Source organism: Gallintestinimicrobium sp. (assembly GCF_046968865.1).
GTDB classification, from domain to species: domain Bacteria; phylum Bacillota; class Clostridia; order Lachnospirales; family Lachnospiraceae; genus Gallintestinimicrobium; species Gallintestinimicrobium propionicum.
The window spans coordinates 113,463-228,805 of sequence record NZ_JBKVPW010000001.1 but is presented as its reverse complement, the minus strand read 5'-3'; the positions used below and the strand labels follow the sequence as shown (position 1 = coordinate 228,805).

Below are 115,343 nucleotides of genomic sequence, written 5' to 3'. Positions count from 1 at the left end.
ATGAGCCTGATGTCACAGCCAATCAGGAACGCTTCCGTGCCCTGATGAAGGAGCAGAGTGATCTGACTCCGATCGTCGAGGCGTATCGGGAATATAAGAAGTGCAATCAGGATATCGAAGACAGCCTGATGATGCTGGACGAGGAAAATGATCCGGATATGCGCGAAATGTTAAAAGAGGAGTTAAACAGCGCAAAGACCCGCGTTTCGGAGCTGGAGGAGGAGCTGAAAATCCTGCTGCTTCCCAAGGACCCCAACGATGAGAAAAACGTTATCGTGGAAATCCGTGCGGGTGCGGGCGGCGACGAGGCGGCGCTGTTTGCAGCGGAAATTTATCGGATGTATGTACGCTATGCAGAGCGTCAGCGTTGGCGGGTGGAGACGATGGACGTGGAAGAAATCGGCATCGGCGGCATGAAATATGTCAGCTTCATGATTTCCGGTCAGGGTGCGTATTCGAGGCTCAAATACGAGAGCGGTGTGCATCGCGTGCAGCGTGTTCCGGAGACGGAGAGCGGCGGCAGAATCCACACCTCGACGATCACGGTTGCGATTATGCCGGAGGTAGAGGATTTCGACGTGCAGATCGATATGAACGACTGTAAATTTGATGTATTCCGTGCATCCGGAAACGGCGGTCAGTGCGTCAACACGACGGACTCTGCGGTACGTCTGACCCACATTCCGACCGGAATCGTGATTTCCTGCCAGGATGAAAAGAGCCAGCTGAAAAATAAAGACAAGGCGTTGAAGGTGCTGCGTGCAAAGCTGTATGATTTGGAACAGCAGAAGCGCCACGACGAGGAAGCTGAGCTGCGCCGCAGTCAGGTAGGAACCGGCGACCGTTCTGAGAAAATCCGTACCTACAACTTCCCTCAGGGACGTGTGACGGATCACAGAATCAAGCTGACACTGTACAAAATTGATGCGATCATGGACGGCGACATCCAGGAGCTGATCGATAACCTGACTGCAGCTGATCAGGCAGCAAAACTTGCAAAGATGAATCAGAACGTGATTGCCTGATCAGCATGCGATCCAGGCAGCAAAACTTGCAAAGATGAATCAAAATGCGATTGCCTGATCGGCAGGGTATTTAAATAGAGAATAAAAAAATCGCTCCTGCACCTCCGGACGATAAATTCCGGGTGCGGGAGCGGTTTTTTTATTCATGACAATAGAATGCTCGCAGAGCGTGCATTCTATTGTTTTATACAGTCTTAACAGTCTTTAACAGCTCGCGGATCTGTTCTACGGACAGCCATTCCGTATTATTGTCGGAGCTGTAGGAGAAGCCTTCGGCTACCTTGTGACCGCTCATGTCAGGCTGCTGCTTGTTGTTCCAAGTCATCTGGGGATATACGATGAAGTGCTTTTCGTATTCGTAGGTCGTAAAAGAATCCTCAGTTGTTACCATGATTTCATGCAGCTTTTCGCCGGGGCGGATACCGATTTCCTTGATTCCGCAGCCGGGAAGCATCGCTTCTGCGAGGTCGGTAATTTTAAAGGAAGGGATTTTGCTGATAAAGGTTTCGCCGCCTTTTGCTTCTTCGAGGGCTTTGATCACCAGTTGCACACCCTGCTCCAGGCTGATCCAGAAACGGGTCATGCGCAGGTCGGTGATCGGAAGCTCTGTCTGCCCGTCTGCGATGAGCTTGCGGAAAAACGGGATAATCGAACCGCGGCTTCCTGCAACGTTGCCGTAGCGAACGATCGAGAAGTTGATGTCCTTATTGCCGACATAGGCGTTTGCTGCGATAAACAGCTTGTCGCTGACGAGCTTTGTGCCGCCGTAAAGGTTGACCGGGTTTACCGCTTTGTCGGTGGAAAGCGCAACGACCTTTTTTACATTGGTGTCCAGGGCTGCCTCGATGATGTTCATCGCGCCGTGAATGTTGGTCTTGATCGCTTCGTTCGGGTTATATTCACAGGCGGGAACCTGCTTTAAGGCTGCTGCATGGATGACATAATCAACACCTTCAAATGCGCGGCGCAGACGCTCCTGATCTCTGACGTCGCCGATGAAGAAGCGAAGCTTGTCTGCATATTCCTTGAATTCATTTTCCATCATCCACTGTTTAAATTCGTCTCTGGAATAAATGATCACCTTTTTGGGGTTGGAGTGCTCCATGACATAACGGGTAAAGCATTTGCCGAAAGAGCCGGTACCACCTGTGATCAGAATTGTTTTACCATCTAATAACATATATACATTCCTCCGCTGAATTGGCAGGATAAGCCAATCATTCAATCCTTATTATCATAACATAAAGTGAGCGCAATTGCATCATCTTTTTTATTACAGCGTCTGCAAAAATCCCATGAATCGCGTCCTCGACGCTCTCCGCTGCTTCGCAGCTCATTGTTGCTCATAAAGTGAACCGTAACGTTATCATAGCCTTTTTAGAAAAGATATGCAACGCCAATTTCCAAACCGCCGGAAAGTATGGTATACTTGGTTGTAGTTCACTCGTGCTTTTCCAGGGGCAGATTTTGTGAATGACGCGTGTGAACCGTAACTATTTGAGAGCGAAGCCAACAATCCCAGTCTAACGATGAGAGGAAAAAACGATGTCTCTGCAGTTTATCACCGGTGCGTCCGGCTCCGGAAAAAGTACCTATATCGATCAGCAGATTATCGCCCGTTCCGAAAGAGAACCGGAGGGGCGTTTTTTTATCCTTGTGCCCGACCAGTTTACGATGCAGACACAGAAGGATCTGGTCAGTCTGCATGACCGGAAAGGGATTATGAATATCGACGTCCTGAGCTTCGGACGTCTGACGCACCGCATTTTTGAGGAAATGGGCGCAAATCGGCTTCCGATGCTGGACGATACGGGAAAAAGCCTGATTATCCGGCGTGTGGCGGCGGGACAGAGGATGGAGCTTCCGGTGTTGGGCGGCAGGCTTGGACAGACGGGATATATCCATGAGGTGAAGTCTGCGATTTCGGAGTTTATGCAGTACGGAATCGGTCTGCAGGAGCTGGATCAGCTGACAGAATTTTCAAAAAAACGAGGACAATTATACTATAAATTAAAAGATCTGCGGACAATTTACGAGGGCTTTCAGCAGTTCATCCGGGAAAAATATCTGACGACGGAGGAATCGCTGGAGGTGCTGGCGTCGTATGTGCCGCAGTCGAAGCTGTTGAAGGACAGCGTGATTGTATTCGACGGGTTTACGGGCTTTACGCCGGTACAGAACCGGGTCATCGCAGAGCTGATGAAGCAGGCAAAAGAAGTGATCGTCACAGTTACCCTCGGAAGTGGGGAAAATCCATGGGAGGAAATCCGGGAGCAGGAGCTTTTTTCCATGAGCAAAAAGACGATACAGACGCTTGCAAAGCTTGCACGGGATGTAGAAATTCCCATCGCGGACGTCGTTGAAATTGCACCGAAATGTTCGCCGCGATTTTCGGAAAAAGGAATGCTGCAGCATCTGGAAAAATACCTGTTCCGCTATCCGGTGTGCGTGTGGAAGCCTGCGCCTGCAGAAGTGAGCACGCAAAGCGCTTCGGCTGGAATGGCGGCGCAGGAATGTGCAGAGACTGGCGGGCAGGAACGGTCCGCGGCGCAGAGCGCTGCGATTGGCCTGCCGCGCGTGCAGCTTCGTCTTCTGGAAGCCTCCACACTGCGGGAGGAGGTGCGTCAGATCTGTATCGCAATCCGGCGGCTCGTGACGCAGCAGAATTACTGTTATCGGGATATCGCGGTCATCTGCGGGGATTACACCTCATATGCAAGCTGCATCGAGCAGGAGTTTGCGGCATTCGGCATTCCGGTCTATCTGGATCAGACACGGGGCGTCACCCTGAATCCGTTTATTGAGTATATAAAAAGCGCACTGCAGGTACGGGTAAAGAACTATAGCTATGAATCTGTTTTCCACTATCTGCGCAGTGGTCTGGCGGATTTCGCGCCGGAGGAAACGGATCGGCTGGAGGTTTATGTACGGGCGTTGGGTATCCGTGGACGGAAAAAATGGGAGACGCTGTTTGTGTATCCGACGGAAAATATGCTGGACGCAAAGGCTGAGCTGGCGCAGCTGAATGCGCTGCGGGAGCGGCTGGTTTTGGGGCTTGCGCCGTTGTATGGAAAATACAAAACGACGAAGGAGTACGCACAGGGGTTGTATGAGTTTATCGCGCAGAGTAAAATCCAGCAGAAGCTAAAAAGCTTCGAGCAGCGCTTTGCAGAGGCGGGCGATCCGGTGCGGGAGCGGGAGTATGCGCAGATTTACCGGCTGGTGATGGATTTGCTCGATCAGATCGTGAGTCTGGTCGGGGAAGAGGAGACGACGGCAGAGGAATTTGCAAAGCTTCTGGAAGCCGGATTTGAAGAGCTGCAGGTTGGCACGATTCCCCAGAATGTGGACCGCGTGGTGGCGGGGGATATGGAGCGGACGCGTTTAAAACAGGTGAAGGCGCTTTTTTTTGCAGGCGTAAATGACGGCAATATTCCGGGCAACGCGGGAAACGGAGGGATTATTTCCGACCTCGACCGGGAATTTTTAACCGGCTCCGGGCAGGAGCTTGCGCCGTCGCCGCGGCAGCAGATGTACATTCAGCGGTTTTATTTGTATTTGAATATGACAAAGCCATCCGAGCTTTTGGTGCTTTCCTGGGCGCGGATGAATCTGGAAGGAAGGGCGCTGCGAAAGAGCTTTCTGGTGGGGCAGGTGCAGCGGCTGTTTCCGACGATTCCGACAGAAAAGCCGGAGCTGGAGCCCATGCTTTTACAGGTGCAGTCTTTTTCGGATGGACGGGAATATCTTGCGAATGGACTTAGAAGCTATGCGGATGGGCTGTTGGATGAGGCAGCGGAGCGTGAGTTTCTGACGCTGTACCGGGTTTACCAGCGGCAGGATGTGTACCGGCTGTGGAGCGGACAGCTGACGGATACGGCATTTTTTTCCTATCAGGAGCCGTCCCTTGGAAAAGCGGTGGCAGCAGCGCTTTACGGGCAGACGATTTCCGGAAGTGTCAGCCGTCTGGAGCAGTTTGCAGCGTGCGCTTATGCCCATTTTCTGCGCTATGGCATGAAGTTAAAGGAGCAGGAAGAGTTCGCGTTTGAAGCGGTGGACATGGGAAATCTCTACCACGGCGTGCTGGAAATTTTTGCGGAAAAACTAAAGGAGATCGGCAAAAACTGGTTTGATTTTACTGAGGAAGAGGGCGAGCGGCTGGTGGACGAGGCGGTGGATGCGTATGCTGTGACGTATCATCACACGGTGCTGTTTGACAGCGCGAGAAACGCCTATATCGTGCAGCGGATCAAGCGGATTTTAAAACGGACGGTAAGCGCCATGCAGTATCAGCTCAAAAAAGGCAGCTTTGTGCCGGAGAAGTTCGAGGTTTCGTTTTCGGTGCTGGAGGAGTTGGATGCGGTCAATATCGCGCTTTCTGAGCAGGAAAAAATGCGGCTGCGCGGCAGGATCGACCGTGTGGATATGAAAGAAGACCGGGAGCATGTTTATGTCAAGGTCGTGGATTATAAGTCCGGCAGCAGGGAGTTTTCGCTGGCAGCGCTGTATTACGGGCTGCAGCTGCAGCTTGTTGTATACATGAATGCTGCGATGGAAATTGCCGGAAAAAAGCATCCGGAGAAGAAAATAGTCCCGGCGGCGATGCTGTATTACCGGGTGCAGGATCCGATGATTGAGATGCCGGAGGGCGAGCCTTCGGCGGAGGAGGTCAATGCGCAGGTGCTGCGCGCCCTGCGGACAACCGGCATTGTGAATGCCAGGGAGGACGTTGTCGAGGGGCTGGATCAGGGCTTTTTAGGGCGTTCGGATGTGGTGCCGCTGGAACGGAAAAAGGACGGCAGCTTTTCGGCGCGTTCGAGTGTTTTGGAAGAGACGGATTTTCAGGCGGTATCGGCATTTGTGGAGCAGAAAATCCGGCAGGCGGGACGACAGATTTTGGATGGAAAAATCGCATTGGACCCGTATGAGCAGGGCAACAGAAACGCCTGCGAATACTGCGCGTACCAGAAAGTGTGCGGATTTGACAAAAAGATCGACGGGTTTGTAATGCGCGAGCTGGAAAACCTGAAAGAAGACGAAGCGATGGAGCTTATCAGAAAGGAGGTCGCCGATGGGAATGAAGTTCACGGAGGATCAGCAGCGGGTCATTGATCTGAGAAACTGTAATATTTTGGTGTCGGCGGCGGCAGGCTCCGGCAAAACGGCGGTGCTGGTCGAGCGGATTGTAGAGCTGGTCTCCGGTTCAGGATGCGATTCGGCGCGGGCAGTGGATATTGACCGGTTACTGATCGTAACGTTTACGAATGCGGCGGCAGCACAGATGCGGGAGCGAATTACGAAGGCATTGTCCGACCGCGTAGAGGCAGAGCCGGACAACGAGCATATAAAAAAGCAGCTGATGCTGATCCACAATGCGAAGATCATGACCATCCACAGCTTTTGTTTATATCTGATCAAAAATCATTTCAACGATATCGGTCTCGACCCGGATTTTCGGACGGCGGACGAGGGCGAAATACGCCTGTTGAAGCAGGAGGTTTTGTCAGAGCTCCTGGAAGAGCAGTTTGCGCTGGGACGCCAGGAATTTACCGACTGCGTGGAATATTTTGCCTACGATGGTCGGGAAAAACGGCTGGAAGAGCTGATCGAACGGTTATATACCTTTTCAGGAAGCTATCCTTTTCCGGAGAAATGGCTGCGGCAGCACCGCATGGATTATCATATGGAGACGTTTGAGGAGCTTGTAAAAACAGAGTGGTTTGCAGGCATGATGCAGGAAATTTCAGCCCTGCTGCAGGAATGCAAAGAGCAGGAAAAAGCTGCGCTGAAGGTGTGCGAGGAGCCGGATGGGCCGTATTTTTACGCTGTAGCGCTGGAACAGGATCAGGAGCTGATCGCAGGGCTGGAACAGGAGCTGGCGAGCGTGGTGCAGACAGCATCAGAACCAGAGCAGTCTGTGGCATCTGCAGAAATGGACTCGTCCGTTGCGAAAGATGTTTTCGAAGCCCTTGCAGCGCGGGTGCAGGGCATTTCCTACGCCCGCATGGCAGCAAAAAAGGATGACAGCGTGTCGGCAGAAAAGCGGGAGCTGGTCAAGGCGATGCGGGAGCGTGTGAAAAGCCTTTTGGGGACGCTTTCCGAAAAATATTTCGCATCCGGTCCGAAGCAGTGGCTTGCAGAATGCAGACAGGCGGACGCAGCGCTGTGCGAGCTGGTGGATCTGGCGCTTTTGTTCGGAGAAAGACTGACGGAAAAAAAGCGGGAAAAGAACCTGCTGGACTTTGAGGACATGGAGCATCTGGCACTGCAGATTCTGTTAAAGGAAGAGGAAAACGGACAGATGGTGCCGTCGGATACGGCGCTGGAATACCGGGAACAGTTCGTAGAGATTCTGATCGACGAGTATCAGGACAGCAACCTCGTTCAGGAATTTCTCTTACAGAGCATTTCCGGCGAGGACGACGGGCGATTTAACCGGTTTATGGTAGGTGACGTCAAGCAGAGCATTTACAAATTCCGTCTTGCACGGCCGGAGTTGTTTTTAGAAAAATTTGCGACCTATCAAAAAGAAGACGGAAGCTGCGTCCGTGTGGACTTAAAGCAGAACTTTCGAAGCCGCCATGAGGTGACGGACTGCGTCAACGACCTGTTTTTACAGCTGATGCACCGAGAGCTTGGCGGAGTGGAATACGACGCGGATGCGGCGCTGTACCCGGCGGCGCAGTTCCCGGAGGCAGATGGCGAAGCAGCGGACGCGCGGGAGAAGGGCGCAGCGCTTAGCGGCGAAGAAAAGCAGGGCAGTGATGCACCGGAGGGGGCAGATTGCGAAGCCTCGACCGCCCGCTCCCCTTACGAGCCGGAGCTTTGCATTGCTGCAATATCCGGCGAAAAGGGCGAAGACCCGAAGGAGCTGGAAGCGAAAATGATCGCCGGAAAAATCCGCGAAATCGTTGGAAAGCTCCCGGTGCGGGACAGCGAAAGCGGACAGCTGCGCCCGGCGCGGTATCAGGATATCGTGATTTTACTGCGGACGACATCCGGCTGGGACGAGACGTTTAAAAAGATACTGGAAGAAAACGCCATTCCGGTCTTTGTGACGTCCAAGACGGGGTATTTTGCGGCAACGGAGGTGCAGACGGTTTTGAATTTCCTGCGTGTGCTGAACAATCCGCTGCAGGAAATCCCACTGTTCGGCGTACTCAAATCGGTGCTGTTTGGATTTGGCGATGCGCAGCTGGCAACGCTGCGCGCACTGGATGAGACGGGAAAACGCTGCCTATACGATTGCGTGAAGCTGGCGGCAGGAGAAGGAGAAAGTGTTGAAGGCAGCGTAGGATATGGCAGCGGAAGCAATGGTGCTGATGCCTCCCTTCGCGAAAAATGCTGCAGCTTTCTTTCCTTTTTAAACCGCTACCGCGAGTACGCGGTCTATCTGCCGATTCACAAGCTGATGGAGCAGTTTTTGGAGGAAACGGGCTATCTGTATACGGTCAGCGCGCTGCCGGGAGGTGTGCAGCGCAGAATCAACGTGGAAATGCTGCTGACGCGGGCAGAAAGCTTTGAAAAGACGAGTTATTCCGGTTTGTTTCATTTTATCCGGTACATGGAACAGCTGGAAAAATATGACATTGATTACGGCGAAACGGGCGCGTCGGACGAAAACGCGGATGTCGTGCGGATCATGAGCATTCACAAGAGCAAGGGGTTGGAATTTCCGGTATGCTTTGTGTCGGGGCTGTCGAAACGCTTTAACCGGCAGGACAGCGCGGCTCCGGTGCTGATGGATATGGATTTGGGACTGGCGATCGACTGGGTGGATCCGACAGCACGGATCCGACATACGACGCTGAAAAAAAATGTGCTGGCGCGCAAATTAAATGCCGACAGCATGGGAGAAGAACTGAGAGTTCTATATGTTGCGCTGACGCGTGCGGAGGAAAAGCTGATTCTGACCGGAACCTGTAAAGAAGACAAGCTGCCCCGGGAGGATGCTGCACAGGGTGCGTATGGCTATTCGGCGCTACGGCTGCAGGAAGCGTCTTCCTATTATGATCTGGTGCTTCCGGCATGGCAGTCCGTCGGACGTCGGCTTCAGATCTGTACGCAGGAAGAACTGCTGCAGGCAGAGCTTGTGCGTGCGTCCTTGGGATACAACAGCAGGCAGAAGCTTTTTGAGGAAGCCGGAAAAGAGCCGGAGGCGGCAGAGCTTGCGCTGTGCGAGCGCCTGCAGAAGCCCTATGCACATGAAAACCTGGCGGGACTTTTTGTCAAAACAACCGTTTCCGAACTGAAAAAAGAAGGCATGCAGGAGGAAGCTGCGGAAGGGCTTACGCTGTTCCCGGAGGAAGAGGTCGTGCCGTATCTGCCGCAGTTTGTCAGGGAACAGGAAGAAACCGTGAGCGGGACGACACGGGGAAGTGCGTACCACAGACTGCTGGAGATTTTCCCCTTTGAACGGCAGGAAACCTGGACGGCGGCGAAAATCCGTACGGTCATCGAAGAATGCAAAGCAGACCGAAGGCTGTCGGAGGAATATGCTGCTGCGATCAATGTATACAAGATCCGGGCATTTTTACAGACGCCTCTTGCAGCGCGCATGGCAAAGGCTGCCCGAAGCAACAGACTGCACCGGGAGCAGCCCTTTGTGCTGGGGCTTTCGGCAAACCGTTTAAATACAGACTTTCCGGAGGATGAAACCGTGCTGATCCAGGGAATTATCGATGTTTATCTGGAGGAAGAGGACGGCATCGTGCTGGCAGATTATAAGACCGATCTGGTAAAAGACCCGAAGGAGCTGATTTTGCGCTACCGGGTTCAGCTGGACTATTATGAGGAAGCACTTGTGCGGCTGACCGGAAAATGCGTGAAGGAAAAGCTGATCTATTCGTTCGGGCTGGAACAGGAGATTACACTGTAAGATGGAAGAATTTTATTATCAGAAAATGGACAGGCAGAAGCAGGCAGTGTATCACGGCATGCTGCAGGGCGTCCGGCAGCTGGCGGATCAGATTCAGCTGCCGCGTGTGGATGGAAAAGAGCTGTATGACATTTTTTTCCAGATGCGGCTGGATCACCCGGAAATATTCTGGGTGGTCGGGTTTTCATGGAAATATTACCCAGACTCCCCGAACCTGATTTTCGTGCCGGAATATCTGTTTGAAAAAGGAAAAATCAAAGAGCATCAGATAGCGCTGACATCGCGGGTGGAAAAGCTTGCACGGCAGGCGCAGGGACTTTCGGAGTGGGAAAAAGAAAAATATGTACACGATTTTATATGTGAAAATGTACGATATGACAAGTTAAAGAAGCCGTATTCTCATGAAATCATCGGACCGCTGGGGCAGGGCGTAGGCGTCTGCGAGGGAATTGCAAAGGCGGTCAAGGTGCTCTGCGACGCGCTCGGGCTATGGTGTATGATTGCGATTTGCGGCAACAATCCGGAAAAAGGCATCAAATACCGCCACACCTGGAATATCGTGCGCATTGGCGGGCAGTATTATCATCTGGATGCGACATTTGACAATAGTCTGACCAGAGGGGCGCGGGAGGATGCCGAGTGCCGTTACGATTATTTTAACCTCGACGATAAGGCGATGTTCCGCGACCATGAGCCGCTGATCGCGCCGGCGCCGGTGTGCACGGACAATGGACATTTTTATTATAAGGAAAAGAAGCTTTCCTTTACGAAAATGGAGGAGGTCAAAAAGCGCGCGCAGCAGGCGGTAAAAAAAGGAAAAGTCCTGACGTTTCACTGGCGCGGTTCGTATTTGACGAGGGACGTGCTGAGGGAAATCCTGAATGTGCTGGAAGACGCCGGAAAAGAGAAATCGAAACTGCCCCATATTTACGCGAATGCAGCGCAGGCGGTATTTCGGGTGTGGTATTCCGATATCGACACTCTTGCGTCGGAAATTGTACTGGAAGACGCAAACGAGGGAGAAAAGACAGAAAAGGGATTGAAAAATCCGGAGTGATTCGTTATAGTAAGAACGTGGTTTTCCACAAATAAATACTTATGAGGAGGATTTACTCATGGATAAGAAGTTTGGCATCAAGCATGTCGTAGCGATGGGTATCGGAACCGCACTGTTCGTTGTTTTAACCAACGTGCAGATCCCGGTTGGTTTCATCCCGAACACAGCTCTGCAGACCCGCGCAGCGGTACTTGCATTTTTCTCCGCTATTTTTGGTCCCGTTGTTGGCGGCGCCATCGGTCTGATCGGTCATGCACTGGGTGATGCAGTATTCTACGGAAGCGTATGGTGGAGCTGGGTATTCCCGGACGCTGTATTCGGCATCATCGTTGGCCTGTTTGCTGCGAAGTATAAAGTAAAAGAGGGCAGCTTCGGCGGCAAGGAAATCGGCCTGTTCAATATCGTACAGGTTGTTGCAAACGCACTGGCATGGATTCTGGTTGCTCCGGTTTTGGACATCGTAATTTATGCAGAGCCTGTAAATAAGGTATTCACACAGGGCGTAACCGCTTTTGTTGCAAATGTAATTATCATCGGCATTCTGGGAACTCTGCTGTTAGTTGCCTACTCCAAGGTCGGCGCAAAGTCCGGAAGCCTTTCCAAAGAGGACTGATACATGACTCCGATCATCGAGTTTAAAAACTATACTTTTAAATATCGATCACAGTCAGAGCCTACACTCCGGGACATTGACCTTAGGGTCAATGCCGGAGAGAAGGTTTTAATCGTGGGACCGTCCGGGTCGGGAAAATCGACTCTGGTGCACTGCATCAACGGGATGGTTCCTTTTTCATACCCTGGCGAAAGCAGCGGAACTTTGACTGTGGGCGGTAAAGATCCTGCGAAAACCGGTATTTTTGGAATGTCCAAAATCGTCGGTACGGTGCTGCAGGATACAGACGGCCAGTTTATCGGCCTGACGGTTGCAGAGGATGTTGCTTTTGCACTGGAAAACGACTGCGTAGAGCAGGAAGAAATGTTCCGCGCAGTAGACGAAGTGGCAGAGGTTGTGGATATCAAAGCCCTTCTCGGTAATGCACCGACGGAGCTTTCCGGCGGACAGAAGCAGAGAGTTTCCATGGCGGGCGTGCTGGTAGATGATGTGGATATCCTGCTGTTTGATGAGCCGCTGGCAAACCTTGACCCGGCGACCGGCAAGCGGGCTATCGACCTGATCGACCGGATCTGCCGGGAGCGCGACAAGACGGTTATCATTATCGAACACCGGTTAGAGGATGCCCTTTACCGGGATGTAGACAGAATTGTGGTGATCGGGGACGGAAGGGTTGTAGCGGATATGACGCCGGACGAGCTGCTTGCCTCCGATATTCTGATTCAGGAGGGCATCCGTGAGCCGCTGTATGTGACGGCGCTCAAACATGCGGGATGTCAGGTTGCGGCAAAGGATCATCCTCAACATATCGAGACGATGAATCTGGAGCCTTATCAGGAAAAGGTAAGGGACTGGTTCGAGAAGGTTTCCCTGCCGGAGATTCAAGGAGAGGAAAAGCCGGCCCTCGAAGTGTTGGATCTGGACTTTTCCTATATTACAGGCAAACCGATCCTGTCGGATATTCATTTCCGTATTAACAAAGGGGAAATGCTCGCAATTGTCGGCAAAAACGGCGCGGGAAAGAGTACGTTGTCAAATCTGATCTGCGGCTTTATCCATCCGGATCACGGTAAGATCCTGTTAAATGGCAGTGATATTGCGGATAAATCCATCAAGGAGCGTGGCGAGGCCATCGGGCTTGTCATGCAGAACCCGAATCAGATGATTTCCAAGCCGATGATTTTTGATGAAGTGGCGCTGGGACTACGGGTCCGTGGCGTGTCGGAGGAAGAGGTAAAGGAACGGGTTTACGATAAGTTAAAGATCTGCGGTCTGTATCCCTTCCGGAACTGGCCGGTTTCTGCTCTGAGCTTTGGTCAGAAAAAACGTGTGACCATCGCTTCGATCCTCGTCATGAATCCGGAGATCCTGATTCTGGATGAGCCGACGGCAGGACAGGATTACCGTCATTATACGGAAATTATGGAATTTTTAAAGCACTTAAATGAGACCCTTGGCATTACGATCATCATGATCACACATGATATGCATCTGATGCTGGAATATACCGACCGTGCGATCGTTATCGCGGACGGCGAGCTGATTGCGGACGACAAGCCGGCAAAGGTGCTGACGGATGAAGCGGTTGCAGACCGTGCTTATCTGAAAAAGACGTCGCTGTATGATCTGGCGGTGCGCTGCGGCATCGGGGATGCGTCCGGCTTTGCAGAGCGGTTTATTTATTATGAAAGGCAGGTGAGAGCGGATGGCGGGCAGAATTCTGACGTACAGTGAAAAAGATACCTGGATCCATCGGCTTTCCGGCGTTTCGAAAATGATCTTTTTCTTGCTCTGGTCGCTGACCGGTATGCTGACCTATGACACGAGAGTGCTGCTGGTCATGCTGGTCTGCAGTCTGGTGATCTTTAAGGTTTCCCATACGGAATGGAAACAGGTCGGGACGGTATTTCAGTTTATTTTGCTGTTTTTGTGTATTAACATGCTTGCGGTGTGGCTGTTTTCCCCGAATCAGGGAACTGTGATCTACGGCACAAAAACAGAGCTTTTACACCTGTTTGGCAATCATAATATCACAAAGGAACAGCTGTTTTACCAGTTTAATATTATGCTGAAGTATCTGACAGTAACGCCGGTGGTATTGATGTTTATCGTGACGACCAACCCGAGCGAGTTTGCGGCAAGCTTAAATCGCATGGGTGTCAGCTACAACGTGGGCTACGCCATTGCCATCGCGCTGCGTTACATCCCGGACGTACAGTCTGATTTTACCAAGATCAAGCATGCGCAGGAGGCGCGGGGCATCGAGATGAGCAGCAAGACATCCCTCTGGACGAGAATCAAGCGGATGAGCACGATTATTTTCCCGCTGCTGTTTTCCAGCATGGATCGTATCGATGTGGTCAGCAATGCCATGGAGCTTAGGGGCTTCGGTAAAAATAAAAAACGTACCTGGTACATGGGAAAGAAGCTGGTACGAAACGACTATCTGACGATTGGATTTGCGGTAGTATTTATGGCGGTCGCTCTGACCATTACGTTTGCAGACGGCAGCCGTTTCTGGAATCCATTCCAGTAAAAAAACGCGGGGCTGTGGGACACGGGTATCGCGTTTTTAGAAAAAATCCGGGGCGCGGGCAAATTGGATGCTGCGCTCCGGGAAAATGGAATCAGGGGATGCAGCGGATTTTTTCATCGGCTGCGGAAAGGGGAATGTATGATTTACACACTGGAAAATGACAGCCTGAAAGTTCAGGTAAACTCCCACGGCGGCGAGCTGTGGTCGATTCAGACAAAGGACGGGGCAGAATATCTCTGGCAGGGCGATGAGACTTACTGGAAAGACCGCGCATTGAATCTGTTTCCGTATATCGCACGTCTGACTGAGGGCAAATATATGCTGGATGGCAAGACCTACGAAATGCCGATCCACGGCTTTGTCAATTCTTCCGATCTGGAAGCGGAAGAGCATACGGCGCAGAGACTGGTGCTGAAGCTGACAGACAGCGAGAATACGAGAGAGATGTATCCATTTGCGTTTGTTTACTGGCTGACCTATGAGCTTGTCGGCAACAAATTAAATGTTACTTTTGCGGTAGAAAATAACGACAAAAAGGTGATGTATTTCGGCGTCGGCGGTCATCCGGGCTTTGCCGTTCCGCTGGAAAAAGGTCTTGCATTTGAGGATTACTGCTTACAGTTTGAAGCTCCCGGGAATCCGATACGCGTTGGCTTTTCTGAGGACTGCTTCGTAAATGGCGAGGACAGCGAGTTTATTTTATCTGACGGCGGTAAACTGCCCCTTGCACACAACCTGTTCGATCAGGATGCGATCGTGCTGACTGATATGGCGAAGGCAGTGACCCTGTGCAGTGAAAAAGGAACAAGAAGCGTGCGCGTATCCTATCCGCAGATGAATTTCCTGGGGATCTGGCATATGCCGTTTACCGATGCGCCCTATGTTTGCATCGAGCCCTGGTCTGCGCTTCCTTCCCGCAAGGGCAGGATCGAAGACCTTTCCGAGCAGCCCAACCTGGTTCATCTGCCTGCAGGCAAGCGGTATGAAAATACCTGGAGTATTGAGATTTTCTGAATTTTGCAGAACTGTGAAAAGGAATGTGCCTTGGCACATTCTTGCGCCGAGTGCGCATCCTCGCGGAGTGTTTCTTATCGCATGGAAACGAAGTTTTCCATACGATAAAAAAGAATCCGGCGTCAGACAGCGATAGGACTGTGCGCCGGATTCTTTTTTTATAAATCTGAAATGCTCGCAGAGCGTGCGTTTTATCTCTGTGTCGCCATGGTTTTTAACTGTCCCATGACCTTTTTGACCGGAGGCAGGTAGAGGATGATCAGCGTCAGCACCGCTTCCACGGACAGATAGATGCCGTTGTAAACCAGGGAATAGACCGGTGCGGACATGCCGTAGTCTGCAGCGTAAGCGCCGAAGAAGATCATACCGGATAAAAATGCGAAGAAATAACGACCGAGTACACCTGCGATATAGCCCTTCACCAGACCGTTTTTCGATTTGGAAAACAGGCCGGATAAGCCGAGCGCACCGAATGCGAAGATGTAATCAACGAGCATCTGCGGTATGCTGATGATATACGGATCGCTGACCAGCTGTAAAAAGCCGTAGGCGATGGCGGTCATCAGTCCGGCACGCAGACCGTACCAATAGCCGATCAGGACTAAGAACAGCATGGAAAATAAAGTGATGGAGCCGCCGAAGGGCAGATGGAACAGCTTGATTTCGGAAGTGACAAAGGCAGCAGCTATCGCCATTGCGGAAAATGCCAGCTGACGTGCGGAAAATTTAGGCTGCTTTACAGAATTGCCGATAAAGCAGGCCAGCAGCAAAAGCGCCAGCATGAGGACAACCAGTGCGGTATAACCGGCAGTGGTCAGCTGATAAGTCGTTCCCCATTCATCCGTGATGGGGATTGCAAAAAAATTGGACATAAAAAAACCTCCTTGTGTGCACAGGAGGGGACGAAAAACAGGACAGATAAAAATCTGTCACATGTGCCTCCCTACGCCGGTATTATCCGGTTCAGGTGATGAGGGTCAGAAATCCGGGCGGATATTCAGTCTCAGCAATCGCTCCCCTGGCAATGTTATAAAATTTTGGTTACAGTTCACAGCTTATGATAGTCAGGTTGAGGGAGCGTGTCAAGCCTTTTTCGAAGCTGCGGCAGTAAGGGGCAAGGGAACTGGGAATAAAATTAGGGCTTGTAACCGTTTCGGATTGGGAATATACTAATATACTGAATTGACAAAAAAGATAAAACGATAAAAGGACTGCGAATAAATTGAATAACGATAATTATAAAAAATGGTTCATTGGACTGGCAGGCGGCTTTGTAGTCATTGCAGGAGTGCTGACCAGTTCGTTTTATGTGTCTTATGAAAAGGTAAAAGGAGAACTGGCGCAGACCAGCGGCGAGCTGTTAAACGCACAGAGTCAGGTAGAGGATCTGACAAAGGAGCTGGAAGAAAGCAGCAATGCAGTGGAAGAAACGCGGGAAGGCTATGTGACCGTCATGCTGCAGGACGGCGAGAAAGAGGATTTGCCGGAAATTCCATTTTCTGTAGATCTGGAGGACTGGAACTATGTGCTGGTCAATGAAAAAAATCCGCTGCGGCAGGATTTTGAGGTAGATCTGGCCAAGACGGACAATGGGAAGTATGTGGACAGGCGGATTCAGAAAGCCCTTGAGATGATGCTGGCGGACGGCAAAAAGGAAGGGCTGCCCCTGATGGTTTGTTCCGCTTACCGCGATTATCAAAAGCAGGATCAGCTGATGGACAACTCCATCGCAAAATTCGTAAGGGGCGGCATGAGCTATAAGGACGCTTTTTTCAAGACGAAGGAAGAAATCGCCCTCACCGGTGCGAGCGAGCATCACACCGGTCTCGCCGTGGATATCGTAGGAAAAAATCATCAGGGCCTGGATAAATCGCAGGCTTCGACCAAAGAGGCGATCTGGTTAAACGAGCACGCTGCGGAGTATGGTTTTATTCTCCGTTTCCCGCAGGACAAGGTGGCGATCACCGGGATTTCCTATGAATCCTGGCATTTCCGCTACGTTGGGGAAGAGGCGGCGAAGTTTATGAAGGAAAATAACCTGTGCCTGGAAGAGTTTGTAGAGCTTGCAAAGGCACAGCAGGAGCAGGAAGCGTTAAAAGAAGCGGAGATGGAGTAGCGATACTACATCAGAAAGAGAGGAACTGCCATGGCAGACTGGGAAGCAAATGTACGCAGGGTTGTCCCCTACACACCGGGAGAGCAGCCCAAACGAACTGACATCATCAAGTTAAACACCAATGAATGCCCGTATCCGCCTGCACCGGGTGTGACAAAAGCACTGCAGGAGTTTGAAGCGGATAAGCTGCGGCTGTATCCCGATCCGGCGGCGCTTGAGCTGCGGGAAGCGATTGCAGCGGCGGTTTCTGTTTCGGAGCATCCGGTTGCGGCAGACCAGGTGTTTGTGGGCGTTGGCTCCGACGATGTGCTGGCGCTGGCATTTCTGACCTTTTTTAACAGCAAAAAACCGATTCTGTTCCCGGACATCACCTATTCCTTCTACGACGTCTGGGCGGATTTGTACGGCATTCCCTATCGGACGCCTGGGCTGGATGAAAGGTTCCGCCTGAAAAAAGAGGACTACCTGAACGAAAACGGCGGCATCATTTTCCCGAACCCCAACGCACCGACCGGTCTGATGGAGAATCTGGATACGATCGAGGAGATCGTGGCAAAAAATCCCGATTCCGTTGTGATTGTAGACGAGGCCTATGTGGATTTCGGGGGTGTGAGCGCCCTGCCTCTTGTGGATAAGTATGAAAATCTGCTCGTCGTGCAGACGTTTTCGAAATCGCGCGCTCTTGCGGGTATGAGAATCGGCTTTGCAATCGGCCAAAAGAAGCTGATTTCCTATTTAAATGATGTCAAATTTTCCTTCAACTCCTATACAATGAACCGCCTGACGATTGCCTGCGGAAAGGCATGCGTAGAGGATCGTGCGTATTTTCAGGAGATTACGGGGAAAATCGTGGCGACGCGGGAATGGACGAAGCAGAAGCTGACAGAGCTTGGCTTTACGTTCCCGGATTCGAAGGCGAACTTTATTTTTGCAACGCACAAAACCGTCCCGGCGCAGGAGTTATTCGAGAACCTGAAAACAGCCGGAATTTATGTGCGATATTTCAAAAAGCCCAGAATCGACAACTATCTGCGGATTACAGTCGGCACGCAGGCGGAGATGGAGCGGCTGGTCGAAGTGCTGGTAGAGCTGGTGAAATAGGGCGCGGCATGTTCGAAAACGCGCGGGCAGCAGCGGAAAATACGTTCGCATGCAGACACAGGAACGCACGCGGACAGATGCAGAAAAACGCCGCTGCGCGGCAGAAGGAGCGTGGATAACGAATGGAAATGTATGAGGATTTTGCGTTAGTTTATGATCGGTTCATGGATGAAACGCCCTATGAAGAATGGTGTCAGTTTGTAGTCGGACGCCTGAAACAGGATCAGATCACGGACGGAATCCTGCTGGATCTCGGCTGTGGCACGGGCTCCATGACGGAGCTTCTGGCAAAGCAGGGCTACGACATGATCGGTGTTGATCTGTCAGACAGCATGCTGGACATTGCAATGGAGAAGCGTGCGCAGTCCGGTCATAATATTTTGTATTTGCAGCAGGATATGCGGGAGTTTGAGCTTTACGGAACGGTCCGGGCGGTGATCTGTCTGTGCGACTCGTTAAATTATCTACTGGAAGAAAACGACTTACTGACAACTTTTAAACTGGTAAACAACTATCTTGACCCGAATGGGCTTTTTATCTTCGATTTTAATACGGTCTATAAATACGAAACAGTCATCGGTGACAGCACGATTGCGGAAAACCGGGAGGACTGCAGCTTTATCTGGGAAAATTATTATACGGCGGAGGATCAGATCAACGAATACGATCTGACGATTTTTGTGAAACAGCAAAAAGACCTGTTCCGCAAATTTACGGAGACCCATCTGCAGCGCGGCTATACGCTGGAAACGATGAAACGGCTCGTGGAACAGTCCGGGCTGATTTTTGTCGAGGCACTGGATGCAGACACGCATGGAAGCGTAACGGAGACGAGCGAGCGGATCTATGTGATCGCGCGCGAGCACGGGAAGAATCTGGGATAAGAAATGAAAATATTTGCGCAACGCAGAAAAGCTATGCGGTGAAAAGCGCAGCGTGGAAATGGCAGGGGCTTGCCGTAAAGTAAGCCCGAGGAATGGAGGAGCTATGGGAGATTATATGGTACGCGCGACGGCGGCGAATGCACAGGTGCGCGCGTTTGCAGTGACAACAAAGGAGCTTGTGGAGACAGCGAGACAGGCACATAACACCAGCCCGGTAGTAACGGCGGCGTTGGGACGTCTGCTGACAGCCGGCGTGATGATGGGCAGCATGTTAAAGGGCGACGACGATTTTTTAACCCTGCAGGTTCGCGGCGATGGTCCGGTTCGCGGTCTGACCGTGACGGCAAACGCCAAGGGCGAGGTCAAGGGCTATGCGACGGTGCCGGACGTCATCCTGCCTGCGAATGCGAAGGGCAAGCTCGACGTCGGAGGGGCGGTCGGCAGGGGAACGCTCTCTGTCATCCGTGACCTCGGCTTAAAGGAACCCTATGTGGGACAGACAGCCCTGGTGACCGGAGAGATCGGGGATGATCTGACCTCGTATTTTGCAACCTCCGAGCAGACGCCTTCTTCGGTGGGTCTGGGTGTTTTGATGGAAAAGACGAATACCGTGCGCTGTGCAGGCGGCTTTATCATTCAGCTGATGCCCTTTGCAGAGGAAGAGACGATTTCGAAGCTGGAGCATAACCTGTCGCTGATCAATTCTGTGACGGCACTGCTCGACCAGGGAATGACACCGGAGCAGCTGTTAGAGCGGGTGCTGAACGGCTTTGATGTGGAAATTACCGACCGGATGCCCTGCAGCTTTACCTGCAACTGCAGCAAGGAACGGGTGGAAAAAGCGCTGATTTCTATCGGCAAAAAAGAACTGCAGGAGATGATCGACGAGGACAAGCCGATCGAGGTAAACTGTCATTTCTGCGGCAAAACATATAAGTTTGACGTGGATGAGTTGAAAAAAATGGAGAAAAAATCCCGATGAAAGACGGTTTTTTAAAAGCTGCGGCGGCTGCGCCGAAAATCCGTGTTGCAGACCCTGCCTGGAACGCACTGGAAATCTGTAAGGCGCTGGACTCCTGTTATGCGCAGCGTGCAAAGCTGATCGTTTTGCCGGAGCTGTGTCTGACCGGATATACCTGTCAGGATCTGTTTTTGCAGGAACGCCTGCTGGAAGAAAGCCTGGAAGGGCTGCAGACGGTGCTGGAGCATACGAAAGGGCACGATGCGCTGACCTTTGTGGGGCTTCCCTTTGAAAAAGACGGAAAGCTTTACAATGTGGCAGCAGCAGTGCAGGACGGCAGGATCCTGGGGCTTGTCCCGAAGCAGAATATTCCAAACTATGGGGAATTTTATGAGGTGCGGCATTTTGCGGCAGGCAGCAGGAAAGTGTCCGAGGTGGATGTGCTGGGACAGACCGTACCCTTTGGCGGAAATCTGTTGTTTTCCTGCAGGAATCTGAAAGGGCTTGTCGTGGGCTGTGAGCTGTGCGAGGACGTCTGGGTGATGGACCCGCCCTCGACGGCGCTGGCAAAGGCGGGCGCGACGGTGATCGTCAACCTGTCCGCCTCCAACGAGACGGTCGGAAAGGACACCTACCGTAAGAGCCTGATTGCTGCCACGAGCGCGCGGCTTCTGTGTGGCTATGTCTACGCGAGCGCGGGGGATGGAGAATCTACCCAGGATCTCGTTTTTTCCGGGCATCATATGATTGCAGAGAACGGAAGCGTTCTGGCGGAGGCTGCACGCTTTGAAAACGAGACGATTTTTTCGGAGCTGGATATTCATAAAATCTGCCACGAGCGGCGCAGAATGAGCACATTTGTGCCCGAAAACACAGAAACCTGTGTACGGATTGGTTTTGCCTTGGAAAAAGAAGAAACAAAGCTGACGCGCACGTTTGCCCAGATGCCGTTTGTCCCGTCGGATGAAACCTTGAAAAAAGAGCGCTGTGAGCAGATTCTATCGATTCAGGCGCAGGGACTGAAAAAACGTTACGAGCATACGGGGGCGAAAACGGCGGTGATCGGCGTTTCCGGCGGTCTGGATTCGACCCTTGCACTTTTGGTGACGGCGCGGGCATTTGATTTGCTCGGGAAAGACAGAAACGATATTTTAGCGGTGACGATGCCGTGCTTTGGTACGACGAACCGCACCTATGAAAATGCCTGCAGGCTGGCGCAGACCCTTGGCGCGAAGTTAATCGAGGTGAACATCCGAGAGGCGGTGCAGGTGCATTTTCGGGATATCGGTCAGGATATGGACAAGCACGATGTAACCTATGAAAACGGGCAGGCGCGGGAACGCACTCAGGTATTGATGGATCTCGCCAACCAGAGCAACGGACTTGTCATCGGAACCGGGGATATGTCGGAGCTTGCACTGGGCTGGGCAACCTATAACGGCGATCATATGTCGATGTATGGCGTAAACGTCGGCGTGCCCAAGACGCTGGTGCGCCATCTGGTGGCATATTGTGCGAATACCTGCAGCGAAAGCGAAAAAGTGCTGCAGGAGGTGCTGCTGGATGTCCTCGACACGCCGGTAAGCCCCGAGCTTTTGCCGCCGGAGGACGGAAAGATCAGCCAGAAAACAGAGGATCTGGTCGGCCCCTACGAGCTCCATGATTTCTTTTTATATCAGCTGCTGCGCTGTGGCTTTGGCCCGGCGAAGATCTACCGGCTTGCCTGCAGGGCATTTGAAGGCATTTACAGCAAAGAAACGATCGGCAAGTGGCTAAAGACCTTTTGCCGCCGCTTCTTTGCACAGCAGTTTAAGCGTTCGTGCCTGCCGGACGGACCGAAAGTCGGAAGTGTCGCGGTATCGCCGAGGGGAGACCTTCGGATGCCTTCGGATGCGAGCCGCATGGCATGGCAGAAGGAACTGGATCAGCTGCCGGGATAAGCCTTCCTTTGCGAATGCGCTGGGCTGGTCAGGTTTGGGAATATGTCGCCTTTTGCAGCGCAGCGTCGATCGCCTGCAGCAGAAGCTGTGACGTGTAGCGGTTTTCGTCCGGGTAGGTGATGCCTTCGAGGGATTGTTTTTCACAGATCTGTTTCGCCAGTGTATCCATGCAGGGTTCGACCAGCGGATACATGGCTGTGACAGTCTGACTTAAATTGACGAGACGGATGGAAAGAATATCGGAGCTGTCCACGACGACCTCTACATCCGCGTGGTCGTTTCCGAGCTGAACCGTGGAGGTGTATTTTCCGGGCAGGTACAGGGAGGTTTCTGCGTCATAGTCCGGTTTTGGAACTGCCTTTTTGGGCAGAAAGGTCTGCAGCAGCAAAAAAAGCAGTCCAACGCCTAAAACAAGCAGGATTCCGGTATAGATCAGTTCTTTTAAATGAAGTACGATAATTTTTGTTTTGGAACGCATTGCGATACCCCCGGATACTTTGTTATTCCAGTGTACGCAGGGGTTTTACAGATTATGTCTGTATGGAGGATTTATGAAGATCAGATTTACAAAAATGCAGGGCTGTGGGAATGATTACGTTTATGTCAATGGATTTACGGAGCATATACCGCAGGAAAAGAAGCCGGAATTTGTCCGCTTTGCCAGCGACCGTCATTTCGGGGTCGGCGGCGATGGCGTTATTTTTATCAATCCTTCTGATGAAGCAGATTTTGAGATGGAGATGTATAACGCAGACGGCACAAGGGCGGAAATGTGCGGAAACGGCATCCGCTGCGTGGCAAAATATGCCCATGACAAAGGATTGACCGATCGGGCAAGGTTTTCCATTATCAGCGGCGGAAAAGTGAAATATATGGATTTGACGGTGGAAAACGGCGTGACAAAAGCAATCCGTGTGGATATGGGCGAGCCGATCCTGACGGCGGCAGAGGTTCCGGTTGTTTCTAAAAACCGACAGTCCGTCGATGAAGAGATCACTGTGGAGAATCAAACATACCGCATGACCTGCGTGTCTATGGGAAATCCCCATGCCGTTGTTTTCGTGGACAGCACGGCAGATTTGCCACTGGAGCAGATCGGACCGCATTTTGAGCATCACGAGAGATTTCCGAGACGCACCAATACTGAGTTTGTGGAAATCGTATCCCCGGAATATGTAAAAATGCGGGTCTGGGAGCGCGGAACCGGTGAAACCCTTGCCTGTGGAACAGGCTGCTGTGCGACGGCGGTTGCCTGCGTTTTAAACGGCAAAACGGGGCGGAAAGTGACCGTAGAGGTGCTGGGCGGTGCGTTGACGATCCAATGGGACGAAAAGACGAACCATATCTTTATGACAGGTCCGGCGGAGTTTGTCTTTGACGGAGAACTGGAATATGAGGTTTAACACGACAGATGATTCTGAAAAAGAAGATACCGAGAGATTTTTATAAGCTGTTCCGCACCCAGAACATGGAGTATTACATGCAGCTTCTGACCGCTTTGTACGAGGCGGATCAGGAAGCCTATGCCCTGACGCAGCTGACGGATTCGGAATGCAGGAGCATTCTGGCGGAAACGATCGCCAGGGTCAACCTGGTCTGGTGGGAGGATGAAACAGAAAAAACGGAGGACGAAGGCTTTCCCGGGCTTTCGCCCTCCGCTGTTTTGGACAGGTTTGTGAAGTGGGGCTGGCTTTCGAAGGATTTTGATGAAAAATTAAACTGCTATATCATTGGCTTTCCGGAGTACAGCAGGCTGTATGTGGAGCTGTTTGACCGTCTTGAAAAAGAGGACGACAGCATGGAGCGGGAAAATATTCTGTCTGTATACAGCGCCCTTTACACCTATGATTCGGATCCGGAAAAAAATAACAGCATTTTAAAAAGTGCCCTGCGCACATCCAAAAGCCTCGGACAGATGCTGTCCAATATGCAGGACAGCATGCGGCTGTGGTTCGATGAACTTTCCAAACGAAAGGACTTTATCGGAATTCAGGAGGTTCTGGTCAACGAGATCAACAATCGCGAGAGCGTAAAATATGCAATTTTAACAACGACAGACAGTTTTTACCGCTATAAGGAGGCGGTCAAGGAGCTGATTGCGAAGATCCTGGAGGAAAATGAAAACCGCCGCGAGGGGCTGACGGCGCAGAAGCGGATGCTTATGGCTGCACAGGGCAGCGACAGCAGCGCGCCCGAACCGTCAGAAAGCGCAGGAGGCAGCTATGCAGCGTCCATGCAGGCGAAAGCACTGGCCTCCGGCGCGTCTGCGCCCGCCCTTTTAAGGCTTGAGCGCGGCATTCAATTCTGCGAAGAGGCGGCGCAGCTGGTTCTTTTGGTGGAGCGCGAATTTGATTTAATCGAGAAAAAGTATAACCGCCTGATCGAATTGAAAACCGTCTTTGCGCGGCGGGCGCTGGCGAGAATCCACTACCTTTTGCAGGAGGGTGCAGGCGTAGAGGACAGCACACTGGAGCTGATCGGTCTGCTCAACCACGGCGACAAAAAAGAAGCGCTTTTGGAAGAGCTGCGGGACAGCATGTATGTGACGGCACCGTTTTCCATTGTCGGGGACGCGAGCCTTTACAACCGTCGGCCAAGGCTGGAAAATCAGTTCGTACCGCTGGCTCTGCAGGAGGAGGCGTCCTCGGAAATCGCAGATTTCGTCCCGAAGCCGCTCTATACCGGCAGACAGCTGGAGGAGTTCAGACGGCGGCATACGAAGAACGGAGTTTTTCAGGTTTTGGAGGATACGGTGCAGTCGGCAGAGGATCTGGAAAAGCTTTTGTTTATCTGGCAGGAGGCGACCCAGAGCAGACAGGAGGAAGACCGGATTTTGCTGCAGGAGGAAATCCATCAGAAGGACGGCTTTTCCTACACCGGTTTTAGTATAGACGAAACGGAGAATTGATACATGTTTTCATATCTGGAGGAACGCACCCCCGCCGAGGTGGAGGCGATTCGAAGAACCATACAGGAGCTGCTTCGTCAGACCTGTATTTTACAGGTAAAATACGATCCGGTGACGCTGACGGCCCGGGATAATGGGCGCTATCAGGTCTGTTTAAAGCACCGGGAATTTATTGCGGACTATCTTTCTGTGATGGGCTGTGAACTGGTGCACGACCCGCAGGATCATCTGTTCCGGATCACAGGCGACGGTGCAGCGATGGAAAAAATGAGCCTGACGACGACAAAGCTTTTGCTTTTGTTAAAGCTGATTTACCGGGATAAAATCATGGGCGAGGGACTGCATGCAACGGTGACGACCCTGGCGGAAATCCGGGAATATGGCAGAAATACCGGACTGCTTCCGGGAAAATTGAACGCACAGGACTGGCAGGCTGCGCTAAATCTGATGAAAACCCACCAGATGATCGAGCTGCCGGGGGCGATTTTGAACGTAGAGGATCAGACGCCGATCTATATTTACGGTACGGTGAATATTTTCTGCTCGTCCTTGGCAATCAACGAGCTGGTACAGCGTTATCGGGATGACGCAGAAGAAAAAACGACGGAAGGAGAAGAGGAACGTGAAACAGGCGAAGAAGATCTTTACCCGGATGTGTCTGAATAACTGGGGCGGAATCAACCATAAAATTCTGGAATTTCACGAATATGTGAACCTGTTTTCCGGCAAGAGCGGCTCGGGAAAATCCACAGTCATGGATGCGATCCAGGTGATTTTATACGGCAGCTTTTCTCCGAGTTTTTTAAATAAAGCGGCGGACGACGCCAAAAACAGACGAAGCGTGTTGAGCTATCTGCGCGGTGAACAAAAGGACGGCACGGCAAACCGCGAAGGACAGGATTTCTGCTCCCAGATCGTTCTGGAGCTGCAGGATACCGGGACAAAGCAGTATGTCTGCATGGGAATTGCTTTTGAAGTACGGAAAAACGATTCTGAAATACGAAAGTTCGTTTATTTCAGTCATCTCGGAAAAATGCCGGAGGGCGGGTATCTGACGGCAGAGGGCTATCCTTATTCGAACCAGGAGATCCGGGCGCTGACAGAGACGCGGATGAAGGAGACGGCAAAGGGCGGCAGGGCAGAGTTAAACCGCATTTATCCGTCCCGGGAGGCGTATATCAGCACGCTGTATGACCAGATCCTTGGCTACATTGACGGGAATCGTTTTATGACCATGGAAAAAAGTGCGATCGCGCTGAAAATGTCCAACGGGACGGGACAGTTTATCCGGGATTACATGTTCCCAAAAAGCGAGGGAGACACCATTGAAACGATCAGCGAACAGCTGGGCGCTTACCGGGACATCAAAGAAAAGATCGACGTGCTGGAAAACAAGATCGGAATGCTTAAAAAGGTGCGGGAAGCCGGACAAAAGCTGACGATGACGCGTGCGGATATCGTAAAGCAGCAGGCGGTGATCCGCTGTATCGACATTGAGGATTTGAAGAACCGGATCGATGCCCTTTTACAGGATCAGGATCGGACACAGGAGCGTTTGCGGGAGCTTCGGCAGCAGGAAGAAGAGCTGGAAGCCCTGTCTGCCCAGCTGGAAAACGAGCTGATCCTTGTCAGTGCGGACTTAAAGAGCAGCGACCTTGGCAGCCGTCAGGAGCGTCTGGAAGAGCTGGAAAAAAGAAGCCGGATGCTGGCGGATAACGCGGCACAGTGGCGCAAAATCCTGCAGGGACTGCGGCGATGGGAGAGCGACGAGATCGTTGCGGACTATATCAGCAACCGGCTGCTGAATTTGATTGGCGCATTTTGCACCGGACCGGTGACACAGGCGCAGTGTCTGGAGCTGCGCAGCCGTCTGGAAGAGGAACGCCAGAATATCGAGGAAGAGTACGAAACCTATCACGAGCAGGAGCGGCAGCTGTCCAAAGACCTGAAGGAAAAGCAAAAGCTTCTGGACGATATGAAAAACAACCGCAAATCCTATCCGGAGGTGCTGACAAAGGCCCGGGCTGCCCTGGAGCAGAAGCTTTCTGCACTGTATGGAAGAACAATCAAGGTGTGGATTTTTGCAGACCTGTTCGATGTTGAGGATGAGGAATGGAAAAATGCGGTAGAAGGACGTCTGGGACGTCTGAAGCTGAGCCTGATTACAGAGCCGAAGGTCGCGGCGGATGCAGCAAAAGCCTTCCGGGAGATGGGGCAGTTTGAGGAAATCGATCTGATTCATTCTGAGGCGGTCACAAAGAGCAATCCGAGGGCGGAGGAGGGTTCGTTATACGAGGCTGTGCGGGCGGTCGAGCCCTTTGCAGACAGCTGCTTAAAACGCTATCTGGGACGGATTATGAAATGCCGCACGGTGGAGGAGCTGCGAAGCGCCAAAGACGGTGTGACGCCGGATTGTTATTCCTACAGTAATTTTATTTTCCGGCATCTGAAAAAACGGGATTATACCGTCGGCGCGTGCATCGGAAGCAAGGTTTCCCGCGCACGGCAGCAGGACTATGAAGTAGATGCGCAGCGTCTGAAAAAAGAGCTGGAAGAAGCAAAGCGCATGGCGGACGGTCTGAAGGCGGTCCGGGAGATGGAGAGCCTGAAAGAAGAGCCGGCGTATCTGGAAAGCCTTTCTCGGGCAGCACAGGAGCTGGAAGCCGTGCTTTTGGAAACACAGGAGACGAAAGCAACCATCGAAAGTCTGCGGATGGGTGCATATAAGGAGCTGGAAGAAAAAGAAGCAGAGCTTCGCAAAAAACGCAGCGAGCTGAAAAAGAGAATGTCCGGTATGCAGAATGAAATTGCACAGCAGACCGGTAATCAGGAGCGCATCCGCACGGAGCTGCAGTCCAAAAACGCAGCATTAAAGGAGGCGTCTGTCGGTTATACACAGCAGCCGGAGATCACCGCAATGGTGCAGGAGGCGCTGTCCAAACGATCTTCCGGCGCGGTCAGGGCCCAGAAAAATGCGGAGATAGAAGTACTTTGTGAAAAGGAGCAGGAGCAGACAGAAGAGCTGTCCCGGGCAAGAAACGCCTATATCCTGCAGTATCCCTCCAGCGGATTTTCCGGCTCGGAGAAATCCAATGAGGGTTATGAGCAGCTGCTTTCCCAGTATGAGACAGATTTTGAGCCCCAGTATCGGACCGAGTTTGAAAAACAATGCGATTTCATTTACCGCAGCCTGCGGGAGAATGTGATCGCAACGATTCACGGCGACATTAAGGCGGCAAAGCGGCACGCTGCGGAGATCAACCGCCTGTTGAAAAAGACGAACTTCTCTGATAGTATTTACCAGATTAAAATCGAGCCTGCCTACAATGAAAACGGTCAGTTTTACGACATGCTCATGGCACCGGAGTTAGACAGCAAGAACCTGGACAATGACGGCTTCGAGGGGCAGCTGTCCCTTGGAGAGGACAGCTTTTATCAGAAATACGAAGCAAAGATCAGGCTGCTGACAGACAAGTTCATGCCGGTAAAGGACGACGATGAGCGGGTGCTGGAGCAGCACCGTCGGGAAATGGAGCAGTATGCGGATTACCGCAATTATCTGTCCTTTTCCATGTACGAGCAGGTTACGGATGCAGATGGAAACGTGATCCGTGAAAATTTCGTGGATGACATGGCAGGCCGCGATTCCGGCGGTGAGGGTCAGAATCCGAAATACGTCGCACTGCTTGCCGGTTTTGCGATGCTTTACATGCAGCAGACCAACCGCGACAGTCGAATTAAGCTGGTGCTTCTGGACGAGGCCTTTTCCAAAATGGATCAGGAGAGAAGCGCGGTCTGCTTAAAATATGCCCGGCAGATGGATCTTCAGCTGATTGTCTGCGTGCCTGACGAACGCTTACAGTCCCTGATCCGCAACGTGGACTGTGTGTATGGCTTCCGCCGCCACAAAAACCAGATCTCAATGATGCATATCGACAAGGGAAATTATCTGGAGCTGTTGGAAGGCGTAGAATAGAGTACAAGATTGCCCCGGGCAGCGGTGACACGATCGCCAGCCCGGGGCATTTTTTCCACGCAGCTGCAGACTGCGAGTTTCACTGTTTATTCTACCGCACTGAAGAAGATCCACGTTCCGGGAGCAACTTCATGTTTCTGCCCGGCAATTGTGATGACTGCATCAACCGGCGTTTCAATTTCGTATCTCCATTGATCGCCCTGCAGTTTCCAGTCGGAACGGATCAGACCATGGCGGGAGCGATAGGAGCAGGAAAGCCAGCCGAGGCGTTTGTCGGGAAGCGGAGAGACAGAAATCTTTTCATAGGCGGGATAGCCGTCAAGCGGACGGATTCCGGCGGCGTTTCCATATACCCAGTCAGCGACTGCGCCGTAAGCGTAATGATTATAGGAATTCATGTCGCGGGTCCAGAAATCGCCGTTTTCCATAATACCGTCCCAGTGCTCCCAGATAGTCGTTGCGCCTTTTGTGATCGGATAAAGCCAGGAAGGATAGTTTTCCCGCAGCAAAAGTGACCAGGCGAGGGAGACATAGCCGTAGTCCGAAAGTACATGGAGCAGGTAAGGCGTTCCGACAAAGCCGGTTTTTAACTGCACACCGGCGTCTGTAACGAGCTTTGCAAGCTGATCTGCTGCAGCCTGGCAGTCTTTTGCCAGGTGGAAATGGGCGGCGAGGATGCATTCGGTCTGCGTGTGGTAAACCGGCCAGGTTTCCTGGAAAGCGGAAACGATATTTTTATAGAGCGTCTCATATTCCGAAACATCTTCGCCAAGCACGTTACCGGCTTTCATGACCAGCTCCGTGGAATGCGCATAAAAAGCAGAAGCGATTAAGTCTTCGTCAGAAGAACCTTTGTAGCTGCCGGACGGTGCATCCAGACCGAGCCAGTCGCCGTAGTGTTCTCCTCCGGTCCAGAGGTTTTTGGTCGTGGTGGAGGAGGTGATATAGCCCACCCATTTTTTCATACTGTTAAACTGGCTGCGCAGAATGTTTACATCGCCGAATGCCAGATAAAGTTCCCACGGGCAGACACAGGCTGCGTCGCCCCAGGCTGCGCTGCTCTTTTGATTTTCGAGTATGGCAGGAATGACGTGGTCTACATGACCGTCCGGATACTGGTCTGCGGCAAGATCCGAAAGCCATTTGCGGTAAAATGCTTCCGTATCGAAATTGTAGCAGGCGGTACGGATAAATACCTGCGCATCGCCTGTCCAGCCGAGACGTTCATCGCGCTGCGGGCAGTCGGTCGGGACATCGACAAAGTTGCCTTTCTGTCCCCAGATGATATTGTCGAACAGCTTATTTAACAGCGGATTTGAACTGGAAAGAAAACCGGTGCGTTGCAGGTCGGAGCAGACGACAACTGCGGTAAAAATGTCCGGACGTACTGCATCCGCTCCGCCGGGAAAGTGATCGACACGGATATAGCGGAAGCCAAAGAAGGTCAGCTTCGGATGCCAGGTCTGGAATCCTTCTTTACAGAAATATAAAAATTTCGCTTTGGCAGCGCGATAGTTTTCTGTATAAAAGTTTCCGTGTTTGTCAAGAACTTCCGCATGGGAAAGCTCAACACAGTCGCCTGCGTGGGCGTCTAAAGAAACTTCGACATAACCGGTAATTTCCTGACCGAAATCGATGACAGTTTCCCCGGCGGGCGTAGCGAAGATCCGCGCAGGCATGATACGCTCCTGTTCGGTAATTTTTTCGCCCTGTTGGGCAATCAGCGTATCGGACGGACCGTCAAATTCCTCGATTGCAATTGGAGCAGAGGACGGATCAAATGCCGCGTCGTAGGTCTCGCCATCATAAATTTCACTGAAACGGACATTGCTTTCATATGCCGACCAGTCTGCTCCGGTCGGGAGAAGCTGCGTGTTGCCGTCTGTATAGGTAATCGTCAAAAGTGCGATCAGTCCGGCTGAAATCTGTGCTTTTTGCTGACGGTGCGCTTCATCGGGCCAGGCAAGCGGACTGCGGTACCAACCTTTTCCGACGAGGATGGAAAGTTCGTTTTCCGAAGAAAGGAGCTCGGTAACATCATAGGTCTGCACCTGCAGGCGGTGGCGATAGGATGTCCAGCCGGGAGCAAGGACGAAATCGCCGATGCGTTTTCCATTTAAAGATGCTTCATAAACTCCCATTGCTGTAACAGAAAGTGTTGCGTGCGCAACAGAAGATAACGACTGATTGGGAGAAGAAAAAAGAGAAAACTGTTTGGAATAGACCGGGCAGACGTCCCCTGTTGTCTGTGCCGGACGAATCCATTTTGCGTTTGGAATCATAAACATACCCTCCTTGTTTTGGTTCGTATTGACTTTTATGATAACAGATAGTAGCCTAAAGAAAAGCACCTGATTTTGACTGAAAATGGGGGTGAACTTGTCTTTATGTTCCGAGGGGAGATTACAGAATTCCAGTTCTATCAGAACAGGAAAGCGGAAAAACTCATTATGATGCCGTTTTGTCAGGAGGATCTTGAAATGCACGGCCATAATTTTTTTGAGCTGGCATATATCACGGGTGGGACAGCGGAGCATACGCTGGAAAACGAAGGGAAAACCATTTCTGCAGGCGATTATTTTTTTGTGGATTACGGCTGTCTCCATGGATTTCAGAACTGTAAAAATCTGACGCTGATCAACTGTCTGTTTCTGCCGGAGACGGTGGATGAAACACTGCAGGGCTGCCGGAGTTTTTCCCAGCTGTTGCAGGGCTGTCTGTTAAAATATTACCGGATGTCACTTGGGCAGGCGAAGTTTGCCAGAGTGTTTCACGACCGGGATGGACAGGTAGGGCAGCTGATGCAGGAAATGCTTCTGGAATATCAGGAGCAAAAAGTCGGATGTTATCCGCTGCTTCGGTTCAAGCTTCTGGAAATCCTGCTTCTGACGCTGCGCGGGCTGATCGAACCGGAAAACGAGCGCCCCTACAGTACGTCTGTGCAGGAGGTGCTGGAATATGTAAACGGGAACTATCAGGACAGCCTGACGCTGGGAACATTCTGTGAGCAGAAGCATTACAGCGTTGCCTATATCAGCAGGCGGTTTAAACAGGAAACCGGGGTGACGCTGCGCGAATATGTCCAGAATGTCCGCATCGAAAAAAGTTGCGAACTGTTGGAAGACAGTGATCTGAGGGTGGTGGAGATCGCCCGCAGAGTCGGCTATGAAGACATAAAATTTTTTAATCAGATTTTTAAGCGGCGGATGCAGATATCCCCGCGGGAATACCGGAAAATCTGCATGAACCGTGCAGCAGACGGATAAAAGATATGGAGCAGAAATATCTGAAAACAGAGGAAACCAATTCAAAACAGGAGGAAGTATGGAACCGAAGGTAAGCATTATTGTTCCTGTATACAATGCACAGGAATATTTGAAACGCTGTGTGGACAGCATTTTAAGTCAGGATTACCGCGACTTTGAGCTGCTTTTGATGGATGACGGCAGTAAGGATGCATCCGGCGAAATCTGCGATGCATATGCACAGCAGGATGGCCGGGTACGTGTGGTCCATAAAGAAAATACCGGCGTGTCGGATACGAGAAATCAGGCACTGGAGCTGGCGCGGGGAACGTTTCTTCAGTTTTTGGACAGCGACGACTGGATCGTGCCGGAGGCGACAAGGCTTCTGGTGCGTTCGATGGAGGAATATAACTGCGACATGGTCATTTCCGACTTTTACCGGGTTTCCGGGGAAAGGCTGGCGCAGAAGGGCGACATCGAAGAGGACAAGGTGATGAGCCGTCAGGAGTTTGCTTCCTATATGATTGAAAATCCGGCGGATTTTTATTACGGCGTACTCTGGAACAAAATGTACCGCAGGAGCATCATCGAAGAATATCATATCCGGATGGATACCTCCATCAGCTGGTGTGAGGACTTTTTGTTTAATCTGGAATATATCCGCCATGCGGAGAGCTTTTTTGCCCTGCAGGTGCCGATTTATTATTATCTGAAGCGCCGCGGCAGCCTGGTCAGCCAGGGAGCGAGCATCACGAATACGGTGCGGATGAAGAGTAACATTTTCGAGTATTATAACGAGTTTTATAAAGACGTTTACGAGGATAAGGATTATGCCGATATCCGGCTGCAGGTCTACAGCTTTTTATGGGCTGCGGCAAAGGACGGCGGCGTGCTTCCGGGAAGCAAGAAGCTTGGGGAAGAGCGCAGGCGGATTACCCGGGAAGAAGTGGAAGGAAACGGCGCAGTGATCGGGCAGTACCGGTTCCGCAGGCTGTATGAATATGAGCTGGATCTGGCGGCGCAGAAAAATATGCTGACGTTGGATGAGGCGCTTTTGCTGTGTGCCCTCGCCCAGTGCAGCGCCTGCTACAGCGCACGCAGGCTCGGGGAAATCGCCGGAGTCGGACAGCCGAGGCTGTTTCTTGCGATGCAGAAGCTGGAACGCAAAAAGCTGATCGCGCCGGAAAAGCCGGTTAAGGAAAAGAGTGCAAAGGAAAAGCCCGCCGACAGGATAGAAAGCACAGCGGAGAAAAAAGAGCGCACGGCGGACAAAAAGGAAAAAAGCAGCGAAAAGAAAGAAAAGAACCGCTTGCTCCTGACAGAGGAAGGCAGGAAGCTTTCCGGAGAGCTGCTGCGCGTGGAAAAAGACCTCTACAGCGTCTGCATGGAAGGTATTTCGGACGAGGAACAGAAGCGGATGGAAAAGCTGATGGGCAAAATTCAGGAAAACATGATTCGATTCATGGTGAAAGAAGTGCCGGAGGACGAACCGGGTTTGGAGACAGAGGAAGCGGGTGAACGGAAACAATAATCTTGCGCAGTTTACGCGCCTGGTTTATGATAAGGATAAATCATGAATTAAAGTGAGGAATATTATGAATCTGCCGTCCGCGTTTTTGACGCGCATGCAGGAAATGCTGGGAGAGGAATATGAAGCATTTCTGCAAAGCTATGAATCCGGTCATTATCAGTCGCTGCGGCTCAACCCGCGCAAAACGGACCGGGAGGAATTTATGGAAAAATCGCCGTTTCATCTGACGCCGGTTGCATGGGAGAAAAACGGTTTTTATTACAGCGAAGAGGATACACCGGGCAAGCACCCGTATCACGAGGCTGGTGTTTATTATATTCAGGAAGCGAGCGCGATGGCGCCTGTCGGATATCTGGACGTACAGCCGGGGGATTATGTGCTGGATCTGTGCGCTGCCCCCGGCGGGAAAAGCACCCAGATCGGTGATGCGATGCAGGGAAAAGGTATTTTAGTCTGCAATGAGATCCATCCGGCGCGGGCAAAAATTCTTTCGGAAAATGTGGAGCGGATGGGACTGACCAATGCAGTTGTGACGAACGAAAGCCCGGAGCGACTGTCCGCTTATTTCCCGGAATATTTCGATAAAATTTTGGTGGACGCTCCCTGCTCCGGTGAGGGGATGTTCCGAAAGCACGAGGAAGCCTGCAGCGAATGGAGTCCCGAAAACGTGGAGCTGTGTGCAAAGCGGCAGGACAGCGTACTGGACGAAGCTGCCGCAATGCTGAAAAAAGGCGGCAGGCTGGTATATTCGACCTGTACGTTTGCGCTGCAGGAGGATGAAGGCAGTGTTGCACGATTCCTTTTGCGGCATCCGGAATTTTCCATAAAAGAGACGCACCGTTATGACGGTATGGAGCCGGGCAGACCGGACTGGGCGGGAACCGAGCCCGTCCCGGACGGAATGGAAAAGACCATTCGTCTCTGGCCCCATAAGCTGCATGGAGAAGGACATTTTCTGGCGGTGCTTGAAAAAACAGGGGAAGTGCCGGAGGGATACCGGGCGCGCAGCCTGTATGGAATCCAGAAAGGAATTGCGCCCAAGGATTTTGCTGCATGGAAAGAATTTGAACGAGAAAGCCTGAAGAAGCAGTTTGATGGAATCTTTTTATTGTTCGGTGACCAGCTTTATCTTGCACCAAAGGACATGCCGGCTTTAAAAGGCTTAAAAGTGCTGCGTCCGGGACTGCATCTTGGCACGATGAAAAAAGGGCGGTTTGAACCGGCACATGCGCTGGCACTTTCGCTTTCGCCCAAAGATGCAGTGCATTGCTGCAACCTTTCCGGTGACAGCCAGGAGGCAAGGCAGTGGATCAACGGCATGACGCTTTCCAAAGACGGGGAAAAGGGCTGGCAGCTGGTCTGCGTAGATGGATACAGCCTCGGCTGGGGAAAGCTGGCAGGCGGGATTTTAAAAAATCATTATCCCAAAGGACTGCGCAAAACAATGTGACAGATGTGCTGTCTGTGCAACCCGCCGCAGGCGGAGCAGGACTCTGTTTTACATATGCAGGAACCAAAAAAAGGAGGAAAACATTATGAGATTTACACTGGATTACGATCAGTACGCTGCCCTGGCAAGACAGACGGCAGCAGAGGGATGTGTTCTTTTAAAAAATGAGAAGGAGGCACTTCCGATCCGAAAAGGAGAGACAGTTTCCGTGTTTGGACGGATTGCCTTTACCTATTATAAGAGCGGAACCGGATCGGGCGGTATGGTAAATGCTCCCTATGTGACAAATATCCTGGATAGCTTAAAGGAATGCAAGGATATTTCTGTCAACGAAGAGCTGGAAGCGGTTTATCAGGACTGGATCCGGGAAAATCCCTTTGATATGGGAGAAGGCTGGGCGCAGGAGCCCTGGAGCCAGAAGGAAATGCCGGTCAGCGAGGCGCTTGCACAGAAAGCGGCAGCATCCTCTGACCTTGCTGTTGTTGTGCTGGGCAGAACAGCAGGCGAGGACATGGACAACAGCGCAGAGCCGGGAAGCTATCTGCTGACAGCAGAGGAGGAGGCGCTGATCAAAACCGTCTGTAGCGCATTCAAACGGACTGCCGTTGTGTTAAACGTCGGCAATATCATTGATATGAAATGGGTGGACCGCTACCAGCCCCAGGCAGTTTTGTATGTATGGCAGGGCGGTCAGGAGGGCGGACACGCGGCGGCAGATATCCTGACCGGCGCAGTGAATCCGTGTGGTAAGCTGAGCGATACGATCGCAGCAGATATTTCGGATTATCCGTCTACGGATAATTTTGGAGATGCTGTATGCAATGTGTATGCAGAGGATATTTACGTTGGCTACCGTTATTTTGAAACCTTTGCAAAGGAAAAAGTAAGCTATCCCTTTGGCTTTGGTCTGTCTTATACGGATTTTTCCGTGGAGGTTCTGAATACAAGAACGGACGGTACGAAAGCAGAACTTACCGTTTTGGTTAAAAACATCGGAAAGACTGCCGGAAAAGAAGTTGTGCAGGTGTATGTCTGCCCGCCTCAGGGAAAGCTTGGCAAGCCTGTCCGGAATCTAAACAGCTTTTACAAGACGCAGCTGCTTACGCCAGGAGAGGGGGAGGAGGTAAATCTCGTCGTTTCCCTGGAAAAGAGTGCATCCTATGATGACAGCGGCGTAACCGGGGAGAAATCCTGTTGGGTGCTGGAAGCGGGCGCTTATGGCATCTATGTCGGAACGGATGTCCGCAGCGCGAAAAAGGTTTGCGAGGTGCAGTTAGACGAGCTGTGCGTCATTTCCAGACTGGAAGAGGCGCTTGCACCGGTACAGCCATATGAGCGTCTGGTTCCGGTCGAAACGGGCAAAAAGGGCACAGACGGAGAGCCGGTTCTGGAAATCGGAAAACAGGCAGCGCCTCTGCGGAGCGTCGATTTGGCAGAAAGAATCCGGACAGAACGTCCGGAGGCAGAGGCCTGCATCGGCGATCAGGGCTGGAAGTTAGCGGATGTTTGTGATAAAAAGGTGACGCTGGAACAGTTTTTATCCCAGTTATCGGACGAAGATCTGGCATGCCTGGTCCGGGGAGAGGGCATGTGCTCTCCGAAGGCAACACCTGGCATTGCATCTGCATTCGGCGGTGTGACGGATTCCTTAAAGGCATTTGGAATCCCGGTTGCGGGCTGCTCGGATGGACCCTCCGGAATCCGTATGGACTGCGGAACCATCGCCTTTTCCCTGCCAAACGGCACACTGCTTGCCTGCACCTTTAATCCGGAGCTGGTGGAACAGCTTTATGAGATGGAAGGAATGGAGCTGCGCAAGAATCAGATTGATACGCTGCTGGGGCCTGGCATGAACATTCATCGCAATCCGTTAAACGGCAGAAACTTTGAATATTTTTCGGAAGACCCCTGTGTGGCAGGTACGATGGCTGCAGCTCAGTTAAAGGGCATGGGAAAATATGGTGTGACCGGAACGATTAAACACTTTGCGGGAAATAACCAGGAATTTAAGCGGCACGATGCAAACGGCGTTGTTTCCGAACGTGCGCTGCGCGAGATCTATTTAAAGGGCTTTGAAATCGCAGTAAAAGAAGGACATGCCTACAGCATTATGTCTACCTACGGACCGATCAACGGAATCTGGACAGCAGGCAACTACGACCTGCTGACGACGATTTTGCGGAAAGACTGGGGCTACCAGGGCGTGGTAATGACTGACTGGTGGGCGAAGATGAACGAGGAAGGCGAGGAAGGCTCCCAGAGCAATACGATTCCGATGGTGCGCGCTCAGAACGACGTTTACATGGTTGTTTCGGATTCTGCTTCGAACTCTGCAAATGACAACACGATGGAGGGCCTGGCAGATGGACGGCTCACAAGAGGACAGCTGGTTAGAAATGCAAAGAATATCTGTCATTTTCTGATGCGTTCTCCGGTGATGAACCGGTTCTGTGATCGGGAATTTGATGTATGTGAAGAAATTAACAATCCGGCAAAGGATGCGATGGCAGGAAATGTGATCGCAAGTCAGAAAGTAGAAAAAGAGACAAAGCTCGATCTGACAAAGCTGAGCACCCAGAAGGGCGTGCGCGCCGGGTATCTGCTGGACGTCTCCAAAGCAGGCAGCTATCAGATGATTTTTAAAATGCATTCCGGAGAAAATCCGTTTGCGCAGCTGCCGGTTTCCATTTTTGTCAACGGCGTCCTGCAGCAGACGACGACCTTTAACGGAACCGACAACAAGATCATAGAGCGTGCGGTAACGATAAGCTTCCCGGAAAGCGGGGAAAACCAGCTGACGCTGTTCTTTGGCGAGAGCGGGGTTCGCATGGATGAAATCCTTCTGGTGCAGGAATAAAACGGCATACAGGGGCTTTGCGTACGGACTGGAGGAAACGTGAAGAAAGAGAAACAAAAAGACAGAGAGGATAGACAGATCTGCATTGTGTTCGCGACGGCGCTTCTGGCGTGCGCGCTCCTTACCGGCTGCGGTGCTGCGAAGGAGGACAATCTTTCGCAGGGAATTGCGCTGGTGGAGCAGATGGACTATGAGGGCGCGCTGACCTGCTTCGAGGCGGCAGCTCTGAATAAAGAGGATCTGCGTCAGGTTTACAGAGGGCAGGGGCTGGCTTACATGGGCATGACAGATTATGAGAATGCAGCGGCGAGCTTTGAAAAGGCGCTGGGGCAGAGCAGCCCGCGTCCGGATGCGATGGATTATGACATCAACTATTATCTGGCGACTGCCTATTATCGGAACGGACAGGTCGACAAGGCGATCAATGTTTATCAGGCAATCACGGATCTGAAGCCCGGGGAAAAGACCGCCTGGTACTTAAAAGGAACCATGGAGCTGGAGCAGGGCAGTATGGACGCTGCGAAAGCCGATTTTGACAAGGCGGTTGAGGCTGCGCCGAACGATTACGACATCCGGATTGATATTTTCTGCAGCTGCAGTAAATACGGACAGGACGATCTTGGAAAATCCTATCTGGAAAATGTTCTGGACGGCGACAGGAAGCGGATTTCGGATTTCGATCTCGGCAGAATCAGCTACTACCTGGGCGATTATGAGCAGGCCCGTACCTCTTTGGAAAAGGCGCAGGAAAACGGCGGTGCGGAAGCAGCGTCCCTGCTCGGTCAGACCTATGAGGCGCTCGGTGACTACAATTATGCGGCGAGTGTCTATAACACCTACCTGCAGAACAAAACGCCGGACGCGTCTTTGTACAATCAGCTCGGGCTTTGCAAATTAAAGGGCGGCGATTATGAAGCGGCGCTTGCAGCGTTCCAGGCAGGGCTGGAAGTAGAGGGCAATACGGCGACGCAGTCGCTGATGTTCAACGAACTGGTAGCGTATGAATACCTTGGGCAGTACGATAAAGCGAAGCTTGCGATGGATCAGTACCTTGCTTTGTATCCGGACGATGAAAAGGCACAGCGGGAAGCGGTATTTCTGCAGACGCGGTAGCCCTACACACGGACAGGACAGTATAGTCGCATGGCTGCTTAGAAAGAAATGTAGGGAATGACTATGGAGAAACGTGTAAAAATCAGAAAAACGGTTTTTGGCGGCGCGATCGCCCGTATCTGCTGTCTGGCGTTGTGTCTTTGTCTCGGATTGTCGATATCGATGACGGCACAGGCAGCATCCGGGAAAAAAGTGACGCCGGTTACGATGGCAGCAGTCGTCGGGGAAGAAAAAACGGTGACGCAGCAGGCGGATAAAACCTCTGCAGCACTTGGTATTTTACCGGTCGGCACGACGGTCAACGTATGCGGGCAGACCGGCAGCGGGAAAAGTGGCATGTACCAGATTGTCTATGGAAATGCGATCGGCTATATCACACAGACAGCCTGCCAGCCGGTCTGCGTGGATGTAGCGATGACGGCAGCGCTTGCTGCACAGGCGGAAGCGGTGAAACAGCAGGTGGCACAGGCCCAAGCAGCAGCGGCGGCACTGGCAGCGCAGCAGGCGGCACTGGCGCAGCAGGCAGCAATGCAGCAGGCAGCAGTACAGCAGGCAACAGTACAGCAGGCGGCACTGGCTCAGGCGCAGGCTGCGCAGAAAACCCCCATTCCGGCGGGCAGCGGCAACGTCATCTTCGTCGGGGACTCCCGCACGGGACAGATGGCGAATGCAGTCGGTGGAACGGCAGCATGGCCTGGTACGGCCTTTGTGGCATGCTTTGGAGGTGGCGTGGACTGGCTTTCCACCGCCCAGGCGAAAAAGGACGTCGACCAGTATATGACGCCCGGCTCAGTGATTATTCTCAATTACGGCGTCAATGATTTGTCACGACACAACGATTATATTACGACGATTAACCGATATGCACAGGATTGGATTTCGAAAGGTGCGACGGTGTACTTCGCCTCGGTCGGTCCGGTCGGGGAAAACGAATACGGAAAACGCAACTGGGCGGTAGAATATTTTAACAACCAGTTAAACAACCGGCTGGATGCCAGAATCGGACGACTGAATCTGTATGTGTTTCTGGCGGGCAGCGGATATACCACGCAGGCAGACGGACTGCATTATGATGGTGCAACCTACGCAGCAATGTTCCGGTTTTTGATGCAGAGCATTGGAAGAATATGAAACAAAAATACGAACACATTCAGCTTCTGAGGGCGCTTGCCTGTATCGGAGTGTTTATCACCCACCTTGCACCGAGGCTGGGAGCGACGGGAAAAGCCGCGTGGCTTGCCAATCAGGGAGCGGCGGGCGTGTATCTATTTTTTGTCCTCAGCGGCTATCTCGCCTGCTGTGACAAAAAGCTCCCGACGGCTGGAAAAAAAGAGCTGCTGACCTATTATAAAAAACGTCTGGTGCGGATTCTTCCGCTGTATTATGGGGTGATCCTTTATAACATCCTGCTGCACGGGCTGATTTTAAAGGATATTCCGGCAGACCCGCAGGGCCTGTACTGGCTTCGGTATTTTTTCCTGACAAACAGCGTGATCCCTGCACCGAATGATTTCTGGGGAAACCTGAGCGCAACCTGGACGATCAGCCTGTTTATGGCGTTTTATCTGCTTGTGCCGGTCTTTGTGCGCCTGATCCGCGGCTGTACGAGCGCGTTTTTCTGCTATGTACTGGCATTGATTCTGCGGTATTTGTGGGTAAAAACCGGATACGGTGATTACATGATGATTTTTTATTACCTGCATTATTTTCTGCTCGGTATGTTGGTCTGGGAGATCCATCAGGCGGGAAGGCGTATCGGCGCGCAGTTGCTTGTCTATATCGGCATGCTTGCGGCAGCAGGTGCGGGTTTGGCCCTTGGCAGGGCGCAGACGGATTCGTTTATTTGGTGGTCGTGGTGCTTTGGCATGTTACTGCTTGCAGGCAGCGGCTTTCGGTTCTGCAGGAAAGGAATCGGAGGTCGGATTTCGGATGCTGTGCTGTGGACGGATCGGTATTCGTATGAGATTTATCTGGTGCATGCTGTAATTTTAGAAGGGCTCGGCATGGTGCGGGTACAGATCGGACTGCCGAACGCAGCGTTTCTGATTCTGGCGCTGCTTCTGACCGGCGCAGGTGCGGTATTTTCCAAAAAACTGATCGAAGACCCCGTCGCCGGACTTGTTGCCCGAAGCAGAATGTGATACCATAGCAGAAGCTTGGAAAACTGACGCAAGCCAGGAAAACAAAAAGGAGAAAAAGATATGATTGACCAGTTAATTGCAAATATCAAAAAGACAAATGCTCCAATCGTTGTCGGACTGGACCCGATGATGAAATTTATTCCGGAGCAGATTCAGAAAGCTGCTTTTGCGGAATACGGCGAGACGTTAAAGGGCGCTGCAGAAGCGATCTGGCAGTACAATAAGGGCATCGTGGATGCAGTAGCGGATCTGATTCCGGCAGTAAAGCCGCAGATCGCCATGTATGAGCAGTTCGGCGTAGCAGGTCTGATCGCATTTCAGAAGACCGTCGCATACTGCAAAGAGAAAGGTCTGGTTGTCATCGGCGATGTAAAACGCGGCGATATCGGTTCCACTTCTGAGGCTTATGCGGTTGCCCATCTCGGAAAAGTAGTAGTGGGAGAAAAGAGCTATGCACCCTTTGACGAGGATTTTGCAACGGTGAATCCGTATCTGGGTTCCGACGGCATCAATCCGTTCATAAAGGTCTGCAAAGAAGAAAATAAGGGCATTTTTGTGCTGGTAAAAACTTCCAACCCCAGCAGTGGTGAGTTCCAGGATCGTCTGGTGGACGGCAGACCGTTGTATGAAATCGTCGGTGAAAAGGTTGCCGAATGGGGCAGCGAGTGCATGGGCAGCGAATATAGCAATGTTGGTGCGGTTGTTGGCGCAACCTATCCTGAAATGGGCAAGGCGCTGCGCAAGGTGATGCCGAAGTCCTACATCCTCGTGCCCGGCTACGGCGCACAGGGCGGCAAGGGCGCTGATCTGGTGCACTTTTTCAATGAAGACGGACTTGGCGCGATTGTCAACTCTTCCCGCGGCATCATTGCAGCATATCAGCAGGAAAAATATGCACAGTTTGGTGCGGCTAACTATGCGGACGCATCCAGACAGGCGGTTATCGATATGAGAGAAGATATCGCACAGGCGCTGCAGGGACGCAAATAAATGTGAACGTCAATCAGAATATAGAAAAAAATCGGGTGGAAGCTGTCAGGTATCTGGCGCTTCCGCCTTTTTTGTGTCATAGGAAACTTCGTCCTATGACACAAAAACGCTCCGCGAGGATGCGCACTCGGCGCAGGGGTAGATGGTTGCTGAAGCAACCGCGCCTCGGCGCGAGAATGTGCCAAGGCACATTCTTTTTCATGTAGGAAACTTCGTCCTATGACACAAAAACGCTCCGCGAGAACCATAAGCGGTGGAGAGGAAGGCGGTCGCTTACGCAACCCTCTACAGACGTAAAAATCTTGCGGAGCAGATCGCCAGGCGGCTACGTTTATTGTGAGAATAGAGCACGCGGGGATGGACAAGTCGAAAAAAACGCAATATAATAAATGAAATGCAGTAACTGTGAGGGTATGGAACAGTTACGAAATGTAATAGATTGATGTCGGGGTCAAAAGCCCCCGACCTTGATGCCTACGGATTGTTCCGTGCTGCGCACTCCCACAATCCTGCCCGATAGTCGCATATCGTGGGATTATCATCCCACTTTTATGCTCCTATCGGGGCGGGCCATGAGGTCTTTCACCCACCTATGAGCAAGCTCATGTGGGCTTAGACCTTGTGACCCTGGCATCATAGATCGCAGCGAGGAAAAAAGAATGGATCAGAAAGTCAGCATAACAAAAGAACAGGTTCAGGAAGAAATGAAATGTTTCCGCAGGCTTTTTCCGATCGTGAGGCTCCTGGACGGGGAAAAGCTGTTGCGAAGAAACGATGGCATGGAAGCAGAACCGTTGGAGACCGATGCACCGGAAGTCTGCCATTGTTATGATCTGTGGAAACACTCGGCTCCCTGTAAGTATTGCATTGCACTGGAGGCAGTCAGAAGCAGAAAAGAAAAGTGCAAGCTGGAGATTATGGAGAATGACATCTATCAGGTGATCGCAAGATATCTGGAAATAGATGGAAAGCCTTGCGTAATGGAGCTGGTGCACCGTCTGGATGAGGATGCGCTGACGGATCTGGAGGAAAAGCAATATCTGATTGATCAGCTGGCAGGCTATAACGAGAAGCTCTATCGAGACGTGCTGACAGGTGTACTCAACCGCCGTTATTACGAAGAAAAAATCAAAAATATGCGGGGCCCTGTGGGCATTGCCATGATGGATCTGGATAATTTTAAATATTATAACGATTCCTACGGACACAATGTGGGGGATCTTGCACTCAATAGCGCTGTGAAAGTGATCTTATCCCATATCCGAAAAACAGATGTTCTGATCCGCTACGGTGGGGACGAATTTTTGCTGATACTGCCCGGGATCCGGAAGGACGCCTTTGACAAAAAACTCAACCAGATCCAAAAACAGCTTCATCAGACCACTTTGGACGGCTATCCGGGTATCTCCCTTTCTGTGAGCATCGGAGGAGTAACGACGGTGGAAGAGACTGTGGGGACCGCTTTGGAGCGTGCGGATCGGCTGATGTATCAGGCAAAGAAGCATAGAAATCAGGTTGTGACAGAAAGCAGTACGGAGGGAATCCGTCAGGAGGTCGGAGAAAGGCTGGAACGCGACTCCGGCAGAGAGCTTGTCCTCATTGTGGATGATGCCAAGATCAACCGGGAGATTCTCTTCGAAATGCTGAAGGATAGGTTTGACATTATAGAAGCATCCAGCGGCGAGGAGTGTCTGGAGCTGCTGCATCAATACGGGACAGAAATATCTATCGTTTTACTGGATTTCATCATGTCGGGAATGGACGGACTCGGTGTTTTGAAGGTGATGAATAAAGAACATCTCATCGAAGATATTCCGGTCATCATGATTTCCAGCGAAGACTCGGAGCTACATATCCGTCAGGCATACGAAATGGGCGTATCAGACTATATCAGCAGACCCTTTGATACAAATGTTGTTCGCCAACGTGTATATAATACCATCAAGCTGTATGCAAAGCAGCGCAAGCTGATCGACCTGGTTGCAGGCCAGATGCAGGAAAAAGAGAAAAACAACCAAATTATGGTCAATATCCTGAGTCATATCGTAGAATGCCGAAACGGAGAGAGCGGACAGCATGTCCGGAATATCGGAATACTGACGAAGATTCTTTTGAAAAAGCTGATGCAGAAAACGGATCGATACCAGATGACATGGGGAGACTTAAACCGGATCGCACTGGCGTCGGCACTTCATGATATCGGCAAAATCGGCATTGAGGAAGCCATCTTAAATAAGCCCGAAAAGCTGACGCAGGAAGAATATGAAAAAATGAAAAAGCATACCGTGATCGGGTGGTCGATGCTGCAAAATCTGAAACAGTATCAGGAGGAACCGCTGGTACGTATTGCAGAACAAATCTGTCGCTGGCATCACGAGCGCTATGACGGAAAAGGTTATCCGGACGGCTTAAAGGGGGACGAGATCCCGATTTCAGCACAGGTGGTTTCCCTTGCAGATGTATATGATGCATTGACCAACGAGCGTGTATACAAAAAGGCGATTCCACATGAAAAGGCGATTGAAATGATCGTCACAGGAGAGTGCGGACAGTTCAATCCGTTGCTGATAGAATGTCTGCTGGAGATAAAAGAAGATATCCCGATTCAGCTGATGAATGCTGAGCACAGAAATAGCTGGACACCTCTGGGGGGGGGTAACACCCTCGTGGCGGGTTTGAAGACAGAAGGATAGAGGATAAGTGAAAAGGAGAGGAAAAGATGACAGTCAGAGAATGCTATGAAAAAATCGGATCTGATTTTGACAAAGTGCTGGGACGTATGGGCAGCGAAGCGCTGGTAAAACGGTTTGCAGTTAAATTTCTGGAAGACAAGAGCTTTGAGGAGCTGACGGAATCCCTGAAAGAAAAGGACGGAGAGGACGCATTCCGCGCCGCACACACCTTAAAGGGTATCTGCGCCAATCTTGGGCTGGACAGATTATACGAAGCAGACTGCGAGCTGACCGAAAAGCTGCGCGGACGTCAGACCGAGGGCAGCGAGGAGTTATATCAGAAGGTGGCAGAAGCGTACGAAGCCACAGTAACCGTGCTAAAGGAGCTGGAAAATTTCTGAAAATCTTTACAGATAGTGAAGATTGATCTAAACTGATAGGGAAAAATCTAAAAGAGCGGGGAACAGAGGAAGAAATATGCGTCTCAGGGGAAAAGGCGCAGCAGAATCAGACGATACACTGCAGTTGGGCAATGCATGTTAAGATTCTGTTAAGAAAGAGTGAGAACGATATCACAAAGGAGACATTCTTCTTCAGAAAAATACAAATGAAAGGGAAGACACAGATGAAAATAGCGATGATAGGACATAAAGATTTCCCTTCTCGTTCCGGAGGCGTAGAGGTGGTAGTTTATGAGCTTTCGACCAGACTTGCTGCCAGAGGACATGAGGTAACCGTGTACAACAGAGGCAGGCAAAAGGGGCATAATACTTATCGGGAACAGAACGTCAGGGTCAAGCGGATTTTTACATTTAAAAAGCAGATTTTGAATGCGATGGTCTATTCTTTTCTGGCGACATTTGATACAATATTCCATGATTTTGATGTCATTCATTATCATGCGATCGGACCCTCCGTTCCATTGTTTCTTGCAAAGCTGTTTGGCAAGCATACGGTATGCACGGTGCATGGACTGAACTGGAGAAGTGATAAGTGGGGTGGTTTCGCTTCCTTCTATCTCCGTCTGGGAGAAAAAGTTGCCGCCCGTTTTGCTGATGAAGTAATCGTTCTTTCCGAAGAGGAGAAACAATATTTTCTGCAGAAGTATAATCGGGACTCTATTCTGATCCATAATGCAGTGGAACGGATCACACCGGTTTCCTGTAATGTCATCCGGGAAAAATATGGCCTGGAAAAAGACAGCTATATTCTGTATGTCGGACGGATTTCTCCGGAAAAGGGTCCGCAGGATTTGCTGGAGGCGTATCAGAAGCTCCGGCTGCAGGAACGCCTGGTATTGGCTGGCCCGATCCCGGAAACGGGATTTGGAAAAGAAATGCTCCACAAAATCGATGCAGACCCGAGGGTGATCCGTACCGGCCTGGTGCAGGGACAAGAGCTCGCTGAGCTGTTTTCCAACTGCAGGCTATTTGTCCTTCCGAGTCATACCGAGGGACTTTCCCTTGCTCTTCTGGAGGCAATGTCCTGTGGCGGAAGATGTTTGGTCAGTGATATTCCGGCAAATACGGTGATTACCAAACAATACGGGGCAGAGTTTGAGGCAGAGAATATTGATTCGCTGGCGGCTGCGCTTTCGAAAGAATTGACAACTCCAAAGGACGAAGTACTGCTAAAGCAGGAAATAGAATATGTCAAAGAAAATTTTGATTATGATGCAGTGATCGAATGGCATGAAGATGTTTACAAATGTGCTCTGAACAGAAAAAATGAGAAGCGTTGGGAGCAAAATTGCTGATGAAGAAACAAGATGTGCAAATTTCAATAATTGTACCAATTTATAAGGTGGAAAAGTATCTTGTCCGGTGTGTAGAGTCACTGATTGCGCAGGATTTTTTGTCGTTGGAAATTATTCTTATAGATGACGGCAGCCCTGACCGGTGCGGAGAAATTTGTGACAATTATGCAAAAAAAGATGCACGGATTATCGCTTACCATAAACCGAACGGCGGCTTGTCGGATGCGCGCAACTACGGACTGGAGCGGGCGCATGGGGAATATGTCTTATTTGTAGACAGCGATGACTATCTGGAGCCCCAGGCCTGTGCCAACCTATGGAAGGAAGCAAGGGCAGGCTTTGCAGATATAATTATCTCCAAAATGGCACTGGAGAAGCCCTCTGAAGGGATGGCACGGTTTGAAAAGGTGGCGGAGGATCGTTTTCAGTATCATCGTATCTATAGCGGCCCGGCATATCTGATGGGATGTCTGGAGGGTGGTGCACTTCGGGTAGAGGTTATCCGAACCATGTTTCGGCGAGATTTTCTTGTTAGAAATGACCTGTATTTTGAGTACGGTATTTTACATGAAGATGAAGAATTTACACCGAGAGCATTGTTAAAAGCGGAACGGGTTGTGTTGACAGATTATGTCTATTATCATTATGATAATTCCAGAAGTGATTCTATTATGAATTCCACGGCCTTAAACGCAAAAAAAATTGCAGACAGGGTGAAGATCTACGATGGACTGAGGAAGCTTTATAAAACAGTAAAGCCCCGGAAGCTGCGCAGGCTTCTGGAAGATGATCTGTCCTGGAAATATATTGATTGCTATTGTGCCAGTGAACCAAAAAGCAGAAAAAAGCTTGGTGTAAAGAGACTTGTCGTTTTAAAATGTGCCTATAAAGCCAGACGCAGAGCAAAGGCTCTTGTCTTTGCACTTGCGCCGAATCACTATGCAAACCGGATGCGGGAACAGGCGCTGGTACGCAAGGTACATCAGAGAAGAAGCAGCAGTAAAGCTTTGCCCATAGAGAGAGAACCTGCAAAAAACATAAAACATACGGAAAAGAAAGCTGGAAAAAGCAGATTAAAAAAAAGAATGAAGTTTCTGGCGAAGTTTCTGTTTTTGATCCTGCTTTTGGCAGGCGGACTTGCCAAAAATATTTACGATAACCGGACGAATTATACGGCGGAATTTTATCAGGTCAGCTCCCGAAAGCTGACACATAGTATTCGGGTAGTTTTTCTGACAGATGTGCATTTGCGGGAATACGGAATGGATAACGGCGATCTTGTAGAGGATATAGAAAATCTTTCACCGGACCTGATTCTGCTTGGCGGAGACCTTGTAAATGATACTGTGGATTCTTATGACAATATGATCTCCCTCTGCAGCCAGCTGACAGAGATCGCACCGGTATGCGGTGTGCTGGGCAACCATGAGGACGTGAAGATTTATCATCAGGGAGATGAGGAACTGGTAAAACGCTTCGAAGATGCAGGCGTGAAAATCCTGCGGAACGAGGAAACGTCCTATTCCCTGTATGACAATACGGTCAGTGTGATCGGTATAGAAGGAAAACCGGAAGATTTTGCAAGCTATGGAGCGAAAGAGTGTATGGAGGCGCAGGAAGCAGAGGATCAATATGATCTGCGCATCTGTATTGCGCATGTGCCTACTTATTTCCCGGAGAAGCTGGAAAATTACAGCTTTGACCTTGGACTTGCAGGACATACCCACGGCGGAATTGTCCGTTTGCCGAAGCTGGGCGCTCTTTATTCTGCGGAAGAGGGACTGTTCCCGGAGTATGGAGGAGGTGTCTATACCCTTGACAACAAGGCGACGCTGATTGTCAGCCGTGGACTGGGAGATTCCGACAAATGGCCGAGGATCAATAATGTTCCGGAGCTTTCAGTGATCGATATTAACTAAACCTTCCAATGCCGTAAGTAGGATAGTGCAATGAAAGAAATTAAAGGAAAAGTGAAAAGAGCAGTTCAGATACTGTGGGAAAACAAATATCGGATGACATATTATATGCTGATCTTGTGCATTTTGTTTGGATGCATTCATTATGCGGAAAGCGGCATTTGGTCCAGCGCGAATATTTCATTTAATTATTCAGAGGCATCCCTGGGCTTAAGCCCGAATAAAACCCGTTTTAACGCCTATGAAATCGTTTCAGAGGAGGTTATGCAGCGTGCCATCGAAAAAGTTGGTTTGCAGGGAAGCATTTCCGCATCGGAGCTTGCCAGCCATGTCTTCATCACTCCGGAAGGAACGGGACATGTGGGCGGAAGTGACGATTACATCAGCACATCCTATAATATCAATCTCAATGCAGACGGATTGGAACTGAAAAATCGGACAACCATCAGTCTGCTGAAAAGTATCTGTGAAGCATACCGTGAGTTTTTTCAGAAAAACTACTGCGATAATCAGGACATGTTAAAGGAAAAACTCGAAGTTACAACAGATTGTGAGCCCTACCTGCGTCTGAATGAGCTGGAGCTGCGGGCAGAATGTATCATGCAGTATTTAAATGCGCGTCTGAGCGAAAACAAGAGCTATGTCGATACCGAAAATCCGGATTCGTCTACCAATAACTTCACGACGCTGAGCAAGCAGATCAACAATATTGTGGATTATGATATTCCGAATGTGAAGGCCTACGTGATCGAAGGAGGGATTGCAAAGGATGCTTCCCTGCTGATCAGCATTCTGGAGTACAAAAACAAAATCGACGATATTGCCGCACAGAAGGAAATGGCATATTATGATGCCAACAAAAACGGAATTTCCGTATATGAAAAGTCCATGACATCCGTTGTCATGATCCCGACGACAGATGAGATGGAAGAATATTACATGTCCCGGACAAAGACTGCAATGGACAATATGGCGCGTTCTGCGGACAGCTCGCTGCAGGCAGCGACGGATTATCAGTCGGAAATCGTGGATACCAGTTATGTAGTGGAGAAGATGCAGACGGTTACCGATGATGCAGGGCGTCTGAAGGAAGCACAGGATATGATCAACAAGCTGGAAAGCGGAATCAATGAGATTTCGGATCAGCTGTTTATATTGGATAAGGCATATATCAGATACAAGTCACAGAACTATGTCTCTTTTACTTATAATAATGCGTCCTTTACTCAACGAATTAACGTAAAAAAGACAGGAATGAAAGCTGCAGCAGTTCTGGCGTTTATGGTGGGCTTGAATTCTCTGAGGAAAGTCAGGAAGAACAGAAAGGGCATAAAGAAAAGTGAAAAAGTTTGAGATTTTGCGATATCTGAAACGTTTTAGTATGCTGATTTTTTTGCTGACGATGGCAGGGGCGGCAATGATTTACCTGTATGCGCAGGGAAAGCAGCAATATACAGCATCTGTTGTTTTGAAGTACACAAATGACGGCATAAAGGACGGCTATGCCCCGGACGGTTCTGATCTGGATGTGAATGAAATCTATTCCTCTACCGTAATTGCACAGGCGATGGATTCTCTTGGAGCATCCGGAAGACTGACGACAGTACGATCGAACTGCAGCGTTACACCGATTATTTCAGAGGAACAGGAGAAGATCAACGATGCACTGATCGAAAAGGGAGAAGAAGTCACCTATTTTCCGGATACTTATAAGGTGAGTCTGGTGGTGGATGGAAAGCTGGGCGGCAGCTATGCACGCAATATGCTGGATGCGATCATGCAGAGCTACTGTACCTATTATACGGAAAAATATGTGGAGCAGAAGCTGTCCCTGAATCCGTCCAGGAATCTTCTGGATAACGGTTATGATTATTATGAATGTGTCCGTATCCTCGAAAACGATACCAACGATATGCATGATTTTCTGCTGGCAAAGCGGGAAAGCTACCCGAACTTCAGATCCTCCCAGACAGGCTATACGTACAAAGATCTCTGTGCGATTTATTCTGAACTGAAAAAATATGAGATTCCGAAGCTGTATGCATATGTTCTGGATGGACCGCAGATACGGGATGGTAAGATCCTGCAGGAATTTATTGCAAACAGCATTGCAGATTCCCAGAACAGTGAAGAGGTTGGAGCACAGCAGCGCAGTGAGATCGAAAGGCTGATCGCTTCCTATGTGGAAAAGAATGCCGGAATTCTGGAGAGCTATTTTACAGAGGGCGGAGACAATGTCTCCTCTAATTATATTCTGGGAACCATCGAGGATGCAGGAGCCGGTGCAAAGGCGATCACAACCTACGATAACCTGATCCTTGAGCTGGTCGGAATTGATAAGACCATTGCGGCAGACAAGATCGATCGTCAGTTTCAGGAAGAGACCCTGACGGCATTTCAGAACGTGACCTTTGGTGGAACAGAGGAAGAGCATGCAAAGATGGAGCAGATGATCACTGATTATGAGAACGAGCTCCAGGAATATTATGAAATCGTCAATACCAGCAGTAAGGAGTTGAATCTGTATATCAGTGCGGATTATCTGAAAATGGTCAGCTCTGTCCGCGTAGCACCTTCGATCAATATCAAGCTCTATATTATGCTCGCGCTGGTATTGTTTTTCGTGATCGGCTGTTGCGGAGCAGTCCTTTTGGGACGACTGTCGGATATCGTGGACTATCTGTTGTATGTCGACAAGAAGACAGGGCTGCCGAACCGGGAAAAGTTAAATATTTATATTGGAGAAATGGCGGGAAAGGTTCTGCCGGAAGCTTTCACCTGCTTTACTTTGAGTCTGGATAATCTGTCCGAACTGACAAAGCGGTTCGGATATACCGTAGGCGATGGCGTGTTAAAGGATTTCGCCGGACTGGTACAGCTGATGGGAGATACGGAAGGCATGAGAGGATATAATGGAATTGGCCGCTTTGTTGTATTTTTTGAAGAGTGCAGCAGCAAAAAGGCAGCAGCCATGATCCGGATCCTGGACAATCAGGTAGAGGAATATAACAGCTTAAATCCGGAATATCCGATCCGCTATACGGCGACGTGGGCAACGACAGAAGAAACAGATACTTATGAAATCCGAGAGCTGCTGCGCCTTTCACAGAAAAAATGGAAGCAGATGGAGAAAGCAAAAGAGCAGTCTTCCTGTAATTGAGGAGGAGAGCTGAAAGGAAAACAATGACGGAAATCGAATCCACAACAAGCAGTGAAAAGAATAGACGGGTGATCCGGAATATTGTAACAGCGATTGGATATCAGGTTGTCATTGCAGTATTTGGACTGGTACTTCCCAGATTGTATCTGGTTAATTTTGGCTCAGAGGTAAATGGTCTCAACAGCACCATAAAAAATATTTTTGCATATCTGTCCCTTCTGGAGGCGGGGGTTGGACTCTCGGCACAATATTCCCTGTATGGACCTGTAGCAAAGGGCGATACCGGGAGCATCAATGGGATTTTGTCTGCAACACGCAGGTTTTACCTGAAGACGAGCGTGGCATATACTGCGATTACAGTTGGATTTGCGCTGTTATATCCGCTGATTATAAAAACGGAGCTGGATTATTTTACGGTCTGCTGCATCATCCTGCTGTATGGCGTGCCGGGAATTGTGCTGTTTTCACTGCGTGGAAAGTACAATGCATTTCTTGAGGTAGAGGGAAAGAAATATGTTGTGACTTCCCTGGCCATGGTTACGATGGTTCTCTCAAACCTGTTAAAGCTGATTTTTCTGATGCTTTCTGACAATCTGCTTTTGATCCAGGCCACCTACTGTGTACCTTCGATCCTTCAGGTTGTTTTTATCATCTTTTATGTGCGGAAGCATTATCGGTGGATTGACTGGAAGGCAGAGCCGGATCACAGTGCGCTGGCCCAGAAAAACTCCGTTCTGATCCATCAAATTTCTTCCTGTTTATTTTCCAATACAGATACGGTTATTATTTCTTTTATGTGTGGAATGAATTATGCCAGCGTATATGCGGTATTTTCGCTGTTTTTTGCAAATTTCCAACAGCTGATTACGGCATTTTCCAATGGAGTGACGTTTCGATTCGGACAGCTTTATCACAGTGATCGGAAACAGTTTGAGAAAGCCTTTGAATGGTACGAATCCTTGTATTACATGTTTGTATTCTGGGCGTATACGGTGATCACGGCATTCCTGATGCCCATTATCCGTCTGTATACCAGCGGAATAGCGGATGCAGCGATCTATGACAGCAAGAAGATGCTGCTTTTGTTTGCGGCATGGTCGATCCTGTCCTGTGTGGAAATGCCGTTGATTCAGCTGCAATCCATCGCCGGAAAATTTGATGACACGAAAGGACAGGCTGTCTGGGAAATGGTCATCAATATCTTGGTCTCACTGATCTTAACCTGGCGGATCGGAATTGCAGGCTGTCTGGTAGGAACCCTGGCTGCACTTTCTTATCGGATCATAGCGCTTTTTCGGTACATGTTTGGCAATGTTCGACAGGGAAGTGCAAAACACAGCATCAAAAAGGTTGCAGTCAATGGGATGACAGCAGTAGTTATATTGTCTGTGCTCGGGCTGGACGGCTGCAGGGCAGTCAATTATTTTTATGTTGCGGGAATTGCAGTGTTAAATTCCCTGTGGATTGCGGCACTCTATCTCCTGGTGAATGTTTTAACAAATTTAGAGGAATATAAAGGCCTATGGAAAGAATGGAACAGGTGGCTGAAAATGCGATCCATGAGGTGACAGACTGATAAGGAGTTTGCGGTTGCGTACTTTATCTGAAATTATTGTAAAAAAAGACTACACAGTGAAACAAAAGGCGCGCCCCTTTTTGGATCAGAACAATCCGGTTATCCAGAAGGGGCTGCGGTTCTTTTTTGTTTTTCTGCTGACAGCTGCAGGTCTTGGAGATTGGAAAACCCTCAACAATATGATTGGCGGTCTGCCAAAGGCGATCGCAGTAGGGGTCCTTTGTATAACAGTGGCATATGCGATCATTTTTCCGGATCTGAAACGCTTAAAGCGGATGAAAGGACCTGCGCTGTTTTACATGTCCCTGGTCGCAGCGCTGCTTTTGTGGTCCATGGTGATCTGGATTTTGAATTTTATGAATTTGTCCTCCATGATCCGGGGCTGTTCCAAGGTGATCTTCCAGAGCATTGCAATTTTGACGGCGCTTTCCGGTGCGTATTTGTTTGGTGCAGAAGCAGTGGATCTGTTTGCGGTCAGCATGTGTCTGGCAAACGGGGCGATCATGGTATTGGAGATTCCATCCTTTGGTATTGCAGCGAGCGTACAGTCTCTGATTACCTGTCTGGTGACCTTCGGCGAAGCAGAAGGCTACGCAAGAAATCTGGAGATTCATGATATTACCTTTGTTTTTGGACAGCTGCTGCTCTATTATGTGGCGTTTGCTCCAAAGGAAACACCCGGGGAAAGAAAAAAACGCTGGCGGATGATCTTGCTGTGTGCCTTTTTCTTTCTGGTCGGAATGAAGCGAATCGCTATTCCGGCAGCCCTTCTTTTTATTGTGTATTCCCTGTTTTTGAAACATAAAAAGTTCTTAAAGCCCTTTCTGATCCTACAGGGCTTTTTATGGGTCGCGTTCTTTTTTGTGTATATTTATGGAGTTCGAACGGGAGGAGTCTCCAGGATCCTGAATCTCGTTGGGATCGACATGATGGGGCGGGATTATTTATGGCAGCTTGCAGGGGAGCATTATGATTTCTCCTTCGGCTATATGGGACATGGCTTTGAATATGTGGATTCCATTGTCGCAAGCTGGTACAGCTCCGGTCTGATTAACCATCCCTATCCATTTCACAATGATATTTTGAAGGTGTTCGTGGAAATGGGTTTCCCGGGCTTTATATTGTGGTCCGGCATCCAGTATGTGATAGGTCCGATTTTCTGGACGAAGTATGCGGATAACAACACGGCGCTTTTGTACATGGCGGATCTTGGATATATGACGATCACTTATCTGACGGATAATACGGCATTTTATTTCTGGAGCACGATGGCGCTTCGGATTATTGTGCTTTCTTATGCTGAAAAACGGCATCAGCCGCCCAAGAAGGAGATCTGGAAGCCCAAAAGCAGGGCGGAAATGCAGGAACAGATCCGAAGCATGATGCAGGAGGGATAAAGAGGAGGAGAAAACCAAATGAAGACACCAGGGATTTCCTTTGTGATTCCGGTTTACAATATGGAGCGTTATCTGCCTCGGGTCATCCAATGTCTGAAAGCGCAGACAATGCCCGGGTTCGAAGCGATTTTCGTCAATGACGGTTCCAGGGACAACAGCCTTGCGATCTGTAAGAGCGCTGCGTCAGAGGATCCGCGGTTTCGGATCATCGATCAGCCCAACAAAGGTGTGGCAAAGGCGCGGAATGCAGCGCTGGATGCGGCGCGGGGCAAATATGTCTGTTTTCTGGATCCGGACGACTGGGTGGAGTCTGACATGGCGCAGGTGTTATATGAGGCTGCAAAAAAGGAAAACGCAGATATCGTGATGTTTGGAATTTACAATGATTATTGCGATAAGAACGGCAACTGTGTGAAGACGTTGATCGATGGTCCGGCGCTTTGCGGCGTATATCGGGGGAAACCGTTTCAGGAGTATTTTGACGCGCTGGCATCCTCCTATCTGGTCATCACCAAAATGCTGCGCAGGGCTTGTATTGAGGCAGCCCATCTGAGATTCCCGGAGCGGACACTCGGGGAGGATGGTCTGTTTTATGTAGCGTTTATGCGGCAGAATCCGTCCTGTCTGGTAGCGATCCAAAAGCCATTGTATCATTACACGGTTGCGCGCAGCGCGTCACTTTCCAACTCCTGGCATCCGGAGCGGCTGCAGGACAATTTTTATTTAAGCGATGCGGTCTGGAGCGTGGTAGAGGACTGGGGATTGCAGGATAGCGAAATGCATCGGAAGAAAGCCTGTTACTGTACTGTGCGGGATTTGCAGCTCGGCATTAAAAATGTCTGCAGCGGTCCTTTATCTGCCAAAGAGCGGACAGCTTGGCTGCAAAAAACGGTGAAGCTGCCGCGGGTGGAAAACGCAATAAAAAATACTGCAGTAAAGAGCTTTCACAGCAGAAATGACCGGATTAAGCTGCTTTTATTAAAGCTTCATCAGTATAGGACGGTTATTTGGCTTTCCAGTCAGAGACACCGTTGACAGGCAAACCGGAAAAGGGATGAGAGGGAACATGAGAAAAGTTGTAAGAGCGCTGTGTTATCTGAAGGAACTATGCCTGATGGCCTTTTTTAAGCTGTTCGGTGCGGTCTGCAGGTGCTGCAGTGCCAAATATCGGGAGCTGTGGCTGGTATGTGAGCGCGGAAACGATGCGCGGGATAATGGTTACTGGTTTTACCGGTATTTAAAAGAAGAGCATCCGGAAATCAATGCGCGTTATGTGATCGAGACAGAAAGTGCTGACCGGGCGAAAATCGAGGCGTTGGGAGGAATGGTTCCGAGAGGGAGCTTTTCTCATTATCTGGCGTATTATTGCGCGGATTTTCTGGTTGGCACGCATGTACAGCCCTGTGCGCCGGATTTGATTTTATTTTATCATCTTGCAGGAAAAGGAATCCGGGCGAGGGGAAAACAGGTTTTTTTGCAGCATGGCATCATCAAGGATGAAATGGAATGGCTGCATCGTAAAAATATGTACATGGATTTGTTTGTCTGCGGGGCGAAGCCGGAATATGAATACATTCGCGATACGTTTGGATATCCGGAACATGTGCCGCAGTACGTCGGACTGGCGCGGTTTGATAATTTGATCCGGGCAGAGCGTAAAGAGAAGATGATTCTTGTTATGCCGACCTGGCGCGGCTCCTATTATCCGACAGGGGAGGCGTTTCGAAACACAGCGTATTATGAGCACTTCCAGTCTTTGCTCTGCTGTAAGGAACTGGATCAGCTTTTGGAACAGCAGGATTATCGGCTCGTTTTTTATCCCCATGTCGAAATGCAGAAGGACAGCCGGATGTTTGAATCGGGCTCGGACCGGATCACAATCGTGTCGAAGGAGACCCATGATGTGCAGGAGCTTCTGATGGACTGTGCACTCCTGGTGACGGATTATTCCAGCGTCTTTTTTGATGTGGCGTTTTTGCGCAAGCCTGTTGTGTATTATCAGTTTGACGAAGAGGAGTTTCGTAAATATCATTATCAGAAGGGATATTTCGATTTCCGCCGGGACGGGTTTGGACCGGTATGTACGACACAGGAAGCACTGCTGGGGGCTCTGACGGAAAGCTTTGAAAATGGCATGGAGATGCAGACAGAATACGTGCAGCGTACAGAGCGGTTTTTCCCGCTGCATGACGGAAATAACTGCCGGCGGACGTTTGAAGCGATTGCAAGGCTGAAGGAAAGGAAGGAAAAACATGCTGCGGAATCAGAGAGCTTATCAGTTCATTTATGACTGGACGAAAAACCGCTGCGCCGCTGCAGTCGGCGCGTGGGGCGGAAGAATGGTCGGACGGGCCGTCGTCGGTTTGCTTGGATGCTTAAAAAAAGAACGGATGAGCGAGGATGCGCTTTTGCAGACGGCAGAGGCGGCGAAAAAATGCTATCTCAGACCGGCAGCGGATACAGATGGCTGGCAGGCACTGCAGCCCTTTGGGCAGACGGAAGTCCTTGTTTCCGTCATCGTTCCGGTGCATAACGGAGAGAAGGATTTAAAGCAGTGTCTGAACAGCATTCTGGCGCAGGAGTGCGGCAGTACAGTGGAAATTATTGCAGTCAACGACAATTCTACAGACAGCAGCGGCGATATCCTGGAGGAATATGCAAACTGGGGAGAAGTCAGAAGGGTTGAGCTGACGAAAGAAACCGGTGGAAGTGCAGCGAAGGCACGCAATGCCGGGATTTTGCAGGCAAAAGGAGAATATCTTCTGTTTGTGGACTGTGACGATGTACTGTTGCCGGGAGCGATTTCGGCGCTTTTGCAGAAAGCGCAGCAGACCGGTGCGGATATCGTGCAGGGCGGCTGGCAGTATCTGGATGGAGACGGGAAATTTGGGGCAGCACAGCGGTTTGCAGAACATATTTATGAAAAACGCACGGCATATGACTGTCTGGATTTGCCGGGGACTCCGTGGGCGAAGCTGTATCGTCGGAGCCTGTTTGATGAGATCCGGTTTCCGGCAGGATATACCTGCTTTGAGGATGCGGTCATCCATTTTCTGATTTTTCCGGCGGCAGAAAAGATCGCTTCCATTTCGCAGGTGGTCTATGCATGGCGAAGAAATGCAAACGGAATTACGTTTACCTCGCAGGGAACGAAAAAGGCGGTGCAGGCATACTGGATCGTGGAAGAGCTGTTGGAGCAGCACAGAAGGATCAAGCAGCCGTGGGACGAACTGTTTTATCGAAATCTGACGCTGCAGCTGTCGAATTACTGTTATGTGTGTGTGGCAGGGCTTACGGAAGAAGAAAAACAGGGCGTATTTGCCTGTTGCTGTCTGCTTTACCAAAAAAACGCGGGGGACTATGAAGCAAAACATGCGCCGTTTGCAGTCCGGACAGCGCACCGGGCGCTGATGACCTCGGAGTATGGACTGTGGAAGCTGCAGGGAAAGTGGTTTCCGTTGATTGCATAATAAGTAGGGACGGAAAGGACAGAAAAAGATTGAAAAATAAAATTTTTCAATCGCGAGATTTGTGTCTGCGCGCACTTGACACAAACTCGACATGCGCAAAAAAGCGTGCGCAGAAATGAGCGGAAAAGATGATCAGAATTTTGCAGTCTGTGAGCAATATGGATCGCGGCGGAATCGAAACGATGCTGATGAATTATTACTGGCATCTGGATCGGGATCAGTTCCAGTTTGACTTTCTGGTAAATAAAGAAAAACCGGGATTTTTTGATGATGAGGTGCGTTCTCTGGGCGGTCGTATTTTTATGGGACCGGGACTGAGCCCCTTAAAGTATCCGGAATATCTGCGCTATATGAAGACACTCCTTGACCGGGAAAAAGAAATTAAGGTGCTGCATGCCCATAACGAGGCGATGGAATTTTATGCGTTAAACGGGGCAAAAAAGGCGGGATTTCCGGTTCGAATTGCCCATGCGCATAATACGCATCTGCCGCATGGACTGAAACTGCCGGTCAAGTTGGTTTGTAAGGCGATGATTCCGGGAGCAGCGACGGATTATTTTGCATGCGGGAGAGAAGCCGGAATCTATTATTTCGGTGAAAAACGATGGAACGAGAGCGGTGTGCTTATCCATAATGCCATCGATCTGGAGCGGTTTTGCTACCGCAGCGAGGTACGCACCAGACTTCGCCGGGAATATCAGCTGGAGGATAAGCTGGTGATCGGTTCTGTGGCGCGGTTTATGGTACAGAAAAATCATACCCGGATGCTGGAACAGTTTGCCTGTCTGAAAAAAATATATCCAAACAGCCATCTGCTGCTGGCAGGAGAAGGTGAGCTGCAGGCTGCCATGGAAGAAAAGGCAAAACGGCTTGGAATTTATGACAGCGTTTCGTTTCTCGGCGTGCAAAAGGATACCTCGATCTGGTATCAGGCGATGGATGTTTTCCTGATGCCGTCTTTATTTGAGGGATTGCCGGTTGTCGGAATCGAAGCGCAGGCATCCGGATTGCCGTGTGTGTTCTCGGATACGATTACGGATGAAATCATTCTTTCAGACAGGGCGGTTCGGCTGAGCCTGGAGCAGCCGGACGAGGTCTGGGCAAAGGAATTGATCAGGCTGGGAACGGCTGACAGGGACAGAGCAGAGGGACGCAGCGTTGTACGCAGTGCGGGTTACGATATTGTGGAAGAAACAAAGCGTCTGCAGGAAATTTATGTGAGCCTGATTGAGAAGTAGAGCGGGCGCTTGAGCGGCATGGGAAACTATTGAGAAGCGTTTAGAGGATTGTGAACCGGTGAAGAAATAAAGATCAAGGCGAGTGAAAAGCTTCACTCGCCTTTTCTGATGCTCCGATAAATCCGTGCTGTGATCTCATCCACTTTCCCTTCCGCTTTTTTCCGAAAGAGCACCCGGTAAATCTTCTGATACAGCGTATCGACAAGATACCCTGCACAGGTGATGCAAAGGGTTGCGATAGCCAGGTAGCCGAGGGACGCAGGCAGGCTTCCAAAACGGGAAAGCGCGATTTTTTCCCAGAGAAATGCGCGGGTAAAATCGCTGTCATGCAGCAAATATACGCCAAAAGAAAGCGGGGCGATCGCAAGGATGATTTTTTTCGGGCGATTGCCCTGAATTTTGATATTCTGGAAGAACAAAAAGAAGCAAACGGATGCGAAAAACACGGTCGGAGACTGGTATCCGCCGAGTGTGTCGAGCATTCCTTCCAGTCCCATCCGTGCTTCGATCCCGGAGGCAGAGATCCGCACCAGAACAGAAAGCAGGGAAAAGACGAAATAGAGGCTCAGGCAGAGGGCAGAGGACATCCGCACCTGATAGATGGAAAGGTATGCTGCCGTAAAATAAAGAACGAAAAACCATACATAGCTGTAGCCGTTTTCTACCCGCGACATGTCGGACCAGAAGCAGACGGTCGGCCATAGGCTGAATAGGAGAAAGAGCACGATCAGCATAAAACGGTGCTGCGCCCTCGTGAGGGAAGCGATTATTTTATTTAACAGCGGGATCGCAAGATACAATATGAAATAGCAGGAGCAAAACCAGTATACACAGGAGGTGGTCGGAAAAACAGCCCGCAGAAGAGTGCCGGCAGATAGAGAGACAGAATTGACAAACAGCCCGATCACAAAGGTCAGCAGAGAATAAAACAGCACCTGCATTTCGATTCGAAACAGGCGGGATACTTTTGTTTTGGACTGCCACATAAAATAGCCGGTCAGCATGACAAAGCAATTGGTAGAGACGCGTCCGAGCATGAACAGGAGCCAGTAGATAAAATAGGGAAAGGTGCCGGGGGCAGCGGTTGTTCCCAGGCCGCCGTGACCGATCCCGTGCATGAGGACGATCATCATCATGGAAAGAATCCGCAGCAGTTCAAAGCCTGCATGGCGGGAGGAATGATCTGATTGCTGAGTCATCGTGAAACCCTCCTTTTGGGTTTAATTCATGACAATAGAATGCTCGCAGAGCGTGCATTCTATTGTTGCGTTACAGCGAAATCTTCGCCTGCTCCAGTGCCTTTGCCACAATCTGGTCGGGGCGCAGCCATGTATCGTAGTAAGCGCGGTTTCGCTGTCCCATCTGCAAAATCTGCTCGGGATGTGCAAGCAGCGTCCTGATCTGTTCGATGCAGCCGTCTGCAGAGGTGTAGGTCAGGTAGTTTTCGCCTGCTTGAAACGGCCCCGGAACCTCATAACAAAGCGGCTCGGACACGATCGCCCTTCCTGCGGCGAGGTATTCTGCAATCTTCCATCCGGAAGACTGGTGCAGACCAGTGGAGGCAATGCAGATTTCGGAGTGCTTCATGCGATGCAGATAGATCCGTTTCCAGGTGGAGTGTTCGGAAAGAATCAGGTCAGGACACTGCGTTTGCGCAAACGGGCTGTCCTGAATGCCTCCGATAAACTGTTCCGGAAATGCGGCGCGCAGCTTTCGTACGAGCAGCATCCGCATTTCGTTGATTTCGCCCCACTGGCGGACGAGCTCCGAATCCGTTTGAACAACTGGTTCTGCCGGGTCCCAGAGGTGAGTGATAAAAAGAATCCGGGGGCGGGCAGAAACGTGCGTCATCTTTGCTTCATAGTCGGAGACGTAGCAGGTCACCCCTTTGATGCGTTTTTTCAAAAATCCGATTTTCGAAGTGGTACCAATCAGAGGGGAGCCAGGACAGAACACGTGATAGTTGAAGCCCAGCGGATGAATTTTTTCTGAAAATGCTCCGAAAACCTCACTGTTTTTAACAGATGAAAAAGACCGTTTAAAAACGATATCTGCGGAATGATACAACGGGAAAACTGTTTCCGGGCGGTTATACCAGTAGCCGTCCATCAGGTCAAACAGAATCCGGATCCCATTGACCTGGGCCTCCAGAAACGCTTCCTGATAAACAGGAGAGTCTTTGCGGCAGTCAAGGATGTCGAGAGTAAGCTTATTTTCCCGGGAAAGCATTTGGAAGCCGGTCAGGATCTGGCTGAGATGGTCTGCGCCAGACAGCAGACGGACAGTAACCTTCATAGATCAGAGATCCTTTCGTAGTGGATTGTTTTACATAAAGTAATACTTGTTTTATAGTTTTACTGTAATCGTTTTCCATAAGGGTGTCAATGATTTTCACTTTTTAACGCACTGCAGTATCCGGTTGTTCTTCTTAGGTATGCATGGTATAATTACGCCGATCGGTCAGGCATAAAACAATTATTTACAGGATAAAAAGGAAGAGGATATGCAGAAAAAATGGATTGCAGGAGGCTTGCTTGTGCTGGGGCTGTTGGGAATGTGTGGCTGCAGCAGTCAGGCCTTCGTATCGGAGCAGCAGACGGGGACAGTACTTACGCAAGAAGAGACTGGCTTGGAATTTCAGGACGGTACGTATCAGATGGAGGTGGAGCTTTTGGGGGGAAGCGGCAGGGCATCTGTCACTTCTCCGGCAAAGGTGGAAATAAAGGACGGAAAAGCAGTGGCAACGCTGGAATGGAGCAGCCCCAATTATGACTACATGGTGGTGGACGGGGAAAAATATCTTCCGGTCAATACAGAGGGAAATTCTGTGTTTCAAATTCCGGTGGAGGCATTCGACCAGGATATTGTCGTCATCGCAGATACAGTGGCGATGAGCACACCCCATGAAATCGAATACACGCTGAACTTTCATGCCGGGGAAAACGGTCAGAATGCAGCAAAGGCAGGTACGACCGAACAGGAAGATGCCGATGGTGCAGAAAAAGGGCAGCAGACAGCTGCAGTCGGAGAAAACCCTGCGAAGACAGCAGCCGCCCCTCTGACCTACGATCACAGCATGGAGCTTTCCTACGCGGAAAATTTTGCAGTGGATTATTACGAGGGCGGCTATAAGCTTCTGACCACACGGCTAAATGGAGACCGGATTTTGATTGTTCCAAAACATCAGCAAGCTCCGGAGGACGCAGAAGCATTGGTCAGCCCCTCTGCAGAGGGAGAGCCCGGAAAGCTGATCGTGCTGCAGGAGCCTGTGAAAAACCTGTATCTGGTGGCTTCCAGCGTAATGGATATGTTTGCACAGTTAGACAGCATGGACGCGATTTCCATGTGCGGCTTAAAGGAAGAGGACTGGTATATTCCGGCGGCAAAGCAGGCGATGAAGGATGGCACTCTCCTTTATGCCGGAAAGTACAGTCAGCCGGATTATGAATTGCTCCTATCTCAAAACTGCAGCATGGCCATCGAAAATTCGATGATCTACCACACCCCGGAGGTGATGGAAAAGCTCGGCGAATTCGGCATCCCAACGCTGGTGGAGTATTCCAGCTATGAGGAACATCCCCTCGGGCGCGTGGAATGGGTACGTTTTTTCGGTGCGCTGCTGGATCAGGAAGAAAAAGCAGATCAATTGTTTGAAAAACAAAAAGAAGCATTAAAGCGCGTAGAAACAGAAGAAAGCACAGGAAAAACCGTCGCTTTTTTCTATATCACTTCAAACGGACTGGTGCAGGTACGCCAGAGCACGGATTATATCCCCAAAATGATCGAGCTTGCCGGCGGAAAGTATGTCTTTGAAAATTTGGGAGATCCGGACTCCCGCCGTTCAACGGTCAATCTGCAGCTGGAGGATTTTTATGATGGGGCGCAGGATGCAGACTTTTTAGTGTATAACACGACGATCGACAGGCAGGTACAGACCCTGGAGGATTTGTTGAAAAAGTGCAGTCTGTTAAAGGATTTTAAGGCAGTAAAAAATCATCAGGTCTGGTGTACGACAGAGGATATGTATCAGCAGTCCATGTCGGCCGGAAATCTGATCGAGGATTTTCACAGGATGCTGACGGGCGATGACAAAGAGACCAGGTATTTGTACCGGTTAAAGTAGTAAGGAAAGACAACAGAAGGGATAACACAGCATGGAAAAAAACTCCGCAGACAGTGCAGTACGGAAAAAAAGAAGGATTCTGGCAGCGTTTTTGCTGCTGGCAGCAACAATGGCTGCAGGCATATTGCTCAATATCTGTATCGGAAGCGTCTCGGTTTCCCTGTCCGAAATCCTAAAGATCCTGTCCGGTCAGCCAATGGGGGAAAAGCAGCAGACGATCATATTGCAGCTGCGCCTGCCCCGCACGATCCTTGCAGCAGTATTAGGAGGTGCACTGGCGCTGTCCGGTTACCTTTTGCAGACCTTTTTCCATAATCCCATCGCCGGACCCTTTGTACTTGGAATCTCCTCCGGGGCAAAGATGGTGGTGGCACTCGTCATGGTTTTTTCCCTGGGCAGGGGCAGGATGGTGAATTCGGCAGGGATGATCACTGCGGCATTTGCAGGGGCGATGCTTTCCATGGGCTTTGTCCTGTTGATGTCGAGGCGGATCAGGCGGATGTCCATGCTGGTGGTCAGCGGCGTGATGATCGGATATATCTGCTCGGCGGTGACGGAGCTGGTCGTGACGTTTGCGCAGGATGCGGACATTGTAAATCTTCATAATTGGTCCCTGGGCAGCTTTTCCGGAACGACCTGGAGCAGCGTCAGGGCGGCCTGCATCTGTGTGACGGTCATTTTTGTGCTGGTGTTTCTGATGTCGAAGCCACTGTCCGCCTATCAGCTTGGCGAATCGTATGCGTTAAATCTCGGTGTGAATGTGAGACTTTTACGAATTGGAATGGTCGTATTTTCAAGTATTCTGTCCGCGTGCGTTGTGGCCTTCGCCGGACCGATCTCCTTTGTCGGGATCGCAGTCCCGCAGCTGGTCAAAAAAATGCTGGGAACCGCAGAACCGATCTGGATGATCCCGGCCAGCTTTCTGGGGGGAAGTGTTTTTTGCCTGTTCTGTGATCTGCTGGCGCGGACGCTGTTTGCACCGACAGAGCTGAGTATCAGCACGGTGACGGCAGTGTTTGGTGCACCGGTGGTTCTCTGGGTGATGGCTTACGGGAAAAAGGAGAGAGTGGACTGATGGCATATTATTTTCAGGCGAAACAGCTTTGTGTCGGATATCAGAACCAGCCGCTGATACAGAATATTGAGATCGAATTGAAAAAAGGGGAAATCCTGACGCTGATCGGTCCAAACGGTGCCGGAAAATCCACCATTTTAAAAAGCATTGCGCGTCAGCTGGAGCTTTTGGGAGGCAGTGTCCTTTTGGAGGATAAAAATTTGCAGAGCCTTTCGGGACGTGAGCTGGCAAAAAAGATGGCGGTTGTCTTTACAAAACGGCCACATACAGAGCTGATGACCTGTGAGGATGTGGTGGCAACCGGGCGTTACCCCTATACCGGGCGGTTCGGAGTTTTGTCCGCAAAGGATCATGAAGCCGTGCAGGAAGCAATGGAAGCCGTGCATGTGCTGGAATTCAGGGATCGGGATTTTGCGAAGATCAGCGACGGACAAAGACAGCGTATCCTGCTTGCCCGGGCGATCTGCCAGCAGCCGGAAATCCTGCTGTTGGATGAGCCGACCTCTTATCTGGATATAAAATATAAGCTGGAATTTCTTTCCGTGCTGCAGGAGCTTCAGAAAAAAAAGGGACTGACAGTGATCCTGTCGCTGCATGAGCTGGAGCTTGCCGCACGGGTCTCTGACCGGATCCTGTGTGTGGATGGAGCCTTTGTGGAGCAGGTCGGCACGCCGGAGGAGGTTTTCAGGCCGGGTCATCTTTCGAAGCTGTTTCAGATCACCCAGGGGAGCTTTGAGGAAGAAAGCCAGGAAATGGAGCTGGCGGCAGTAAAAGGAACTCCGGAGGTATTTGTCATTGCCGGGAATGGCAGCGGAAGAAATACGTTTCGGAGGCTGCAGCGGGAGGGGATTCCCTTTGCAGCAGGACTACTCTGGGAAAACGACCTGGATTATCCGGCGGCAAAGGCACTTTCCTCCCGGCTTTTCTCCGCACCGGCCTTTGAACCGGTTTCGGAGGAGCTTTTGGAGCAGGCGATGCGCTGCATGGACGGCTGCCGGAAGGTGATCTGCTGTCGGGAGTCCTTCGGAACCCTGGAGGATGCCCAAAAGAGGCTGTTGGCATATGCCAAAGCCCGGGGCTTGTCTGAACGGGATGCACAAAATTGTGTTTAAAATATATGGATTTTTGTAGAAAATTCTGATAGAATAATATCGATAGTATCGTTAAATTGCAGTCAAATGCCGGTAAAGCGTGTATGTTGTGGATAAGGAATCTGACTGCAGAAAAAAGGAGGACTTACTTATGGGATTGATAAAAGCGGCAATGGGCGCAGCTGGCGGTGTAATGGCGGATCAGTGGAAGGAGTATTTTTACTGTGAAGCCCTTCCGGTTGATGTTCTGGCGGTAAGAGGGCGCAAGAAGGTATCCGGCAGATCAAGCAACAAGGGCGGCGACAATGTGATTTCCAACGGTTCCCTGATTGCAGTTGCAGACGGTCAGTGTATGTTGATCGTAGACCAGGGTAAGATCGTGGATGTGTGCGCAGAACCGGGTGAATATACATATGATATGTCTACAGAACCGTCTGTTTTTACAGGAAGCTTAGGCGCTGGTATCAGTGCGGTGTTCAAAAATATCGGCAAGCGTTTTACTTTCGGCGGCGAGACACCTAAAGAACAGAGAGTTTATTATTTCAATACAAAGGAAATTACCGGCAATAAATACGGGACTCCGTCTCCGGTTCCGTTCCGGGTGGTAGATGAACGGGCAGGCATCGATCTGGATATCGGTATCCGCTGCTTTGGAGCCTACAGCTACAGAATCACGAATCCGCTGCTGTTCTACACCAATGTCTGCGGTAATGTATCAGAGGATTATACCCGTGATAAGATTGATGATCAGTTAAAGTCAGAGCTGTTGACAGCACTGCAGCCCGCCTTTGCAAGGGTTGGGGAAACCGGTGTCCGTTATTCCGGTCTGACTGCCCATACAAAGGAGATCTCGAAAGCATTAAATGATGAGCTTTCTGCAGAATGGAAGGATGTCCGCGGTCTGGAGATCGTTTCCTTTGGCGTATCTTCCGTCAAGGCAAGTGAAGAAGACGAGCAGATGATCAAAGAGATGCAGCGTGAAGCTGCATATATGGATCCGACCCGTGCAGCCGGCGCCCTGTCCCGTGCCCAGGCTCAGGCAATGACAGCAGCTGCTTCCAATACGTCAGCCGGTCCTGCAATGGCATTTATGGGAATGGGCATGGCACAGCAGGCAGGCGGCATCAATGCGCAGAGCCTGTATGCGATGGGGCAGCAGCAACAGATGGCGGCACAGCAGGCAGCAGCGAATGCGGCAGCACAGCAGGCAGCGGCAGCACCGAAGATGGAAGCTCCTGCAGGGGGCTGGAAATGCAGCTGCGGCGCAGTAAACACCGGAAAATTCTGTGCAGAATGCGGTCAGCCCAAGCCTGTTGACGATACCTGGACCTGCAGCTGCGGTGCAGTCAACAAAGGCAGATTCTGTTCCGAATGCGGAAAGCCCAAACCGGCTGCAGTAAAACAGTATAAATGCAACAAGTGCGGCTGGGTTCCGGAGGATCCCACCAATCCGCCGAAATTCTGCCCGGAGTGCGGAGACCCCTTTGATGCAGGAGATGTACAGAACTGATCCAAAGAGATACAGGGATGATTACGATTCTGAGAGGGGATGAGCTGTTATGGCGGAACAAATTACCAATTATCAGTGTCCGGCCTGTACCGGACCGCTGCATTATTCGGAAAGCCTTGGCAAGCTGAAATGTGATTACTGCGGTACGGAGTATGAAGTCGCAGAAATCGAAGCGATGTATGCCAAGAAGGAAGAAAAATCTGTCGAAGTCCAGAAAAAGGCAGAAAAAGAGACGGAACAGAAAAAGCAACAGCAGGCAAAGGCGGCCGAAGAGGGCTGGGATACTTCGGATATCAGTGATAACTGGGGCAAGGATGCAGCAGGCATGAAAAGCTACAATTGTCCCTCCTGCGGCGCGGAGCTGATCTGCGATGAGACGACTGCTGCAACCTCCTGTCCCTACTGCGGGAATCCGACTGTTGTGCCCGGACAGTTTTCCGGTGTATTGAAGCCGGATTATGTGATCCCGTTTAAGGTCAGCAAAAAAGAAGCAATCGAAAAACTGAAAATGCACTATAAGGGAAGACCTTATTTGCCGAAATCCTTTAAGGACGACAACCATATCGAAGAGATCCAGGGCGTTTATGTTCCGTTCTGGATGTTCGACGGCAAAGCCTCCGGAGAAGCATCCTATAAGGCTACGACATCGAAGGTATACGAAAAGGGTGACGAAGAGATTACGGAAACCCGTCATTATGAGGTATCCCGTGCCGGCTCCATCGGCTTTGAGAAAATTCCGGTGGATGCGTCATCCAAAATGCCGGATGATCATATGGATTCCATCGAGCCCTATGATTACAGCGGGTTAAAGGAGTTTTCCACTGCATATCTGCCGGGCTTTCTTGCAGACAAATATGATGTGAGTGTCAAGGACAGCCAGAAGCGTGCGGATACGCGCTGTGCCAGCACACTGGAGGATGCCCTTCGGGGAACGGTAACCGGATATGACTCCTGTACTCTTGAGCACAAGCAGATCGATTTAAAGCGCGGCAAGGTACATTATGCACTGCTTCCGGTCTGGATGCTGCATACGAAATGGAACGGACAGGATTTTTTGTTTGCGATGAACGGTCAGACCGGCAAGATGGTCGGCGACCTTCCGACGAGCAAAGGAAAGTTCTGGGGATTGTTTGCAGCTATCGCAGCACCGATGACGGTTGTGCTGACGATCATTTTGATGCTGTCGTAAGGGGGAGAAAGAGATGAAGAAAAAACCGAACGGATTTGTTTCTGTGCTGCTGGCCCTTTGTCTTCTTCTGGCTCCGATGACAGTTTTTGCAGAGAGCAATGCACAGTTAAATTATGTAACGGATGATGTCGGGATCCTGACAGACAGTCAGTGGGAAGATCTGGAGCAGCGTGCACAGCAGGTTTCCGAAGAATATCAGTGCGGCGTCTATATGATAACGGTTGATGATTATACGGATTACAGCACGGAGAGCGTATATACCGCAGATTATACCATCTATCATGACTATGAGATGGGCATGGGAGAGGACCGGGACGGCATTATGATCCTGCTGAGCATGGAGGATCGGGATTATGCGATGTTTGTATACGGTCCGAAGGCTTCTGAGGTGTTCAACGCGTATGGTCAGGAACAGCTGGAAACCTATTTCCTGGATAATTTCCGGGATGACGACTGGTATGGCGGCTTTGGTGACTATATCGATGCCTGCAGCAATTACTTACAGCTTGCAGAGCAGGGAACACCTGTCAGTGCACCTGAAGGTTATGATTCCGGTGACTATGAGGATTATGAAGCGACTCCCGGAGAAAATTTCGGGGTGAGCTTTTTGATGGCACTTGGAATTTCCTGTGTGATTTCTATCATTATCTGTCTGCTGCTGCTGTTGAAGATGCACACGGTGCATCAGAAAACAGAAGCGAACGATTATGTCTCCGAAAAGCTAAAGCTGAGCCGGAAAGAGGATCGTTACACCCACACGACCCAGACAAGACGCAAAATTGAGAGAGAAAGCTCTTCCTCCTCAAGTACCCACAGCGAAAGCGGCGGAGGAGGCTCGGGACGAAGCGGAAAGTTCTAAGCAGAGCAAATCAGAATGGAAAAAGCGACCGGCGGGAGAATTTCTTCCTGCTGGTCGCTTTGCGTTAATGCTCCTTCATCGGGTGCACTGTCCAAGAAACGCGCAGATCTCATCGATCAGCGCAGCGTTGTCATACTTGTGGTAGTTATCATAAAACGCATAGAAGCTTCCCTTGATGAGCATGGAGAGGCGAATGTTGAACTGCATATTGTCTGTATATTCCGGTTTCAGGCGGTAAATATATTCCCGGATCGACGAATCCACGAGGTCCGGGAGAATATGCGCCTGGGAACCGGAGAACAGAAGCTGGATCAGATTGATCTGAGAAAAGAAGCCCGTTGTGATTTCCCTTGTGAACACATCGGGCTTTTCCAGTACATTTTCCGGTCTGGAAATACTGTTTAAAATATTGGTGAGCACCTCTTTCCCGATCTGCTCGGAAAGGTCGTAAATATCCTGATAATGGAGATAAAAGGTGGCTTTGCTGATCTCTGCGAGGGCGGCAAGTTCCCGGATCGTGATTTTTTCGATCGGCTTTTGGGCACGCAGTATCAGAAATGCATTCTTGATGGCGCGTTTGGTTTTGATTTCCCGTTGATCCAAAAGAATTCCTTCCTTTCTGGACAATTTGCCCGAAACGTCCAGTATTGTAACAAGGGGCAGGATTGTCGATTGTGCCGGAAACGCTCTGGCTGGTATGATAATATCATCAGTATACGGTGTAAATAGACACCCGTCAAGAAAATCAACGACGCGTTTTTGTAAATGGCGCGAGTGAGCTGTAACTGCAGATCAGAAAAGCAGGCTGCAAAAAATGACCTTTGCGGGCGGAGAGAGAAGAAAGGAAGAAGAACATGGATTTTTACGGATTTTATACCGGACAGGAATTTGAAGCTTATAAATATCTGGGTGCCCATTACACGAAGGAACGCACGACGTTTCGGACGTTTGCCCCCTCTGCAGCGGGCGTGGAGCTTGTATTAAACGGACAGGGACACGGAATGCAGCGGGTGCATGACGGCAACTTTTATGAAATTACACTGGACCAGGTAAAAGAAGGGGACCTGTATGAATTCCGTATCTGGCACAGGGATGGTTCCTGCCAGGAGCACTGTGATCCCTACGGGTTTGGAATGGAGCTTCGCCCGGCACATAAATCAGTGGTACGGGATCTTAACCGTTATGCATTTACCGATGAAAAATGGTTAAAGGATCGGGAGGATATCAGCACGAAGCCCCTCAATATTTATGAGGTACATGCTGGCTCCTTTAAAAAGCCGGGTACAGGACAGACCGACTGGTATACCTATGAGGAGCTGGGAGAGGTTCTGATCCCGTATCTGAAGGAAAGCGGCTATAACTGTGTGGAATTTCTTCCGCTGAGCGAGCATCCCTGCGATGAGAGCTGGGGATACCAGAATACGGGATATTTTGCGCCGACTGCCCGGTATGGCACGGCAGAGGGATTGCAGAAGCTGGTGGATCAGATGCATCAGAATGGAATTTATGTGCTGTTGGATTTTGTACCGGTACACTTTGCGACAGACGATTACGGTTTGAAACGCTACGATGGCGGAGAGTTGTATGAATATCCCAGCAGGGATGTTGGGGTGAGTGAATGGGGAAGCTGTAATTTTATGCATTCCCGTGGGGAGGTGCGCTGCTTTTTACAGTCTGCGGCGTATTACTGGATGAAGGAGTTTCATTTTGACGGTATCCGGATGGATGCCATCAGCCGGATCATTTACTGGCAGGGGGATGAACGGCGCGGCGTAAACGGTAATGCGGTTGACTTTATCCGTTTTATGAATAAAGGGTTGAAAGAGCGCGTTCCCAACTGTATCCTGACGGCGGAGGATTCCACGAATTTCCCCGGCGTAACGGCGCCCGCTGATCAGGGCGGACTTGGATTCGATTTAAAATGGAACATGGGCTGGATGCACGACACGCTGGAATATTTTCAGCTCGATCCGTCGGCGCGCACGGATGCATACCACAAGCTGACCTTTTCCATGATGTATGCGTATAACGAGCATTATCTGCTGCCGCTTTCCCACGATGAGGTAGTGCATGGAAAGGCGACGATTCTGCAGAAGATGAACGGCGATTACGAACGGAAATTCCCACAGGCACGCGCCATGTACGCCTATATGATGCTGCATCCGGGTAAAAAGCTGAATTTCATGGGCAATGAAATCGGGCAGTTCCGGGAATGGGATGAAAAGCGGGAGCAGGACTGGAACCTGCTGGATTTCCCGATTCACGAAGCGTTCTATCATTATATGAAGGAACTGAATCACCTTTATCTCGATCATCCGGCGCTCTGGGAAAAGGACTTTAACCGCGACGGTTTTATCTGGCTGGACTGCCATCAGGAGGGGCGCGTGATCTACGCGATGCAGAGAATGGCGGGCGACCAGACCGTGATCGGCGTATTCAATTTTTCCGCTCAGCCGCAAAACGGCTATGCCGTACCGCTGCAGAAAGACGGCAGCTATCGCGTGCTGCTTAACAGCGATTGGGAGTGCTTTGGCGGCAGCAAAAAACGGGAAGAACTGGTATATGAGAACAGCTGTGTATTAGACCTCTCGCCCTTTAGCGCAGTGCTGTTAGTTAACGGTTGAAAAACCTGTCTTGCAATGCTATACTAACATTATCTTTTTGTACCTGCAGGCGATCGCGCTGCATTCATAACAAAGCACAGGCATTTTCAATGCACTGCAACGAAGGAGAATACAAGAAATGGAACAGTATAAACAGGAATTTATCGAATTTATGGTGGACAGCAATGTCTTAAAGTTTGGCGATTTTACGTTGAAGAGCGGACGTAAGTCCCCGTTTTTCATGAATGCGGGCGCTTATGTGACTGGCACACAGCTGCGCAGACTGGGCGAATATTATGCAAAGGCGATTCATGACAACTACGGACTGGATTTTGACGTGCTGTTTGGACCCGCATACAAAGGCATTCCGCTGACCGTTGCGACGACGATGGCCATCAGCGAGCTTTACGGCAAGGATATCCGTTACTGTTCCAATCGTAAGGAAGTAAAGGATCATGGCGACACTGGTATTTTACTGGGCAGCAAGTTAAAGGATGGCGACCGCGTTGTTATTATTGAGGATGTAACGACCTCCGGCAAGTCCATCGAAGAAACCTTCCCGATCTTAAAAGCACAGGCAGATGTGGAAATTGTTGGACTGATGGTTTCCTTAAACCGCATGGAGCGCGGACTTTCTTCTGAGAAGAGCGCGCTGGAAGAGATCAAAGAAAAGTACGGTTTTGACGCCAATGCCATCGTAAGCATGGCAGAGGTGACAGAATATCTGTATAACAAGCCCTACAAGGGACAGGTTTATATTGATGATACCTTAAAGGCTGCGATCGACGCTTATTACGCGCAGTACGGTGCAAAATAAGGAGGTTCAACCAATATGGAAGAAAAGACCTATAAGCTTTTGGGCGGCAGCGGCGCTTTGAATATCGCGGTCGGCGCGGTTGTGCTGGTTTCCGGGATTGCAAGCGGCGTGCTGCTGATCGTAAACGGCGCAAGACAGCTGGCACACCGGGGCAAACTGATTTTCTGAGAATGCAGGAAATGGAATTTTTACGCAGTTCCCGGTTACAGATAGGGAACTGCGTAAGCGAAGCTTTTCGGAAAGGAGACCGGCGTGCGCAGGCATTACATTTTTACCGATAAGAGGGAATCCAAAAAGGGGATATTGTCAGCAATGCTGGGGGCAATGTCCCTGATTTCTGTTTTCCTGACCGTCTATTTTACCTGGCAGAATCATGGGACGGCATATGTGCGCTACGGCGTGGTGACACTGCTGTGCCTGATTTTTTCTGCGGCAGGTCTGGTAATTGGAATTATGGCGAAGCTGGAAGAGGATAAATTTTATCTGTTCGCCTGGATTGGCATTGTGTTGAACGCCCTGACCCTGTTGGGGATCGGGGGGATTGTGGCAGTAGGAGTGTATGGATTATGACAGTAATGGAAGAACGGTTTGAGCTTGCCTCACAGCGTATTTTGGAAATCGAAAAAGAAAAACGGATGCCGGAGCAGTTTCAACGCTATTTTGCAGAAAACGCGGACTACCTGGGCGTCCTGCTCGAAGAATACAAATGGGTAGCATCCGGGGCGATGCGGGAAGCCTCTCTGCAAGAGCTGGAACGGCACAACGAAAGCTGCTTCATCGACCTGATGGGACGCAATTATGAGACGAGCTATGCAAACCCTGACTGGGCATATGCACAGCTTGGCGAAACCTTTGGACAGCTGCTTTCTGCAGTTGCGGCGGAGCTGCGCAGCCTGCCTGCGTTTATTTATGAACAGGATCTGGAAGGCATCACGATCCGCCTGGAGCTGTTTGTCGAAATTTACTGTGCGTTTGCAGAAAGCTTCGAGGAGACAAAAGAAGCACCGGAATATTCCCGGATCCGGGATATTTTCTACTGGTTTGCAAGCGACTATGCGGAGCTGACTGCAGAGCATGCGATCCGCCATACCGTGGACTGGGGACAGAGATTTGCGCTGGACATCATCGAAAACGCAGACCTGTCTGATATCCGTTACCTGTTCTGGTTCGGGGAATATATCGCGGATGATCAGTGGAAGCTGGCAGAGCATTTGAATGGTCTGCCGGAAGAAAAAATTCAGAAAATCGCAGATACCTACACGGAGGGCTTCCGCAAGGGCTTTGAGCTGGCAAAGAAGCCTCTGGACAAAAAGAAATCCGTCCAGATCCGTTATCCTCTGGGCTTTGAGCGTGTTGTAAAAGCTGCAATTGAAAACTTCAGAAAAATGGGCTTAGAGCCTGTCATCGCCCGCACACCTGCGAGCTTTGCAGAGGGACGCAGAGTGTTCCGACTCGGATTTTTCGGCGGTGCAGTGAACCGGCAGTTCGACTATGACCATGAAAACGATAAGGCACTGTACCTGGACAAAAAATATGTCCACAGGATGCTGGAATGCCGCAAAAATGCGTGGGAAGAGTACAAAGATATGGCGGTTGTCCATGCAGGTCCCGCTGTCATCGAAGCATTCGGCGAAGAGCCCTTCGAGCCTGCGAGCAAGGAGCATCTGCTCACCTTATCGGCCGAACAGCAGAAGCTGTATGTTGAATATCAGAGCCAGGCGGGTGCGATGACGAACGAATATATCGACCCGGAGGAAAGAAGCTTTACCTGTATCGCGTTCCCGGTTCCGGGCATCGGCGAGCATTTCCCGGAGATTTTCGACGAAGTGTTAAAGATCAATACGTTGGATTACAAGACCTACGAGACGATTCAGCAGCACCTGATCGATGCGCTGGATAAGGCAGCGTGGGTGGAGATCAAGGGGCGCGGCGACAACCACACCGATATGAAGGTCATGCTCCATACGCTCAACAACCCTGCGCAGGAAACGAATTTCGAAAACTGCGTGGCGGACGTCAACATTCCGGTTGGGGAAGTGTTCACCTCTCCGAAGCTGACCGGAACAGAAGGCGTTTTACATGTACCGCAGACGTTTTTGCGCGGTATGCAGTATAACGATCTGGAGCTGCAGTTTCGGGATGGCATGATTACCAAATACACCTGCCGTAACTTCGAAAAGGAAGCGGAAAACGAAAAGCTGCTGCAGGATGGTGTGCTGTATCATCATGATACGCTGCCGATCGGCGAATTTGCTATTGGCACGAACACGACTGCTTATATGGTGGCGCGCCGTTATGAAATCAATGACAAGCTTCCGGTGTTGATTGCAGAAAAGACCGGCCCCCACTTCGCAGTGGGTGATACCTGCTACAGCTATGAAGAAGACCGCATGACCTATAATCCGGATGGCAAGGCGATCATCGCGCGGGACAACGAGGTGTCCGCGCTTCGTCATACCGATCCGGAAAAGGCATATTTTAACTGCCACACAGATATTACGATCCCGTACGCAGAGCTGGCAGAGGTAACAGCGGTATGTGCAGACGGCACCAGGATTGGCCTGATCAAGGACGGATTTTTCGTACTGGACGGTACGGAAGAATTAAATTTGCCGCTGTATCAGGGATAAACATCTTACAGTTCACCCGCGCTATTGGCGGGAAGGTGCGTTACAGTTCACCCGCGCCATTCGCAAAAACGCGTCTTCGACGCTCTCCGCTGCGTTGCAGATTTGTTATCATACGATAACAAACGCTTCGCGCAGATCGCACTGCGGCGGATTGGAATCCTGTCGCTTACGCGACCCGCCGCAGGCGAAGAATCCTGCAAAGCAGGATTCTTTTTTGCTCATAAAGTGGCGCTCCCTTCGCAGCTTCCCGTGCACAGATTCTCATGCGAGCATGGAATCTGTGCACAGAAAGCTGCGAGTGAACTGTAATATAAAAATAGGTTGCATCTGCCAAAAAAGTTTAGTACACTGTAGATTGATAAGTTGCGACATATTTTGACAGGAGGATAAAAGCACATGGCACAGGTCAGTATTGTAATGGGCAGTGATTCCGATATGCCTGTAATGGCAAAAGCAGCTGAGATTTTGGACAAATTCGGTATTTCCTATGAAATGCGGATTATTTCTGCACATCGGATGCCCGATACTTTTTTTGAATATGCACAGACCGCGGAGGAGCGGGGCGTAAAGGTGATTATCGCCGGCGCCGGTATGGCAGCTCATCTGCCGGGTATGTGCGCTGCATTGTTTCCGATGCCGGTGATCGGTATCCCGATGCACACGACGTCTCTGGGAGGCAGGGATTCCCTGTATTCCATCGTTCAGATGCCCTCCGGTATCCCGGTGGCGACCGTTGCGATCAACGGCGGTGCAAACGCAGGTATTCTGGCGGCGAAGGTTTTAGCGGTTTCCGATCCGGAGCTTCTTGCAAAGCTCAAGGCTTACAGCGCAGAGATGAAAGACGGCGTACTGAAAAAGGATGCAAAGCTGCAGGAATGCGGCTATCACAACTACACAAAATAAACAGGTGCACAGGCACGGTATGGAGGATCAGATGGATTACAAGAGTTCTGGAGTGGATATTGAAGCCGGATACAAATCGGTGGAACTGATGAAACAGTATGTAAAGACGACAATGCGCCCGGAAGTGCTTGGCGGACTGGGCGGTTTTTCCGGTGCATTTTCCCTGGAAAAGATCAAGGATATGGAAAAGCCTACCCTGGTATCCGGTACAGATGGTGTCGGAACCAAGATCAAGCTCGCCTTTCTTATGGACAAGCATGATACCATCGGTATCGACTGCGTTGCCATGTGCGTAAACGATATTGCGTGCGCAGGCGGCGAACCGCTCTTTTTCCTGGACTATATCGCATGCGGCAAAAATATTCCCGAGAAGATCGCAGAGATCGTAAAAGGTGTATCCGCAGGCTGTGTGCAGTCGGAAGCTGCCCTGATCGGCGGCGAGACAGCAGAGCATCCCGGACTGATGCCGGAGGATGAGTACGATCTGGCCGGTTTTGCAGTCGGCGTAGTGGATGAAAAAGACCTGATTACCGGCGAAAACTTAAAGCCCGGTGACGTGCTGATCGGCATGGCAAGCTCCGGCGTGCATTCCAACGGCTTCTCTCTGGTTCGTAAGGTATTCGACATGACCGTTGAAAGCTTAAACACCTATTATGATGAGTTGGGCGCAACCCTGGGCGAGACCCTGCTGGCTCCGACACGCATCTATGTTAAGGCGTTAAAGGCAGTCAAAGAAGCCGGCGTAACCGTAAAGGCATGCAGCCATATCACCGGCGGCGGCTTTTATGAAAACGTGCCCCGTATGTTAAAAGAGGGTACCCATGCGGTGATCAACAAAAACAGCTATCCCATTCCTCCGATCTTTACCCTGATGGCGAAAAAGGGCAATATCGAAGAGCATATGATGTATAACACCTATAACATGGGACTGGGTATGATCGTCGCAGTAGATCCCGCTGATGTGGATAAGACCATGGAAGCAATGAAATCTGCAGGCGATACCCCTTATGTGGTAGGCACCATCGAAGCAGGCGAAAAGGGAGTGACCTTATGTTAAGGCTTCTGGTCTGTGTCTCAGGCGGAGGCACGAACCTGCAGGCGATTTTCGATGCGATTGACGCGGGAAAAATCCGCAATGCCGAAATCGCAGCGGTGATCAGCAACAACCCGGGCGCATATGCGCTGGAACGTGCGCGGCAGCATAATGTGGAAGCAATCTGTCTTTCTCCGAAATCTTTCGAGAGCAGAGAGGCATTCAATCATGCCCTGACCGAAAAGGTAAAGGAAATCGCGCCGGATCTGATCGTGCTGGCAGGATTTTTAGTCGCTGTTCCGGCAGAGATGATCGAAGCGTTCCCAAACCAGATTATCAATATCCATCCGTCGCTGATCCCTGCGTTTTGCGGCGTTGGCTTTTACGGTCTGCATGTCCATGAGGGTGTGCTTGCGCGCGGTGCAAAAGTGACCGGCGCGACGGTGCATTTTGTGGACAACGGAATGGATACCGGTCCGATTATCTTACAGAAGGCGGTTGAAGTGCAGCAGGGCGATACACCCAAGAGTCTGCAGCAGCGGGTCATGGAGGAAGCGGAATGGAAAATTTTGCCCCAGGCCATCGACCTGATTGCCCAGGGCAGAGTAACCGTTGTGGATGGAAAGACGATTATCGCATCGTGATGCAAAATTGCATCGCATAACAGCGAAAGCGCCTGAAAATATGGAGGTTCATATGAAAATTCTGATTGTGGGAAGCGGCGGCAGAGAGCATGCGATCGCTGCAAGTGTGGCAAAGAGCCCGAAAGCAGAGAAGATTTACTGTGCGCCCGGCAACGCCGGAATTGCGCAGCTGGCAGAGTGCGTTCCGATCGGCGCGATGGAATTTGACCGTCTGACCGAGTTCGCAAAGGAAAAAGAGATCGACCTCGTTATCGTCGGCATGGATGATCCGCTTGTCGGGGGCCTGGTAGACCAGCTGGAGGCAGCCGGGATCCGTGCATTCGGTCCTCGCAAAAATGCGGCGATTCTGGAAGGCAGCAAGGCATTTTCCAAGGAACTGATGAAAAAATACAACATTCCGACGGCTGCCTATGAAGTGTTCGACAAGGCAGAGGATGCGCTGGAATATCTGCATACCAAAGCGAAATTCCCGATCGTTTTAAAGGCGGATGGCCTTGCACTTGGAAAAGGCGTTTTAATCTGCAGCACGTTGGAAGAAGCGGAAGACGGCGTATGCACGATTATGACAGATAAGAAATTCGGCACAGCCGGCAACAAGATGGTCATCGAAGAGTTCATGACCGGACGCGAGGTTTCCGTGCTGTCCTTTACAGATGGAAAGACCATCCAGATCATGTCCTCTGCCCAGGATCACAAGCGCGCAAAGGACGGCGATCAGGGCTTGAACACCGGCGGCATGGGCAATTTTTCCCCGTCTCCGTTCTATACAAAAGAGGTTGATGCGTTCTGTAAAAAATATATCTATCAGGCTACCGTCGACGCAATGTCTGCGGAAGGACGCACCTTTCAGGGTGTAATTTTCTTCGGCCTGATGCTGACACCTGACGGCCCGAAAGTGCTGGAATATAATGTCCGCTTCGGTGATCCGGAAGCGCAGGTTGTGCTGCCGCGTATGAAAAACGACATTCTGGACGTTTGCGAGGCATGTATCGACGGTACGCTCGATCAGCTCAAGTTGGAGTTTGAAGACAATGCGACAGTTTGTGTTGTGCTGGCATCGGACGGTTATCCGTTAAAATACGACAAGGGACTCCCGATTTCCGGCCTGGAAGCCTTTGACGGAAAAGACGATGTGTTCTGTTTCCATGCAGGAACCAGGTTTGCAGAAGACGGAAAGACGATCCTGACCAACGGTGGACGTGTGCTGGGTATCACGGCGAAAGCGCCTACCTTAAAGGAAGCGCGCGCAAAAGCGTATGCAGCGACCGAATGGGTCAATTTTGCCAACAAATATATGAGACACGATATCGGTAAAGCGATCGACGAAGCATAATATACCGATAGAGCACTGGCGACAGGCGAAATCGGAAGCCTGGCTGAGGAGTTTGGAAAAGAGAAAAGGTCCGCAGAGACCTTTGCGGATCGGAATCAGAAAGGTACGTAAACTAGAATGATGAAATGGACGACCAAGTTCAGCACTGTGCTGGGATGTGCACTTGCTGCGGTATTTTTATTTACATCCACAATGGAAGTCGGCGCTGTACCGCTGACCTCTTCCCCGAGCGGAACGACAACGACCACAACAACCGACACCAATGCTGCAGAGGACGGAAATGCTGATGCAGCCGCAGAGGATAACGCAGCAGAGGATAACGCAGCAGGGACAGCTGCTGCAGGAACCGTTACCAGCGCAACCGTAACCTCTTCCAGCGTTAATATCAGAAGCGAAGCTTCCACCAGCGCAAGCGTTGCAGGTAAGGCAGCCAGCGGACAGGAGCTGACCGTTACCGGCGAGACACAGGGCAGCGACGGCAAGACCTGGTATGCAGTAACATTTGATAATGTAAGCGGATATATCCGTTCCGATCTGGTAGAGGCACATGTGTCGGAGGCGACAGCAGAGCCGGCTGTTGACGAAACTCAGGAGACGGAGGAACCGGAGGAGGAGCCGATCGTAGACAACTCCGCAGATTATTCCGTCGCCTTTGAGGATGACGGAAGCGGCAGCAGTGCATGGTATCTGCATGATAATACTATGGGAACCAGATATCAGGTCAGTGACCTGCTGAATGCAGAGGAGACCAACAAGAACAACCAGGCGACCATCGACCAGACCGCAAAGAGCATGCGCTTTGTCGTTATTCTGATGGCGTTTGTAATCGTAGTTCTGATTATCGTTGTAACAATCCTGATCATCAAAGTCAGAAGCACGTATGAAGACTATGACGATTATGATGATGACGAAGAGGACGACGAGGATGACGAAGACGACGATGAGGATGAGGAAGAGGAAGAAGAACGTCCGCGCCGCTTTGGCCGCAAAAAGCCTGCCCGTTATGTAGAAGAGGATGACGACGAGGACGAAGACGATGACGAGGATGAGGACGAGGAAGAGGAAGAAGAGCGTCCGCGCCGCCGTCCGGCAAAGAAGGCTCCGGTAAAGAAGCCTGTCCGTCGCCCCAGAGTCGACGAATATGAAGACGAGGATGACGAGGATGAGGACGAGGAAGAGGAAGAAGAACGTCCGCGCCGCAAAAAGGGCAAATCCAAAGATTGGCAGTCCAGGAATTTCCTGGATGATGACGATCTCGAATTTGAATTCCTTGACCTGAAATAAATCTTCCAAAAAGCAAGCATTCAGAAAACAATAGAAGCACGTTCTGCGAACATTCTATTGCCGTGAATCCATAAAAAACATCCGGCTTTTGCTGCAAACTGCCCGCTGTCTGGCGGGAGCACAGGAAACAGCAGTGCCGGGTGTTTTGTTTTATTCATGACAATAGCATGCTCGCAGCGCGTGCATGCTATTGTTGACTATTTTCAGGATTCTTGTTATAGTGTTTCTAGAACACTTTAAAGAGAAAATGGATGGGAGATCAGCATGATTCTGGAAGTCGATTTTAACAGCGAAGAAGCGTTATATATACAGCTGCGCAATCAGATCATTGTCGGGATTGCGACAAACAGGCTCAAGGAGGGAGAGTCCCTCCCGAGCGTGCGGCAGCTTGCAGAATCCATTGGGATTAACATGCATACAGTGAATAAGGCATATACCGTGCTCAAGCAGGAGGGCTTCGTCAAGGTGGACAGACGCCGCGGCGCAGTGATTGCGATTGATGCAGATCGGATCAGTGATCTGGAGCAGATGCGGGAGTCGCTGCGGGTCATTCTGGCACGGGCAAGTTGTCGGAATATTTCCCGCGAGGAAGTACATGCTTTGATAGATGAGATTTATGAAGAGTATGGAGGACTATAACAGATGCAGTCACAGTTTACGGATAAGGCAAAAACTGCCCTGCTTTTGGCAGGGCGGGCGGCAAAAAGCCTGCATCAGAATTATGTTGGGACAGAGCATATCCTGCTGGGCCTGATCAAAGAAGGAACCGGCGTGGCATCAAGGGTTCTGACGGAAAACGGGGCAAAAGAAGAGGCGATCCGGGAAATGATTCAGGATCTGCTGGCTCCGGAGACGCCCAATCCGGTCATAGAGCGGGACGGTTATTCCCCCCGGGCAGAGGAAGTTCTGGAGGAAAGCCACAGACAGGCGGAAAAGGCAGGCAGCGCGCTGACCGGAACGGAGCACATTTTGTTAGCGCTTTTAGGAGATGGGGATAATGTTGCAGTGCGGGTGCTGCAGACGCTGTCGCTGCCGCTGCAGAAAATCATGCGGGATACGCTCCTGGCAGCAGGACTGGACCCTACGGCGTACCGCGAAGAGCTGGGACGCAGGCAAAAAAAGAGCCAGACCGGGACGCTGGAGCTTTACAGCCGGGATCTGACGAAGCTGGCTGCACAGGGAAAGCTCGATCCGGTTGTCGGGCGCGATCAGGAGATTGGGCGCGTGATTCAGATTTTAAGCCGCAGGACGAAGAACAATCCGTGCCTGGTAGGAGAACCCGGTGTCGGCAAAACGGCGATCGTCGAGGGACTTGCACTTCGGATTACGGAGGGCAGCGTGCCGGATACGGTAAAGGATAAACGGGTTCTGATGCTGGATCTGTCCGGGATGATCGCGGGAAGCAAATACCGCGGCGAATTTGAGGAGCGAATTCGTAAGGTCATCCGTGAGGTGACAGACGACGGAAATATTTTACTGTTTTTGGATGAGCTGCACACACTGATCGGTGCAGGCGGCGCAGAGGGGGCGATTGACGCTTCCAACATTTTAAAGCCGTCCCTTGCGCGCGGCGAGATTCAGCTGATCGGCGCGACAACGCTGGAAGAATACCGCAAATATATCGAAAAAGATGCTGCTCTGGAACGCCGTTTTCAGCCGGTTACGGTCGAAGAGCCAACGGAAAAAGAGGCGATCGGCATTTTACAGGGAATCGTTTCCAGATATGAAGAGCATCATAAAGTAAAGATTCTGCCGGAAGCCCTCGAGGCCGCAGTACATCTTTCCAATCGCTATATCAACGACCGGAAGCTCCCGGACAAGGCGATCGACGTGATGGACGAGGCGGCTGCTGCGGTGCGCCTGCAGCGGATGCAGACGACTGACGAGGCAACAGACCAGGCAAAGGAAATCAAAACGCTGGACGAAAAGCTGGAGCAGGCGATTCGCGATCAGGATTTGGAGGAGGCCTCCAGACTAAAACAAAGGCTAAAGGAGGCACTCGCCCGTTACGAAAAGCACCAGAAACGGCAGGAAAAGAGCCGCAAAAAGGGGCAGCCAGAGGTGACAGCAGAGGATATCGCAAAGGTCATTTCCACTTGGACAAAGGTTCCGGTGAGCCGCCTGACCGAAAAAGAGAGCGAACGGCTGTTAAAGCTGGAATCTATTCTGCACAAGCGCGTGATCGGACAGGAAGAAGCCGTATCGAGCGTTGCGCGGGCGATGCGCCGCGGCAGAGTCGGACTGCAGGATCCGAGACGACCGATCGGTTCGTTTTTGTTCCTCGGTCCCACAGGTGTCGGAAAGACGGAGCTTTCCAAGGCGCTGGCAGAAGCGATGTTTGGTTCAGAAAACGCGCTGATCCGCGTGGACATGTCGGAATATATGGAAGGGCACTCTGTTTCGAAAATGATCGGCTCGCCTCCGGGCTATGTCGGCTTTGACGAGGGCGGACAGCTTTCTGAAAAGGTTCGCAGAAATCCGTATTCGGTGGTTTTATTCGACGAAATCGAGAAAGCGCACCCGGATGTTTTCAATATTTTGCTACAGGTGCTGGACGATGGGCATATCACGGATTCCAGAGGCAGGAAGGTCAGCTTCAAAAATACCGTCATCATCATGACGTCCAACGCCGGTGCACAGCGGATTGTGGAGCCCAAAAATCTCGGCTTTGCGGCAAAAGAAGATGCGCAAAAGACTTACGAAAAGATGAAATCCGGCGTGATGGAAGAGGTAAAACGCCTGTTCAAACCGGAATTTTTAAACCGGATTGATGAAACGATCGTATTCCATCAGCTGACAAAAGACGATATGAAGCGAATTATCAATCTGCTGGCGCAGAGCCTGATTACGCGCTGCCGGACGCAGCTGGATATCAGCCTGACACTGACACCATCTCTGAAAGAGCATATCGTAGAAAAATACAGCAACCTGAAAATGGGTGCAAGACCGTTAAAGAGAGCAATTCAGACGCTGATCGAGGACGCACTTGCGGAAGAAATTCTGTCGGGACGGGTAAAATCCGGCGATCATGTGAGTGCAGGCTTCCGCGAGAATAAAGTTGTTTTCAGCGTCAAAAACAAATAAACAGCAAACCGCCGCAAAGGCGGACAGGAGGACAAAAGAATGGCAGCAGTAGCAGAACTCATCAGAACAGAAGCAGACGGAAAGATCAGCTTCGGTAATCATCTTCTGCAGGAAAAGAGCAAGAAGGAGGGCTTTGAGGCTGGCGGCGATGAGTACAAGGTAAAGACTTTTAAAGAGATTACCAAGCTGGAAAGAAACGGCATGTTTGTCTATGAATCTGTGCCCGGCACGAGCGTAGAGCATTTTGCGGAGAGCGAAAATGGCGTCAGCTTCACGGTAGAGGGCACAGAGGACGCGCAGATCACACTCGGTCTGGAGGAAGATACGGAATATGATGTGAAAATCAACGGTGAGGATGCGGGCAGAATGCGCACGAACCTTGGCGGAAAGCTGAATGTGAGCGTGGAGCTTGCTGGAATCGGAGAAGTAAAGGTAGAAATTTCAAAATAAATGGCAACCAAAATAAAAACCAGATTTTTCTGTCAGGAATGCGGCTATGAAACGGCAAAATGGCTGGGGCAGTGTCCGGGCTGTAAGGCGTGGAACTCCCTCGTAGAGGAACCGGTTTCCGTGTCCGCAGGCGGAAAAGAGAAAAAGCAGGTGCTGTCCGGGGTGCAGAGCGCTCCGGCGGTGCTGAATGAAATTTCGATGGAAGAGGAAAGACGCACGGAAACCGGGATGGGAGAGCTCGACCGGGTACTGGGCGGCGGAATCGTTACCGGCTCGCTGACGCTGGTCGGCGGCGACCCGGGTATCGGCAAATCGACGCTTCTTTTGCAGATGTGCAGGAACCTTTCGTTAAAAAAGCAGCACATTTTGTATGTATCAGGCGAGGAATCCTTACGCCAGATCAAAATGCGCGCGATGCGGATCGGCGATTTTTCGGACACGCTGGAGCTGTTCTGTGAGACGAACCTGAATCGGATTGAGGAGGTAATCCAGCAGAAAAAGCCTCAGATCGTCATCATTGACTCCATCCAGACGATGTACAATGAAGCGGTCAGCGCGGCGCCCGGCAGCGTGTCGCAGGTGCGCGAATCGACTGGTGTTTTGCTGCGGCTGGCAAAAGGGCTCGGTATTTCGATTTTTATCGTCGGCCATGTGACCAAAGAGGGAACGGTTGCAGGTCCCAGAGTGCTCGAGCATATGGTGGATACGGTGTTGTATTTTGAGGGCGACCGACATGCATCTTATCGAATCCTTCGGGGTGTCAAGAACCGTTTTGGCTCAACCGATGAGATCGGTGTGTTTGAGATGCGCCAAGAGGGGCTGACAGAGGTGTTAAACCCGTCGGAATTCATGTTAAATGGCAGACCTGCCGGCGCGAGCGGCTCGGTCGTCTCCTGCTCAATGGAGGGGACTCGTCCGATGCTCACGGAGATTCAGGCGCTCGTCTGCCACAGCAATTTTGGCATTCCACGCCGTCAGACGACCGGAACGGATTTTAACCGCGTCAATTTGCTGATGGCGGTATTGGAAAAACGGCTTGGCATGCAGATCGGGGGGTGTGATGCTTACGTCAATCTGGCGGGCGGCATTCGGATTACAGAGCCTGCCATCGATCTTGGAATCGTGATGGCAATCATGTCGAGCTTCAAAAACAGCCCCGTCCCGGAGGGCGTTGTCGCCTTCGGGGAAGTGGGCCTGAGCGGGGAAGTACGCGCCGTTTCGATGGCGGAGCAGAGAGTGAGGGAGGCGCAGAAGCTCGGTTTCACAACCTGTATCCTCCCCCAGGTCTGTCTCGAAAAAATGCCGAAAATTTCCGGCATCCGATTAGTCGGTGTCCGCAGTGTTGCCGACGCCGCGCGGGAGCTGTAAGAACGCCCTACAGCGGCTGGTTGGGATAACCCGGAAAATAAAACGGAAGGGTCGCACCCGGAACAGGATATACCGCGATCTTGTCGTCGAACAGATTTTTTTCAGACGGCGCTTCGTCGTTTTTGGAAACCGGATTGACACCGTCGGGAGAGAGGATGCAGTCATCCGCAAGGTCAGAAGGACGGTCTGATTCTGGAATTACAGGATACATGACAAAAACCTCCTTTTCATTGTTGGATTTAAAAAGCGATAGGAAAGCTTTTGGGATCAGTATATATCTTTTTTGGGGAAAATATTCTATTGTTACAGTTCACTCGTACCGTTTGGGGGCAGATTTCATGCTCGCATGAAAATCTGCTTACAAAAAGGTACGAGTGAACTGCAAGGTATATTTTGAAAAAGTAGTTGACAAAAGATACAGTGGTGCGATACAATATGATCAAGTTGAGAAGTTATCAACCCACAAAATCAGGCAGGATGTTTTCCGCAAGGAGGATGTCCTGCCATCCCCCCACAAAGATTCGATACCTGCTGATTTCGTGTCAGCAGGTTTTTTATTTGTTCATGACAATAGAATGCTCACAGAGCGTGCATTCTATTGTTGCATAAGAAAGTTCGTTTCTATACAATAAAAAACGCTCCGCGAGGATGCACACTCGACGCAAGGGTAGATGGTTGCCGAAGCAACCGCGCCTCGGCGCAAAAATATACTAAGGCACATTCTTTTTATATTTTATATGGAGAATACGAATGAAAAAAACGGTTTTAAAGGAAAATAATTCCTGCAGAATGCAGTGTATCGCAGAAGAAAATCTGGAACAGGAAATGGACAGCCAGGTAGAGCCGTTTCTGAAACAGGTTCAGATTTGCGGGTGGATGGAGGTCGCGCCCGAAGGCAGTGAATCGCAGGAGCGTGATGCGGCATCGGCAGACAGCACATCGCAAAAGTCCGAGAACGCACCAGAAGACGGTGTGGCTCAGAAAAAAACAGCTAAGACGGGCGGTCTGTATTATGAACTGTATCCGCAGGAGACACAAAAAGGGACGATCGTGATCAGCTATGGCTTTACAGAGTCCTGCCTGAAATATCATGAATTGATTTACTATTTTTATCTGCAGGGATATCAGGTGGCGATTATGGATCACAGAGGGCATGGAAAATCCATGCGTGAAGTGGAAGATCACACAATTGTACACATTGGATTGTTTTCCCGATATGTAAAAGATCTGCACCGGTTCGTCAAAACAGTGGTGAAGCCGATGGCAAAAGATCTGCCGCTGTATCTGTACGCACATTCCATGGGCGGCTGTATCGGCGCATTTTATCTGGAGCAGTACCCTGAGGATTTTGCCAAAGCGGTTCTGAATGCACCGATGTTGGGAGTAAATCTGGGCGGCGTGCCGTCCTGGGCGGCGCGGGTGCTGTGTGATTTTAAAGTGTTCGGAGGCAATGGGAAGGATCGTCTGCTCACACAGGGCACTTTTGATCCGGAAGAGTCTTTTGCGGATGCGTCCTGCAGCTCCGAAGCGCGCCATGATTATTATATGAAAAAGCGGCGGGAGGATGAAAGCTGCCAGACCTCTTCGGGAAGCTATGAATGGGGCAGGGAAGCGATCAATGCCGGAAAATTTGTCATCAGCAAAAAGCAGGCGAAAAAGGTGAAGACGCCGGTGCTTTTATTTCAGGCGGGAAAAGATACGCTCGTAACGCCCGGAGCACAAAAAGAGTTTATCAAGAGGATCCCAGATGGACAGCTGGTGGTTGTGCCCGATATCCGGCATGAAATTTACCGCGCGCCAAACAGCGTCCTGCAGCCGTATCTGGAAATGATTTTTGAATTTTATGACAGTGGGGAAAAAGTCCTGTAAAAAAGGAGAACCGGCAGAAGTTTTGCTTTCCTGCCGACGATATGAAAGCAAGACTTGTTGCGTATTGACCGCCGGGGTGGTATGATAGAAGAAATGCAGACGGGCATAGTTTGCACAGTTTTGAGCGAAATGGAGATTAGAATGGAACAGTTAGCAATTTTTGGCGGGGAGCCGGTTCGGAAGACACCGATTTCCTATGGGCACCAGTATATTGATGATGCGGACATAGAAGCGGTTGCAAATGTGCTGCGCAGCGATGCGCTTACCTGTGGACCGAAGGTGACAGAGCTGGAGAAGCGTTTGTGCGAAGTAACCGGGGCAAACTATGTCGTTATGGTCAGCAACGGAACGGCGGCGCTGCATCTGGCTGCGATGGCGGCGGGCATTACGAAAGGGGATGAGGTAATCGTAACCCCCCTGACGTTTGCTGCTTCCGCCAACTGCATTTTGTATTGCGGCGGAACGCCGGTATTTGCTGATGTAAAGCGTGACACCTACAACATCGACCCGGAGAGCATCCGCAGCCATATCACAGAAAAGACCAAAGCTGTCGTTGCGGTGGATTTTACCGGTCAGGCAGTGGAGCTGGATGAGATCCGTCAGATCTGCAAGGAGCATAATCTGATGCTGATCGAGGATGCGGCGCATGCGATCGGCACACAGTATAAAAATAAAAAAGTCGGCAGCATCGCAGATTTTACAACCTTCAGTTTTCATCCGGTCAAAACCGTAACAGCCGGAGAAGGCGGCGCGATTGCGACCAACGATGAGAAGCTGTATCACAGGCTGCTTCGGCTGCGCTCTCACGGAATTACGAGAAATCCGGATGAGATGGTACATCCGACCGATGCGAAGTGGTACAATGAACAGGTTGAGCTCGGCTATAACTATCGGATGACAGATTTTCAGGCGGCGCTTTTGCTCAGCCAGTTAGACAAGCTGGACCGTTTTATCGAAAGAAGAACTCAGATTGTAAAACGCTACAACGAAGCATTTGCAGAGTGCCCGGAGCTTGTGCTGCAGCGGGAGATCCCGGAGTCAAAGACGGCACGCCATTTGTATGTCATTCAGTTAAACCCTGAGCTGCTGACCTGCACCAGAAGAGAGTTTTTCGATGCGTTGTATGCGGAAAATGTGCATGTACAGGTGCACTATCTGCCGGTTTACTGGCATTCCTATTATGAAAAGCTGGGCTATCCCAAGGGACTGTGCCCGAATGCGGAGTACCTGTATGAGCATGTGATGAGCATCCCGCTCTTTTACAGCATGACAGACGAGGACGTGGAAAGCGTCATCACTGCGATTAAAAAAGTGCTCGCTTATTACAGGAGATAGATTGGAGAACGAACATGAAGAAATTTTTGGAGCTCATTTCCGAAGAGATGGGAAAAGGCTTTGAAGCTGCAGGTTATGAGGCACAGTTGGGACGCGTAACCGTGTCCAACCGTCCCGATCTGTGCGAATATCAGTGTAACGGCGCGATGGCGGGCGCAAAAAAATACCATAAAGCCCCGATCATGATCGCCAACGACGTAGCGGAAAAGCTGACGGACAGCGCAGTATTTTCTGAAGTATCTGCGGTTGCGCCCGGATTTTTGAACCTGAAAGTAAAGGACAGTTTTGTCTGTGAATATTTAAAGGAGATGGCTGCAGCGGAGAAGTTTGGCGTAGAGCCTCCCGAAAAGAAAAAAACCATCGTTGTCGATTACGGCGGTCCCAACGTTGCAAAGCCGCTCCACGTCGGTCATCTGCGCTCCGCAGTCATCGGCGAAAGCATCAAGCGGATCAACCGTTACAAAGGACATAGGGTTATCGGCGATGTCCATCTGGGCGACTGGGGACTGCAGATGGGTCTGATCATTACCGAGTTAAAAGCACGCAAGCCCGAGCTGCCTTATTTTGATGAAAGCTTTACCGGGGAATATCCGCAGGAGGCTCCCTTTACCGTATCTGAGCTGGAAGAAATCTATCCGACAGCGAGCGGCAAGTCCAAAGAAGATCCTGCGTATAAGGAGGCAGCGCTGGAAGCAACGCTGCGCCTGCAAAGCGGTGACCGTGGCTACCGCGCGCTGTGGAAGCATATTATTGCGGTATCTGTAGCCGATCTGAAAAAAAACTATAGCAACCTGGATGTGGAATTTGATCTCTGGAAGGGAGAATCCGATGCAGACCCGCTCATTCCGGGACTGGTAAGTCGTTTAAAAGAATCCGGCCTTGCGTATGAAAGCCAGGGCGCGCTGGTTGTAGATGTTAAAGAGGATACCGATACGAAGGAAATGCCGCCCTGCATCATCTTAAAATCCGATGGCGCGGCGCTGTATGCAACGACAGACCTTGCAACAATCGTGGACCGTATGGAGAATCTGCATGCGGATTCCCTGATCTATCTTGCGGACAAGCGTCAGGAGATGCACTTTGTACAGGTGTTCCGTGTAGCGAAAAAGGCGGGGCTGGTAACACCTGAAACAGAGTTAAAATATGTTGGTTTCGGCACGATGAACGGCAAGGACGGAAAGCCCTTCAAGACGAGAGAGGGCGGCGTTATGCGTCTGGAATACCTGATCCGCGATATTGACGAGGAAATGTACCGTAAGGTATCCGAAAGCCGTCATGATCTGTCTGAGGAAGAGGCAAGAAAGATCGCCAAAATCATCGGTCTTTCCGCAATCAAATACGGAGATCTGTCCAATCAGGCTTCTAAGGACTATATCTTCGATATTGATCGCTTCACTTCCTTCGAGGGAGACACGGGTCCGTATATTCTGTATACAATCGTGCGTATTAAATCGATCCTTGCCAAGTATCAGGAGCAGGGAAAGAGCCTGGAAAACCTGTGCCTGGAGGAGGCGCAGGGCGCTTCCGAAAAAGATCTGATGCGTCAGCTGTGCAGCTTCAATGCAATGATGGACAGTGCCTGTGAGGAAACTGCGCCCCATAAGATCTGCGCGTACATTTATGATCTGGCGAACGCGTTCAACAAGTTTTACCATGAGACAAAGATTCTGGCAGAAGAGGATCAGAAGAAGCAGGCAGGCTGGATTGCACTGCTGAAGCTGACCAAAGAAGTGCTGGAAACCTGCATCGATGTACTGGGCTTCTCCGCACCCGACAGAATGTAAAAATGAAATCCCGCGCCGCAGGCTTCTTAAGTCTGCGGCGGATTGCATAAGCAACATAATTTCACTCAGCCGCTTATGCGTCCTTGCAGAGTGGAATTATCGTATAGAAACGAAGTCTTTTAATCGAGTAGGAGGCGGTGACTAACCGCCGTCCTCTCACAGCACCGTACGTACCGTTCGGTATACGGCGCTTTCAATAGTTGACGTGCACAGACTGATAGGCTGTGGCTAAATCATAAAAGCCACTGTTTATCAGTCTTTCTTTTGTCATGGCCTTCTTGACTGTCGTCAGATTGGCACAATACCAGTGTCCCCTTCGACAGTTTGCCGCCATGTTCGCATAGTATTCATGGACTCCCATTTTTATCAGATTTCTCTTCTTTGTTCTGGGCAATTTCCATTGTTTCCATATACACATACGTATTCTGTGATAAAGCCATCCGTTGATGTCATCTATGTTGTTCTTCATACTTGCGATTCCGTAGTAGTTAAGCCATCCCCTCGCATACACCTTGATTTTCTCAAGGCTTGGCTTGATTGACTGACATCGCTTACGGGAAGATAACTCCTTCAGTCTAGACTTAAACTTCTTCCATGACTTCGGATGAACTCGGACATAAATGCCTTTTCCGTTCCTTCCCAATGCAAAGCCAAGGAATTTAAAATTTCGGATTGCAAACACGCTGACAGTACGGCTCTTTTCTCGGTTGACTGTAAGTTTCAGCCTCTCCTCAAGATATTTTGTACTGCTTTCCAAGAGTCTCTCTGATGCCCGCTTGCTCTTTGCAAGAAGCACGATGTCATCGGCATATCTTATACATGGGACATCTCTTTTCAGGAATTCTTGGTCGAACTCATTGAGGTAGACATTTGCCAGCAATGGTGATAGATTTCCACCTTGTGGTGAGCCTTCCTCTGTGTCAATGACTACTCCGTTTTCCATTACACCGCTTTTCAGATAGCGCTTTATCAACTGTACTACACGTTCATCTTTTACATTCTTTCGGAGAAGATTGATGAGAATTTCGTGATTAAGAGTGTCGAAGTACTTTGACAGGTCAAGGACTACAGCAAATGTATAGCCTTGTTCTGCGTACTTCTTAACCTTAAGTATTGCATCTTTTGCACTTCTGTTCGGACGATAGCCATAGCTGCCTTCTGCAAACAGCGGTTCATAGATTGGCACTAACTGTTGGGTTATTGCCTGTTGAAGTGTGCGGTCTATCACTGTTGGTATGCCAAGCTTTCGCACACCACCATCTGGTTTGGGAATCTCAACTCGTCTTACTGGAGACGGAGTATACTTTCCACGATAAATGCGGTCGGTTATCTCTTGTTGATGTTCCTTTAAATATGGAAGAGCCTCCTCAATGGTCATGCCATCAATTCCTGGCGCTCCCTTGTTTGCCTTAACTCTCTTATACGCTCTGTTAAAGTTGTCTTTATACAGTATCGCTTCCAAAAGTCTCGGCTGTGCACTGTCTCTTTCTTTCCATATCCGATTGAATGACCTAGACGCTTTCACATACCCTTCATGTTCCGCATTATCTCTTTGCGAACAGCCATTGTTTTCAATGTTTTCTGCCATAGACGGTCATTCCTCCTTTCTCGGTCATACTCAAGACTCCTACTGATTCGGTCCTTCACCTCGAACGGAACTTGTTCCGTTTGGCTACTATGGCCTCTGCTGACTTCTGTGCGTTCAGCATTGCTTTATGCAATGGTTACCTCTTTCAAGGCGTACCGCACAGACCTCCCTAGGTACCACACGTTTCTTCCTCTCCATCCATCTGCCTCATTTATCATGCATGATTCCGTGTAGTTATTGGGCTTCAACTTGAATAGCAGTCTTACCCTCATGCATGACCTCATATGAGATTCCTGTTCGTCAGACCAGAGATTTGCCCGTGGGTTAGTAGGTTCCCCACATCCAGCTTCCTTCAGATTCCATCTCACGATGGACACCCTTGCTTTCGGCTATATCCTTCCCACTACCGGGCGGATTCGGGACTTTAACCCGTTAGAAACGTGCGCCGCTAGGCGCACTACGATAAAAAAAGCCGCAGCTGGTTTTTACCAGCTGCGGCTTTTATGTTGTTCGTTTAACCACGCGACAGCTTCCAGACAGCCCTCCTGGGTCAGGGGAAACTGTTTTGTTGTCTTTTGCTCGGCGGGCGTTTTGACAAAGCAGAAGGGCTCTGGCCAGATCGTGACGTCCATACAGTCCCCCTCTTCATTTTTTCCTTTGGAAAGCCGATATCGCATGCCGCAGTAGCTTCCGGTCTGTGCTTCCTTTTTGATATAGTTCACATGAATGATTTCCGGTGAGATCATAGTTTCCTCCAATGGCAGTGCTGCAGTTTTCTGCAGAGCTTAGAAAAACAGCGGGATACCGACCAGTCCAAAGTAGCCGACGGATAAAATTCCGGCGATACTAAGCAGTGTGCGGTAGATTTTTTTCTGGAACAGCTCCGGGACGGTGCTTGCAAGGTATCCGGCGATCAGAATACATGGCAGCAGATAGCGTCCCTGAGCCATGGATTCGATCAGCCAGGAGTTTACAATGGATGCAGCAAGCTCACCCACCATCAGCAGCGTGCAGATAACAAAACGGATTTTGCCCTGCAGATTGTCAGGTTGTCGGAACGTGGCGATTCCGATTCCTGCAAACAGTGTAAGATAGAGCAGCCCCATGCACCAGTAGTACCACGCGCCGGTATCGTGATCCTGTAAAAGTCCGCAAAAGCTCTTGTAGCTCATGGCAAACCAGTCCGGGTTTTCGGCAAAGACGTCAGAAAGCGTATAGCCGCGGCTGTACATATGCCAGGACGGGTTCAGCTCTTCGGTCGGGGTAGACGGATTTTTGTCGTAGTCGGCGTACTGGATGGCGACCGCTTCCTTGACCTGGGATTTTTCCGTACCGTAGTGCGCGATGTCAAAGCCAGCCCGGAATGCAAAGACGGCGAGAAAAACGCCCACAATAATCAGATAATTACGCCAGAGCACTTTTTTCTGTAAGGGGTCTTTCTGCCAGATCAGCCGCAGCAAAAGGACGAAGAAGGACAGCGCCAGAATCGCGAGATAGCACTGCTTTCCGAGGGCGATGTTGCCAAACAAAAGCCCTAAAAGAAGAAAAGCAGGAATATCTCTCCGGCATAATTTTTTCTTTTCTACGGTGCGATAAAGCAGACTCTGCGGGTTGCACAGCAGGCAGGTGATCGCGAAAGCGATGGTAAAATCCAGCGCATCTGCCGTCGTATAGGAAAAAATGTACCAGGACTGGACGCAGATTCCGAGTGCGACCATGAGCCAGTTTTTCTGACGGATATTCCGGACAAAATAGAAGGCGAGGGCAGCAAACAGCAAAAGGTTCGGAACGCGGTAGTAGGCAAGGCTGCAGAACATCGTTTTAAAAAGCAGGGCGATCTTTCCGGCAAGATAAAAGTACCAGGTGTAATTTTCCAGCTTGGTGTAACCGTAGCCGCTATAGGTCTGAGCAACAGCGGGATCCCGCATATCGGGCGGCAGAAAGTGCGTCATGCCGTAATCCAGACAGGCTTTGACGTCCCATTCGTCGGGATGCAGACCGAGGGCAGAAAACAAACCGATGATACAGACGACGAGCAGTGCACCTGCAATCACCGCCGTGCTGATGAGGGCAAACCAGTCAAAGTGCCCGGAGCTGTCCGGCAGGAACAACGTTTTCAGATAAGAAGCGATACCATTGCGGAAAAATAAAAGCACACAGAGCAGCAGCGCGATGGACAGGGCAAGGAAAAAGCGCTGGCGCACATATAAAACGTGGAGCTTTGCAGCCGCATTTTCGGCAGCCTCCCGGATACTGTCAGCAGAAAGCAAAAAGCTGCTGTCGGGATTTTGCGGTGTGAAAACGAGCTCTTCCCCGTTTAACTGCCAGGAGGCGTTGACGGGGAAAGCCTGGGCTTCCAGATCGGCGGCATTCATTGTGAAAAAAGCTTCTCCGTTTAGAAAAAAGCCGACGTGTGTGACGCGATAGGATTCCTGGGTATTCGTCGGGTCAAACCGAAATAAGGTAAGACTACGCAGATCGGGCAGACCGGAAAAGGTGACGATGTTACCGTCCCGGGTTCCATCAGTGGAGTTGTCCTGCGAAAGTTCGTCATTGTCGCTGTAAAAAAGCTGGGACAGGACGGATGTGTCATCGTTTCTCAGATAAAGATCCGCCGACCACGAAAAATGATCCGGCGCTTTCAAAACCCAGATAAACGACGCCAGGAATAAAATCAGGATCGGAAGATAAAGGAATAGATTTTTTCTGGATGTATGCATGAAATGTCCTCTTTCGTTATAAAATAAGCTATTTTCTAACAGTAAGTATAGCGGAATTAAAAAATTTTTCAACTTGAATAGCAATTTGTTGGTGGACTTCGACGAACAAAAATAAGCGATAGTTTAAGAAAGAACGCAGTGCCCGGAACAAATTCGCCGGGATGGGAACACAACAGAGCAAATTTTTCTTGACAGGCAGGGCAGCAGAGAGGACAATTGGGAAAAAGAAGTAGTTTGGTCAGATTTTGCAGGAGGGCAGAACCGGATGCCTGGTATACGATTGCCTTGGGCAAGACTCCTGCAGAATGGGGAGGGTTTCTTTTCATGATTCAGAAAACGAACGTCTGGAAAACAGCGGCGGGTTTGCTGCTTACAATTTCGATGATGATAAGCTCTGTACCGATGACGGCAGCAGCGGCAGAGCCTGCAGCGCAGGCGGAAAGTACAGAAACCTCTGACTACGGTGCGCCGGCATATGGGACGAAAGCGGCGAACCTGCATCGGCTCACCTCACAGGAGCAGGTACAGACGGTTTCCAAAGCGCTGCAGCCAGTCGCAGATGTGGTCGGCGTCATGACGAAATCTCATAACGTATCCGTGATCAATTACAGTGATGTAGATGAACTCGGACTGATCCGCCGGTCGGACGGAAGCGGCGTGGTGCTGGTGATGGACGGCAGCAGAATTTATATTGCGACAGCAGCGCATTGCTTAAAACATAACCATACAGAAGTGATTCTGCCGGACGGAACAAGATGCAGCGCTGCTGTGCTGTATCGCAGCACCGAGACAGACACAGGATTTCTGACGGTGGAATACAGCCAGCTGCCGGAGGAAGTGCTGGGCGGGATTACCCCGGCAGCCGGAACGGACGCGTCCGCGCTTGGAATGAAAACAGGCGACGCACTTGTTGCCGTGAGCTCTCTGGACAGCCCGAGTTCTGCCAGCTGTATCGGCGTTCTGGATCAGCTGTCCGTCATCTATCCGAACAATCCGGGTCAGAATGTGCTGCAGTTCTATTCGGAAACGAGTTACGGTTCAAGCGGCGGCGCGGTTTATACGCAGAATGGGATTTGGGTTGGGAGTATTTCCGGTGGTGATACCTACGGCACCTGCTGGGCAGTTCCCTATGGGGAGATTTTGACAGAATTTCAGAAGTGTCTGATTGAACTGGCAGCGCAGAGCGCTGGCTCGTGATATAATGAGCGCAAGTGAGCGGGAACAGGCGAAGCTTGCTCATCGCGAACGGCGAATGCCGATCATGAACGAAGTTCATGATATAAAGATGCAGCAGAAGCACAGACAGGAGGAAAAGATTGAAAAATAAAATTTTTCAATCGCGAGATTTGTGTCTGCGCACTTGACACAAACTCGACATGCGCAAAAAATGTGTACAGAAATGAGGAAAGCTATGACAGCAGATCTGTATTATGAGACAGCAAGGAAGCTGGTGTTAAAGGACAAAAGAGAGGTTTTTGTGCGGCAGCTGAATGCTGGAGATGCAGAAGCCATGCTGGTTTACTTACAGAAAACAGCACAGGAGACCCATTTTCTGATGCGTCTTCCGGAGGAAGCGGTTTATACGCTGGAGAACGAGCGAAAAATTCTGCAGAATACGAGAGAATCAAAGCAGACATTTATGCTGGGGGCACTGACTCAGGATGGAAGTGTTGTTGGAAATGTGGGTATATTTCCCATCGGGGAACGGTTTAAGGTGCGCCATCGGGCGAGCCTTGGAATTGCAGTAGTTCAGGAATACTGGAATACCGGTCTGGGAACGGTGCTCATAAACGGCGCGATTGATCTGGCGCGCAAGGCTGGCTATGAACAGCTGGAGCTTGGCGTATTTTCGGACAACAGCAGTGCACTCCATTTATATCAGAAGCTGGGATTTCAGGAGGTCGGCAGAATGCCCAATGCCTTCAAGCTCCCGGACGGAAGCTATGCGGATGAAATTATGATGGTGCTGCCCTTCGTAGCTTCCCATGCACAGATTCTCATGCGAGCATGAAATCTGTACCCGGGAAGCTACGAGTGAACTGCTGAAAAGTTACAGTTCACCCGCGCCATTCGCAAAAACGCCTCTGCGAGGCTTTCCGCTGCTACGCAGCTCCTTTTGCTCATAGAATGGCGCTCCCTTCGTAGCTTCCCATGCACAGATTCTCATGCAAGCATGGAATCTGTACCCGGGAAGCTGCGTGTGAACTGTAAAAAAATAAAATTACCCATTGACTTTTTCAGAAACCTTTGATATTATAATCAAGCAGTCGCGAAGAGCGACAAACAATTATGGGGTCTTAGCTCAGCTGGGAGAGCATCTGCCTTACAAGCAGAGGGTCATAGGTTCGAGCCCTATAGGCCCCATATTTATTTTATGGCGAGATAGCTCAGTTGGCTAGAGCATGCGGTTCATACCCGCAGTGTCGAGGGTTCGAATCCCCCTCTCGCTATGGTAGAACGCTTCGGAAAAATCCGGAGCGTTTTGTTTTACCAGTTCACAAGCAAAAGGAGCTGCGCCAATGACGCGGTGAACGTTCGGGGAATCACGTGGGCGAACGGATGCGGTGAACTGAGCCGTGCCATAAAAAGCAGCAGAATAAAAACTTGAAAATAACTGTTGACAAATTCTGCATTGTTTTGTATACTAACAAAGTCGGTTGCAGGTGATGCACCTGCAGCAGAAATTATGGGGTCTTAGCTCAGCTGGGAGAGCATCTGCCTTACAAGCAGAGGGTCATAGGTTCGAGCCCTATAGGCCCCATATTTATTTTATGGCGAGATAGCTCAGTTGGCTAGAGCATGCGGTTCATACCCGCAGTGTCGAGGGTTCGAATCCCCCTCTCGCTATGATTGGAACGCTTCGGAGAAATCCGGAGCGTTTTTGTTTTACCAGTTTACTCGCAGCTTTCTGGTTACAGATTCCATGCTTGCATGAGAATCTGTAACCAGAAAGCTGAAAAGAGAGCGCCAATTCATGAGCAAAAGGAGCTGCGTTGTAGCGCAGCGAAAAGCATCGAAGATGCGCTTTTGCGAATGGCGCGAGGAAACTATGTGGATCACGTGATAATGCAGCTTTCGGTAAAATTTAAAAAAAAATGAAAAAGGGAAAGCCAAATCCGGAAAACTGTGTTACACTGGACTTGTTTGTTATCAGTATGAGGAGGAGATAAACGATGGAAAACTTTTTTAAACTGAAAGAACACGGCACCGACGTGAAGACAGAAGTCATCGCCGGTCTCACAACTTTCATGACCATGGCGTATATCCTTGCGGTTAACCCGAGCATCCTCGGCGCAACCGGAATGGATACAGGTGCTATTTTTACAGCAACTGCGCTGGCATCTGCAATCGGCTCTTTCTGTATGGCACTGTTTGCTAACCTGCCCTTCGTACTTTCCGCTGGTATGGGTCTGAATGCTTACTTCGCCTATACGGTTGTCCTGGGCATGGGTTACAGCTGGGAAGTTGCTCTGACTGCAGTATTTGTTGAGGGTATTATCTTTATTATCCTGTCCCTGACAAATGTGCGTGAAGCAATCTTTAATGCGATTCCTGCGAGCCTGAAGGTTGCAGTATCTGTTGGTATTGGTCTGTTCATCACCTTTATTGGTCTGCAGAATGCACATATCGTAGTGGATGGTTCCACACTGGTAGGTCTGTTCTCCTTTAATGGCTCTGTAAAAGCAGGCACCTTCCAGTCCGAAGGCATTACCGTGGTACTGGCACTGATTGGTCTGCTGATCACAGCCTTCCTGGTGATCAAGAACGTAAAGGGCAACATCCTGCTGGGTATCCTGATCACATGGGTACTGGGTATTATCTGTCAGCTGACAGGCTTGTATGTTCCGAATGCAGAAGCTGGTTTCTACAGCCTGATCCCCAGCGGCATCATTTCCGCACCTGCATCTGTTGCACCGACCCTGTTCAAGATGGATTTCTCTGCAATTGCATCTCTGAACTTTGTTGTTGTAGTATTTGCATTCCTGTTTGTTGATATCTTCGACACACTGGGAACTCTGATCGGATGTGCGACAAAGGCAAACATGCTGGACAAAGAAGGCAAGCTGCCTGGCATCAAGGGTGCTCTGATGGCTGACGCTGTAGGTACAACCGTTGGTGCATGCCTGGGTACCTCTACCATCACTACTTTCGTAGAGTCTTCTTCCGGTATTGCAGAAGGCGGCAGAACAGGTCTGACCTCTATTGTTTCCGGATTACTGTTCATCCTGGCACTGTTCTTCTCTCCGATCTTCCTTGCAATTCCTTCCTTTGCAACTGCTCCTGCACTGATCGTTGTTGGTTTCTTCATGATGCAGTCTGTAGCGAAGATCAACTGGAGCGATATGCTGGAAGCAATTCCTGCATTCATCTGCATTTTTGCAATGCCCTTCATGTATTCTATTTCTGAAGGTATTTCGTTCGGCGTTATTTCCTTCGTTGTACTGAATGCAGTAGCTGGTAAGGCAAAAAAGATTACCCCTCTGATGTGGGTACTGGCAGTGCTGTTTATTTTGAAATACATTTTCCTGTAAGATACGGGATTCTTTACTGAAAATCTGAAGCATAATTCATACTGAGAACAACTTCGAAATGATTTGAAAAAGGCGGCGAATAAGAGAAAACCTCTATCCTGCAGCTGCAACAATAGAATGCACGCTCCGCGAACATTCTATTGTCATGAATAAAAAAGCCGTGTGTTTTGGCAGGCATCGAAAGATGCTGTGCCGGACACACGGCTTTTTTGTCGTATAGGAAACTTCGTTTCCATACGACAAAAAAACTCCGCGAGGATGCGCACTCGGCGCAAGGGTAGATGGTTGCCGAGGCAACCGCGCCTCGGCGCGAGAATGTGCCAAGGCACATTCTTTTTTATGTGACTGTCGATGGAATAACAAAAGGAGGGCCGGCAGGTGTGCTCCTGCCGGCTGGTATGAAAAAGAAGTATTTCAGAAAAAGTTTTTCTTTATCTATGCTCTTATCATACAAGTCAAATGTGACAGGAGTCTGACCGAAAGATGAAAACTTTGTGAACGGTTTATGTACAGAAAAATAATCGGGAAACTGACTGTTCAGAAGCCGCTAAGAAAGCCTGCAGAAAGCTAAGCAGATGTTAAGGGTGTGTCGAATCTATGGAAGAAAAAAAGCTGGTTTGGTATGATGCTTTTTGAAATCCCGGACACGCAAAAAAGCGTTACGGAGAGAATCTGCAGAAAGCGGGGTAAAGAAAAAATGAGTCAGATTTTTGGTGCGATTATGCTTGGGGTAATGGGAATTCTGGGCGGACTTCCCACCCTGTACCTGTGCGTGAGCCTGGTTGTGGTGCTGGCACAGAAAATATACGGAAAGGTTGTTCATGGAAAATCCTTATACGCTTAAAAAATTGCAAAAAGCAGTCCCGCCGCAGATAGAGAAGTCCGCCGGCGGGATTTTTTTCCCCATTTTGCAGAAAGATATGGTAAGATACAGAAGAGAAAGGCATTCGGAGAACACTGATGCAGAGAAAGAATATGATAGAACGAAAACAGAACCCGGAACAAAAAGTGCGGACGATCCTAAGAAACATCCTGATCACGGTGGGCATTATGGGCGCTGCGACGATTGTATGTCTGGCACTGCAGCATTTTTCAGAGGCGGATACCCATGTGCCGCTGCTGTTCGTGCTTGCGGTCGTGATAGTGGCGCGGTTCACGGAAGGATATGTTTATGGAATCCTGTCAGCGATGGCTGCGGTAGTTTTGGTCAACTATGTGTTCACCTACCCGTACTTTGAGTTGAATTTTTCGATTACTGGCTATCCGCTGACCTTTGTGTTGATGCTGGCGACGGCAGTTATGGTGAGCGCGTTGACGACGCAGATTAAATGGCAGGAACAGATACGTCTGGAAGTGGAAAAAGAAAAGACACGCGCCAATCTGCTGCGGGCGGTGTCCCATGATATCCGGACGCCTCTGACGTCAATTCAGGCATCTGCGTCGGGAATTTTAGACAATTACGACGCGCTGGGACGGCAGGAGAAGGTGGAGCTTTTAGAAGGCATCCGTGACGAATCCCAGTGGCTGATCCGGATGGTGGAAAACCTGCTTTCGATCACGCGGATCAACGGGGACCGTGCGCAGATTCAGACGACATGGGAGGTCGTTGAAGAGATCGTAGGCGGGGCGGTCGGGAAGTTCCAGAAGCAGTTTCCACAGATCGAAGTGGAAACGAGCATGCCAGAGGAGGTTGTGATGGCTCCGATGGACGGCATTTTGGTGGAGCAGGTTTTGGTAAACCTGATGGAAAATTCTGCGCTGCATGGAGAAACGACCACAAAAATACGAATATCCGTTCAAAAACTGCCGGAACGGGTGCTGTTCTGCGTGGAGGATAACGGAAAGGGAATTGATCCGGCGATTTTGCCGATTATTTTCGAAGGACAGCTTCCGACCGGCGATCATGCTGCGAGCGATGGAAAACGGAGCATGGGGATCGGACTATCGGTCTGCATGAGCATTATTCAGGCGCATCAGGGCGACATGAAGGCGGAAAATATGGCGGCGCACAGGGGAGCGAGGATCCAGTTCTGGCTGCCCTGTCAGGAAGAAAACTGGATGGAGGAAGCCTGAATGGAAGTAAGGGACAGAATTCTGATTATCGAGGATGACCGAAGCATCCGCAAATTTTTCCGGACAATTCTGGAAGCGAACCGTTACGATGTCATTTCGGCGGATACCGGCGAGGAGGGCTACAGCCTGATTACATCCCAGTGTCCGGATCTGGTGATTCTGGATCTTGGGCTTCCGGATATAGATGGTATGGAAATTTTGAGCAGACTTCGGAAATGGTCGGGCATGCCGGTCGTTGTGATTTCTGCGCGGAGCCATGAAAAGGACAAGGTGGAGGCACTGGACCTCGGAGCGGACGATTATATCACGAAGCCGTTTGGAACATCGGAAATGCTGGCGAGAATCCGGGCAGCGATCCGTCATTCGAGAACTGGCTATCAGGGACCGGCAGGTGGAATGACGGGCGTTTTTGAGGCGAAAGACCTGCTGATCGATTACGATAAACATCGTGCCTATAAGGGCGGCTTAGATCTGAACCTGACACAGAATGAGTTTCGGCTGGTGAGCCTTTTGAGCCGTTATGCGGGAAAGGTTCTGACCTATGATTTTATGATCCGGGAAATCTGGGGACCAAACATGGAAAATAATAACCGGATTCTGCGGGTCAACATGGCGAATATCCGACGTAAGCTTGAGAAAAATCCGGCACAGCCGGAGTATATTTTTACAGAAATCGGCGTCGGCTACCGGATGATCGAGCCGGAGGGCTGATCAAGACGCGAAAACAGGAGGAAAAGAAAAGATGCGAATTGGAATGGGATATGATGTGCATAGATTGCAGGAGGGTTGCAAACTGATTATGGGCGGCGTGGAAATCCCGTATGAAAAGGGACTTTTAGGACATTCTGATGCGGATGTGCTCGTACATGCCGTGATGGACGCCCTGCTTGGAGCAGCAGCACTCGGCGATATCGGTAAGCATTTTCCGGATACAGATCCCGCCTATAAGGGAATCAGCAGCATTCTGCTTTTGCAGAAAGTAGGGGAGCTGCTGGAAGAGCACTGCTTTCTAATTGAAAATATCGATGCGACGATCATCGCCCAGGCGCCGAAGATGCGCCCGCACATCGATCAGATGCGCCAGAACATGGCGGATGCGCTCAAAATCGACGTATCGCAGATCAATGTAAAGGCGACGACCGAGGAAGGACTTGGCTTTACCGGAGCCGGAGAGGGTATTTCTGCGCAGGCGATCTGTCTGTTAAACAGTCCGATGGGACTCTACGACCAGAATGTGACCAGCGGCTGCGGCGGCTGCGGCGGTTGTGGCGTGCAGTAAGTCTGCCTGTCGCATGGCGCAATCTTTGTAAAGTGACGGGAACGTTGGGGCAGCTGTCAAAGCTGGCATCGAAGCCCTCGCTCGCTGCATAAAATAAGAAAAGGGGACACTACCCTACTCAGCGCAGGCGGAACAAAAACACCGGCAGCCCTTGACAAAGAGAAGAAAATTTTTTATCCTAATTATAGTTGTGCAGATACTTCGGGAAGTCGCGAATCGCCAAAGCCGGAGCATCTGCGATATCGCTGAAATGAACAGATTGGAAAATGCATGGAACGGAAAGAGTATGCAGATAGACGGCGCCAGAGAGGGAATGCCATTGGCTGAGAGCAGTCCCCGCAGGTCTGTGCAGAAAGTGCATCCGGGAGCAGATTCTGCGAAGCCGACGGCATGAGCAGAGTACGAATTGCGCACGTTACGCGCCTGAGGGCAGGATTTGGAATCCTGAAACAGAGTGGAACCGCGGAATTTTTCGTCTCTAGGCTACAGAGGCGAAAAATTCCTTTTTTTATGACAATAGAAGGTTCACAGAGCGTGTATTCTATTGTATATTGCAAAGCAATGCTCCAAAGTCCGTGCATAGCATACACGAGACGTTGGGAACTGCTGTGATTATTCGAGAAAAGGGAAAGGAGAGTTTCGGATATGGGAATCATCGGAAATGTAAAAGAAGAGATCCGGCTGATCAGAGAGCGGGATCCGGCGATTCATTCTTCCATGGAAGTTTTTTTATATCCGAGTTTCCGGGCGATGCTGCACTACCGTGTGGCGCATAAACTGTATCTGTCCGGGCATTATTTCCTGGCGAGATGGATTTCACAGCGCGCGGTGCGCAAAACCGGCATTGAAATCCATCCGGGTGCGAAAATCGGAAAAGGCTTCTTTATCGACCACGGAAACGGCGTTATCATTGGAGAAACCGCAGAGATCGGCAATAATGTGACCCTGTATCAGGGTGTGACACTGGGCGGAACCGGAAAGGAGCAGGGAAAGCGTCATCCGACTGTCGGCGATAATGTCATGATCAGCGCGGGCGCGAAGGTGCTTGGATCCTTTACAATTGGGGAAAATTCCAAGATCGGTGCGGGAAGCGTCGTGCTTTCAGCGGTGCCTCCCAACTCTACGGTAGTCGGTGTCCCGGGCAGAGTGGTGCGCCGGTACAATCAGCCGCTCCCGCGGGAAACTCTGGATCAGGTGCATTTACCAGATCCGGTGCGGGAGGACATTATGACGCTGCAGAAAGCAAACAGCGAGCTGATCAACCGGGTTCTCGAGCTGGAAGTGGAAGTGAAGCGTCTGGAAAAAGAAAAGGAATCGAAAAACAATACGAAAGGAAACGAAAAACAGAATGAAAATTTATAATACATTGACAAAGAAAAAAGAAGAATTTGTACCGATCGAGCCCGGAAAGGTACGCATGTATGTATGCGGTCCGACCGTTTACAACTTTATTCATATCGGAAATGCGCGTCCGATGATCGTGTTTGACACCGTGCGCCGCTATATGGAGCATAAGGGCTACGAGGTAAACTATGTCAGCAACTTCACCGACGTGGACGATAAAATCATCAAAAAAGCGGTAGAAGAGGGCGTAGATGCGAATGTCATTTCCGAACGCTATATTGCAGAGTGCAAAAAGGATATGGCTTCCTTAAATGTCCGTCCGGCAACAACCCATCCTCAGGCTACACAGGAGATCTGCGGCATGGAAGAGATGATCCGCACGCTGATCGAAAAAGGCTATGCCTATGCAGCGGAAGATGGCACGGTTTACTACCGTGTCAGAAGCTTCAAGGATTACGGCAAGCTTTCCCACAAAAATCTGGATGACTTAGAGGGCGGCAAGCGTTCTCTGCTGGTTTCCGGTGCAGACCAGAAGGAAGATCCGCTGGATTTTGTACTCTGGAAGCCCAAAAAAGAGGGCGAGCCTTTCTGGAAATCCCCGTGGTGCGACGGCAGACCGGGCTGGCACATTGAGTGCTCCGTCATGAGCAAAAAGTATCTGGGGGATGAAATTGACATCCATGCAGGCGGCGAAGACCTGATTTTCCCGCATCATGAAAATGAAATTGCACAGTCTGAGGCTGCAAACGGAAAACCCTTTGCACATTATTGGATGCACAATGCCTTTTTAAATATTGATAATCATAAGATGAGTAAGTCGGCGGGCAACTTCTTTACCGTCCGCGATATCGTTGCAAAATATGATCCGATGGTGCTGCGCTTCTTCATGCTTTCCGCCCACTACAGAAGCCCCTTAAATTTCAGCGCAGAGCTGATGGAAGCTGCTGCAAACAGCCTGGAAAGGATCCGTACCGCAGTTGCTACCCTGCAGTTTAAGGCGCAGAACGCAGAAGACAGCGAGCTGACAGAGCAGGAGAAGGAGCTTCTTGCACAGGCAGCAGGATTTGAAGCGAAATTCGATCAGGCGATGGACGATGATTTCAACACCGCGGATGCAATCGCAGCGATCTTTGAGCTGGTAAAATTTGCCAACACCTGCGGAGATGCAGAGCACACCAAAGCGTTTTGGGAGGCTCTGAAAGAAAAGATCACAACCCTCAGCGATGTCTGCGGTCTGATCGTAGAGAAAAAGGAAGAGCTGCTGGATGCAGACGTGGAGGCTCTGATTGAAGAGCGTCAGGCTGCCCGCAAGGCGAAAAACTTCGCGCGCGCAGATGAAATCAGACAGCAGCTTCTGGATATGGGCATCGTGCTGGAGGATACCAGAGAGGGCGTAAAATGGAAGAGAGCCTGAGCCTGCTTGGCGCAATCCGGCAGAAATTTGTATGCGACCGGGTGGACATCCGGACCTATTCTCCGCTGACGCTGGCATTTGTCGGGGACTGCATCTATGATCTGGTCATCCGCACGATCGTTGTGGAGCGCGGCAATACTGCACCCGGCGTCCTGCATACCAAAAAGAGCTCCATCGTAAAGGCGCAGGCGCAGGCAGCACAGGCGGATGCGCTGATGGAGGAGCTGACTGCAGAAGAGCAGGCAGTTTACCGCAGAGGGCGCAATGCCCATTCCCATTCGGCAGCCAAAAACGCATCGATCGGGGATTACCGCAAGGCGACTGGATTGGAAGCGCTGTATGGATTTTTATACCTGACCGACCAGACTGACCGGCTGCTCTGGCTGATTGCGAAAGGGCTGGAGCTGACCGGGCAGCAAATATGATCAAATAGGAGAACACGCAGATGCGTTATGAAGAATTTACAATAGAAGGCAGAAATGCGGTGATCGAGGCGTACCGGGCAGGACGTCCGATTGACAAGCTGTTCATTCTGGACGGCTGCCAGGACGGACCGATCCTGACGATCAAGCGGGAAGCAAAGGCGAAACAGACGCCTGTTAAATTTGTAACAAAGGAGCGTCTGGATCAGCTTTCCGAAACTGGAAAGCATCAGGGTGTCATCGCCTATGCAGCGGCTTACGAATATGCGACCGTGGAAGAGATTCTGGACAATGCCCGTCAAAAAGGCGAAGCACCGTTCTTATTTTTACTGGATAATATCGAAGACCCGCACAACCTCGGCGCGATCATCCGAACCGCCAACCTGGCGGGCGCACACGGCGTGATCGTTCCCAAAAACCGGGCGGCAGGGCTGACGGCGGTTGTGGCAAAAACCAGTGCAGGAGCATTAAACTTTACTCCGGTGGCAAGGGTGACGAACCTCGCAAAGACCATCGAGGAACTCAAAAAAGAAGGCATTTGGTTTGTCTGTGCAGATATGGGCGGCACGACGATGTATGACCTGAATTTAAAAGGGCCGATCGGACTTGTTATCGGCAATGAAGGAGAGGGCGTTGGACGGCTTGTGAAGGAAAAATGTGACATGATCGCATCCATTCCGATGAAAGGCGACATTGATTCCCTGAACGCTTCCGTGGCAGCGGGTGTTCTGGCTTATGAAATTGTGCGTCAGCGCCTGCAGTAAGGGCAGCTGAGAGAAAATTGGCGAAATTGGCAGGAAGCATGAAAAAATACGAAGAATATCAGGACGAAGAACTGATCCGGAGGCTGCGGGACGGCGATGGCAGCGTCATGGATTATCTGATGGAAAAATATAAGGATCTGGTGCGGAGAAAAGCGCGCTCCATGTACCTTCCGGGCGCGGATCAGGAGGATCTGATCCAGGAGGGGATGATCGGGCTGTTCAAGGCGGTGCGGGATTATGAAAAAGACAGGGACGCGTCTTTTTCCACCTTTGCAGACCTTTGTATTTCCAGACAGATTTATACGGCAGTAGAGGCGGGCGCACGCAAAAAGCATGCGCCCTTAAATCATTATGTCTCATTGAGCCAGCCGGAAGATCGGGATGAGGACAAACAGGCGTATGAGCCGGAGGATGTCTGGGAAAAAAGCCCGGAAGAGCTTGTCATCGATCAGGAAAATACGAGGCTTTTGGAAGAAACGATTGAGCAGGAGCTGACGCCGTTAGAAAAGCAGGTCATGGATCTGCACCTGACCGGCATGGGCTACCGGGAGATCGCAAAGGTGCTCGGCAGAGATGGAAAAAGCACGGATAACGCCCTGCAGCGCAGCCGCGGAAAGCTGCGTCGGGCGCTGGATAAAAAGACGGAGCAGGAAAAGGAAGTGCTGCGCCCGTCTAAAGGAGAGGAATAGAGATATATGACGGAAAATCTGTTTTTGCAGGATCAGGCGGTTTCCTTTCACAGACCCTATCCTGCGTCCCTGACTGCGCTGCACGAAAAACAGCCGGAGCAGGGAATTTTTTATCGACAGGATGGAACGCCTTTTTTGAAGCTCTGGATGAAAAATGCCTGCGACGTAAAGATCGTCATCGGACAGGATACCTATATCCTGCTGGAGGTGGAGCGCAATCTCTGGGAGGTGAAGCTGCCGCTGGAACCTGGCTTTTATTATGCTGCACTGTATGTGGATAGTGTCGAGATCGTAAGTCCCTATCTTCCCATCGGCTACGGGTATTCCAGACCGTGCAATTATCTGGAAATCGGGCCAGCCATGGAAGCGTGCCGTTTAAAGGATGTTTTACACGGGAGCATCCGGCATGAATATTTTTATTCGGAAGTGACGGGGCAGACGGAAAGCTGTCTGGTGTATGCGCCGCCTGGATATGACCGGGATCAGCTGCGGCTTCCGGTGCTGTATCTGCAGCATGGTTTCGGCGAAAATGAGGGAAGCTGGGTCTGGCAGGGAAGAATCGGCTGGATGATGGACAACTTTCTTTCCGAGAAAAAAGTCACGCCGATGCTGATCGTCATGGCGGACGGGATGATGTCCGAGGACGGAGATCCGGAGAAAAAAATCATTCCGTCGCTGTTCACGAAATTTCTGACGCAGGATCTGATGCCGTATGTAGAGGCGCATTACCGCGTACTGACGGGACGGGAAAACTGCGCGATCGCCGGGCTTTCGATGGGGTCGATGCAGGCGGCCATGGCAGCGTTTTCCTATCCGGAAAAATTTGCCTGGATCGGGCTTTTTTCCGGCTTTCTGCGCAATTATATCGGCGTGGAGGAAATCGCGGACAGCCATTTGATGCAGGCGTTTGCGGACGTAGAGGCGTTCAATCAGAATACGAGACTTCTGTTCCGTGCGATGGGGCGTGAGGATTCTTTCTTTACGTGGTTTATGCAGGAGGATCAGCTCTGCGAGGACTACGGCTTAAAACAGGTGCGCAGAGTGTACGACGGCGGACACGACTGGAATGTGTGGAGAAAGTGCGCGGCAGAATTTTTGCCGATGCTGTTTCGGACACAGGAAATAAGGTAAAGAATGGCTTCGCGGACGTTTGTGCGCCGCGAGTCGCAATACGTGAAGGTGGACGTACAGTAGGATCAGGTACAGTTGCTACAATCATCGAGTAATACAATCTGAATATAGATTTGTTATCGCAAGATAACGTTGTGTCCAAACGTAAGATACCCGTAGAACTTCGGTTCTACGGGTTTTTCTGTATCTTAAAGAGAGAATGATTTGAAAAATTATAAGTAGAGAAATAGCGAAATATTTATCAGCAAGATAAAATACAGATAAATTTAAAATTGAAAAATAAGACCAGTGGTGCCAAAACGGTGCCCAAAAAGAAACTCCTGCGAATGTTTGCCATTCACAGGAGTGATTTTTTACCAACCTTTAATCTGCTTGATCTGTTCAGCACGTTTCGGATCTCGATGATATTGCAGTTTCAGACGGATTGTTTCTACAACTTCCTGTCTGGCTTCATCATCAAGCTGATAGAATGATGTAAGTAGATTATCTACATCAGGCATACTATTTTTGCCAAAAAGATACATCAACGGATACATAGAATTTTTTAAGTAAGTCTTTACACGACTTGCGTCTAAGGCTCCGTTCAAACCGTCTGGAAGTGTAGGATAAATCTCTTCTTCCTTAATTGTGTCAGAAAATGGACTGGCAGAACATATCTCATTCACATCAATTTGCAATTCGTTTGCAAGTCTTAAAGCAAAATCAAATCGAATATTGGAATCTTTTTGAATGATTGAATATAAGGTTGTAGCACTGATTCCAGTTGCTTTTGCAATTTTACGGACATTTATAAGTGGTTAAGAGATCTGATGTATGCGTAGAAAATGGAAAATATGTTACAAATAAAACGAGAATTTGAACTCGAAATTTGGAAAAAATAATGAAAATAATTTGACATTTGAAAATAAGAGATGTATTCTTAAGATAAATTCAATAAACGGGAGGTGGATAAAAATGTTTAATCTTGAAGAATTGAGCTTGGAGTTTGTAGAGATTTCTGAATTAAAAACCTCTAAGAACTTATTTGGACCAGTTATGTACGGAACAGGTGTGAGAATGTAGTTTGTAGAAAAGACTTGCTCTATGTAAAAAGAAATATAGAGTAGGTCTTTTTTATTTAAAAAGGATTATAGGAGAGAATATATGAATAAATTAACTACAGCTGTATGGGAAATAACAATGGGTTGTAATATGCGTTGTAAACATTGCGGTTCAAGTTGTGCAGAAGCGCTACCCGATGAGTTGAATACATCAGAAGCTCTTGAGGTGTGTGACCAATTAAAAGATTTGGGATTAAAAGTTATTACATTATCTGGAGGGGAACCTACGACACGTAGTGACTGGCATATTATTGCGAAAAGATTAGTAGATAATGGCATAATAACAAGTATTATTACAAATGGTTGGTTGATTGATGAAAACTTTATTCATAATGCGATAACATCAGGAATTAGAAGTGTCTGTTTAAGTATTGATGGTCTTGAAAAAACTCACGATTTTATACGGAGATCGGGATCATTCAATAAAAGTATTAAAGCATTGAAAGAATTAAGAAAAAATAATATTTCGACATCAGTAATAACTTCAATAAATAAAGAAAATATATGTGAATTGGAAGAACTATATCAATTATTAAGTGATTTGGGAGTTAATAGTTGGCAGTTACAGATTGCATTACCAATGGGGAATTTTGCAAAACGCCCAGAATGGCTTATAGAACCTCAAGATATTCTTTCTATTATTGATTTTGCATATAATAAAATTGGAGGTAAGTTGTTAATTGTTTTGGCAGATTGCATAGGTTATTATAGCAATAAAGATATAAAAGTAAATGAGAATTTTCTTAATGATAATTGGTCTTGGACAGGTTGTGGAGCAGGAAAGCATGTAATTGGTATTCTGCATAATGGAGATATTGTTGCTTGTACTTCTATTAGAGATAAAACATTAGTAGCGGGAAATATTCGTGAAAAATCTTTAAAGTCGATTTGGGAAAGTCCGGACTCTTTTAAGTGGAATAGAAATTTTGATAGTAGTAAGTTAAAAGGATTTTGCAGAGAATGTCGTTATACAGAACGATGCTTAGGAGGATGTAGTAATAGTCGTTATTGCATTAACGGCTCATTTGAAAGTGAAAATAGATACTGTGCATATAATGTTGAAATGAAAAAATGGAAAAAATATTTGGAATCACTTAATGATATATCAGAAATTGATAATGTTATAGAAAAAGCAGCGGCTTTAAAACATCAGGATCTTTATAAGATAGCTTGCGAAATTAAACAATCTAAATTATGATTAGAGAGGTAACAAATATGAATAAACATGAGTTATATCATAACCACAATTATGTTTATCTGCTGACTTCTAATATTATTAACCGCTGTGGTGATTCATTAGATACAATACTTTTTACATGGTTGGTATATTTACTTACAAATAGTGCAGGGTGGTCTGCGATTATTTTTGGTATTAATCAAGCTACTTCTGTAATTATTCAACCATTTATAGGTCCATTAGTCGAGAATATGAATAAAAAGAAAGTGTTAGTACTTTCAGATATAGCTCGAGTTCTGTTAGTTTTGTATATATTATATGTATATACACAAAACATGCTTTCACCATTAATATTGGTTTTTATGACAATATCCATTTCATTAATAGAAGCATTTCATATGCCAGCAGGGGTAGCAGTTATTCAGCATGTACTTCCTAATGAACATTATGATAAAGGTGTAAGTGTCAATGTGTCTTGTACCAAAATAGCAGTATTAGTTGGAACTGGCTTGTCAGGCATAGTGATTAGTTCATTTGGAATAGGTATTTCTTTAGCGATAGATGCTTTGATATTTTTAATATCAGCGTTGCTTATAGTAAAAATAGAATTTTCTGTTCAAGAAGAAAAGAAGACAAACCGAATAATTGGCAGAGAATATTTAATTTCGCTTAGAGATGGATTTAGTTATGTATTTGACCATAAGAAGCTATTAAAACTATGTTTTTTATGTATTCTAATTAATTCAGCAGTGGTTCCATTTGATGCACTGCTCGCCCCGATTGCAAGAGAAATGTTTAGTGGAGATGCCAAAATTGTTTCATTACTAAGTGTAAGCGTAACTATTGGTACTATTTTGGGATCATTGACTTTTGCAAAAATGAAAGAGGAGAAAAAAAATAATACACTTGTTACATTTTGTGGAATTGTTTTAGGTGTATACTATGTTTTTATTGCATTTGTTTCAAAATATATTGCAAATCCTATAACTCAAAAATTACTGTTGCTAATCGGTTCGATAATAATTGGTGCAGCATTGGGATTAATGATTACTTATGTACAAGTGAAATTTGTAAAAGAAGTTACTAAAGAATATATAGGACGTGTTTCTGCAATTCGATTTTCACTTACATACGCATGCGCGCCAGTGGTATCTTTTGTGATTAGTATTATATACAAAGTTACTGTTGTTGATACAAGTTCACTTTTTGTGGGACTTGGTATTGTAATAATAATTCTTTTTCTTTTGGCAAATAAGATTACGTTTTCTCCTTTGAAGAAAGGCGATAAAAGTTATTAGAAATTATTTATTTGTAAATTATATATGTCTTTTTGACTATCTTTTTATATCTTCTTAAATGTCCGCAAAGCCTTATTTTATCGGCTCTACGGGCATTTTGCTTTTGTGGTAAACCTCACATATCTAGGTCTATCTTCTTATATTTTCGCTATCAAGCGTGGTTAAAATCGTGGTAAATACTTCTATGCGATTAGACGCTGAACCTCTGATTTTGCGGTATCTATGGACGCATGAGCGTACCAGTTCATTGTGATACTGATATTTGAATGTCCCATGATATACTGTAAATCTTTCGGGTTCATGTTCTTGCTTGCCAGTCTTGTGCAGAACGTATGGCGTAGCGTATGTGGTGTGATATGTGGCAAGGGGTTATCCTTATGGTGCTTGTTGTATTTCTTTACCATACGGACAAATAAGGCGTTGTAATCAATCGCAACTTTGGGCTTGCCTTTATGATTGACAAATAGAAAGTTGCTCCGTCCGTCTATCACAAATGGTTCTGCCTTTGGGCGTTTCTTCATAACCCGTTGAAATGCTTGTATCGTTTCCCTGCTTAATGGCACTTGCCTTGTTCCGCTTTTTGTCTTAGGCGTTTCAATATAATAGCCCTGTTCCTTGCTCTTTAATAACTGGTGGTCGATAATCACAACTTCATTCTTGAAATCAATATCGGCTACTGTCAGTCCGCACAGTTCCGAGATACGAAGTCCAGTCTTTAACAGTATCAGCACATCATCATAATACTTGTGATACACATTGTCCGTCTTGATGAATGAGAGTAAGGCTTGTTCCTGTTCCTCTGTCAATGCGACTTTCTCTTTGGTATCATTTTCTAGGACTTCACTTAACTTGAAATCAAAAGGGTTTTTCCTTACACAATCGTCTTGTATGGCGATATAGAATGACGCTTTTAACGAGCGTTTATGGTTGTTAATGGTATTGTAGGAAAAGCCTTTGTCTTTCATGCGTAACGCCCATTCTTTAGCGTCAGAGGGTTTTATCGTATCAATGCTCCTAGCACCTAACTTATCCTCTTTCAATAACCGCATGAGTTGTTCCCGTTGTTTTAGTGTGCTTTTCTTCACGTTTGCCCTCTGTGCGTTCTGTTTGGCGTAGAGTTGGCAAAGCGTCATTTTCTTGCCTGTGCTGTCGATACCGTCCTCAATATCCCGTCTTATCTGCTGTTCCAGTTCACGAAGTGAGGGTTTTTCCCGTTTTCCCTTTGGTGTCGGGTCTGTGGGTGTCAATCTCCAAGCATACACATATTTTGTGTTTCCAAATGCGTCTACATATTTATATAAGTATTTCCCGTCTGTTCGTTGGCTCTCTCCAGTATGCAGGATACGACCTTTGTTATCCCGTCTTTTTTCTTTCATGGTGTCTGCTCCTTTCCTTGTTGGAAAGAGCCTTGATATGACTTGTGTTCATCATAACACATACAAGGCTCATTTGCATTAGATTGCGTCCAATTTGTCAATAACCTGTTCAAACTGTCGGCGTTTAATCTGTATGCGGTTGCCATTCATAATGAGCCAGCCAGCGTCCTTGTTTTCCTCTGCCAATCGTCTTAACTTGTTTTCTCCGATACGGAAATACTTTGACGCTTCTTCAATGGTAAGGGTGTATTTTTCCCATACGGGAATATCGTTGTTATTCATCAGATACCCCCTTTCCCATGTTTCGTGTCATACTGGATATAGGGGATAAGGTCGGTGCGGTTTATCCTCTGTAAATGGGCGGTTAATTTACTGGAAAGGGAATTGCTGTATCTTGCCTTATCAAGCATAGTTCCCACTTTTTCCAGTCCACCTAATGCGTCATGTTCTTCCAAGAAGTAAAAACTTTTGACAGCGGAAATCACGCCACCCTCTGTGAGCCATTGCTGTGTTTCTTCAAGGGAATTTTGCTGTTTTGGTACTTGCAGTTTTAAGACTTCCACAGCCCCTAAAAAGCGTTCCCAAAACCGACACGTTTTCCATCTGCTCTTATTACTTTCATTTCTGTTTGGCACGACAAAGCGTAGGTTGTTTGCCAATAGCCCGAAAGCCAGTTCTCCAAGTTCCAGCGGTCTGTCCTTGAATGTCATGGCAAAAGCATGAGCCTTATCATCACGCAGTTGCATTTCTGTCCGTTTCCAACTGTCGACTTCCTCAAGAGTCTTATTATGTTTTGAACAGACTTCCTTATCCTTATCATAAAAGCGATAGGACAATCCCGATTTTCCAGCACCGATATAAACAGTCTTTGCGGTGTCGAAATCATCAAACTTGCTTTCGTCAAAGTGGTAGCCCTCACTATTCGAAATAAATTCCTCTTTTTCGCATTTCTTCTTTATCTGCTCTATGGTAAAGAATGGCTTTTCGTTCTTATCATCAATGGCAATATCAAGTCTTGTGAAATGGAAATTATCCAGTCCGTATCTTCGCTCACAGCGTCGGAACATATCCCCAAAGGTATAATTCCTACTGTCGAGAATACGGAAAATATCATCACAACCTCTGCCAGTCATAACAAGATAACAGCCTAACCCTTGTGGGTTGTCCTCTGTCTTTCTTGCGTCCCCCGATACATAAATATCTCCAATCTGCCAGCGTGCTTGATAGGTTTTGTATTTAATGCTTGCCGGATAGACATTGAAAATGTCAGTCGGTAAACCTAAAATGTGCATGATGACATCTTCAGCAGTTGCAGTTTCAAATACAATGCTGATGTAATCAATCTTAACGGATAAATTTTTGTGTGTAGTTATAGTGCATTTCTCCTTTCGTATGCCCCGTTTTTTTGCGGGGTAAAAATTGTGTTTTTTCCTTTATTTATCACAGTTTCTAGGTACTATGACATGTATACGCAGGGCGGTGTTACATATACGCCCTTTACGAACGCCTAAAGGCGTTCCCTTTCTTCCTGTGTCTGATCCGTTCTTAACGCTCACGAGCCTTGTAAGGCTCGTGGCTAAACGGAACAGCCCCAGTCAGAAACCTTATTTTCGGTCTGATAGTCCATGCTTATTCATGCTATCAAAGTGAAAATATATCTTTTCTATGCTTACTCAAGCGTGTGATTAACCCTAGCGTGCTTAATCACTCTATCTAACACGATAATAACGCCATTAGAATTACTTGTCAAGAAGTTTTTGTTGACTTTTAGATATATATTAAGTATGATATGCTTATAAATACCAATAAAAGCAATGAAAGGAGTGTTTATACTAAGTCATGGAGCATTACGAAAAGAAAATCAGTTTCTTAGGAGAGAACATACAGACCATAAGAAAACACAGAGGAATGAAACAACAGGAACTTGCGGA

Annotated in this window: 89 protein-coding genes, 4 tRNA genes, 2 pseudogenes, 1 riboswitch and 1 other annotated feature (1 of these 97 only partly in view); of the genes and pseudogenes, 80 read left to right on the top strand and 15 right to left on the bottom strand. The window is 49.6% G+C overall.

Annotation, left to right across the window (positions count from 1 at the left end; translation table 11 throughout):
• On the top strand, window positions 1–1,025 hold the 3' portion of the coding sequence (gene prfA / locus ACLTOQ_RS00925; protein WP_021915875.1) for a peptide chain release factor 1. 58 nt of this gene lie to the left of the window's left edge; the window shows 1,025 of its 1,083 coding nt (coding positions 59–1,083); its start codon lies off the left edge, out of view; its stop codon occupies window positions 1,023–1,025.
• A 184-nt stretch (window positions 1,026–1,209) separates the two neighbouring features.
• Here prfA and pseB read toward each other — a convergent pair whose 3' ends face one another.
• A complete protein-coding gene (pseB, locus tag ACLTOQ_RS00920; protein ID WP_021915876.1) occupies window positions 1,210–2,205 on the bottom strand; it encodes a UDP-N-acetylglucosamine 4,6-dehydratase (inverting) in 996 nt (331 codons plus the stop codon).
• A 365-nt stretch (window positions 2,206–2,570) separates the two neighbouring features.
• On the opposite strand from pseB, the gene ACLTOQ_RS00915 reads away from it, so the two are divergent.
• From ACLTOQ_RS00915 to ACLTOQ_RS00885, 7 genes are all read left to right on the top strand, one after another.
• A complete protein-coding gene (locus ACLTOQ_RS00915; protein WP_412318431.1) occupies window positions 2,571–6,137 on the top strand; it encodes a PD-(D/E)XK nuclease family protein in 3,567 nt (1,188 codons plus the stop codon).
• Window positions 6,097–9,903, top strand: a complete 3,807-nt coding sequence (gene addA, locus ACLTOQ_RS00910) for a helicase-exonuclease AddAB subunit AddA (RefSeq protein ID WP_412318430.1) — start codon at window positions 6,097–6,099, stop codon at window positions 9,901–9,903. The genes ACLTOQ_RS00915 and addA overlap by 41 nt, the downstream gene beginning before the upstream one ends.
• Window position 9,904: 1 nt before the next feature.
• Complete coding sequence (locus tag ACLTOQ_RS00905) at window positions 9,905–10,960, top strand: transglutaminase domain-containing protein (RefSeq protein ID WP_412318429.1); 1,056 nt, start codon at window positions 9,905–9,907, stop codon at window positions 10,958–10,960.
• A 58-nt stretch (window positions 10,961–11,018) separates the two neighbouring features.
• Window positions 11,019–11,573 carry an ECF-type riboflavin transporter substrate-binding protein gene (locus tag ACLTOQ_RS00900; protein ID WP_412270397.1) on the top strand — a complete coding sequence of 185 codons (555 nt, stop codon included), beginning with the start codon at window positions 11,019–11,021 and terminating at the stop codon, window positions 11,571–11,573.
• Window positions 11,574–11,576: 3 nt separating this feature from the next.
• On the top strand, window positions 11,577–13,307 hold the full coding sequence (locus ACLTOQ_RS00895; protein WP_412318428.1) for an ABC transporter ATP-binding protein: 1,731 nt from the start codon (window positions 11,577–11,579) through the stop codon (window positions 13,305–13,307).
• Complete coding sequence (locus ACLTOQ_RS00890; protein WP_021915883.1) at window positions 13,279–14,109, top strand: energy-coupling factor transporter transmembrane component T family protein; 831 nt, start codon at window positions 13,279–13,281, stop codon at window positions 14,107–14,109. Before ACLTOQ_RS00895 ends, ACLTOQ_RS00890 begins: the two co-directional genes overlap by 29 nt.
• 138 nt (window positions 14,110–14,247) lie before the next feature.
• Window positions 14,248–15,123, top strand: coding sequence for an aldose 1-epimerase family protein (locus ACLTOQ_RS00885; RefSeq protein ID WP_262585395.1), 876 nt, complete (start codon window positions 14,248–14,250; stop codon window positions 15,121–15,123).
• A 191-nt stretch (window positions 15,124–15,314) separates the two neighbouring features.
• Here the strand turns inward: ACLTOQ_RS00885 and ACLTOQ_RS00880 are convergent, their stop codons facing one another.
• Complete coding sequence (locus ACLTOQ_RS00880; RefSeq protein ID WP_117960685.1) at window positions 15,315–15,995, bottom strand: energy-coupled thiamine transporter ThiT; 681 nt, start codon at window positions 15,993–15,995, stop codon at window positions 15,315–15,317.
• 51 nt (window positions 15,996–16,046) lie between these two features.
• Window positions 16,047–16,153, bottom strand: a riboswitch (TPP riboswitch).
• Between the two features lie 423 nt (window positions 16,154–16,576).
• Between ACLTOQ_RS00880 and ACLTOQ_RS00875 the strand changes: the two are divergent.
• The 5 genes and pseudogenes from ACLTOQ_RS00875 to ACLTOQ_RS00855 form a co-directional block, all read left to right on the top strand.
• A pseudogene (locus tag ACLTOQ_RS00875) lies at window positions 16,577–17,132 on the top strand (M15 family metallopeptidase); the annotation flags it as partial.
• Between the two features lie 137 nt (window positions 17,133–17,269).
• On the top strand, window positions 17,270–18,340 hold the full coding sequence (gene hisC, locus ACLTOQ_RS00870) for a histidinol-phosphate transaminase (RefSeq protein WP_412318426.1): 1,071 nt from the start codon (window positions 17,270–17,272) through the stop codon (window positions 18,338–18,340).
• Between the two features lie 122 nt (window positions 18,341–18,462).
• A complete protein-coding gene (locus tag ACLTOQ_RS00865; RefSeq protein WP_308727973.1) occupies window positions 18,463–19,224 on the top strand; it encodes a class I SAM-dependent methyltransferase in 762 nt (253 codons plus the stop codon).
• A 103-nt stretch (window positions 19,225–19,327) separates the two neighbouring features.
• Window positions 19,328–20,206: an Hsp33 family molecular chaperone HslO gene (hslO, locus tag ACLTOQ_RS00860; RefSeq protein ID WP_412318424.1), complete on the top strand. Its 879-nt coding sequence runs from the start codon at window positions 19,328–19,330 to the stop codon at window positions 20,204–20,206.
• Window positions 20,203–22,125: an NAD(+) synthase gene (locus tag ACLTOQ_RS00855; protein ID WP_412318423.1), complete on the top strand. Its 1,923-nt coding sequence runs from the start codon at window positions 20,203–20,205 to the stop codon at window positions 22,123–22,125. The genes hslO and ACLTOQ_RS00855 overlap by 4 nt, the downstream gene beginning before the upstream one ends.
• Before the next feature lie 28 nt (window positions 22,126–22,153).
• On the opposite strand, the gene ACLTOQ_RS00850 is transcribed toward ACLTOQ_RS00855, so the two are convergent.
• Window positions 22,154–22,603 (bottom strand): hypothetical protein, encoded by a 450-nt coding sequence (locus tag ACLTOQ_RS00850; protein ID WP_337562557.1) that lies wholly within the window; start codon window positions 22,601–22,603, stop codon window positions 22,154–22,156.
• A 79-nt stretch (window positions 22,604–22,682) separates the two neighbouring features.
• Between ACLTOQ_RS00850 and dapF the strand changes: the two genes are divergently transcribed.
• Genes dapF through ACLTOQ_RS00830 form a run of 4 tightly spaced genes read left to right on the top strand, consistent with a single transcriptional unit; the run spans window position 22,683 to window position 29,009 of the window.
• Entirely contained in the window at window positions 22,683–23,528 is an 846-nt protein-coding gene (dapF, locus tag ACLTOQ_RS00845) for a diaminopimelate epimerase (protein WP_337562596.1), read from the top strand.
• An 8-nt stretch (window positions 23,529–23,536) separates the two neighbouring features.
• Complete coding sequence (locus tag ACLTOQ_RS00840) at window positions 23,537–25,033, top strand: Wadjet anti-phage system protein JetA family protein (RefSeq protein WP_412318422.1); 1,497 nt, start codon at window positions 23,537–23,539, stop codon at window positions 25,031–25,033.
• A gap of 3 nt (window positions 25,034–25,036) precedes the next feature.
• Window positions 25,037–25,699 carry a DUF4194 domain-containing protein gene (locus ACLTOQ_RS00835; RefSeq protein WP_262585387.1) on the top strand — a complete coding sequence of 221 codons (663 nt, stop codon included), beginning with the start codon at window positions 25,037–25,039 and terminating at the stop codon, window positions 25,697–25,699.
• A complete protein-coding gene (locus ACLTOQ_RS00830) occupies window positions 25,656–29,009 on the top strand; it encodes an SbcC/MukB-like Walker B domain-containing protein (protein WP_412318421.1) in 3,354 nt (1,117 codons plus the stop codon). Before ACLTOQ_RS00835 ends, ACLTOQ_RS00830 begins: the two co-directional genes overlap by 44 nt.
• A gap of 86 nt (window positions 29,010–29,095) precedes the next feature.
• Here the strand turns inward: ACLTOQ_RS00830 and ACLTOQ_RS00825 are convergent, their stop codons facing one another.
• Window positions 29,096–31,291 carry a family 78 glycoside hydrolase catalytic domain gene (locus ACLTOQ_RS00825; RefSeq protein WP_412318419.1) on the bottom strand — a complete coding sequence of 732 codons (2,196 nt, stop codon included), beginning with the start codon at window positions 31,289–31,291 and terminating at the stop codon, window positions 29,096–29,098.
• A 198-nt stretch (window positions 31,292–31,489) separates the two neighbouring features.
• On the opposite strand from ACLTOQ_RS00825, the gene ACLTOQ_RS00820 reads away from it, so the two are divergent.
• From ACLTOQ_RS00820 to ACLTOQ_RS00725, 20 genes are all read left to right on the top strand, one after another.
• The gene (locus ACLTOQ_RS00820) at window positions 31,490–32,275 is read left to right on the top strand and encodes an AraC family transcriptional regulator (protein ID WP_337426453.1); all 786 of its coding nucleotides are present in this window, start codon (window positions 31,490–31,492) and stop codon (window positions 32,273–32,275) included.
• A 58-nt stretch (window positions 32,276–32,333) separates the two neighbouring features.
• Window positions 32,334–33,785: a glycosyltransferase family 2 protein gene (locus ACLTOQ_RS00815; RefSeq protein WP_262585383.1), complete on the top strand. Its 1,452-nt coding sequence runs from the start codon at window positions 32,334–32,336 to the stop codon at window positions 33,783–33,785.
• Window positions 33,786–33,849: 64 nt separating this feature from the next.
• Entirely contained in the window at window positions 33,850–35,235 is a 1,386-nt protein-coding gene (locus ACLTOQ_RS00810; RefSeq protein ID WP_412318417.1) for an RsmF rRNA methyltransferase first C-terminal domain-containing protein, read from the top strand.
• A gap of 85 nt (window positions 35,236–35,320) precedes the next feature.
• Window positions 35,321–38,092: a glycoside hydrolase family 3 protein gene (locus tag ACLTOQ_RS00805; RefSeq protein WP_412318416.1), complete on the top strand. Its 2,772-nt coding sequence runs from the start codon at window positions 35,321–35,323 to the stop codon at window positions 38,090–38,092.
• Between the two features lie 39 nt (window positions 38,093–38,131).
• Window positions 38,132–39,205, top strand: a complete 1,074-nt coding sequence (locus ACLTOQ_RS00800) for a tetratricopeptide repeat protein (protein ID WP_337597693.1) — start codon at window positions 38,132–38,134, stop codon at window positions 39,203–39,205.
• Between the two features lie 63 nt (window positions 39,206–39,268).
• Window positions 39,269–40,336, top strand: coding sequence for an SGNH/GDSL hydrolase family protein (locus tag ACLTOQ_RS00795; RefSeq protein WP_337597695.1), 1,068 nt, complete (start codon window positions 39,269–39,271; stop codon window positions 40,334–40,336).
• Window positions 40,333–41,346, top strand: a complete 1,014-nt coding sequence (locus ACLTOQ_RS00790; protein ID WP_262585379.1) for an acyltransferase family protein — start codon at window positions 40,333–40,335, stop codon at window positions 41,344–41,346. Before ACLTOQ_RS00795 ends, ACLTOQ_RS00790 begins: the two co-directional genes overlap by 4 nt.
• 60 nt (window positions 41,347–41,406) lie before the next feature.
• The gene (gene pyrF / locus ACLTOQ_RS00785) at window positions 41,407–42,336 is read left to right on the top strand and encodes an orotidine-5'-phosphate decarboxylase (RefSeq protein WP_118762770.1); all 930 of its coding nucleotides are present in this window, start codon (window positions 41,407–41,409) and stop codon (window positions 42,334–42,336) included.
• Window positions 42,337–42,995: 659 nt separating this feature from the next.
• Window positions 42,996–45,029: a diguanylate cyclase gene (locus ACLTOQ_RS00780; RefSeq protein ID WP_412318415.1), complete on the top strand. Its 2,034-nt coding sequence runs from the start codon at window positions 42,996–42,998 to the stop codon at window positions 45,027–45,029.
• 26 nt (window positions 45,030–45,055) lie between these two features.
• Window positions 45,056–45,409 carry an Hpt domain-containing protein gene (locus ACLTOQ_RS00775; protein ID WP_021915905.1) on the top strand — a complete coding sequence of 118 codons (354 nt, stop codon included), beginning with the start codon at window positions 45,056–45,058 and terminating at the stop codon, window positions 45,407–45,409.
• A gap of 224 nt (window positions 45,410–45,633) precedes the next feature.
• Complete coding sequence (locus tag ACLTOQ_RS00770; RefSeq protein WP_412318413.1) at window positions 45,634–46,764, top strand: glycosyltransferase family 4 protein; 1,131 nt, start codon at window positions 45,634–45,636, stop codon at window positions 46,762–46,764.
• Complete coding sequence (locus tag ACLTOQ_RS00765; RefSeq protein ID WP_262585375.1) at window positions 46,764–48,683, top strand: glycosyltransferase; 1,920 nt, start codon at window positions 46,764–46,766, stop codon at window positions 48,681–48,683. The genes ACLTOQ_RS00770 and ACLTOQ_RS00765 overlap by 1 nt, the downstream gene beginning before the upstream one ends.
• A gap of 30 nt (window positions 48,684–48,713) precedes the next feature.
• Window positions 48,714–50,033, top strand: a complete 1,320-nt coding sequence (locus ACLTOQ_RS00760; protein WP_262585374.1) for a hypothetical protein — start codon at window positions 48,714–48,716, stop codon at window positions 50,031–50,033.
• Window positions 50,020–51,840 carry a GGDEF domain-containing protein gene (locus ACLTOQ_RS00755; protein ID WP_262585373.1) on the top strand — a complete coding sequence of 607 codons (1,821 nt, stop codon included), beginning with the start codon at window positions 50,020–50,022 and terminating at the stop codon, window positions 51,838–51,840. The genes ACLTOQ_RS00760 and ACLTOQ_RS00755 overlap by 14 nt, the downstream gene beginning before the upstream one ends.
• Before the next feature lie 23 nt (window positions 51,841–51,863).
• On the top strand, window positions 51,864–53,408 hold the full coding sequence (locus ACLTOQ_RS00750) for a lipopolysaccharide biosynthesis protein (RefSeq protein ID WP_262585372.1): 1,545 nt from the start codon (window positions 51,864–51,866) through the stop codon (window positions 53,406–53,408).
• A gap of 22 nt (window positions 53,409–53,430) precedes the next feature.
• On the top strand, window positions 53,431–54,813 hold the full coding sequence (locus ACLTOQ_RS00745) for an O-antigen ligase family protein (protein WP_337426461.1): 1,383 nt from the start codon (window positions 53,431–53,433) through the stop codon (window positions 54,811–54,813).
• A gap of 18 nt (window positions 54,814–54,831) precedes the next feature.
• A complete protein-coding gene (locus ACLTOQ_RS00740) occupies window positions 54,832–55,848 on the top strand; it encodes a glycosyltransferase family 2 protein (RefSeq protein WP_337597699.1) in 1,017 nt (338 codons plus the stop codon).
• A gap of 31 nt (window positions 55,849–55,879) precedes the next feature.
• Window positions 55,880–57,103: a CDP-glycerol glycerophosphotransferase family protein gene (locus ACLTOQ_RS00735; protein WP_262585369.1), complete on the top strand. Its 1,224-nt coding sequence runs from the start codon at window positions 55,880–55,882 to the stop codon at window positions 57,101–57,103.
• Complete coding sequence (locus ACLTOQ_RS00730; protein WP_262585368.1) at window positions 57,066–58,283, top strand: glycosyltransferase family 2 protein; 1,218 nt, start codon at window positions 57,066–57,068, stop codon at window positions 58,281–58,283. Before ACLTOQ_RS00735 ends, ACLTOQ_RS00730 begins: the two co-directional genes overlap by 38 nt.
• 128 nt (window positions 58,284–58,411) lie before the next feature.
• Window positions 58,412–59,521, top strand: coding sequence for a glycosyltransferase family 1 protein (locus ACLTOQ_RS00725; RefSeq protein WP_262585367.1), 1,110 nt, complete (start codon window positions 58,412–58,414; stop codon window positions 59,519–59,521).
• Window positions 59,522–59,613: 92 nt separating this feature from the next.
• Here ACLTOQ_RS00725 and ACLTOQ_RS00720 read toward each other — a convergent pair whose 3' ends face one another.
• Together ACLTOQ_RS00720 and ACLTOQ_RS00715 are read right to left on the bottom strand one after the other, a co-directional pair.
• Window positions 59,614–60,720, bottom strand: a complete 1,107-nt coding sequence (locus ACLTOQ_RS00720) for an acyltransferase (protein WP_412318411.1) — start codon at window positions 60,718–60,720, stop codon at window positions 59,614–59,616.
• 70 nt (window positions 60,721–60,790) lie between these two features.
• Window positions 60,791–61,816, bottom strand: a complete 1,026-nt coding sequence (locus tag ACLTOQ_RS00715) for a glycosyltransferase (RefSeq protein WP_412318410.1) — start codon at window positions 61,814–61,816, stop codon at window positions 60,791–60,793.
• Window positions 61,817–62,024: 208 nt separating this feature from the next.
• Between ACLTOQ_RS00715 and ACLTOQ_RS00710 the strand changes: the two genes are divergently transcribed.
• From ACLTOQ_RS00710 to ACLTOQ_RS00685, 6 genes are all read left to right on the top strand, one after another.
• Window positions 62,025–63,644, top strand: coding sequence for an ABC transporter substrate-binding protein (locus ACLTOQ_RS00710; protein ID WP_262585364.1), 1,620 nt, complete (start codon window positions 62,025–62,027; stop codon window positions 63,642–63,644).
• Window positions 63,645–63,675: 31 nt separating this feature from the next.
• On the top strand, window positions 63,676–64,719 hold the full coding sequence (locus ACLTOQ_RS00705; RefSeq protein WP_262585363.1) for a FecCD family ABC transporter permease: 1,044 nt from the start codon (window positions 63,676–63,678) through the stop codon (window positions 64,717–64,719).
• Window positions 64,719–65,831, top strand: coding sequence for an ABC transporter ATP-binding protein (locus ACLTOQ_RS00700; RefSeq protein WP_412318409.1), 1,113 nt, complete (start codon window positions 64,719–64,721; stop codon window positions 65,829–65,831). The genes ACLTOQ_RS00705 and ACLTOQ_RS00700 overlap by 1 nt, the downstream gene beginning before the upstream one ends.
• A 130-nt stretch (window positions 65,832–65,961) precedes the next feature.
• Window positions 65,962–67,320 carry an SPFH domain-containing protein gene (locus ACLTOQ_RS00695; protein ID WP_262585362.1) on the top strand — a complete coding sequence of 453 codons (1,359 nt, stop codon included), beginning with the start codon at window positions 65,962–65,964 and terminating at the stop codon, window positions 67,318–67,320.
• Between the two features lie 49 nt (window positions 67,321–67,369).
• Complete coding sequence (locus ACLTOQ_RS00690) at window positions 67,370–68,509, top strand: hypothetical protein (RefSeq protein ID WP_262585361.1); 1,140 nt, start codon at window positions 67,370–67,372, stop codon at window positions 68,507–68,509.
• 13 nt (window positions 68,510–68,522) lie between these two features.
• Entirely contained in the window at window positions 68,523–69,368 is an 846-nt protein-coding gene (locus ACLTOQ_RS00685) for a TPM domain-containing protein (RefSeq protein ID WP_412318407.1), read from the top strand.
• Window positions 69,369–69,443: 75 nt separating this feature from the next.
• On the opposite strand, the gene ACLTOQ_RS00680 is transcribed toward ACLTOQ_RS00685, so the two are convergent.
• Window positions 69,444–69,971 (bottom strand): TetR/AcrR family transcriptional regulator, encoded by a 528-nt coding sequence (locus ACLTOQ_RS00680; protein ID WP_308727995.1) that lies wholly within the window; start codon window positions 69,969–69,971, stop codon window positions 69,444–69,446.
• A 251-nt stretch (window positions 69,972–70,222) separates the two neighbouring features.
• On the opposite strand from ACLTOQ_RS00680, the gene glgB reads away from it, so the two are divergent.
• The 14 genes from glgB to radA all read left to right on the top strand — a co-directional run bounded on the left by glgB (window position 70,223) and on the right by radA (window position 85,517).
• Window positions 70,223–71,992 carry a 1,4-alpha-glucan branching protein GlgB gene (glgB, locus tag ACLTOQ_RS00675; RefSeq protein WP_412318406.1) on the top strand — a complete coding sequence of 590 codons (1,770 nt, stop codon included), beginning with the start codon at window positions 70,223–70,225 and terminating at the stop codon, window positions 71,990–71,992.
• Between the two features lie 118 nt (window positions 71,993–72,110).
• Window positions 72,111–72,788, top strand: a complete 678-nt coding sequence (gene pyrE / locus ACLTOQ_RS00670) for an orotate phosphoribosyltransferase (protein WP_118762788.1) — start codon at window positions 72,111–72,113, stop codon at window positions 72,786–72,788.
• A gap of 15 nt (window positions 72,789–72,803) precedes the next feature.
• On the top strand, window positions 72,804–72,956 hold the full coding sequence (locus ACLTOQ_RS00665) for a hypothetical protein (RefSeq protein WP_021915929.1): 153 nt from the start codon (window positions 72,804–72,806) through the stop codon (window positions 72,954–72,956).
• An 84-nt stretch (window positions 72,957–73,040) separates the two neighbouring features.
• Window positions 73,041–73,358 carry a DUF6142 family protein gene (locus ACLTOQ_RS00660; protein ID WP_337622602.1) on the top strand — a complete coding sequence of 106 codons (318 nt, stop codon included), beginning with the start codon at window positions 73,041–73,043 and terminating at the stop codon, window positions 73,356–73,358.
• Window positions 73,355–75,418 (top strand): aminopeptidase, encoded by a 2,064-nt coding sequence (locus ACLTOQ_RS00655; protein WP_412318405.1) that lies wholly within the window; start codon window positions 73,355–73,357, stop codon window positions 75,416–75,418. Before ACLTOQ_RS00660 ends, ACLTOQ_RS00655 begins: the two co-directional genes overlap by 4 nt.
• 396 nt (window positions 75,419–75,814) lie before the next feature.
• Entirely contained in the window at window positions 75,815–76,321 is a 507-nt protein-coding gene (gene purE, locus ACLTOQ_RS00650; RefSeq protein WP_412318404.1) for a 5-(carboxyamino)imidazole ribonucleotide mutase, read from the top strand.
• 31 nt (window positions 76,322–76,352) lie between these two features.
• The gene (gene purM, locus ACLTOQ_RS00645; RefSeq protein WP_021915933.1) at window positions 76,353–77,378 is read left to right on the top strand and encodes a phosphoribosylformylglycinamidine cyclo-ligase; all 1,026 of its coding nucleotides are present in this window, start codon (window positions 76,353–76,355) and stop codon (window positions 77,376–77,378) included.
• Window positions 77,372–77,998: a phosphoribosylglycinamide formyltransferase gene (gene purN, locus ACLTOQ_RS00640; RefSeq protein WP_021915934.1), complete on the top strand. Its 627-nt coding sequence runs from the start codon at window positions 77,372–77,374 to the stop codon at window positions 77,996–77,998. The genes purM and purN overlap by 7 nt, the downstream gene beginning before the upstream one ends.
• A 52-nt stretch (window positions 77,999–78,050) precedes the next feature.
• Window positions 78,051–79,331, top strand: a complete 1,281-nt coding sequence (purD, locus tag ACLTOQ_RS00635) for a phosphoribosylamine--glycine ligase (RefSeq protein ID WP_021915935.1) — start codon at window positions 78,051–78,053, stop codon at window positions 79,329–79,331.
• 117 nt (window positions 79,332–79,448) lie between these two features.
• Window positions 79,449–80,615: an SH3 domain-containing protein gene (locus ACLTOQ_RS00630; protein WP_412318403.1), complete on the top strand. Its 1,167-nt coding sequence runs from the start codon at window positions 79,449–79,451 to the stop codon at window positions 80,613–80,615.
• A gap of 264 nt (window positions 80,616–80,879) precedes the next feature.
• Window positions 80,880–81,254 carry a GntR family transcriptional regulator gene (locus ACLTOQ_RS00625; protein ID WP_021915937.1) on the top strand — a complete coding sequence of 125 codons (375 nt, stop codon included), beginning with the start codon at window positions 80,880–80,882 and terminating at the stop codon, window positions 81,252–81,254.
• Window positions 81,255–81,257: 3 nt separating this feature from the next.
• The gene (locus ACLTOQ_RS00620; protein ID WP_262585354.1) at window positions 81,258–83,699 is read left to right on the top strand and encodes an ATP-dependent Clp protease ATP-binding subunit; all 2,442 of its coding nucleotides are present in this window, start codon (window positions 81,258–81,260) and stop codon (window positions 83,697–83,699) included.
• A 39-nt stretch (window positions 83,700–83,738) separates the two neighbouring features.
• Window positions 83,739–84,149 (top strand): endosialidase, encoded by a 411-nt coding sequence (locus ACLTOQ_RS00615; protein WP_117960600.1) that lies wholly within the window; start codon window positions 83,739–83,741, stop codon window positions 84,147–84,149.
• Complete coding sequence (radA, locus tag ACLTOQ_RS00610; RefSeq protein ID WP_262585353.1) at window positions 84,150–85,517, top strand: DNA repair protein RadA; 1,368 nt, start codon at window positions 84,150–84,152, stop codon at window positions 85,515–85,517.
• Window positions 85,518–85,524: 7 nt separating this feature from the next.
• On the opposite strand, the gene ACLTOQ_RS00605 is transcribed toward radA, so the two are convergent.
• Window positions 85,525–85,728, bottom strand: coding sequence for a hypothetical protein (locus ACLTOQ_RS00605; RefSeq protein ID WP_262585352.1), 204 nt, complete (start codon window positions 85,726–85,728; stop codon window positions 85,525–85,527).
• 539 nt (window positions 85,729–86,267) lie between these two features.
• Between ACLTOQ_RS00605 and ACLTOQ_RS00600 the strand changes: the two genes are divergently transcribed.
• From ACLTOQ_RS00600 to argS, 3 genes are all read left to right on the top strand, one after another.
• Window positions 86,268–87,386 (top strand): alpha/beta hydrolase, encoded by a 1,119-nt coding sequence (locus ACLTOQ_RS00600; RefSeq protein ID WP_262585351.1) that lies wholly within the window; start codon window positions 86,268–86,270, stop codon window positions 87,384–87,386.
• Window positions 87,387–87,527: 141 nt separating this feature from the next.
• Complete coding sequence (gene pseC, locus ACLTOQ_RS00595; protein WP_118496444.1) at window positions 87,528–88,721, top strand: UDP-4-amino-4,6-dideoxy-N-acetyl-beta-L-altrosamine transaminase; 1,194 nt, start codon at window positions 87,528–87,530, stop codon at window positions 88,719–88,721.
• A gap of 14 nt (window positions 88,722–88,735) precedes the next feature.
• Complete coding sequence (argS, locus tag ACLTOQ_RS00590) at window positions 88,736–90,505, top strand: arginine--tRNA ligase (protein WP_262585348.1); 1,770 nt, start codon at window positions 88,736–88,738, stop codon at window positions 90,503–90,505.
• A 193-nt stretch (window positions 90,506–90,698) separates the two neighbouring features.
• Here the strand turns inward: argS and ltrA are convergent, their stop codons facing one another.
• The 3 genes from ltrA to ACLTOQ_RS00575 form a co-directional block, all read right to left on the bottom strand.
• Window positions 90,699–92,093 carry a group II intron reverse transcriptase/maturase gene (gene ltrA, locus ACLTOQ_RS00585; protein WP_412318401.1) on the bottom strand — a complete coding sequence of 465 codons (1,395 nt, stop codon included), beginning with the start codon at window positions 92,091–92,093 and terminating at the stop codon, window positions 90,699–90,701.
• A 485-nt stretch (window positions 92,094–92,578) separates the two neighbouring features.
• Window positions 92,579–92,839, bottom strand: coding sequence for a hypothetical protein (locus tag ACLTOQ_RS00580; protein WP_262585346.1), 261 nt, complete (start codon window positions 92,837–92,839; stop codon window positions 92,579–92,581).
• Window positions 92,840–92,878: 39 nt separating this feature from the next.
• A complete protein-coding gene (locus ACLTOQ_RS00575) occupies window positions 92,879–94,813 on the bottom strand; it encodes a DUF2142 domain-containing protein (protein WP_262585344.1) in 1,935 nt (644 codons plus the stop codon).
• Between the two features lie 324 nt (window positions 94,814–95,137).
• Here ACLTOQ_RS00575 and ACLTOQ_RS00570 point away from each other — a divergent pair, with 324 nt between their 5' ends.
• The 17 genes from ACLTOQ_RS00570 (at window position 95,138) to ACLTOQ_RS00490 (ending at window position 108,461) form a co-directional block, all read left to right on the top strand.
• Entirely contained in the window at window positions 95,138–96,010 is an 873-nt protein-coding gene (locus ACLTOQ_RS00570; RefSeq protein ID WP_262585343.1) for a S1 family peptidase, read from the top strand.
• A gap of 214 nt (window positions 96,011–96,224) precedes the next feature.
• Window positions 96,225–96,824 (top strand): GNAT family N-acetyltransferase, encoded by a 600-nt coding sequence (locus tag ACLTOQ_RS00565; protein ID WP_337426491.1) that lies wholly within the window; start codon window positions 96,225–96,227, stop codon window positions 96,822–96,824.
• A 280-nt stretch (window positions 96,825–97,104) separates the two neighbouring features.
• Window positions 97,105–97,177: transfer RNA gene (locus tag ACLTOQ_RS00560), tRNA-Val, on the top strand.
• Between the two features lie 12 nt (window positions 97,178–97,189).
• A tRNA-Met gene (locus tag ACLTOQ_RS00555) sits at window positions 97,190–97,263 on the top strand.
• 238 nt (window positions 97,264–97,501) lie between these two features.
• Window positions 97,502–97,574 (top strand) — tRNA-Val (locus tag ACLTOQ_RS00550).
• A gap of 12 nt (window positions 97,575–97,586) precedes the next feature.
• A tRNA-Met gene (locus tag ACLTOQ_RS00545) sits at window positions 97,587–97,660 on the top strand.
• Window positions 97,661–97,986: 326 nt separating this feature from the next.
• A complete protein-coding gene (locus tag ACLTOQ_RS00540) occupies window positions 97,987–99,345 on the top strand; it encodes an NCS2 family permease (RefSeq protein WP_262585338.1) in 1,359 nt (452 codons plus the stop codon).
• 586 nt (window positions 99,346–99,931) lie between these two features.
• Window positions 99,932–100,189, top strand: a complete 258-nt coding sequence (locus ACLTOQ_RS00535; RefSeq protein WP_412318400.1) for a hypothetical protein — start codon at window positions 99,932–99,934, stop codon at window positions 100,187–100,189.
• A gap of 116 nt (window positions 100,190–100,305) precedes the next feature.
• Window positions 100,306–101,418 (top strand): DUF4118 domain-containing protein, encoded by a 1,113-nt coding sequence (locus ACLTOQ_RS00530; RefSeq protein ID WP_412318398.1) that lies wholly within the window; start codon window positions 100,306–100,308, stop codon window positions 101,416–101,418.
• Entirely contained in the window at window positions 101,419–102,129 is a 711-nt protein-coding gene (locus ACLTOQ_RS00525; RefSeq protein WP_262585334.1) for a response regulator, read from the top strand. It abuts the gene before it with no gap.
• Between the two features lie 31 nt (window positions 102,130–102,160).
• The gene (ispF, locus tag ACLTOQ_RS00520) at window positions 102,161–102,697 is read left to right on the top strand and encodes a 2-C-methyl-D-erythritol 2,4-cyclodiphosphate synthase (protein ID WP_021914399.1); all 537 of its coding nucleotides are present in this window, start codon (window positions 102,161–102,163) and stop codon (window positions 102,695–102,697) included.
• A 262-nt stretch (window positions 102,698–102,959) separates the two neighbouring features.
• Window positions 102,960–103,180, top strand: a binding site (T-box leader).
• A gap of 162 nt (window positions 103,181–103,342) precedes the next feature.
• A complete protein-coding gene (gene cysE / locus ACLTOQ_RS00515; RefSeq protein WP_262585330.1) occupies window positions 103,343–104,059 on the top strand; it encodes a serine O-acetyltransferase in 717 nt (238 codons plus the stop codon).
• The gene (gene cysS, locus ACLTOQ_RS00510) at window positions 104,046–105,455 is read left to right on the top strand and encodes a cysteine--tRNA ligase (RefSeq protein WP_337425529.1); all 1,410 of its coding nucleotides are present in this window, start codon (window positions 104,046–104,048) and stop codon (window positions 105,453–105,455) included. Before cysE ends, cysS begins: the two co-directional genes overlap by 14 nt.
• Window positions 105,440–105,880 (top strand): Mini-ribonuclease 3, encoded by a 441-nt coding sequence (locus ACLTOQ_RS00505; protein ID WP_021914402.1) that lies wholly within the window; start codon window positions 105,440–105,442, stop codon window positions 105,878–105,880. The genes cysS and ACLTOQ_RS00505 overlap by 16 nt, the downstream gene beginning before the upstream one ends.
• Window positions 105,881–105,900: 20 nt before the next feature.
• Window positions 105,901–106,641, top strand: coding sequence for a 23S rRNA (guanosine(2251)-2'-O)-methyltransferase RlmB (gene rlmB, locus ACLTOQ_RS00500; RefSeq protein WP_412318395.1), 741 nt, complete (start codon window positions 105,901–105,903; stop codon window positions 106,639–106,641).
• 38 nt (window positions 106,642–106,679) lie between these two features.
• The gene (gene sigH, locus ACLTOQ_RS00495; protein ID WP_412318393.1) at window positions 106,680–107,330 is read left to right on the top strand and encodes an RNA polymerase sporulation sigma factor SigH; all 651 of its coding nucleotides are present in this window, start codon (window positions 106,680–106,682) and stop codon (window positions 107,328–107,330) included.
• A gap of 6 nt (window positions 107,331–107,336) precedes the next feature.
• On the top strand, window positions 107,337–108,461 hold the full coding sequence (locus tag ACLTOQ_RS00490; protein ID WP_021914405.1) for an alpha/beta hydrolase-fold protein: 1,125 nt from the start codon (window positions 107,337–107,339) through the stop codon (window positions 108,459–108,461).
• A gap of 353 nt (window positions 108,462–108,814) precedes the next feature.
• On the opposite strand, the gene ACLTOQ_RS00485 is transcribed toward ACLTOQ_RS00490, so the two are convergent.
• Window positions 108,815–109,126, bottom strand: a complete 312-nt coding sequence (locus ACLTOQ_RS00485; protein WP_262585324.1) for a hypothetical protein — start codon at window positions 109,124–109,126, stop codon at window positions 108,815–108,817.
• Window positions 109,127–109,604: 478 nt separating this feature from the next.
• On the opposite strand from ACLTOQ_RS00485, the gene ACLTOQ_RS00480 reads away from it, so the two are divergent.
• Together ACLTOQ_RS00480 and ACLTOQ_RS00475 are read left to right on the top strand one after the other, a co-directional pair.
• The gene (locus tag ACLTOQ_RS00480; RefSeq protein ID WP_015515522.1) at window positions 109,605–110,759 is read left to right on the top strand and encodes a radical SAM/SPASM domain-containing protein; all 1,155 of its coding nucleotides are present in this window, start codon (window positions 109,605–109,607) and stop codon (window positions 110,757–110,759) included.
• 17 nt (window positions 110,760–110,776) lie between these two features.
• Window positions 110,777–112,036 carry an MFS transporter gene (locus ACLTOQ_RS00475; protein WP_412318391.1) on the top strand — a complete coding sequence of 420 codons (1,260 nt, stop codon included), beginning with the start codon at window positions 110,777–110,779 and terminating at the stop codon, window positions 112,034–112,036.
• 182 nt (window positions 112,037–112,218) lie between these two features.
• Here the strand turns inward: ACLTOQ_RS00475 and ACLTOQ_RS00470 are convergent, their stop codons facing one another.
• The 3 genes from ACLTOQ_RS00470 to ACLTOQ_RS00460 form a co-directional block, all read right to left on the bottom strand.
• On the bottom strand, window positions 112,219–113,412 hold the full coding sequence (locus ACLTOQ_RS00470; RefSeq protein ID WP_412318389.1) for a tyrosine-type recombinase/integrase: 1,194 nt from the start codon (window positions 113,410–113,412) through the stop codon (window positions 112,219–112,221).
• A gap of 78 nt (window positions 113,413–113,490) precedes the next feature.
• A complete protein-coding gene (locus ACLTOQ_RS00465) occupies window positions 113,491–113,694 on the bottom strand; it encodes an excisionase (protein ID WP_002607397.1) in 204 nt (67 codons plus the stop codon).
• On the bottom strand, window positions 113,694–114,704 hold the full coding sequence (locus ACLTOQ_RS00460; protein ID WP_412318387.1) for a replication initiation factor domain-containing protein: 1,011 nt from the start codon (window positions 114,702–114,704) through the stop codon (window positions 113,694–113,696). Before ACLTOQ_RS00460 ends, ACLTOQ_RS00465 begins: the two co-directional genes overlap by 1 nt.
• Window positions 114,705–115,251: 547 nt before the next feature.
• Here ACLTOQ_RS00460 and ACLTOQ_RS00455 point away from each other — a divergent pair.
• Window positions 115,252–115,343, top strand: a pseudogene (locus ACLTOQ_RS00455) (XRE family transcriptional regulator); the annotation flags it as partial.

Excerpts from the sequence above, each read along its gene's own strand:
- pseB (WP_021915876.1), bottom strand. The coding sequence starts at position 2,205 with ATGTTATTAGATGGTAAAACAATTCTGATCACAGGTGGTACCGGCTCT.
- ACLTOQ_RS00915 (WP_412318431.1), top strand. The coding sequence starts at position 2,571 with ATGTCTCTGCAGTTTATCACCGGTGCGTCCGGCTCCGGAAAAAGTACC.
- addA (WP_412318430.1), top strand. The coding sequence starts at position 6,097 with ATGGGAATGAAGTTCACGGAGGATCAGCAGCGGGTCATTGATCTGAGA.
- ACLTOQ_RS00905 (WP_412318429.1), top strand. The coding sequence starts at position 9,905 with ATGGAAGAATTTTATTATCAGAAAATGGACAGGCAGAAGCAGGCAGTG.
- ACLTOQ_RS00900 (WP_412270397.1), top strand. The coding sequence starts at position 11,019 with ATGGATAAGAAGTTTGGCATCAAGCATGTCGTAGCGATGGGTATCGGA.
- ACLTOQ_RS00895 (WP_412318428.1), top strand. The coding sequence starts at position 11,577 with ATGACTCCGATCATCGAGTTTAAAAACTATACTTTTAAATATCGATCA.
- ACLTOQ_RS00890 (WP_021915883.1), top strand. The coding sequence starts at position 13,279 with ATGGCGGGCAGAATTCTGACGTACAGTGAAAAAGATACCTGGATCCAT.
- ACLTOQ_RS00885 (WP_262585395.1), top strand. The coding sequence starts at position 14,248 with ATGATTTACACACTGGAAAATGACAGCCTGAAAGTTCAGGTAAACTCC.
- ACLTOQ_RS00880 (WP_117960685.1), bottom strand. The coding sequence starts at position 15,995 with ATGTCCAATTTTTTTGCAATCCCCATCACGGATGAATGGGGAACGACT.
- hisC (WP_412318426.1), top strand. The coding sequence starts at position 17,270 with ATGGCAGACTGGGAAGCAAATGTACGCAGGGTTGTCCCCTACACACCG.
- ACLTOQ_RS00865 (WP_308727973.1), top strand. The coding sequence starts at position 18,463 with ATGGAAATGTATGAGGATTTTGCGTTAGTTTATGATCGGTTCATGGAT.
- hslO (WP_412318424.1), top strand. The coding sequence starts at position 19,328 with ATGGGAGATTATATGGTACGCGCGACGGCGGCGAATGCACAGGTGCGC.
- ACLTOQ_RS00855 (WP_412318423.1), top strand. The coding sequence starts at position 20,203 with ATGAAAGACGGTTTTTTAAAAGCTGCGGCGGCTGCGCCGAAAATCCGT.
- ACLTOQ_RS00850 (WP_337562557.1), bottom strand. The coding sequence starts at position 22,603 with ATGCGTTCCAAAACAAAAATTATCGTACTTCATTTAAAAGAACTGATC.
- ACLTOQ_RS00840 (WP_412318422.1), top strand. The coding sequence starts at position 23,537 with ATGATTCTGAAAAAGAAGATACCGAGAGATTTTTATAAGCTGTTCCGC.
- ACLTOQ_RS00835 (WP_262585387.1), top strand. The coding sequence starts at position 25,037 with ATGTTTTCATATCTGGAGGAACGCACCCCCGCCGAGGTGGAGGCGATT.
- ACLTOQ_RS00825 (WP_412318419.1), bottom strand. The coding sequence starts at position 31,291 with ATGATTCCAAACGCAAAATGGATTCGTCCGGCACAGACAACAGGGGAC.
- ACLTOQ_RS00820 (WP_337426453.1), top strand. The coding sequence starts at position 31,490 with ATGCACGGCCATAATTTTTTTGAGCTGGCATATATCACGGGTGGGACA.
- ACLTOQ_RS00815 (WP_262585383.1), top strand. The coding sequence starts at position 32,334 with ATGGAACCGAAGGTAAGCATTATTGTTCCTGTATACAATGCACAGGAA.
- ACLTOQ_RS00810 (WP_412318417.1), top strand. The coding sequence starts at position 33,850 with ATGAATCTGCCGTCCGCGTTTTTGACGCGCATGCAGGAAATGCTGGGA.
- ACLTOQ_RS00805 (WP_412318416.1), top strand. The coding sequence starts at position 35,321 with ATGAGATTTACACTGGATTACGATCAGTACGCTGCCCTGGCAAGACAG.
- ACLTOQ_RS00795 (WP_337597695.1), top strand. The coding sequence starts at position 39,269 with ATGGAGAAACGTGTAAAAATCAGAAAAACGGTTTTTGGCGGCGCGATC.
- ACLTOQ_RS00790 (WP_262585379.1), top strand. The coding sequence starts at position 40,333 with ATGAAACAAAAATACGAACACATTCAGCTTCTGAGGGCGCTTGCCTGT.
- pyrF (WP_118762770.1), top strand. The coding sequence starts at position 41,407 with ATGATTGACCAGTTAATTGCAAATATCAAAAAGACAAATGCTCCAATC.
- ACLTOQ_RS00780 (WP_412318415.1), top strand. The coding sequence starts at position 42,996 with ATGGATCAGAAAGTCAGCATAACAAAAGAACAGGTTCAGGAAGAAATG.
- ACLTOQ_RS00775 (WP_021915905.1), top strand. The coding sequence starts at position 45,056 with ATGACAGTCAGAGAATGCTATGAAAAAATCGGATCTGATTTTGACAAA.
- ACLTOQ_RS00770 (WP_412318413.1), top strand. The coding sequence starts at position 45,634 with ATGAAAATAGCGATGATAGGACATAAAGATTTCCCTTCTCGTTCCGGA.
- ACLTOQ_RS00765 (WP_262585375.1), top strand. The coding sequence starts at position 46,764 with ATGAAGAAACAAGATGTGCAAATTTCAATAATTGTACCAATTTATAAG.
- ACLTOQ_RS00760 (WP_262585374.1), top strand. The coding sequence starts at position 48,714 with ATGAAAGAAATTAAAGGAAAAGTGAAAAGAGCAGTTCAGATACTGTGG.
- ACLTOQ_RS00750 (WP_262585372.1), top strand. The coding sequence starts at position 51,864 with ATGACGGAAATCGAATCCACAACAAGCAGTGAAAAGAATAGACGGGTG.
- ACLTOQ_RS00740 (WP_337597699.1), top strand. The coding sequence starts at position 54,832 with ATGAAGACACCAGGGATTTCCTTTGTGATTCCGGTTTACAATATGGAG.
- ACLTOQ_RS00735 (WP_262585369.1), top strand. The coding sequence starts at position 55,880 with ATGAGAAAAGTTGTAAGAGCGCTGTGTTATCTGAAGGAACTATGCCTG.
- ACLTOQ_RS00730 (WP_262585368.1), top strand. The coding sequence starts at position 57,066 with ATGCTGCGGAATCAGAGAGCTTATCAGTTCATTTATGACTGGACGAAA.
- ACLTOQ_RS00725 (WP_262585367.1), top strand. The coding sequence starts at position 58,412 with ATGATCAGAATTTTGCAGTCTGTGAGCAATATGGATCGCGGCGGAATC.
- ACLTOQ_RS00720 (WP_412318411.1), bottom strand. The coding sequence starts at position 60,720 with ATGACTCAGCAATCAGATCATTCCTCCCGCCATGCAGGCTTTGAACTG.
- ACLTOQ_RS00715 (WP_412318410.1), bottom strand. The coding sequence starts at position 61,816 with ATGAAGGTTACTGTCCGTCTGCTGTCTGGCGCAGACCATCTCAGCCAG.
- ACLTOQ_RS00710 (WP_262585364.1), top strand. The coding sequence starts at position 62,025 with ATGCAGAAAAAATGGATTGCAGGAGGCTTGCTTGTGCTGGGGCTGTTG.
- ACLTOQ_RS00705 (WP_262585363.1), top strand. The coding sequence starts at position 63,676 with ATGGAAAAAAACTCCGCAGACAGTGCAGTACGGAAAAAAAGAAGGATT.
- ACLTOQ_RS00700 (WP_412318409.1), top strand. The coding sequence starts at position 64,719 with ATGGCATATTATTTTCAGGCGAAACAGCTTTGTGTCGGATATCAGAAC.
- ACLTOQ_RS00695 (WP_262585362.1), top strand. The coding sequence starts at position 65,962 with ATGGGATTGATAAAAGCGGCAATGGGCGCAGCTGGCGGTGTAATGGCG.
- ACLTOQ_RS00690 (WP_262585361.1), top strand. The coding sequence starts at position 67,370 with ATGGCGGAACAAATTACCAATTATCAGTGTCCGGCCTGTACCGGACCG.
- ACLTOQ_RS00685 (WP_412318407.1), top strand. The coding sequence starts at position 68,523 with ATGAAGAAAAAACCGAACGGATTTGTTTCTGTGCTGCTGGCCCTTTGT.
- glgB (WP_412318406.1), top strand. The coding sequence starts at position 70,223 with ATGGATTTTTACGGATTTTATACCGGACAGGAATTTGAAGCTTATAAA.
- pyrE (WP_118762788.1), top strand. The coding sequence starts at position 72,111 with ATGGAACAGTATAAACAGGAATTTATCGAATTTATGGTGGACAGCAAT.
- ACLTOQ_RS00665 (WP_021915929.1), top strand. The coding sequence starts at position 72,804 with ATGGAAGAAAAGACCTATAAGCTTTTGGGCGGCAGCGGCGCTTTGAAT.
- ACLTOQ_RS00655 (WP_412318405.1), top strand. The coding sequence starts at position 73,355 with ATGACAGTAATGGAAGAACGGTTTGAGCTTGCCTCACAGCGTATTTTG.
- purE (WP_412318404.1), top strand. The coding sequence starts at position 75,815 with ATGGCACAGGTCAGTATTGTAATGGGCAGTGATTCCGATATGCCTGTA.
- purM (WP_021915933.1), top strand. The coding sequence starts at position 76,353 with ATGGATTACAAGAGTTCTGGAGTGGATATTGAAGCCGGATACAAATCG.
- purN (WP_021915934.1), top strand. The coding sequence starts at position 77,372 with ATGTTAAGGCTTCTGGTCTGTGTCTCAGGCGGAGGCACGAACCTGCAG.
- purD (WP_021915935.1), top strand. The coding sequence starts at position 78,051 with ATGAAAATTCTGATTGTGGGAAGCGGCGGCAGAGAGCATGCGATCGCT.
- ACLTOQ_RS00630 (WP_412318403.1), top strand. The coding sequence starts at position 79,449 with ATGATGAAATGGACGACCAAGTTCAGCACTGTGCTGGGATGTGCACTT.
- ACLTOQ_RS00625 (WP_021915937.1), top strand. The coding sequence starts at position 80,880 with ATGATTCTGGAAGTCGATTTTAACAGCGAAGAAGCGTTATATATACAG.
- ACLTOQ_RS00620 (WP_262585354.1), top strand. The coding sequence starts at position 81,258 with ATGCAGTCACAGTTTACGGATAAGGCAAAAACTGCCCTGCTTTTGGCA.
- ACLTOQ_RS00615 (WP_117960600.1), top strand. The coding sequence starts at position 83,739 with ATGGCAGCAGTAGCAGAACTCATCAGAACAGAAGCAGACGGAAAGATC.
- radA (WP_262585353.1), top strand. The coding sequence starts at position 84,150 with ATGGCAACCAAAATAAAAACCAGATTTTTCTGTCAGGAATGCGGCTAT.
- ACLTOQ_RS00605 (WP_262585352.1), bottom strand. The coding sequence starts at position 85,728 with ATGTATCCTGTAATTCCAGAATCAGACCGTCCTTCTGACCTTGCGGAT.
- ACLTOQ_RS00600 (WP_262585351.1), top strand. The coding sequence starts at position 86,268 with ATGAAAAAAACGGTTTTAAAGGAAAATAATTCCTGCAGAATGCAGTGT.
- pseC (WP_118496444.1), top strand. The coding sequence starts at position 87,528 with ATGGAACAGTTAGCAATTTTTGGCGGGGAGCCGGTTCGGAAGACACCG.
- argS (WP_262585348.1), top strand. The coding sequence starts at position 88,736 with ATGAAGAAATTTTTGGAGCTCATTTCCGAAGAGATGGGAAAAGGCTTT.
- ltrA (WP_412318401.1), bottom strand. The coding sequence starts at position 92,093 with ATGGCAGAAAACATTGAAAACAATGGCTGTTCGCAAAGAGATAATGCG.
- ACLTOQ_RS00580 (WP_262585346.1), bottom strand. The coding sequence starts at position 92,839 with ATGATCTCACCGGAAATCATTCATGTGAACTATATCAAAAAGGAAGCA.
- ACLTOQ_RS00575 (WP_262585344.1), bottom strand. The coding sequence starts at position 94,813 with ATGCATACATCCAGAAAAAATCTATTCCTTTATCTTCCGATCCTGATT.
- ACLTOQ_RS00570 (WP_262585343.1), top strand. The coding sequence starts at position 95,138 with ATGATTCAGAAAACGAACGTCTGGAAAACAGCGGCGGGTTTGCTGCTT.
- ACLTOQ_RS00565 (WP_337426491.1), top strand. The coding sequence starts at position 96,225 with ATGACAGCAGATCTGTATTATGAGACAGCAAGGAAGCTGGTGTTAAAG.
- ACLTOQ_RS00540 (WP_262585338.1), top strand. The coding sequence starts at position 97,987 with ATGGAAAACTTTTTTAAACTGAAAGAACACGGCACCGACGTGAAGACA.
- ACLTOQ_RS00530 (WP_412318398.1), top strand. The coding sequence starts at position 100,306 with ATGCAGAGAAAGAATATGATAGAACGAAAACAGAACCCGGAACAAAAA.
- ACLTOQ_RS00525 (WP_262585334.1), top strand. The coding sequence starts at position 101,419 with ATGGAAGTAAGGGACAGAATTCTGATTATCGAGGATGACCGAAGCATC.
- ispF (WP_021914399.1), top strand. The coding sequence starts at position 102,161 with ATGCGAATTGGAATGGGATATGATGTGCATAGATTGCAGGAGGGTTGC.
- cysE (WP_262585330.1), top strand. The coding sequence starts at position 103,343 with ATGGGAATCATCGGAAATGTAAAAGAAGAGATCCGGCTGATCAGAGAG.
- cysS (WP_337425529.1), top strand. The coding sequence starts at position 104,046 with ATGAAAATTTATAATACATTGACAAAGAAAAAAGAAGAATTTGTACCG.
- ACLTOQ_RS00505 (WP_021914402.1), top strand. The coding sequence starts at position 105,440 with ATGGAAGAGAGCCTGAGCCTGCTTGGCGCAATCCGGCAGAAATTTGTA.
- rlmB (WP_412318395.1), top strand. The coding sequence starts at position 105,901 with ATGCGTTATGAAGAATTTACAATAGAAGGCAGAAATGCGGTGATCGAG.
- sigH (WP_412318393.1), top strand. The coding sequence starts at position 106,680 with ATGAAAAAATACGAAGAATATCAGGACGAAGAACTGATCCGGAGGCTG.
- ACLTOQ_RS00490 (WP_021914405.1), top strand. The coding sequence starts at position 107,337 with ATGACGGAAAATCTGTTTTTGCAGGATCAGGCGGTTTCCTTTCACAGA.
- ACLTOQ_RS00480 (WP_015515522.1), top strand. The coding sequence starts at position 109,605 with ATGAATAAATTAACTACAGCTGTATGGGAAATAACAATGGGTTGTAAT.
- ACLTOQ_RS00475 (WP_412318391.1), top strand. The coding sequence starts at position 110,777 with ATGAATAAACATGAGTTATATCATAACCACAATTATGTTTATCTGCTG.
- ACLTOQ_RS00470 (WP_412318389.1), bottom strand. The coding sequence starts at position 113,412 with ATGAAAGAAAAAAGACGGGATAACAAAGGTCGTATCCTGCATACTGGA.
- ACLTOQ_RS00465 (WP_002607397.1), bottom strand. The coding sequence starts at position 113,694 with ATGAATAACAACGATATTCCCGTATGGGAAAAATACACCCTTACCATT.
- ACLTOQ_RS00460 (WP_412318387.1), bottom strand. The coding sequence starts at position 114,704 with ATGCACATTTTAGGTTTACCGACTGACATTTTCAATGTCTATCCGGCA.